This window comes from Pseudomonas sp. PvP009 (assembly GCF_017832995.1).
Taxonomy (GTDB): Bacteria; Pseudomonadota; Gammaproteobacteria; order Pseudomonadales; family Pseudomonadaceae; genus Aquipseudomonas; species Aquipseudomonas syringae.
In genome coordinates this window covers 555,172-668,795 of record NZ_JAFIBG010000001.1, presented here as the reverse complement: position 1 = coordinate 668,795, position 113,624 = coordinate 555,172, and the positions used below count along the sequence as shown (strand labels likewise).

Here is a 113,624-nt window from a genome sequence, read left to right as displayed (position 1 = left end):
GCCTGGGCGGACAACAACGAAACTGCGACCTCTGAAACCCGGCAGACCGAGACCTGGCTGCAGCTTCAGGCCAGCGGCAAGGCTGCTTCGCCGACGCCACAGGTCAATACCGCGGCAGAGCGCGACCTCAGCCTGCAACGCTGGCTGGACACGTATAAGTACAAGATCCCGGATTTTTACGATCAGGAGGCTGGTGGCAGCTTTTCCTCGGGCAAGAAATAATTCCGGCACGGTCGTGGGCCTGCTGACACCCACTCTTACAACCTGCCCTCGGCACGCCGCCGGGCACTCCGTTATCATGCGCGGACTTTCGATATTCGAGACTGCCATGCGCCGTTTGTTATGCCTGCTGTTATTGATTCTGGCCCTACCCGCCTCCGCAGCCGGTTTGCTGGATAGCCGACCTTCATCCACCCTGGGCGGTGGCTCGCTGGATAACAGCAAGGACTTCCTGCCTGTGCGTCAGGCCTTTCAGTTGAGCCTGATCGAAACGACACCGGAGTCGATCAAGCTGAGGCTGGTCGCCACCGATGGCTACTACCTGTATCGCCACCGCTTCCAGTTCCGCACCGAGCCTGCCGACATCGGCCTTGGCGAAGCGCAACTGCCCAAGGGCGAGCAGAAACACGACGAGTACTTTGGCGATGTCGAGGTCTACCACGGCATTCTCGATATCGACCTGCCACGCAAACCCGGCGAACAACGCCCCTTCACCCTCGCCGTCACCTACCAGGGCTGCGCCGACAAGGGCTTGTGCTACCCACCTGAAACCGAACGTTTGAGCATCGGTGATGTGGCCGCCAGCCCGGCCAATCAGGCCTCTGCCACCCCACCCGCCGCCACGGCAGGCTGGAGCTGGAAAGAACTGGCGCTGTTTTTTCTCGCCGGTGTAGGCCTGACCTTCACACCGTGTGTACTGCCGATGCTGCCGATTCTGTCCGGCGTGGTACTGCGCGGTCAGGTGGGCGGGTTGCGCGGGCTGAGCCTGTCTCTGGCTTACGTACTGCCAATGGCGGCGTGCTTTGCCCTGCTGGGCGCGCTGATGGGGATGTTCGGTGCAGGCCTTAACCTGCAGGCACGATTGCAATCGGCCTGGGTGCTGGTGCCGTTCTCGGCATTCTTCGTGATCTTCGCCATAGCCATGTTCGGCGCTTTCGAACTGCGCCTGCCGCAATCGATCAGCTCTCGCCTGGACCGTATCGCCGGCAAGACCCAGGGCGGTTCATTGTGGGGTGCAGCGGTGCTGGGCGTGGTCTCCAGCCTGTTGGTGTCACCTTGCGTATCGGCGCCTCTGGCCGGTGCGCTGTTGTATATCAGCGCCAGCGGCGATGCGCTCGGCGGTGCTCTGAAACTGTTTGCGCTGGGGTTGGGCATGGGCGCGCCGCTGTTGCTGATCGCAACCGGTGGTGCCACCTGGCTGCCGAAAAGCGGCCCTTGGCTGGTGACGGTCAAAAACGCCATCGGCGTGCTGCTGCTGGGACTGGCAATCGGCCTGCTTAGCCGTGTTCTGCCAGGGCAGGTGACGTTGTTGCTGGTGGGCCTGCTGTCGGCCGGTGTCGCATTGTTTCTCGGCGCGCTGGAATTCAACGTCAAAACCACACGCCAGAAACTCGCCCAGTTGCTGGGGCTGGCGCTGCTGGTCTATGCGCTGGCATGCTGGTACGGCGCGCTGTCCGGGCAAACCGACCCCATGCGCCCGCTGGGCCGCGAGTACGCCACGGCGAATAACGGGGCAGTAGCTCAGGCCGCATCACAGTGGAAAACGATCACCACCTCTGCCGAACTGGACCGTGTGATGCAGGAAGCCCAAAGCGAGGGCAAACCGCTGGTGCTCGACTGGTATGCCGACTGGTGCATCAGTTGCAAGGTCATCGAACACGAAGTCCTGCCTGACCCGGGCGTGGTCGCCCGCTTGTCGGGTTACAAACAGGTGCGCTTCGACATGACCGACAGCAACGCAGAGCAGCGCGCCCTGCTCGACCGGTACAAGCTGTTTGGCCCGCCAGCGCTGCTTTTTTTCGATAAAAACGGCGAAGAACGGCAAACTGTCCGGGTCGTCGGCGAAATCGACGCAGCAGGCCTGATAGAGCGCCTGAACAGCGCCAATGACCAAAACTGATACCTTAGTCACAAACTTTGCGCGAATATCGCTCATTGTGCTGGCTACTGTTGTTAACTGGACAGTCTATTGCCCTTCCGGCATAGTCGCCGGGCGTAAACCGCTCGCAGACAATAAAAGGAACACGCAATGGCGACCATCCTGGTCCTTCACGGACCCAACCTGAACCTGCTGGGCACTCGGGAACCCGGGGTCTACGGCACCGTCACTCTGCCTCAGATCAATCAGGACCTGGAGCAGCGCGCTCGCGATGCCGGCCACCATCTGATGTATCTGCAAAGCAACGCCGAGTACGAACTGATCGACCGCATTCACGCCGCCCGCGGTGAGGGTGTGGATTTTATTTTGATCAATCCGGCCGCTTTTACGCACACCAGCGTTGCAATACGTGACGCGCTGATGGGAGTGAGCATCCCATTCATCGAAGTGCATTTATCAAACGTGCACAAACGCGAACCTTTCCGCCATCACTCCTACTTTTCAGATGTCGCTGTAGGAGTGATCTGTGGCCTGGGTGCCAGTGGATACCGACTGGCCCTGGAAGCCGCCCTGGAACAACTGGCCGCCAGTGCCAAGCCATGACGAGTCCAGCCTGAAGCTGACCGTATGGCTTGAGCCGGCCGACACATTGCCCTTACAGAACCTTGGGAGTTGATTAATGGATATTCGCAAAGTCAAGAAACTGATCGAATTGCTGGAAGAGTCCGGCATCGACGAGCTGGAAATTCGTGAAGGCGAAGAATCCGTACGGATCAGCCGCCACAGCAAGACCCCTGCGCAGCCTTACTACGCGCCCGCTCCGGTTGCAGCGCCGGTAGCCGCACCCGCACCTGCCGCCGCCCCGGCTGCGCCAGAAGTACCGTCGGCTCCGAAACTGAACGGCTTTGTGGTCAAGTCGCCAATGGTCGGTACGTTCTACCGTACCCCGGCACCTACTTCGCCTGCATTCGTCGAAGTCGGCCAGACCGTCAAGAAAGGCGACACCATCTGCATCGTCGAAGCGATGAAAATGATGAACCACATCCAGGCAGAAGCCAGCGGTGTGATCGAATCCATCCTGGTAGAAAACGGTCAGCCGGTTGAGTTTGACCAGCCGCTGTTCACAATCGTTTGACCCGGGGAGAGCCTGCGATGTTGGAAAAAGTTCTGATCGCCAACCGCGGCGAAATTGCCTTGCGCATCTTGCGTGCCTGTAAAGAACTGGGCATCAAGACCGTCGCTGTACACTCCACCGCAGATCGCGAGCTGATGCACCTGGGCCTGGCAGACGAAACCGTCTGCATCGGTCCGGCACCGGCCAATCTGTCCTACCTGAACATTCCGGCGATCATTTCGGCTGCCGAAGTGACCGGCGCCACGGCGATCCACCCGGGTTACGGGTTTCTCGCCGAGAACGCCGACTTCGCCGAACAGGTTGAAAAATCGGGCTTCGCTTTCATCGGTCCAAAAGCAGACACCATTCGCCTGATGGGCGACAAGGTTTCCGCCAAGGACGCCATGAAGCTGGCCAATGTACCGACCGTTCCCGGTTCCGACGGCCCGCTGCCGGAAGACGAAGACACCGCTCTGCGCATTGGCCGTGAAGTCGGTTACCCGGTGATCATCAAGGCCGCCGGTGGCGGTGGTGGTCGCGGTATGCGTGTGGTTCATCGCGAAGAAGACCTGATCGAAGCCGCGTCGCAGACCCGCGCCGAAGCAGCCGCCTGGTTCAGCAACCCGATGGTCTACCTGGAAAAATACCTGACCAACCCACGTCACGTGGAAGTCCAGGTGATTTCCGACGGCCAGGGTCAGGCTATCCACCTGGGCGATCGCGACTGCTCGCTGCAGCGCCGTCACCAGAAGGTTCTGGAAGAAGCGCCGGCACCGTTCATCGATGAAAAGGCGCGCGAGGATGTTCTGGCTGCCTGCGTCAAGGCGTGTATCGATATCGGCTATCGCGGTGCGGGTACGTTCGAGTTCCTGTACGAAAACGGTCGTTTCTACTTCATCGAAATGAACACCCGTGTTCAGGTGGAGCACCCGGTTTCGGAAATGGTCACAGGCATCGACATCGTCAAGGAGATGCTCAGCATCGCCGCCGGCAACAAACTGTCGTACACCCAGGATGACGTGGTCATCAAGGGTCATGCGCTGGAATGCCGGATCAACGCCGAAGACCCGAAGACCTTCGTACCAAGCCCTGGTCTGGTCAAGCATTTCCATGCACCGGGCGGCAACGGCGTACGGGTCGATTCGCACCTGTACAGCGGCTACAAGGTACCGTCCAACTATGACTCGCTGATCGGTAAAGTGATCACTTGGGGCGCGACCCGCGAAGAGGCCATGGCACGCATGCGCAACGCCCTGGACGAAATCGTGGTCGACGGGATCAAGACCAACATCCCGCTGCACCGCAACCTGACCCGCGATGAAGGCTTCTGCGAAGGCGGAGTCAACATCCACTACCTGGAGCACAAACTGGCCAATCAATAAGCCAGTCTGCTTCACAACGACAAAGCCGCAGTGATGCGGCTTTGTTGTTTGCAGCGCATAGCAGTAAACTTGCCCGCTTCCTGCGGCCGCACTGGCCTTACTGGCCGCACTTATTTCCAAATCGAAGGTAATCCGCCATGCCTTGGCTGCAAGTCCGTCTCGCCATCAGCCCAGAACAAGCCGAAACCTACGAAGACGCCCTTCTTGAAGTCGGCGCCGTGTCCGTGACCTTCATGGACGCTGAAGACCAGCCGATTTTCGAGCCCGAACTCAATACCACACCGCTGTGGACACATACCCACCTGCTGGCGCTGTTCGAAGCCGACACCAACGCCGAGATGGCCCTGGCGCACCTGAGCCTGCTGACCGGCGAAGAATTGCCCGAACACAGCGCCGAAGTCATCGAAGATCAGGACTGGGAACGCAGCTGGATGGATAACTTCCAGCCGATGTGTTTCGGCAAGCGTCTTTGGATCGTGCCGAGCTGGCATGCTGCGCCGCAACCGGATGCCGTAAATCTGTTGCTCGATCCAGGCCTGGCCTTCGGCACCGGGACCCACCCGACGACCGCGCTGTGCCTCGAGTGGCTGGACGGCCAGGACCTCGAAGGCTGCAACGTGCTGGATTTCGGCTGCGGATCGGGCATTCTGGCCATCGCCGCACTGCTGCTGGGTGCCGAACAGGCCGTTGGCACCGATATCGACGTGCAGGCACTGGAAGCCTCTCGTGACAATGCCGGACGCAACAATATCGCGGCCGAACGCTTCCCGCTGTACCTGCCCGAGGATCTGCCACACCAGCAGGCCGATGTGCTGGTCGCCAACATTCTGGCTGGCCCGCTGGTTTCCCTGGCGCCGCAACTGGCTACCCTGATCAGAGCCGGCGGACGCCTGGCACTGTCAGGCATCCTTGCCGAACAGGGTGAGGAAGTCGCGGCAGCCTATGCTGACAGTTTTGATCTGGACCCGATCGCTAACCGAGATGGCTGGGTACGCATCACGGGTCGCCGCCGTTAACCGCCGCTTCAACCGGACAGCCGCATGACCGACAGTTTCGTCACCCAGTGCCCGCACTGCCAGACCAGTTTCAGAGTCAGTCACGCTCAACTGAGCGTGGCCCGTGGCGTGGTGCGGTGTGGCGCCTGCCTGCAGGTGTTCAACGCAGCGCGGCAGTTGCTCGAGCAACGCGCAAGCGATGATTCCGAAAAAGAGGCGCTGCCAGCCTCGCCGGTGGTCGCAGCCCTGCCCGAACCGGAGCCCCTGCCGACGCCAGTGCCGGAGCCGGAGCCGGAGCCGGAGCCGGAGCCGGAAAAGGCGCCCGAAGAGGACGATCCCTGGCAGGTCAGCGAACTGGATCTGGACAATCTCAATCTGGACGAAGAACTGGCCCGCCTCGAACAACGCGAGACGCGCAGGCCTGACACCTTTGCCCGCCCGGTCAGCGACATCGACAACGACGCTGTGAGCCTGACGGCGAAGCGTGACAGCCGGCAGAGCGATGAGGCTGCCTGGGTCGATACGCTGCATAACGACGATGTCGAGCAACTGCCCGAGCTGCATGCAGAAGTTATCCCGGATAGCGACTCTGCAGAAGCTGCGGAGCCGCCGGAGGACGACAAACGTACCGAGCCGTCACTGTCACTGGACAAGGATCTGGACGATGACGAGCCGCCGATGCCAGTTATCATCCAGCGCAAGGCCGCGCCTGCCGAGAAGGTCGAGCGCTGGTCAGCGGTGGATGACGATGATGAAGACGACGACCATGAGCCGGAGCCTGAACCGCGGGGCAAGCGCAGCCGCAACGAACCGGCAGTGCGCGACCAGACACTCCTTGACCTGACCGACGACCCTTTACAGCTGGACTGGCAACGGCCCAAACCGCGCTGGGGCCGACGCCTGGCCTGGGGTCTGCTGATCGTGCTGGCGCTGGCGGGCCTGGCAGGACAGTACGTCTGGTATCACTTCGATCAGCTGGCACGCCAGGACCAGTACCGCCCGTTGTTTCAGCAGATTTGCCCACAGGTTGGCTGCAAGGTGCCGAGCAAAGTCGACATTTCCCAGCTCAAGAGCAGCAACCTGGTCGTGCGCAGTCACCCGGAGTTTCAGGGGGCTTTGGTGGTCGACGCGATCATCTACAACCGCGCCTCTTTTTCCCAGCCGTTTCCCCTGCTGGAGTTGCGTTTTTCCGATACCGGCGGTCAGTTGATTGCCAGTCGTCGGTTCAAGCCCAGTGAATACCTGAGCGGCGAAATGGCCGGCAAGGAAGAGATGCCGCCGCAGACGCCGATCCATATCGCGCTGGATATCCTTGATCCAGGTGCCAAGGCCGTGAACTACAGCCTGAACTTCCGCTCGCCGGAATGACACGCCCGACGCCGAAGCGTCGGTCAAGACTGCTTCTTTACACGTAAATTTCATCAAAGAACGCTGCACGATCGCAGAAATTTCGCGGCAAAATACCCTCTTATCGAGGTGGTCGAGCCCCGGCAATAACTGTTCAGATTTTATCCAATTCAGCCTTTATCCAGTCATCGAGAGCGGGTATCATGCCAACCCTTTTTCAAACTCTCGGTTCGATCTGACGGTGGCGCATGCGGCTGGCGGGATGAGCCGTTGCAGACCGGGTGAAACAGTTTTTTACACGGCCTGCGGATGATTTGGCCTCCACAACAGGTAAGGCTATGTCGGCAGTACGCATCGGCCCATATACAGTGCAAAACGGCTTGATTCTCGCCCCGATGGCGGGCGTCACCGACCAGCCTTTCCGTCAGCTGTGCCGAAGACTCGGCGCTGGCCTGGTGGTTTCGGAGATGGTCACCAGTGACATGAGCCTGTGGAACAGCCGCAAATCGCGTCTGCGCATGATCCACGAAGGTGATCCCGAGCCGCGCTCGGTACAGATCGCCGGTGGTGATCCGCAGATGCTGGCAGACGCAGCACGTGCCAATGTCGAACTGGGCGCCCAGATCATCGACATCAACATGGGTTGCCCGGCCAAGAAAGTCTGTAACAAGGCAGCAGGCTCGGCGCTGTTGAAGGATGAGCAACTGGTCAACGACATCCTGCAGGCCGTCGTGGCGGCAGTCGATGTACCGGTCACGCTGAAGATCCGCACCGGATGGGATCGTGACAACCGAAATGGCCTGACAGTGGCGAAAATTGCCGAGCAGGCAGGCATTCAGGCACTGGCGGTACACGGGCGAACCCGTGCCGACCTGTACACCGGAGAGGCCGAGTACGACACCATCGCCCAGATTAAACAGGCCGTGTCGATACCGGTCTTTGCCAATGGCGACATCGATTCACCGCAAAAGGCCCGGCACGTGCTGAAGGCCACCGGTGCAGACGGATTACTGATTGGCAGGGCCGCACAGGGGCGTCCCTGGATTTTTCGCGAGATAGAACACTTCCTGCGGACCGGAGAAACACTGCCGGCGCCGCAGTCGAGTGAAGTGGAACGCATTCTGCTTGAGCATCTGGCAGCGCTCCACGTTTTCTATGGAGACGTGATGGGCGTGCGCATTGCACGCAAACACGTCAGTTGGTATCTCGCAACCCTGCCGGGCGCCAGAGAGTTTCGCGCCCACTTCAATCGTTTGGAAGATACGGAAGCACAGTGCGCCAACGTCCGGGAGTTCTTCAGCCAAGGCTGCAAGGGCCCGGATAACCAGAATGATAAAGAGGTGGCCGCATGACGATGATGACCGAGACTTTAGTGAGTGGAACAACACCCGTGAGCGACAACGTCAATTTGAAACAGCACCTCAACACGCCGAGCGAAGAGGGTCAGACCCTGCGCGGAAGTGTCGAGAAGGCGCTGCACAATTATTTCGCCCACCTCGAAGGCGCATCCGTCACTGACGTCTACAACCTGGTGTTGTCGGAAGTCGAGGCTCCGCTTCTGGAAAGCGTGATGAACTACGTCAAGGGCAACCAGACGAAGGCCTCCGAGCTGCTGGGACTGAATCGCGGTACGCTGCGCAAGAAACTCAAACAGTACGATCTGCTTTAAAGCATTCAAAACAGAAAAGGCGACCTTGCACCGCGGTCGCTTTTTTTTGCTGACTTCTTTTGCTTTTGATGGAAATCGAGATGACCGACCAGACTACCCGCCTGCCGATCCGCCGCGCTCTGATCAGCGTATCCGACAAGACAGGAATCCTTGAGTTTGCCCGCGAGCTTGAAGCGCTGGGCGTCGAGATTCTTTCCACTGGCGGTACGTTCAAGCTGCTCAAGGACAACGGCGTCGCGGCAGTCGAAGTGGCCGATTACACCGGCTTCGCTGAAATGATGGACGGCCGGGTCAAGACCCTGCACCCCATGATCCATGGCGGGATTCTGGGTCGTCGCGGCATAGACGACGCCATCATGACCGAGCATGGCATCAAGCCGATCGATCTGGTTGCGGTCAATCTGTACCCGTTTGAAGCCACTGTTTCCAAGCCGGGCTGCGACCTGCCGACCGCCATCGAAAACATCGACATCGGCGGCCCGACCATGGTCCGGTCTGCAGCGAAGAACCACAAGGACGTCGCCATCGTGGTCAATGCCGGCGATTACGGCCAGGTCCTGGAAAGCCTCAAGGCCGGCGGCCTGACCTACGCTCAGCGTTTCGACCTGATGCTCAAGGCATTCGAGCACACCGCCGCCTACGACGGCATGATCGCCAACTACCTGGGCGGCGTCGACCAGACCGCCGAAACCCTGAGTACCGAAGGCCGCAGCCAGTTCCCGCGCACCTTCAACACCCAGTTCGTCAAGGCTCAGGAAATGCGCTATGGCGAGAACCCGCACCAGAGCGCGGCGTTCTATGTCGAAGCCAAACCTGCCGAGGTTGGTATCGCTACCGCCACCCAGTTGCAGGGCAAGGAGCTGTCGTTCAACAACGTGGCCGATACCGATGCCGCCCTGGAATGCGTCAAGAGCTTCGTCAAACCGGCCTGCGTGATCGTCAAGCACGCCAACCCGTGCGGTGTCGCGGTCTGCCCGGACGATGAAGGCGGCATTCGTCAAGCTTATGAACTGGCCTATGCCACCGACTCCGAGTCGGCATTTGGCGGCATCATCGCCTTCAACCGCGAGCTGGACGCTGCAACCGCCAAGGCCATCGTCGAGCGCCAGTTCGTCGAAGTGATCATCGCACCGAGCGTCAGCGCCGAAGCCCGCGCCATCGTCGCCAGCAAAGCCAACGTGCGCCTGCTGACCAGCGGCCAGTGGAGCGAGCGTCTGCCTGCCTGGGACTACAAACGCGTCAATGGCGGCCTGCTGGTACAGAGCCGTGACATCGGCATGATCACCGAGGCCGACCTCAAGGTCGTCACCCAGCGGGCGCCGACAGAACAGGAAATGCATGACCTGATCTTCGCCTGGAAAGTCGCCAAGTACGTCAAGTCCAACGCCATCGTCTACGCCCGCAACCGCCAGACAGTCGGCGTCGGCGCTGGCCAGATGAGCCGCGTGAACTCGGCGCGTATCGCTGCCATCAAGGCTGAACACGCCGGCCTGCAGGTTCAGGGCGCGGTCATGGCCTCAGATGCCTTCTTCCCGTTCCGTGACGGCATCGACAACGCGGCCAAGGTCGGCATCACCGCTGTCATCCAGCCAGGCGGCTCGATGCGTGACAATGAAGTGATCGCTGCGGCAGACGAAGCCGGCATCGCGATGGTGTTCACCGGCATGCGTCATTTCAGGCACTAAGGGCAGCGGCAAGCTTCAAGCTTCAAGCTAAAGCCTAACGCACTAACCATTCAACGCCATGAGCTGCACGCAAGCTGCCCCCGCTTCTACTTGCAGCTTGTAGCTACTCCAAAGGAGTCTGTTTTGAATATTTTGATCATTGGCAGCGGCGGTCGTGAACACGCCCTGGCATGGAAAGTCGCCCAGGACCCACGCGTGCAGACGGTGTTTGTTGCACCGGGCAATGCGGGCACGGCGATCGAAGCCAAATGCGAAAACGTGGCCATCGACGTTCTGGCACTGGAGCAACTGGCGGATTTCGCTGAAAAAAACGTTGCGCTGACCATCGTCGGCCCTGAAGTGCCTTTGGTTGCAGGCGTCGTCGACCTGTTCCGCAGCCGTGGCCTGGACTGCTTCGGCCCGACCGCCGGTGCTGCGCAGCTTGAAGGTTCCAAGGCGTTTACCAAGGACTTCCTGGCGCGTCACAAGATTCCTACTGCCGACTACCAGAACTTCACCGAAATCGAGCCTGCCTTGGCCTATCTGCGTGAAAAAGGCGCGCCGATTGTCATCAAGGCCGACGGCCTGGCCGCAGGCAAGGGCGTTATCGTCGCCATGACCCTGGCAGAAGCCGAAGACGCCGTACGTGACATGCTGGCTGGCAACGCCTTTGGCGACGCCGGTTCACGCGTTGTCATCGAAGAGTTTCTCGACGGCGAAGAGGCCAGCTTTATTGTCATGGTCGACGGCAAGAATGTATTGCCCATGGCCACCAGCCAGGACCACAAGCGCGTCGGCGACGGCGACAGCGGGCCGAATACCGGCGGCATGGGCGCATACTCCCCTGCCCCGGTGGTCACCGCCGAGGTTCATCAACGTGTCATGGACCTGGTGATCTGGCCGACCGTCAGGGGCATGGCCGATGAAGGCAACGTTTACACCGGCTTCCTCTATGCTGGTCTGATGATCGATAAAGCGGGTAACCCGAAAGTCATCGAGTTCAATTGCCGCTTCGGCGACCCGGAAACCCAGCCGGTCATGCTGCGCCTGCAATCGAGTCTGGTACTGCTGGTCGAAGCTGCGCTGGCGCAAGCGCTGGACAAGATCGAAGCACAGTGGGACCCGCGCCCGAGCCTGGGTATCGTGCTGGCCGCCGGAGGCTATCCTGGCGACTACGCCAAAGGCGCAGTCATCGAGGGTCTGGATGCAGCAGCACAGCTCGAAGGCAAGATTTTCCATGCAGGCACGGCCTTGCAGGATGAGCGTGTCGTGACCAGCGGTGGTCGTGTACTGTGTGCCACAGCGCTGGGTGACAGCGTCGGCAAAGCGCAGGAAAATGCCTACGCGCTGGCCGCAAAAGTCGACTGGCAAGGGTGTTTTTACCGCAAGGACATTGGCTACCGTGCCATTGCCCGTGAGCGTGGCGAAGACCAGGAGTAATCGATCGGACCAGCCTCTTCAACCAGAGGCTGGCCGGTTGGTCCGGTATTCGCGGTTTTACCAGGCATTCACTCACGAAGGGATTTCATTGTGCGCGGGCTCAGGATTGCCATAGCCTCAACCGTCGGACTGCTGACCCTGCTGTTCATGCTTTCGGCGCAGGCCGAGCATGGTGCAGGCTGGTCGACGCTGCTCGACGAAAAGGCCCACCTGACGCTGGATGAAATCCGCTCGGCGCGCTATCAGAATCAGTTCAGCCCCACCGAACTGGAACGTGTCACGGCTGCGGATCGCGGCGGTGCCGTGTGGCTGCATTACCGCCTGCAACCGACCCAGCACGAACAACTCCTGCGCATCTTCGCCCCGGATCTGTCCAGCGCCGATCTGTATGTCATGGACGGCGATCAACAGATTGACCACGTGCGCACCGGCAATGACGTGCCGATTGAAGATCAGCGACTGCCGTCCAACGATTTCCTGCTACCGGTTCCGCAAAGCTCGGCCCCTCTGGATATCTACCTGAAGCTCGTCTCTGCACAGAAAATGCGCCCCAGCATCACCCTCGAACCGGCGATAAAAAGCGCCGCCAACGAGACCCAGCCGTTGCTGTTCGGGCTGCTTTTTGGCGCGCTGTCCATGCTGATCGTGCAGAACCTGACGCGTTACGGACACACCCGGTCGCGCAGCAATCTGTGGCTGGCCGCCTGCGAATCGTTACTCGGGCTCAGTGCCCTGCTGCTGCTCAACCTGCTGCGCCCGATCGACCCGTGGAATATCGCGCAAACCCCGAGCGCGCACTTGGCACTGCTGCTGGCCGCTGTCGCAGGACTGATCTACACCTACTATTTCTTCGTCCACCGCAATGCCCGCAAGCTCGACCGTCTGTTGCTGGGCAACGCGGTGCTCATGGGGATCGGCGCCTCGCTGGTGCTGTTCGACGAGCAGTTGCCGATCAATATCCTGACGTTCGGCCTGGTCTCGTTGACCACCCTGAGCATTCTGGCGGTGTCGATGTGGCACTGGCAGAAGGGCTATCGCTCGGCGCGCCTGTTTGTCCTCGGGATGATCACCTTCAATATCGGCTACATGGTGGTCCTGCCCGGCCTGCTGTGGCTGAGCCTGGTGCCGCCGCAATGGCTGATACTGGCGCTGCTCAGCGTGTTTTGCATCAGCGGGCTGCTGATGAGCCTGGCGCTCAGCGAACGCCATCGCAGCATCACCGAAGACCGGTTCAGCATCAGCCGCGATCAGGCAGCCAGCACCGCCGAAATCAACGCCAAGGCCGAGTTCCTGGCGAAGATCAGCCACGAGATTCGCACCCCGATGAATGGCGTGCTGGGCATGACCGAACTGCTGCTCGGCACCCCGCTGTCGGTCAAACAACGCGACTACGTGCAGACCATTCACAGTGCTGGTAACGAACTGCTGACGCTGATCAACGAGATTCTCGACATCACCAAGCTTGAGTCTGGGCAGATCGAACTGGACGACGTGCAGTTCGACATCGGCGCGCTGGTCGAGGACTGCCTGAATATCTTCCGCGCCAAGGCCGAGCAGCAACAGGTCGAGCTGATCAGCCAGATTCAGCCTCAGGTGCCGCGTGTCATCAACGGTGATCCGACTCGCCTGCGCCAGACGCTGCTGAGCCTGCTGGAAAACGCCCTGAAGAAGACCGACGAAGGTGAAATTCTTCTGGCCGTCGCCCTCGAGTCCTCGAAAAGCGGCAATACGCGGTTGCGCATTTCGGTTCAGGACAGCGGCGAATCGCTTTCCGATGAAGAGCGCGAAGAGCTGCTGCACGCCGAACTGCACAGCCGTAACTTCCTGGCCAGCAGCCGGCTCGGCGGCCACCTCGGACTGGTGATCGCTCGTCAGTTGATCGTGCTGATGGATGGCGAATTCGGCATTCAGAACACTGGTGCGCAAGGCAATACGTTGTGGCTGAACCTGCCGCTGGACGCAAAGCTGCTTGAACAGCCGACCATCGATCTGGACAGCCCGCTGAAAGATGCCAGGGTGCTGGTGGTCGATGACAACGACACATGCCGCAAAGTGCTGGTCCAGCAATGCAGCGCCTGGGGCCTGAATGTCAGCGCCGTGGCGTCCGGCAAGGAGGCCCTGGCCCTGCTCAGAACCAAGGCGCACCTGCGCGACTATTTCGATGTCGTCCTGCTCGATCAGAACATGCCGGGCATGACCGGCATGCAACTGGCCGCCAAGATCAAGGAAGATCCAAGCCTGAACCACGACATTCTGTTGATCATGCTGACCGGCATCAGCAATGCGCCCAGCAAGATCATCGCGCGCAACTCCGGCATCAAGCGGATTCTGGCCAAACCGGTAGCAGGCTACACGCTCAAGACCACGTTGGCAGATGAATTGACCCAGTTGAACAAGGGTGTCGTGTCGAACAAGCCCGGCCCGGTCGTGACTCCGCCGGTCAACGTCCCTGGCGACTTCCGGATTCTGGTGGCCGAAGACAACAGCATTTCGACCAAGGTCATCCGCGGCATGCTCGGCAAGCTCAACCTCAACCCCGATACCGCGAGCAATGGTGAGGAAGCGTTACGTGCCATGAAGGCGCAGCGTTATGACCTGGTGTTGATGGACTGCGAGATGCCGATACTCGACGGTTTCTCGGCCACCGAGCAATTGCGCGCCTGGGAAGTCGGCAATCAGCGCGTACGTACCCCGGTCGTTGCACTGACCGCGCATATTCTCACCGAGCACAAGGACCGGGCACGCCAGGCTGGCATGGACGGCCACATGGCCAAGCCCATCGAGCTGTCCCAGTTGCGCGAACTGGTAGAGCACTGGGTGGCGCACCGTGACAAGGCCCGCGGGCTGACGGCTGACGACGAGCGCTATCGGCAAAACTGACAGCAACGGGAAAGGCCTATGGCCTGATAGACTGGCGCTGCCATCCACCTGCTGCTGTGAGTCGAAGCCATGCTTCACGTGTTGTTCAGCGTCTATCTGAAAATGCTGGTGCTTTACAGCCCGTTTTTCGTTCTTTCCTGCTTCATCAGCCTCACGCGAGGTCACTCGCGCAAGGAGCAGCGGCGCCTGGCCTGGAAGGTGGCACTGGCGACACTGGTTTCCAGCGTGCTGCTCTACCTGTTCGGACGGGTTATTTTCGATGTATTCGGCATCACGGTGGATGCGTTCAGAATTGGTGCCGGCAGTGTGCTGTTCATATCGGCACTGGGCATGGCACAGGGCAAGTCAGCGGTGCAGACCGATAATATCCAGCAGGATGTGACTATCGTCCCTTTGACCATCCCGCTTACCGTCGGCCCCGGCACGATCGGTGCGTTGCTGGTCATGGGCGTCAGCCAGCCCCACTGGGATGACAAACTTACCGCCATCCTGAGTATTGCGCTGGCCAGCCTCACCGTCGGCGTCGTGCTTTACCTCTCCAACCGTATCGAACGAATCCTCGGTGATCAGGGTTTGCAGATTGTCAGCCGCTTGATGGGATTGTTTGTCTGTGCGCTGGCCGCGCAAATCATTTTCACTGGCATCAGGGGCTACCTGCTGCCCTAGACAGGGTTCAGATACTTGCAGACCGCACCAGCCCCAGCGCCCTGCCGTCCAGATAACGCATAACCTCGTCACGGTGAGTTGCATACACCTTGCTGTCAAAGATGTAACTGCCGCCCTTGAAGTGAAACAGCAGTCTTCGTCTTCCTGGCGCATGGTCGTCAACGCTCAGGTGCAGACTGCAAAGCAAGAGGAGCATCCTGCCAGACTCATACTTTTCGCAGGGTACGACCTGAAAACTGCCCAGACGTCCCTGATCCAAGCCGTTTTGAAAATACGACTCCGCTGCCTGATTGACCCCCACTGCAGCAACCGCACGCTGCACCATGTCGCTAAGACGCTTGCGATCCGCGGGATGACTGACCTTGAACGTCGCCTCTAATAAATCGTCGACACTGCTCACCACCAGTGAGTCACCCAAGACCAGGCCCTTTTGCTGTATGCCGCGCGTCTTGAGGCGGCTGCGGTAGTAATGCATCCAGCTGCCCCACTGGGTCTTGAAATCAAACTGCCTGCCCGCGAACAACTGAGCGTCCAGAAGCACGTTCTGAATATCCGTGCGCTCCTCGCTCGCAAGTCCGGGCAGAAACGCGACCATACTGGGGATATTGCCCAGATAGGCCGCATTCTCTGTATCTGCACTCATTTGCGTTACTCCCTTCCATGGGCTTTTCCAGGTTATTAAAGACTGATGATTTCGGCTGCGGCACGATCAGCAAGCGCGTCCTGCACAGTCTGGCGAAACGGCTCGAAGCTCTGGCGACTGAAGCGGAACGCAGTAGCGACGGCATGCACCTGCATTTCGCCGCCCACTATCTGCCAGAAATAATGTGCGGGCCGCAGCGCCAGGGTGGTCATCTGCAAGCTGCACAGGAGGATCGACACTTCGTCCTTACTGCGCATTGCACATGGCATGAGCTGAAAGCTTTCAGAACGCCCGGACGTGAACCAACTGCTGAAAAAACTCGCCGCATGATCACTGCTCAATAACTTGTCGAACGAACTGCGGTACAACTGGCGAAGCTCGCCGGCATTATCGACCACGGGTAGCTGCAGTTTTCCGATATCCCTGAAACTGTGGATTTTCAATCGGGCATCGTTGATCCCGGCGCTCCGCAAACCGCCAGTGGCGGCAATCGAGCGCTGGTAAGCCTCCAGCCATGCACGCCAGTTCGTCCTGGAAGAATGGTGATCATCTGCGACCAGCCGGGCATGGTGCAGACAATCGATTATGTTCTGGCGCAAATCAGGTTCAACGTTGCGGGCGAAGGACAGCAGGCCGGCGTCCGTCAGCAGGGCTTCATCCGGATCAGACATCTGAACTGCCCCCAAGCGACATGATCAGGCCCGCGCGCTTGCTCGACAGCGCGGTGTCGATGCCATCGCGAAACTGCGAATACACCTGTTCGAACAGCTGCATTGCATAGACAGTCACAGCGATGTTGCCGTAGACACTTGTCGGCTCGATGACCTCGAAAAGAAACCCGGATGACAACGGCTGACGTGTGGCGAACTGAAACTGCGCCAGTTTCAGGTTCTGCCGGGTGTCGACGAACGCCAGTTGCAGAAGCACGCTGACCTGCAACTTGCCCGCATGATTCAAACCGCTCTGTATGGTCTGGCTGCGCAGCAGATGAAGCGCTTCGTTCGTGAAGGACTGATTGCCCACCTTACGCATGAACGCCTCCGCATGCCGGAGCGTCTCGGCTGGCACGAAGGGGGCGAGCGCACGCGTCATGCAACTCCACACCGTTTCGACAGACTCTTCCGGCAAAGGCTGGCTGGTGTGTTCGTTGGCACTCGGCAACCAACCGAAACGCTGCGCTGCGGCGAGACGGGTTTCATTCCATTCTTCGGGTTCGGCAAACTTCGAGTGTTGCTTCGATGCGGCCAACTGCACGTACAGCATCGAATCCAGCACATCGTTTTTCAGGGATACCCGCTGCGGTTCGGGGAAAAACATCAAACAGCCCGCATTGACGACTACGGCATCCAATTCCTTTTTCATGGGAAAATTCCTTTTATCCCGAAGGCGGAGGCAGTCCATGCCTCCGCCAACACTCCGGTCAGATTTCGAAATCTGCAATCGCACGTCTGGCATTATCGTCCAGCCGTTGCTGGATCATGTCGCGATGGCGCGCATACAGCGCCGTGTTGAGCAACAGGCTGTCCTCACCCTTCCAGGTCTGGACACTGGTGTCCTGCCACTCCCAGAACAGTACGTTGGTGACGTCACTGTCAGCCTGAAAACTGACCGCTGCCATGGCCAGACTGACGATGCTGTCCTCGGATTCGATACAGGAGGCGATACGGAAGCTACCGCCACGATGTGCCTTGGTCTGGCTCTCGAACAGGCGCAGGGGTTCTTTTTTGGCCCTCAATGCGGCGATTGCATCTCCAGCCACCTTGAGCATCAGCAGCGATGCAGGCCCAGGTAACGCGGCAGCTGCAATGGCCGAACCAAGGATCTCCAGACCCAATTCGTCCATCGTGAAACGCTGATGGGTGGCACGATAACGCGCATAGTTCCACTGAGTGGAAAGCCAGCCCAGCTTCGAAAGCACTTCGTTGAATTTGTCATACCACTGATCACCCTGGGTTTGAGCGCTGAACGCCTTGTTGGCCACCAGGGTGGCAAACAGAAAGGAATTTATTACGTCCTGCTTGCTCTGCGCCGACATCCCGGCGGCAAATGCCAGCAGACTGCCTGCGACCACCGCCGCCTCATTGCCGGGTTTCGCGTCAGTGACGTCACGCGCCTTGAGTAAGCCTGGATTGGCCGCCGCCGCGTACGCGCCGAACGAAGATGGGCATTCAGCCAGCTCGCAGGCGGCGATGTAATCGAGGTTGTCAGTGCTGTTCATGGTTTTTTCCTGTGTCATTTCATTAGTCCTTTAATTCATGAGTCCTCGTGGACTGAATCGAGACTAACGAAATAAATCAGGCAGTTTTTTCGGTGCTTCCCGTTTGCCCCATGATGGCTTTCGGGCACCAGGCTGCCGAACGTGACACGCAGAGCGAAATTCGACGCGCCATCTGCCTCCCGGTTTACCGCGGGTGAGCGAACATTCCGGTGAGGTTTCTGGCGTCGGACTACAGACTACGCAGATTGAAGAGAGCCGATTCGCTCAAGCCTGTGAGCCGAAACACCGGCTCACAGGCTTGAAGTGAGATCACCACTTCAGCACTTTCCCACAATAGGTAGCAGCTGGTATTACACGGGTGCGAGCTCACGCTGTAGGCTTGTTGCCGTACCAACGCGGCGTATAGACCCAGTTGCCGCCTTCGTGGCGCGCAAAGGTGCACGTCAGGGAAGAGCCGATCAAGACCATGGTGCGCATGTCCACCTGCTCCGGGGTCAACTCGCCGAGCGTGATAACCCTCAGAGTCTGGCCAGGACGGCCGATGTCGCGCCCCAGCGTCACGGGCGTTGCAGGGATGCGATGCTGGCGGACAATCTCCAGCGCGCGCCCCAGTTGCCAAGGTCGGGAGCGCGATATCGGGTTGTAGAACGCCAGAGCCAGATCGGCCTGGCAGGCGAGGTCCAGACGCTTTTCGATGATCTCCCAGGGCTTGAGGTTGTCGGACAGCGACAGCACACAGAAATCATGCCCCAGCGGCGCACCGGCCTGGGCTGCGGTGGCCAGAGAGGCCGAGACACCGGGCAGAATCTCCAGCTCGACCGCATGCCAGTGAGGATTATCCGACTCATGCAACGCTTCAAGCACCGCTGACGCCATGGCGAACACGCCCGGATCACCGGACGACACCACGACCACCGAGCGGCCTTGAGCAGCAAGCTCGAAGGCATGTCGGGCACGCTGCATTTCTTCGCGATTGTCAGTGCAGTGCAGCACTTGGTCGGCACGAAACGGCCCCGCCATGCGCACATAGGTCTCATAGCCCAGCACATCGTTGGCACGTGCCAGTTCGGCCTTGACCGCAGGCACCATCAGATCTGCTGCGCCAGGGCCCAGGCCAATGACTGCAACGCGGCCACGTCCGCGACCGATGCTCTGCACCTCCAGCGGTTGCGCCGCGACAGCAATCGCTGTGTGGGCGTCGACGCAGAGCGGTGGCAACAGCTGCGGCACAGCCTTCATGGCCATCTCGCTGGCCGCAGCGGCGCTGACGAATCGCACCGCAACGTCCAGCTCGGCGGCAGCCTTGTGCAGGTGCGGATTGGCCATCTGCTCCTCGGCAGCCAGCAGACAGGCCAGAGACTGCCCGGCGATACGTGCTTCGCGCAGGGCCGAGCGCACGTGCTCAACCAGTTGGTCAGTGAGGTCAGTCAGCGCAACCAGCACATTACGCGGGTAGATCAGCAATTCATGGGGTGAAGGCTCGCGCAGGGCACTGCCGACATGGATGGCCAGCGCCGCCTGTGGATCTTCGGGCAGTTGCGCCTGAGCCAGCCACGGGGCTTGGCCCTCGATGCGCACGGGTTCACCGGATAGCAGGTCGGAAACGAAACGCTTGCCCAGCTCCAGATCGCCCAGCGCATAGCCGCTTGGCGGATTGAGCAGGCAGGTGCCGAAACGCAGCTCGCCGCTGGTAGTGATCGACGGCGCAACGCCAAGCCCGCTGGCGATGCTGCGCGCCAGAACATTCACCCCGCCAAGGCCGCCGAGCAGCGGCACCACGGCGCTGCCGTCTTCGGCCACAGCGAGCACCGGCGGTTCGGCGCCCTTCTCCAGCAGCACGGCGGCCAGGGTGCGAATAACGATACCGGCCGCACAAAGGGCGATGATCGGCGTGTTCTGTTGATACAACTGGCGCAGCGTCGCGCCGAACTCACTGTAAGTACGGTCGGCACCCTGCACGCGCTCGGCCAGGCCATGAATCAGCGCATCGGGAAACAGCTGTTGAATGCGCCGCGCGGTAGCAAGGCTGCCATTGCCGAGAATGACGATGGCCGGAGTCATGGAGGTCATTAGCCTTGCCACCTGTCGCCAGGGACGATAATCAACGAAAAATAGGGAGACGACGTCGGGTCGACCTGATCCAGCGGAACGATTTTCTGGTTGCTCATCGTGGCGCGCTCGACATACAGCGCACGCCCGGCCATCCCCAGTTCGATCAGCACTTCGCGGACCTTGTGGAAGTTGCGCCCCAGTTTCATGATCACCGCCGCGTCGGCATCGGCCAGCTTGCGTTTCAGGTCATCGTGGGACAGCACACCGGACAGCACCGACAGGCTCTGATTGCGATACACCAGCGGCGCGCCCAGCACCGAAGCACCGCCGAGCATCGAGCACACGCCCGGAATCACTTCAGCGTCGTAATGCTCGGCCAGACGATCGTGCAGGTACATGTAGGAGCCATAGAAAAACGGATCGCCTTCGCAGATCACCGCCACATCGCGTCCGGCGTCCAGGTGCGCGGCAATGTGCCGGCTGGATTCGTCGTAAAAGTCGCTGATGAGCTTTTCGTAGGACAGTGTCGCCGGCAATGCCTCGGTGGTAACCGGGTAGACCAGCGGCATCAGGGTCTGAACGTCCTGCAGATGCGCTTCGATGATGCCGAAGGCGTTGCCCTTTTTACCCTTGGCCACGAAATACGCCACCACCGGCGACTCGCGCAGCAGGCGCAGGGCCTTGACAGTGATCAGCTCCGGGTCGCCAGGACCGACGCCCAGGCCAATCAATCGACCGCGTGCCTGCATCATTCGATCTCCGTGGCCAGTGCGTTGACAGCGGCCACGGCCATGGCGCTGCCGCCACGACGGCCCTGCATGATCACGAACGGCACGCCGCGGCTATCGGCGGCAAGCATCGCCTTGGACTCGGCGGCGCCGACAAAGCCGACCGGAAAACCGAGAATCAGCGCAGGCTTCGGCGCACCGGCATCGAGCATTTCCAACAGGTAGAACAGCGCGGTCGGCGCGTTGCCGATGACCACCACGCTGCCTTCCAGGTGCGGACGCCACAACTCGAGCGCCACCGCAGAACGCGTATTGCCCAGCTCCAGGGCCATTTCCCGTACGCCTTCATCATGCAAGGTGCAGATGATCGGGTTATTGGCGGGCAGACGGGTGCGGGTGATGCCTTCGGAGACCATCCGCGCATCGCACAGGATCGACGCTCCGGCGGCCAGAGCGTTGCGCCCGGCAGCACCGGCACCCGGCGAGAAGCGCAGGTCTTCGATGACTTCGACCATCCCGCAGGCATGGATCACGCGCACAGCGAGTTTTTCCAGGTCGGCAGGGATCGTGTCAAGACGCGCTTCGGCGCGAATGATCGAGAAAGAGTTGCGATATATCTCCTGACCATCGCGGATGTAATCAATCATGCATGTTGCTCCGTGAGCCGGCGTTCAACTGCGCACCGACTGCTTCAATAGTAAGGTTGCGCGCGCGCAGCACGCCGAAACCGGCATGCGCTGTATCGCGAAAATAAAGATCGTAACGGCCCGGCGCGACAGCCAGCAAGGTCACTGGCGCTACGTGGGCGGCGGCGCAGGAACGCGTGCAGCCGCTCAAGTGCACCGCCTGGCCGGTAGCCAGTCCGGCAGCCAGTTGCAGGGCGTCGGCCTTGGTGTCGGCCAGCCCCTTGGCGCACCCGGCAGAACCGGTACAGGCGAGCATCTGCGCCAGCGGTTGCCCGGCCGCCCCGACGAAGCCCGATGCCTGCAACGCGCCCAGCACCGCTGCCGCGCGCTCGACCGGCACGTTGGGCAGCAACAGGCTTTGCCAGGGCGTCAGGCGCAGCGTGCCGTCGCCCTGATCCGCCGCCAGTTGCGCCACGCTGGAAAGCATCGCCGCATCGAGACGCCCCAACGGTACTGCAGCGCCCACCGCCACCTGATTCGGCTGAGCCTGTGGATAAACACCGATATGCCGAGTGCCCTGAATGGCCGGACGCTGCCAATCGGTGATCGCCTTATCGGTCCGCACTGTGCAGCCGGACCGGGTCGACAGCTCGTGCAGCATATCGGCGGTCGATACCTCGGCCAGCAGGTGCCGCATCCGGGTGTGCTCGGGACGGGCCAGGTCGAGAAACAGCTCCAGCAGCGCGACAACCAGCGTCTTGCCCTCAGCCACAGGAACAGCGGCCAGCGGTCGATCATGGGCCGGGCAGCCGGCCAGCCCGAACGCCAGCAACACTTCGTTATCGAATTTCAGCGCCGACAGCCACACGTCGTGCGGGTGTTCGAGCATGACCAGCGCTTCGCCAGCGTCCAGCGACAGGGCGAACTTGGGGGACAGCTCATGAAAACGCGGGTGATGTTCCAGCGCGTCGAGAATCTGCGCCGCCAGCGGCCGGGCATCGAAGAGCATCTGCGGGTCCAGCCCGGCCGTCGGGCTAAGCATCAGGTTGCGCACATCGTCGCTGGCCGGGTTGGCGGGGCCGAGCCCTGCCGCCATCAAGGCACTGATCAAACCGTCATGATCAGCACCAATCCCGCGAATCTGCAGGTTGGCGCGGTTGGTGGCTTCAATAACGCCGTGTGCATAGGTGCGCGCAGCCTCGGCGACGGCCATGGCCTGCGCACTGCTGATCACCCCGCCCGCCAGCTTGATCCGGCAGATTCCGCCGTCCAGTGCCGGGACGATACGCAGCAACCCCGGACAGGCCGAGGGGCGTAGCGTTGCAGAGGATGTGCGAGCGGACTGCTGCTCGTTCAATGGGTCACCCGATGTGAACTGGCTGGAAACGGACGTTGATTAGAGCACTTGTACCCCGTCGGGCGCGGTATTATGCCTGCTTTGTCCGCAGGCATGAAAAGGCGCTCTGTCGGAAGTTCGGATTGAGGTAGGTACATGTCACCGTGGCTGACAGTCGTGGGAATCGGAGAAGACGGTTACAAAGGGCTCGGCAAGAACGCCAGACACGCTCTGCTGCACGCTGATCAGGTGTTCGGCGGCCCGCGCCAGCTGGCGTTGCTACCACCGTGCATTCGCGCCGAGCGACGTGCGTGGCCGAGTCCTTTCTCGTTGAACCCTGTGCTCGAGCAGCGGGGTGCCGAGATCTGCGTGCTGGCCAGTGGCGACCCGATGATGTTCGGCGTCGGCGCCAGTCTTGCACGCGTGGTCAGCATTGACGAAATGCGCATTCTGCCCGCGCCCTCCTCTTACTCTCTGGCCGCTGCCCGCCTCGGCTGGCCGCTGCAGGACGTCGTCACCCTGTCGGTGGTTGCCCGGCCGGTGGCCGCGCTGAACGCACACTTCCACCATGGCATGCGTCTGCTGGTGTTGAGCAACGACGGCAGCAGCCCCGCCGTGATTGCCGGCTTGTTGCGCGAGCGCGGCTTTGGTCCAAGCCGCATGACCGTCCTGGAACATCTGGGTGGCGAAGCCGAGCGACGCGTCGAAGGGCTGGCCAGCGAGTGGGGCAACCCCGAGATCGCTGCGCTGAACCTGGTTGCCATCGATTGTCGCGCCGACGCCAGCGCCATCCGTCTGAGCCCCATTTCAGGTCTGCCGGACAGCGCCTTCGAACATGACGGCCAGCTCACCAAGCGCGACGTACGCGCCATCACCCTCGCCCGCCTTGCGCCACTACCGGGCGAACTGTTGTGGGATGTCGGCGCGGGCTGCGGCTCCATCGGCATCGAATGGATGCGCGCGCACCCGACCTGCCGGGCGATGGCCATCGAAGCCGATGAAGGCCGCCAGCAACTGATCGAATTCAACCGCGACGCACTCGGCGTGCCTGGCCTGCAACTGGTGCGGGGCAGCGCGCCACAGGCACTGAGTGGTCTGGAACGCCCGGATGCGATTTTCATCGGCGGTGGCGTGACGCGTATCGGCGTACTGGAGACCTGCTGGGAACAGCTGCGCTCGGGCGGCCGACTGGTCGCCAATGCGGTCACCCTGCAAAGCGAAACCGCCTTGATGGCCTGGCGCGAACGGCATGGCGGCGAGCTGACCCGTATCCACGTCGCCCACGCGCAGCCCCTCGGTGAATTCGACACGTGGCGTCAGGCGTTGCCGATCACCCTGCTGGACGTAGTCAAACCCTGATGCGCGAAGAAACCGCCGAACAGCCTGCGCCACTGCGCAGTGGCCTGACCACTGGCAGCTGTGCGACCGCAACCAGCCTGGCGGCGGCGCGACTGTTGCTCTGCGGGCAGGTCAGCGACGCGGTGGGTATCGTCCTGCCAAAGGGCAAACAGGTGCAGATGCGCCTGGAATTCTGCCGGCTTGTGGATAACTTCGCGGAAGCCGCAACCCTCAAGGATGCCGGCGATGATCCGGATGTCACCCACGGCGCGCTGGTGTTTGCCCGTGTCAGGCTGCAAACAGCAGCGGGCGTGCGCTTCGTCGCGGGAGCAGGTGTCGGCACTGTGACCCGCCCAGGGCTGGTGCTGGCAGTCGGTGAGCCGGCCATCAACCCGGTGCCTCGGCGCATGATGACCGAGCACTTGCTGCAACTGGCCGAAGAACAAGGCTACAGCGGCGGATTCGAAGTCACGATCGGCGTCGAGGGCGGCGAGGCGCTGGCGCTCAAGACCATGAACCCGCGCCTTGGCATTCTCGGCGGACTGTCGATTCTCGGCACCAGCGGGATCGTCCGGCCGTTCTCCTGCGCAGCCTATATCGCCTCGATCCATCAGGGCATCGACGTCGCCACCACCAACGGCTATCGGCACATCGCCGCCTGCACCGGCAATGCCAGCGAAGACACCATGCGCCGCGTCTACAAAATTCCGGACATCGCCCTGATCGAGATGGGCGACTTCGTCGGTGCGGTGCTCAAGCACTTGCGCAAGGTGCCTGTGGATAAGTTGAGCGTGTGCGGCGGCTTCGGCAAGATCAGCAAGCTGGCCGCCGGCCATATGGACCTGCACAGCCGCCATTCCAGCATCGACCTGCCACAGTTGGCGCACTGGGCTGCGGATGTCGGCGCGGATGCAGGCCTGCAACAACGGATCCTTGCAGCCAACACCAGTCAGCAAGCGCTGGCGATGAGCGCCGCGGCGGGTGTGCCACTGGGCGACGAAGTGTGTCGCCACGCGCTGAATTTCGCGCGCAGCATCGTGCCTGCGAGCGTTCAGGTGGAGGTCTTCGCCATTGATCGTCAGGGCGGGCTGGTGGGTCAGGCTGGCATTGACTCACAGAGAGAAATGACATGAAACGCATCCTGCTGCTGGGCGGTATCACCGAGGCCCTGGCCATTGCGCGAAGGCTCGGGCCTGAGCACATCTACAGCCTGGCGGGCGTGGGCCGGGTGCCGTCTGATTTGACCTGCCAATTGAAGGTCGGCGGTTATGGCGGCGCCGAGGGCATGGCGCAGTACATGGGCGAACAGGGCGTCGACCTGCTGCTGGACGCCACCCATCCGTATGCCGCACAGATCAGCCACAACGCAGCGCGTGCGGCCAAACTGGCAGGCATTCCCTGCTGGGCCTTGCGCCGCACCGCGTGGCAGGCAGGTCCGGGAGATGATTGGCGCGAAGTGGCTGACTGGTCAGAACTGGCCACTGCCCTGCTTCCTTTCAAGCGCCCGCTGTTCACGCTGGGTCGCGAGCCCTTGCAGCACCTGCACGAAATACCGCCGCACCAGTTCTGGACACTCCGGGCACTGGACGACTACCCCGGCAACGAACGCTGCGAAGTGATCGGCGCACGCGGCCCATTCATGCTGGAAGACGAACGCCAGTTGTTCGAACAGCGCCGCATCGACGTACTGATCAGCAAAAACAGCGGCAGCAGCTCCACCGAACCCAAACTCGACGTCGCCCGCGAACACGGCCTGCCCGTCCTGATCCTCAAACGCCCACAGTTGCCTGACGTCGACCGGCTGTTCTGGGGTGTGGATGAGGTGCTAGAGGCCTTGGGGTTGGATTAATGAGCGGTCTTTAGTCCTCACTGATACCCCTGAAAACACCTCGGACCTGTGGGAGTGAGCTTGCTCACGAAGAGGCCCGTGCAGTCGCTAAAAATCTGTTGATCCGTTAATACGCCTTCGCAAGCAAGCTCTCTCCCACAAGATCAGCGGTGCTGCAGAATATCCACATGGCTCGAAATACCCCGAGCCTTCGGAAATAAGCCACATAGCTTGAGAACACCTCGACACCTTGGGAGCTTGCTCACGAAGAGGCCGGTGCAGCCGCTGAAAATCTGTTGATCCGTTAATACGCCTTCGCGAGCAAGCTCCCACAAGATCAGCGGTGCTGCAGAATATCCATATGGCTCGAAATACCCCGAGCCTGCGGAAATAAGCCACATAGCTTGAACACACCTCGGACCTGTGGGAGTGAGCTTGCTCACGAAGAGGCCAGTGCAGTCGCTAAAAATCTGTTGATCCGTTAATGCGCCTTCGCGAGCAAGCTCGCTCCCACAAGGTCAGCGGTGCTGCAGAATATCCACATGGCTCGAAATACCCCGAGCCTGCGGAAATAAGCCACATAGCTTGAAAACACCTCGGATCTGTGGGAGTGAGCTTGCTCACGAAGAGGCCGGTGTAGCCGCTGAAAATCTGTTGATCCGTTAATACGCCTTCGCGAGCAAGCTCACTCCCACAAGGTCAGCGCTGCTGCAGAATATCCACATGGCTCGAAATACCCCCGAGCCTGCGGAAATAAGCCACATAGCTTGAAAACAACTCGGACCTGTGGGAGTGAGCTTGCTCACGAAGAGACCGGTACAGCCGCTGAAAATCTGTTGATCCGTTAATACGCCTTCGCGAGCAAGCTCACTCCCACAAGGTCAGCGGTGCTGCAGAATATCCACATGGCTCGAAATACCCCGAGCCTGTGGAAGTAAGCCACATAGCTTGAAAACACCTCGGACCTGTGGGAGTGAGCTTGCTCACGAAGAGGCCGGTGCAGCCGCTGAAAATCTGTTGATCCGTTAATGCGCCTTCGCAAGCAAGCTCTCTCCCACAAGATCAGCGGTGCTGCAGAATATCCACATGGCTCGAAATACCCCGAGCCTTCGGAAATAAGCCACATAGCTTGAAAACACCTCGGACTTGTGGGAGTGAGCTTGCTCACGAAGAGGCCGGTGCAGCCGCTGAAAATCTGTTGATCCGTTAATGCGCCTTCGCAAGCAAGCTCTCTCCCACAAGATCAGCGGTGCTGCAGAATATCCACATGGCTCGAAATACCCCGAGCCTGCGGAAATAAGCCACATAGCTTGAAAACACCTCGGTCCCGTGGGAGTGAGCTTGCTCACGAAGAGGCCGGTGCAGCCGCTGAAAATCTGTTGATCCGTTAATGCGCCTTCGCAAGCAAGCTCACTCCCACAAGATCAGCGCTGCTGCAGAATATCCACATGGCTCGAAATACCCCGAACCTCTGGAAATAAGCCACATAGCTTGAAAACACCTCGGACCTGTAGGAGTGAGCTTGCTCACGAAGAGGCCGGTGCAGCCGCTGAAAATCTGTTGATCCGTTAATACGCCTTCGCGAGCAAGCTCACTCCCACAAGGTCAGCGGTGCTGCAGAATATCCACATGGCTCGAAATAACCCGAGCCTGCGGAAATAAGCCACATAGCTTGAAAACACCTCGGACCTGCGGGAGTGAGCTTGCTCACGAGGAGGCCAGTGCAGTCGCTAAAAATCTGTTGATCCGTTAATGCGCCTTCGCAAGCAAGCTCACTCCAAGGTCAGCGGTGCTGCAGAATATCCACATGGCTCGAAATACCCCGAGCCTGCGGAAATAGCCACATAGCTTGAAAACACCTCGACACCTTGGGAGCTTGCTCACGAAGAGGCCGGTGCAGCCGCTGAAAATCTGTTGATCCGTTAATGCGCCTTCGCAAGCAAGCTCTCTCCCACAAGATCAGCGGTGCTGCAGAATATCCACATGGCTCGAAATACCCCGAGCCTTTGGAAATAAGCCACATAGCTTGAAAAACCCTCTGACCTGTGGGAGTGAGCTTGCTCACGAAGAGGCCGGTTTTTCACAGCCAAATTGCGTCCCATAACGGATAATCGCGCACGCTTTTGACCAGGTTGGCTCGAACAGGATTGGCAACGATATAACGGGCAAAATCCAAAAGGCTTTCTTCAGTGCGGATGCTGACGTCGTGGAACCCGCTTTGCCAAAAAGGTCCACTGCAGCCTCTGGCTCTGTTTATGGCGATCGCGCTTTTCGATTTAACGCGCTGTACAACGCTGGATAATGAGTGACTATTCAACTGCAGCAGCCAGTGAATGTGGTCGGGCATTACCACCCAGGCTAATGAATCGGCCAGTTGCTGCTCTTGAACCTGTCGAAGTTCATCAACCAGCAGACGACCCATGCGCCAATCGGAAAAAACAGGATTTCTCTGGAATGTTTTTGCGGTGACTAAATACATTTGGCCCGTACCGGAGAATCGCCCCAAGCGCAAACGATGTGACTGTGCCCTTTCATTCATCCTCATCACCCAATGGCTGCATGCCGGGGAACGACTGTACGAAACGGGCTCACTCAGTAGCGCTCAAAGGTTTGCCCAAGTGTTTCGGATGTCCAATTGAGCTACCTTTCACTCCTTCATCGAATCCCCGGAGAATCTCCCCATGCTCAAAAAAGCATTGCTGCTGGCCGCACTGCTGCTGCCAGCCTGTGTCGTCCATGCCCATGAGTACAAGGCCGGGGCATTGCTGATTGGCCATCCATGGTCAATGGAGCTACCGCCCAACGCACCGACGGTGGCGGCGTATTTCACCGTCGAGAACAAAGGTGACAGCGCTGACCGCCTGATTAGCGTCGACACGCCCATCGCCGGGCAGGCGCAATTGCATGAGCATGTACATGCCGACGGGCTGATGAAAATGCAGCACGTTCAAGCGGTCGACATACCGGCTGGCGCGAAGGTGGCTTTCGCCCCGATGGCCTGGCACGTGATGTTGCTGGACATCAAGGACCGTTCCAAGCTGGTCGTCGGCCAGCGCTTTCCAATGACTCTGCATTTCGAAAAGGCGGGGGATGTCGAGGTGCAGGTCGTGGTACAAAAACAGGCTCCGGAACATCAGCACTGAGTAGTTTTCACGGGCAGGGCCAAGAGCTGATGTCTTCAGCGATAGTGTCGCGGCGACACTCCTGGCACCCAGGACCGATGCTGATTCTCCGGGCGCTTGATCGAATAGTGCTTTCGCGCTTTGCCAAAACAGCGGCAACAGCTTAGATTGCTCACTGCGGGGCCTGAAACCACTGAGTGGCGTTGTGATGAATTCCTCCTCATACCCGGTTTCAGGCCCCGCCCTCACCTCAATCTTGCGCGTTTCCGAGACTTCCTACCGATCAGACAGCCGATGCTGCAGTCCCCTGACTGCGCAGGCCGATACCCGCGTGCCTTCAAGCCTGACTATATGAAATGAACCGCCCGGCATATGCCTCGAGCGGATCATCCATCATGCAGACGAATCGGCACCATGACCTTACCGCGCACCGCACCAACCCAGGCTCTAAACGCCTCGCTTGCCAGCGATACCTATCCACCCGACTTCAGCAAGACGACCCAGGAACTGGCCCGTACTCTGCTTCACCCCCTCAAACCCGAGCTGGATGTCGAGACGACCTGGCTGACCTACCGTGACAGCGAGGTCGAATTCGACCACGGGAGCAACATACACAGGGTTCCACTGATCCCTGGCCTGATCGAATACTTCACCGGCCATTTGCAATGGATCGACAATGATGTAGTCGCTCTCCACCCGCCTCTTGACACGCCTTCCCCAACGCCTGACACACAGCAACCTGACGTCAAGCCACCAGCCATTCAGCCGCTGGGGCGGGCAGCGACCGTAACGTTCTTCACCGAGGTCAGCGAGCAACTGGAGCAGTGCTATACACAAAATCTTGCAGACTACTGGAGCACTGCGACGCTTGATGGCGAAACCCGGAGCAGCCGGTTTGTCGCAGAGCAGATCGAGTGCCTGACATCCGAATGTGCAGTGCTGATCGCCTTGGGAAAGATGACAACCGGGCACTACAGCCTGCTTTCGGCCGCCCTCGGGCCCTGTGCCACAAATGCGACAGAGGGTTTCGCAGACTTACAGCCGCACAGTGTTTACAGCCTGTCGGCACGAGACGGCGACGGCCCCTCGCTGTCACTTTACGGCGCGTTTGCCATTGCCCGGCGTCTTCGTGATGCGCCGGTCCAGCCAGACCTGGAAGAACTGGAAGATGTCCTGCTGTTTACGCCCCATGACGGGCTGGAAGCATTTGCCTCATTGCAACAGTTGAACGACGCGCTTGTTCAGCGAGTGACTGAACCCGAGTACCGAGGACGTTTGGGCGACGGCGTCACCGCCGGGCAGGCAAGCCCCACCAACCCCACCCCCGTCTTGCAATGGCAATACACCCTGATGGACGGCAATTTTCTCAGCCTGCTGCTTGCCCGGCAGGTTGTCGCGCAGCAGTCGGTCTTCGCTCAGACTGTACAGCTGGCCCGCTCTCAGAAGATGGACGCGGTCTGTTTCGAGCAAATGATAGCGAATTTGCTGAAACCCAGGATTTACTTCGACAACCACTGGCGACTCGACGGATTCGACAGCGATCTGGTGAAAAGCCAAATGCCCGATTGGTGGAAAACCATGACGCTGACGCAGCGTCAGGCATGGCATCGCCAGGCACAGCGGTTTGGCGAGTTGGTGGTGAACATGCGCAAAGCCAGCAGGGAGCACTTCGGCCAGGCGGAAAATGACAGCCGCACCTATCCGACGCGCTTTATCGACCAGCAACTGGCTCAACTGCTGAACCGGCTATCCATCGCTGCAACAGCGCAACAGATCAATATTTCACTGACCTACAGGACGGGCATCGAAGTGCTCGATATTCCCGGCGCGCCTGTATTGCCAGAAACCAAGACTGAGAGCGTTTCGCTCAGGCAACTGGCACATACCCAAGCCCTGCACACCAAGGCCAAGGATGCCGTGCTTCTACGCGCTGTAGATGCTGAAGGCGTCTCCCTTGCGCACTTGGACAAGCAGGCCGTAACGGAGCTGATTGCCACGCTGGAAGATCCCCGACACCTCAGTGATTACCTTGACCTGCACCTGAAAACCTCGGCGTATGCACAGCAGCTCAAGCGGTCAGAAAAAGCCATGTTGCGAGCTCAGATGAAGATGGCGCTGCTGGAGATCGAACAACAGGCTTTTGCACACCCCGGCCGCGAGTGGATCAAGGCTGTGCTGGATTCGCCAGGACTTCAAGGACGGCGAACCATCAACGAGCAAGTCATTGAAGTCCGTTTTTTCAGCGTCAACCAATTCAAGATGACCAACGTGATGCTGATTGCTCCAGCCGGAACATTCGAGAAGGGGCCGCTGGTGCTGTGCACGCTGGATGCTGCCGACGGTGTCGTTTTCCGCTGGTTCAACAGCATGTATCACCTGACCACCAGTTTTCTGGAAGAGGCACCCTTCCAGCAGTATCTGATTCAGCAAATACCGGTTTCCAGGCGTATTGAGACGCTGCATGCCATGCAGTACGAAAAGGAAGCGAAGCATTGGCGTCTGCCCGAAGTATTCACCCAACTGACGCTGCTACCGATCCCGTCAAGGCTGCTGCGCCCGGTCGTGTTTGTCAGCCAGAGCAAAGACATTTACGAGGAAAATCATGAGACCAAGATCAACCATCTGATCAACGAAGCCAAACGGCAGATGAGCCTGACCACCGGTACAGGGCAATCGGGTCGGGGATTCGATCTGATCGCGAGCATTGCGATTCTGTTTCTGCCTGGCCCGATCATGATGCCTGTCTCGCTGGGCGCTGGCCTTTACAAAACCTGGAGCGCTTTTTCGAAAATCGATGAAAACGACCTGGAAGGCGCCGCCGAGGAGTTTCTGAGCGCCCTCAGCTACCTTGCCATTGCCTTGGTCGGCCACTTGGCGCTGGCCTTGAAACCGGCAGGAATCGCCGCAAAAACGGTGAGACGTCCGCACCTGGTACGCAGAGTCGGTCGCGATGGTCAGGCACAGATCGGCTACCTCCTGTCGCATTCAAAGGCGCCGCGTTTCGCAGACTCGAAATTGATCGCAGCCATGGACCCCAAACGCTTCGTCGCCATTGAGGTAGAAGGCCAGACCTGCTTCATAAGCCGACGGGCCAACGTGTTCGGCCACTCACGCCTTTATCGGGTAAACCCGATGGATACCACGCAATTGGTGCACGGGCAGGAGTTTGCTCTTCGCAGCACGACCGGCGTCTGGAAAATCGTGGGCACACAGATCCCGCGCATGAGTCAGTCCGCAATCCGCAATGCCCAGGCTCAGCTGACCAGCCTGACAACTCTCTGGCCGGCGTCTCTGGAGGAAGCAAGTAGCACCGAACGCTTGAGTTTCGAGACCGACTACCTGGCGCTGGCCAAGACGTCCAACGCAGAAAACTTTTCCGAAATCACCGCCTACGTGGAAGGCGGTTCAATGGACATCAATCCGCTGCTGCGAAGCGGCGTGCGCAACGCCACGACACGGAAGTTTCTAAGTCAGTTCCATAAGCTCAAGGCGTGGGAAGGCACAGCATTTCGCGCCACCTATGTGTCCAGCGACGGGGTGGCCTGTCTTGAGCGCGAAGTGGGTGCAGTGTTTACCGACAATGGCGTGCAGTCTGCATCAATGTCGCGAGCCAACGCCTCCAGATGGAGCCAGGACGGGTTCGTGAGTCGCAACGCCAGTGCCGAAAACCACCCGGTGTTCTTCATCTTTGCACCGGCGGTGCCCAAGAAGAACATGTTCACCGGCTTTCTTGGTGATCACGTGGCCATTGCGCCGGGGACATACGTGCAACTGGGCGCGACCAAACGGATCAACGGACAGCTGTTTGCCTTGTTTGATGCGCCTGAACAACTGGTTGATCAGACCTACGATCTCTATACCGGAGAACAGGAACTCTGGGTCTGAAACCCTCACGCGGCTGATCCGGGAAGCCGGCCGTAACTGGCCGGCGCTCCTGCGAATCAGCCTTGCACCATTGCAGAGCCCGGAGCGCCCGCGGGGCAAAGCCGGGTTCCACCTTGGTGCACACCCTCCACGAACCGCGACACATTCGTTTCATTTTGCGACGTTTCTACGTTGGCCCAGACCTTGCTAAAGCTTGAAAGCGCAATGAAATGTACCGCCGCCAAACCATCAAATAATGTACTAAGGGAGCAGTCAATGAAGCGTCGCAGCCTGATCAAAGCCTTTACCCTGTCCGCATCGATCGCCGCCATGGGACTGACCTGGACCGTTCAGGCTGCCGAGACCATCAAGGTCGGCATTCTGCATTCGTTGTCCGGCACCATGGCCATCTCCGAGACGTCGCTCAAGGACATGGCCTTGATGACCATCGACGAAATCAACGCCAAAGGCGGCGTCAACGGCAAGATGCTGGAGCCGGTCGTCGTCGACCCTGCGTCCAACTGGCCGCTGTTCGCGGAAAAAGGCCGTCAGTTGCTGACCCAGGACAAGGTCGCCGTGGTGTTCGGCTGCTGGACATCGGTGTCGCGCAAATCAGTGCTGCCGGTCTTCGAAGAACTCAACGGGCTGCTGTTCTACCCGGTGCAGTACGAAGGCGAAGAGATGTCGCCCAATGTTTTCTACACCGGCGCCGCACCTAACCAGCAGGCGATCCCTGCCGTCGAATATGTCATGAGTGAAGATGGCGGCTCGGCCAAGCGCTTCTTCCTGCTGGGCACCGATTATGTCTACCCGCGCACCACCAACAAGATTCTGCGCGCCTTCCTGCATTCCAAAGGCGTGAAAGATACCGATATCGAAGAGGTCTACACCCCGTTCGGTCACTCCGATTATCAAACCATCGTGGCCAACATCAAGAAGTTCTCCGCCGGTGGCAAGACGGCCGTTATCTCCACCGTCAACGGCGACTCCAACGTGCCGTTCTACAAGGAACTGGCCAACCAGGGCCTGAACGCTACCGACGTACCGGTTGTGGCCTTCTCGGTAGGCGAAGAAGAACTGCGCGGCATCGACACCAAGCCACTGGTAGGCCATCTGGCCGCCTGGAACTACTTCCAGTCGGTGGAAAACCCGGTCAACAAGAAGTTCGTGGCTGACTGGACGGCCTACGCCAAAAAGAAAAACCTGCCAGGCGCTGACAAGGCTGTGACCAACGACCCGATGGAAGCCACGTATGTCGGCATTCACATGTGGGCGCAGGCGGTCGAGAAAGCCAAATCCACCGACGTGGACAAGGTCCGTGAAGCCATGGCCGGCCAAACGTTCGCAGCGCCGTCGGGCTTTACCCTGACCATGGACAAGACCAACCACCACTTGCACAAGCCAGTGATGATCGGCGAAATCCAGGACGATGGACAGTTCAACGTCGTGTGGCAGACCAAAGAGCCGATCCGCGCCCAGCCATGGAGCCCGTACATCCCTGGCAACGACAAGAAGCCGGACACCCCGGCGAAGAGCAACTGAAGGATAAAAGCCGACTGCTGATCGTTCCCACGCTCGGCGCCAAGCGTCATATACAGGTCCTGAAGCCCGCGAAATACGGGGCTTCAAAGCTTCTGCCCACAGGGCGTAGGAGCGACCGGGGCCTTCGGCCAGAATCAAAAACAGCCAAGGCCATATTGATATGCCTTCTTATTTTTATCGTTTGATCCTCACCATCAGCCTGCTGCTGCCTTTGGCTGCCCAGGCCGGCGATGCCAGTGACTTTGTCGCAGCCAGTTCTTCGCAACAGGCAGAACTGCTGGAAGCCTGGGCCGCCAAGCCTGTGCCGGAACGTGTCGAGCTGCTCGAAGCCTTGCGCGATGGCCGTGTGGGTGCCGACAGCAGCAAGCGCGCCTGGATCGAAAACAACGATCAATACGTGGCCGTCGATGCACAGGCCCCTGCCGCCGCCGATGCTCCAACGCCTGACGAACCGCGTAAATTGCGCTTGAACAACCGGCTGCGTGGCCTGGTTGAAACGGCGCTGGCCAGCCATCAGTTGCTGGCCGCCGATACACGACTGCGCATGGCCGCCGCCCTGCAATTGCAAAAAAGCGCGCGCCCTGCGCAGCTGGAGTTACTGACCGAACGCGTGGCCAGCGAATCCGATTCCAGTGTCAAAAGCGCACTAACCCTGGCGCTGGCCAACCTGCAAATGGTCGACACCAGCCCGACAGTACGTCTGGCTGCCGTGCGACTGCTGGGCGAAACCGGTGACCCGCTGGCGCGTACCCGCCTTGAATCATTGCTGGCACCTGGCGTGGAAACCGACGCTTCGGTACGCGTGGCGGCTGAAACCAGCCTGGCGCAGGTCAAGCGCAAGCTGATGATCGGGGAAATCCTCGGCCAGGCGTTCAGCGGCATGTCGCTGGGCTCGATCCTGCTGCTGGCGGCGCTGGGTCTGGCGATTACCTTCGGCCTGCTGGGCGTAATCAACATGGCCCACGGCGAGATGCTGATGCTGGGGGCCTACTCCACCTACGTCGTGCAACTGATGCTGCAGCGCTATGCACCGGGGGCCATCGAGTACTACCCGCTGATCGCGCTGCCGGTGGCGTTCTTTGTCACCGCCGCGATCGGCATGGCCCTGGAGCGTACGATTATTCGTCATCTATATGGCCGCCCACTGGAAACCCTGCTGGCCACCTGGGGCATCAGCCTGATGCTGATTCAGGCCGTGCGTCTGGCCTTCGGCGCGCAGAACGTTGAAGTCGCCAACCCGCAATGGCTGTCTGGCGGCATCCAGGTGCTGCCTAATCTGGTGCTGCCTTACAACCGCATCGTGATCATCGCCTTCGCGCTGTTCGTGGTGGTGCTGACCTGGCTTCTGCTGAACAAGACCCGCCTGGGCCTGAACGTGCGCGCCGTCACCCAGAACCGCAACATGGCCGCCTGCTGTGGCGTACCGACCGGGCGCATCGACATGATGGCTTTCGGTCTGGGCTCAGGTATCGCTGGTCTGGGGGGTGTTGCCCTGAGCCAGATCGGCAACGTGGGTCCTGATCTTGGCCAAAGCTACATCATTGATTCGTTCCTGGTGGTCGTGCTCGGCGGTGTCGGGCAACTGGCCGGCAGCGTGATGGCGGCTTTCGGGCTGGGCATCGCCAACAAGATTCTCGAACCGCAAATCGGCGCCGTGTTGGGCAAGATCCTGATCCTGGCGCTGATCATTCTGTTTATCCAGAAACGTCCGCAAGGCCTCTTCGCACTGAAAGGACGGGTGATTGACTGATGAGCCAGCCATTGATAGTAACTGCCGCGCAAAAAGTCGGGCCCAGAGGCACGCTGACCGCAGGCTGCGTAATACTGGCGGTGCTGCTGGCACTGCCGCTGCTGTCGCTGCTGCCTGCCGATAACAGCTTTCAGGTCTCGGCCTACACCCTGACCCTGGTGGGCAAGATTCTCTGCTACGCCATTGTAGCGCTGGCGCTGGACCTGGTCTGGGGCTACGCCGGGCTGTTGTCGCTGGGCCACGGCCTGTTCTTCGCCCTGGGCGGTTACGCCATGGGCATGTACCTGATGCGCCAGGCCGCAGGCGATGGTCTGCCGGCCTTCATGACCTTCCTGTCGTGGACCGAGCTGCCGTGGTACTGGGCGGGCACCGACAACTTCCTCTGGGCAATGTGCCTGGTGGTATTGGCACCGGGACTGCTGGCGCTGGTGTTCGGCTTCTTCGCATTCCGCTCGCGGATCAAGGGCGTGTACTTTTCGATCATGACCCAGGCGCTGACCTTCGCCGGCATGCTGCTGTTCTTTCGCAACGAGACCGGCTTTGGCGGCAACAACGGGTTCACCAACTTCCGCAGCATTCTGGGCTTCAGCATCAGTGCCCAAGGGACCAGAGCCGCGCTGTTTATGGCCACGGTCGCATTGCTGGTGGCCAGTCTGTACATCGGCTGGCGCCTGGCGCAGAGCAAGTTCGGCCGCGTGCTGACCGCGCTGCGCGATGCGGAAAACCGTTTGATGTTCTGCGGTTACGATCCGCGCGGCTTCAAACTGTTCGTCTGGGTCCTTAGCGCCGTGCTGTGCGGTCTGGCTGGCGCCTTGTATGTACCGCAGGTCGGCATTATCAACCCCAGCGAAATGTCGCCGACCAACTCGATTGAAGCCGCTGTCTGGGTAGCCTTGGGTGGCCGCGGCACGCTGATCGGCCCGCTGTTGGGCGCAGGTCTGGTGAACGGCATGAAGAGCTGGTTCACCATGGCCTTCCCGGAATACTGGCTGTTCTTCCTTGGCGCGCTGTTCATCATCGTCACGCTGTATCTGCCCAAGGGCGTGATCGGCATGCTGAAGAAAAGGAGCGAGCAATGAAAACCACTCCGACCCCGTCTTTCATGCTGGAACCGATCCTGGCGCCAAACTCCGACGCTGGCACCAGCCGCGACGCAGTGGGATTCGGCAAAAGCGCTGGCAAAGGCCTCAACACTCGCCACGGCACGATCCTGACGCTGGAAGACATCAGCGTCAGCTTCGACGGCTTCAAGGCCCTGAACGATCTGAATCTATACATCGGCGTAGGCGAACTGCGCTGCATCATCGGCCCCAACGGCGCGGGCAAGACCACGCTGATGGACGTCATCACCGGCAAGACCCGCCCCAGCCACGGCAAGGCCTGGTTCGGTGAAACGCTGGACCTGACGAAGATGACCGAAGTGCAGATCGCTCAGGCCGGCATCGGCCGCAAGTTCCAGAAACCCACGGTATTCGAGGCCTTGAGCGTGTTCGAAAACCTCGAGCTGGCGCAGAAGACAGACAAATCGGTGTGGGCCAGTCTGCGTGCGCAGTTGAGCGGCGAACAACAGGACCGGATCGGTGAGGTGCTGGAAACGATCCGCCTGACCAGCTCGATGCACCGTCCTGCGGGCTTGCTGTCCCACGGCCAGAAGCAGTTTCTGGAGATCGGCATGCTGCTGGTTCAGGACCCGCAATTACTGCTGCTCGACGAGCCCGTCGCGGGCATGACCGATGCCGAAACCGAATTCACCGCCGAGCTGTTCAAAAGCCTCGCCGGCAAGCATTCGCTGATGGTGGTTGAACACGACATGGGTTTCGTCGGCTCGATTGCCGACCATGTCACCGTGCTGCACCAGGGCAGCGTGCTGGCTGAAGGCTCGCTGAACGACGTACAGGCCGACGAACGCGTGATCGAAGTTTACTTGGGGCGCTAGCGCGACCAGCTGCAAGCTTTTAGCTGCAAGCGGCAAGCTAGAAGCAAAAACAACGTGCTGCTCTTTACTTGCAGCTTGAAGCTTGAAGCTTGAAGCTTATAACTCATGAGGCCCTCATGCTCACTGTTAGCCAGCTCCACCAATATTACGGCGGCAGCCACATTCTTCGCGGTCTGTCGTTTGATGTGAAGGTCGGTGAAGTCACCTGCCTGCTGGGCCGCAACGGCGTGGGCAAGACCACGCTCTTGCGCGTGCTGATGGGCCTGCTGCCATCGAAGGAAGGCTCGGTGCAATGGGAAGGCAAGACCATCACCCAGTTCAAGACGCATCAAAGGGTACATGCCGGGATTGCTTACGTGCCGCAAGGCCGGGAAATATTCGGCCGGCTGACGGTCGAGGAAAATCTGCTCATGGGCCTGTCCCGCTTTCCGGGCTCCGAGGCCAAGGAAGTGCCGGCCTTCATCTACGAGCTGTTCCCGGTGCTGCTGCAAATGAAGCACCGCCGCGGCGGCGATCTGTCCGGTGGTCAGCAGCAGCAACTGGCCATAGGCCGGGCACTGGCGAGCCGTCCGCGCCTGCTGATTCTCGACGAGCCCACCGAAGGTATTCAGCCCTCGGTGATCAAGGAAATCGGCGCCGTCATCAAAAAGCTCGCCGAGCGTGGCGACATGGCGATTCTGCTGGTCGAGCAGTTCTACGACTTCGCCGCGGAACTGGCCGATCAGTACCTGGTGATGTCGCGGGGCGAGATCGTCCAGCAGGGCCGTGGCGAGAACATGGAGAGCGACGGCGTTCGAGGTCTGGTCACCATTTGATGAGTCAATCCGTTATCGTGCAGCATTCGACAAGCCAATGAAGACACCATGAACCTGCCTGCCAACACCGCCCTCTTCACCCCCAGCTGGCACGCCGAGCTGGAATTGGGTTACGGCCGTTTCGATGACAGCACACGCCCGACACTGCGGCGCCACAAAGGACCGCTGCGGGTGCAAAAGCATCTGTACGCCGAAGGCCCGGAGGTGTGCCAGCACATCATCGTTCATCCACCGGGTGGCATCGCCGGGGGTGACCGGCTGGATATCTCGGCCACCGTGGGGGCCGATGCGTGGGCACAGTTGACCAGCCCCGGCGCGGCCAAATGGTATCGCGCCGCCAGCCCGGCCTTCCAGCAACTGGAACTGCACGTCCAGCCCGGTGCGACACTGGAATGGCTGCCGCAGGAAACCATCGTCTTCAGCAATGCCCAGGCAGAACTGAGCACTCGGATAGAGCTGCACGGTGATGCAAAGCTATGCTACTGGGACGTGGTGGCTTTGGGCCGGCCGGCCAGTGGCGAGCGGTTCGAGCACGGCCATTTTCAATCGCATCTGGATATCCGTCGCGACGGCACATTGCTCTGGCATGAGCGACAACGCATTATCGGTGGCGACGGGCTGCTGGGCTCGCCCATCGGCCTGGACGGCAGAACCGTGTTCGCCACCCTGCTGATGACCGGCGAAGTGGGCAGCGAGCTGCTCGAGGCCTGCCGTTCGCTGTCGATGCCCAACCCGGTACGCGGCGACCTGACTCAATTGCCCGGTCTGCTGGTCGCTCGCTGTCTGGCAGACGAAGCGTTGCATGCCCGGGCCTGGCTGATAGAACTGTGGAAACGACTGCGCCCTGCCCTGCTGGGACGCGAGGCGGTAACGCCAAGAATCTGGAATACCTGATTGATGACTGGACGCTCTGCATTCCAGGCTACACCCTCGGCGCTGATGCACTCAGCGTGGTACATAAGTCCTGAAAAGCCCGAAAATCGGGTCTTTTAGCGCTTCTGCCCGCAGGTCGTGGGAGCGAACTTGTTCGCGAAGACAATGTTTTAGGCGCTGCATGTTCGGCGACTACACCGACCCCTTCGCGAACAAGTTCGCTCCCACGGCCTTCGGCCAGAACCCAAAACAGACTTATATATAACAATGAGGGCTCAGCCTGGGAACGATCAACCACCGAATTTGAACAAACGGAAGCCCCATGGACCTGACACCACGTGAAAAAGACAAGCTACTGATCTTCACCGCCGGACTGGTCGCCGAACGGCGTCTGGCGCGCGGCGTGAAGCTCAATTACCCGGAAGCCATGGCCTATATTTCTGCGGCGCTGCTCGAAGGTGCGCGTGACGGACAGACCGTCGCTGAGCTCATGCACTACGGCACGACCCTGCTGACTCGTGATCAGGTCATGGAAGGTATCGCGGAAATGATCCCGGAGATCCAGGTGGAAGCCACCTTTCCGGATGGCACCAAACTCGTCACCGTGCATCAGCCGATTGCCTGAAGGAGTGATCATGCAGGACGCGATTCGCGACGCCTTGCCGGACGATCTGCCGGGCATTCTGGACATCTACAACGATGCGGTGCTCAACACCACGGCTATCTGGAACGAGCAGCCGGTTGATCTGGCTAACCGCCAGGCCTGGTACGCAGCTCGCCAGAGCCAGGCGTATCCGATTCTGGTGGCCGTCGACAACGCAGGCGACGTGCTTGGCTATTCGTCGTTTGGCGACTGGCGGCCGTTCGAAGGCTTTCGCCATACGGTCGAGCATTCGGTCTACGTGCGCGCCGACCAGCGTGGCAAACGCCTGGGCCCGCGCCTGATGGCCGCTTTGATCGAGCGCGCCCGCGACTGTGACAAGCACATGATGGTCGCGGCCATAGAAAGCGGTAACGCGGCGTCCATCGCCCTGCATGATCGCCTGGGTTTCAAGACCACCGGACAAATGCCCCAGGTCGGCACCAAGTTCGGTCGCTGGCTGGACCTGACGTTCATGCAGCTCGACCTGTCGCCCGGTGCTCAGCCACCGGTTTCACAAGCCCCTTCCGCCCTTTAGAGAGCACGCCATGAACCCAGCACAGCTGCGCCGCGTCACCGCCGAAAGCTTCGCGCATTACCGCCAGGGTCTGGCGCAACTGTTGTTCGATACGGTTCATGATGGCGCGTCGGTCGGTTTCATGGCCGACCTCGACATGGCGCAGGCCTACGGCTGGTGCGACGGGCTCAGAGTCGACGTCGCCGCTGGCACTCTGCTGCTGTGGGTGGTGGTCGAGAACGAAAACGTTCTGGCCAGTGCGCAACTGTCGCTGTGTCAGAAGCCCAATGGCCTGAACCGCGCCGAAGTACAGAAACTGATGGTGCTGCCTGCGGCGCGCGGGCGTGGCCTGGGCAGGCAATTGATGGAGGCCGTTGAGCAAGCGGCCGTGAAACACAAACGTGGACTGCTGCACCTGGACACCGAAGCAGGCTCGACGGCTGAAGCGTTCTATCGCTCACTGGCCTACAACCGTGTCGGTGAACTGCCGGATTATTGCGCGACACCGGACGGTCGCTATCGGCCGACCGCCATTTATTTCAAAACCTTGGGGCAACCGACATGATCCCTGGTCAATACCAGATCCAGCCCGGCGACATCGAACTCAACGCCGGACGCCGCACCCTCAGCCTGACTGTCGCCAACAGCGGCGACCGGCCGATTCAGGTGGGCTCGCATTTCCACTTTTTCGAAACCAACGACGCACTGACCTTCGACCGCGCCGCCAGCCGGGGCATGCGCCTGAACATTCCGGCCGGCACCGCCGTGCGCTTCGAACCGGGCCAGTCCCGCGAAGTCGAGCTGGTGGACCTGGCCGGTTTGCGCAAGGTTTACGGGTTTGCCGGTCGGGTGATGGGGGAGCTTTAGCTTCAAGCTTCAAGCTTCAAGAGAAAAGCATATGACGACTAAAGACTTGCGGCTTGCAGCTTGTCGCTTTGAACACATTACAGTTTGCGGCCTGCAGCTTGCCGCTCTGAATCCGAGGTACGAGAGATGAAGATAAGCCGACAAGCCTACGCAGACATGTTCGGCCCCACCGTCGGCGACAAGGTTCGCCTGGCCGATACCGAGCTGTGGATCGAGGTCGAGAAGGACTTCACCACCTACGGTGAAGAAGTGAAGTTCGGCGGTGGCAAGGTCATTCGTGACGGCATGGGCCAGGGCCAGTTGCTGGCCGCTGACGTAGTCGACACGCTGATCACCAATGCCTTGATCATCGATCATTGGGGCATCGTCAAGGCAGACGTCGGCATCAAGAACGGGCGTATCGCGGCCATTGGCAAGGCGGGCAACCCGGACATCCAGCCGGACGTGACCATTGCAGTCGGCGCCGCCACCGAGGTCATTGCCGGCGAAGGCATGATCCTCACCGCTGGCGGCGTCGACACGCACATCCACTTCATCTGCCCGCAGCAGATCGAAGAGGCCCTGATGAGCGGCGTGACGACCATGATCGGCGGCGGCACCGGGCCGGCCACGGGCACCAACGCCACCACTGTCACACCCGGCCCGTGGCACATGGCGCGCATGCTCCAGGCCTCGGACTCGTTCCCGATGAACATCGGCTTCACCGGCAAGGGCAACGTCAGCCTGCCCGGCCCGCTGATCGAACAGGTCAAGGCGGGGGCCATCGGTCTGAAGTTGCACGAGGACTGGGGCACCACGCCTGCGGCCATCGACAACTGCCTGAGCGTGGCCGACGAATACGACGTGCAGGTCGCGATCCACACCGACACCCTCAACGAGTCGGGCTTTGTCGAGACTACCCTGGCCGCGTTCAAGAACCGCACGATTCACACTTATCACACCGAAGGTGCCGGTGGCGGTCACGCGCCGGACATCATCAAGGCCTGCGGTTCGCCGAACGTACTGCCGAGCTCGACCAACCCGACGCGTCCGTTCACCCGCAACACCATCGACGAGCACCTGGACATGCTCATGGTCTGCCACCACCTGGACCCGAGCATCGCCGAAGATGTGGCCTTCGCGGAAAGCCGCATTCGCCGCGAGACCATTGCCGCCGAGGACATCCTCCACGACCTGGGCGCGTTTTCCATGCTCAGCTCCGACAGCCAGGCCATGGGGCGGGTTGGCGAGGTGATCATGCGCACCTGGCAAACCGCCGACAAGATGAAGAAACAGCGTGGCCCGCTGCCGCAGGATGGCCCAGGCAACGATAACTTCCGCGCCAAGCGCTACATCGCCAAATACACCATCAACCCGGCGATCACCCACGGCATCAGCCATGAAGTGGGCTCCATTGAAGTCGGCAAATGGGCGGACCTGGTGCTCTGGCGCCCGGCGTTCTTTGGCGTCAAACCGACCCTGATCCTCAAAGGTGGCGCCATCGCCGCCAGCCTGATGGGCGACGCCAACGCTTCGATCCCGACCCCGCAGCCGGTTCACTACCGACCGATGTTCGCCAGCTACGGCAGTTCGCTGCACGCCACCAGCCTGACCTTCATCAGCCAGGCAGCGTTCGACGCCGGTGTACCGGAGTCACTGGGCCTGAAGAAGCAGATCGGTGTCGTCAAAGGCTGCCGCACCGTGCAGAAAAAAGACCTGATCCACAACGATTACCTGCCGGACATCGAAGTCGACCCACAGACCTATCAGGTCAAGGCCGACGGTGTGCTGCTATGGTGCGAACCGGCCGATGTGCTGCCGATGGCGCAGCGGTACTTTCTGTTTTGAATCAGCAAGGGCCTTCGCTTTCAGAAGGCCCTTCAATATTTATTGCTCGGTTTATTCTTTGAGGCTAAGCAACTCGTTGAGTTTGGCTCTGAACCAGGACTTCAGATGAAAATCAGCGGTTTCCTCAATCTTTTTACCGTTCTTGAAAAAAATGACGGTTGGTGTAACGGTGACATTGTAGTTTTGGGCTGTCGCTGGGCTAGTGTCCACAGGCACACGAAGCATGACAACCCTCCCGGCAAACTCAGGCGCTAGCTCATCGAGAATTGCCCCAGTCCGTGTACTGTTGTTCGCTTCACCATGTTCATTAACGCCGGGGTTGCTGAATTCCAACACCACCAACGGGCTGATTGCAGTCCATTGGGAACTGAAGTCCGTATCGTTCTTGACGACCCGGACCTGGGCTGCTTTGTTCTGGTAATTCAGAAGTGTTTCTTTAGATTCCAATATTTTCAGCGACTGCAGCGTATCGTTGATAGCGTCCAGTACCCCCAGATCCTGGGGGGTGCCGGTGCCCTGCAATGCTCGCTGCAATGGGAGAAAAACGCTCAGTTTTCCTGTCGCTACGTCGTCGAGTTTGCTGACTTTTCCGTCGGCCAGTGTCTGCTGGGCACGCGTTACACGCTCTTCAACAAAGGCTGTGAGTTCTGTGTTCGACATGGTCATTCTCCGATTACGAGGCGGGTAGCAATTCATCCAGGATCTGCGTCATCCGTTCTTTGGTTTGCAGGCCGACAAGGTCTTCCCTTGCTCTTGCGCCACCCTTGAAGAAAACCATCGTCGGACCATGATTTATCTGATATTCAGTCGAAGTCACCGGGTTCAAAGAGTCTTTGAGATCCGAATCCAGTTCGATCTCGCCCCTGACCAAGCTGACCTTTACGGCATATTTCTCTTCCAGCGCATTAAAAATGGTATCCATTCTGGCGCTGGCGTTTTCCTCGCCTCGCTTATTTACCTTCCCTTTCGTCGAGAATTCCACCACCACGAGCTTTTGGTTGCTCGCCTCAATGACATCCTTCTGAAAGGTCGAATCAGTAACTGTCATGACACTCATGCTCAGGGCCTCCGTTCGATTAACCTGCCGAATGAACATAGGCCCCATAGAAATCGGCGTCTACTGACAGAAATGACAGTAAACACTCTGTTTGTCGTGCTCTGTAAAGGCGATAATATGCGCCATCTTTCGTCACGCTCCTCCAAAGGTAACCGGCCATGCGCCTTTCCGAATTCATCGTTATTCATGTGGATCGCATCGTCGATGAATGGGAAGACTTCGCCAGAACCCTGAAACCGGCGGCAGAAACGATGACCAGGGCCGAGCTGCGGGATCATGCCAGTTCGATTTTGCTCGCCGCAGCACGGGACATGAAGACCGCGCAGAGCAAAAGCGAGGAGATTGCCAAGGCCAGAGGCGAAGAGCTGAACAAGACACCAAGCCTGGACGAAGCAGCCAGCAGCCATGGCGAGTTGCGCCATGAGGTCGGTTTTGATCTGGTGCAGATGACGTCGGAGTTTCGCCATCTGCGCGCCAGCGTCATCCGCCTCTGGGTAGAAAGCCTGGCAGCGCCGCAACTGGCCGATTTTCAGGACGTGATTCGCTTCAACGAAGCCATCGACGAGGCGCTTGCCGAATCCACCGCGGCCTATGCGGAGCGGGTTGGGCGCTCACGGGATATCTTTCTCGCCATTCTCGGTCACGACCTGCGCGCGCCACTGCAGGCCGTCAGCATGTCCACCGAGTTGCTGGCCCGCAAAATAACGCTGGACGACAAGACCCAGTCCTATGTTTCACGTATCCAGACCAGCACCCGCCACATGGGCTCGATGGTCAGCGATCTGCTGGAGTTCGTGCGCAGCCGCCTGGGCGCGGGGCTGCCGGTGGAGCGCAAATACATGGACCTGGCCAGCGCCTGCCGCGAGGCCATCGAGGAAGCCTGCGCCGGACGACCGGACTCTGTTCCGGTGCTGAACATCGAAGGCAACACTAAGGGTCACTGGGACGCCGGGCGGATCAGCCAGATGTTACAGAACCTGATCGGCAACGCCCTGCAGCATGGTGCCGCCAGTCACGAGATAACGGTGACTGTCACGGGTGCCGAGAAAGCCGTGATATTGGTGGTACACAACGAAGGCAAACCGATTGCCGAAGACGCTATCGGGACGATCTTCGATCCGCTGGTGCGCAGCACCGAGGAAAACAGCGAAACACGCGGCACGTCGACCAGCCTGGGTCTTGGCCTGTTCATCGTCAAGGAAGTGGTCAACGCCCACGGCGGCAGCATCACTGTGACCTCGACCATTGGCGAGGGCACGACCTTCAATGTGGTGCTGCCGAAAAACTGACCGAGGCTGACTGCCTGCTGATGCGGGTGCCGCATCAGCCCAGGCAGAAAAGACAGAATCGCAAGAGCGCTCCGCTCAACCCTTCCACTGCGCGCGAGGATCGAACGACGAACTGTCTGCCAGTTTCTGCCAGAGCGCCCGGGTAGCCTCGTCGGTGTGCTTGGGCACGACGACTTTCAACTGCGCGTAAAGATCGCCGCGCTCGCCATTCTTGTTCATCAAGCCGTTACCCTTGATCCGCAGACGCTGCCCGTTCTGACTGTCCGGGCGGATGGTCAGGTTGATCCTGCTGGTCAGCGTTGGCACGGCAACCTTGGTACCCAGCACGGCTTCCCAGGGGGCCAGTGGCACGGTGATGACCAGATCATGGCCTTCGACCTCGAACAGCGGATGCGGGGCCAGGCGAATGATCAGGTACAAGTCGCCATTGGCACCACCGCCCACGCCAGGTGCGCCCTGCCCCTTCAGGCGAATACGCTCGCCATCGACCACGCCTGCCGGAATCTTCACATTCAGCGTTTTGGTGATATCGCTCATGCGCTGCCCGTTGGGGCTGTGCTGCGGCACCTTGAAGCTGACCTGCTTGGATTCCCCCGAAAGTGTCTCTTCGAGGAACACCGCCAGTTCCATCTCCACGTCCTGCCCGGTGCGTCCAGGGTTGCGGGTACGCCCGCCCTGTTGTGGCCGGCCACCGAAAATGGAGCTGAAAAACTCCGAAAAGTCTGCCGTTTCCTCGAACCCGCCTGCCCCCGCGCCGGCGCGGCTTTGCCAGCCAGGCGGGGTCTGGAACGGACGGCCCTGACGACCGTATTTGCGTAGCTCGTCATACTCGGCGCGCTTTTCAGGGCTGCTGAGTACCTCATACGCTTCGGAGGCTTCCTTGAACTTGTCTTCGGCGCCTGCTTCCTTGCTGACGTCCGGGTGATACTTGCGCGCGAGTTTGCGATAGGCGGTCTTGATCGCCTTGTCGTCCGCAGTCGGCTCCACGTCAAGTATCTTGTAGTAGTCTTTGAAATCCATGTAACGATCACCCATCCGAATTATCCGGCAAAGCCAGATACGCTGGCGTCACGCGCCCAGCTCCCTCTGTCACGAGGCATCTGGATTACCTAACGTCGAAAAATATACAGATAGACCAGCTGCCTTTGTCGGCGGGTCGATAGCTCGACACCCTAATGTCCGACAACAGCGTCTACCGGGAATCCCTTCAAGATTGGGGGTAATACGCTTCAGTTCAAGCCTTGGCCGCAAATACAGCCAGGTAAATATAAGCGACGTGTCGCGCTACGCAATTTGCCCGCGCTGACATAAACTGCGCGGCCGTTTTTTGACTGGAACGTAAAAGACATGAATGACCAATCCCCGGCCCGTGCCTGCGGCATCGATTTCGGCACGTCCAACTCCACTGTCGGCTGGCAACGACCCGGCATGGAATCGTTGATCGCGCTGGAGGACGACAAGATTACCCTGCCTTCGGTGGTGTTCTTCAATATGGAAGAGCGCCGCCCGGTGTATGGCCGCCTGGCGCTGCACGAGTATCTGGAAGGCTACGAAGGCCGCCTGATGCGCTCGCTCAAGAGCCTGCTGGGCTCGAAGCTGATCAAACATGACACCAGCGTGCTGGGCACGGCGATGCCCTTCAAGGATTTGCTGGCCCTGTTTATCGGCGAGCTGAAAAAGCGCGCGGAGCAAACGGCCGGACGCGAATTCGAGCAAGTCGTGCTGGGTCGTCCAGTGCATTTTGTCGATGACGACGCCCAGGCCGATCAGGAAGCCGAAGATACGCTGGCTGAAGTAGCACGCAAGATCGGCTTCAAGGACGTGTCGTTCCAGTTCGAACCGATCGCTGCGGCGTTCGATTACGAGTCCACCATCCAGGACGAAGAACTGGTGCTGATCGTCGACATCGGCGGCGGTACCTCGGACTTTTCGCTGGTGCGTCTGTCGCCCGAGCGACGCCAGCACGATGATCGCCAGCAGGACATCCTCGCCACCGGTGGCGTGCACATCGGCGGGACCGACTTCGACAAGCAGTTGAGCCTGCAAGGCGTGATGCCGCTGTTCGGTTATGGCAGCCGCATGAAAAGCGGTGCGTACATGCCGACCAGCCACCACATGAACCTGGCGACCTGGCACACCATCAACGCCGTGTACTCGCAAAAATCGCAACTGGCCCTGGGCAGCATGCGCTACGACATCGAAGACACTGGCGGTATCGATCGCCTGTTCAAACTGATCGAACAGCGCGCCGGGCACTGGCTGGCCATGGAAGTGGAAGAAACCAAGATCCAGCTGACTCACGCCGACAGCCGTCACCTGCTCATGGATCGAGTGGAAGCCGGCCTGAGCGTGGACCTGAGCCGGGTGATGTTCGAAGCCGCCATCGACGCCCAGCTTGAGCGGGTGCGCAACAGCGTGACGAACTTGCTGAACGATGCGGGAGTGAGTGTCGAACAGGTCAGCACGGTGTTCTTCACCGGCGGTTCAAGCGGTATCCCTGCCCTGCGCAACAGCGTCTCGAACATGCTGCCCAACGCACGCCACGTTGAAGGCAACATCTTCGGCAGCATCGGCAGCGGCCTGGCCATCGAAGCGAAGAAGCGTTACGGCTAGTCATGCGCCTATCGTGGGAATGCCCTTCGTGATGCTCCGCGTCACAGATCGCTGATCTTGTGGGAGCGAGCTTGCTCGCGAAGACGGATTACCTGACCAATGTACTTCCAGCGGCTGCACGGGCCTCTTCGTGAGCAAGCTCACTCCCACGGGCGGGAGTGTTTCGAGCCATGTGGATGCTCTGCAGCACCGCAGACGCAGAGCGTCCAGAACTGCATGCCAACGCGGTGAACTGGCACGATAGGCGTTCTTTCGGACGCCTATCTACGCAAGCGCACTAGACCAACCCTTCCTTCTGCAACTCACTCTTCAGGTAGGCATAGTAAATCGGCCCTGCGACCACGCCCGGCAGACCGAATGCGGCTTCGAACAGCAGCATCGCCAGCAGCAGCTCCCACGACTTGGCGTTGATCTGTCCGCCCACGATGCGCGCATTGAGGAAGTACTCGACCTTGTGGATCACGATCAGGTAGCCCAGCGCCGCCAGCGCGACCCAGATCGAGATGGACATGCCGACGATGAAGATCAGCGTGTTTGACATCAGGTTACCCACCACCGGCAACAGGCCGAGCAGGAAGGTCATGATGATCAGGGTCTTGGTCAGTGGCAGGTGAATCCCGCACAGCGGCAATACGATGGCCAGGAACACCGAAGTAAACGCCGTATTGAGCAGGGAAATCTTGATCTGGGCGAAAACAATGTTGCGAAACGCCCGGCTGACCAAGTGCAGCCGATCGAACAGAGCAGCCGCCAGCGGCTTGCGCGCATGCACATCGGAGATACGCTGCAAGGCAATGATCGCGCCCAGCACCATGCCGATCAGCATGGTGACGAACATGTGCGCCGCCCCCTTGCCGATCAACTGCAATTCGCCCACGTGCTTCTGCAGCCATTGCCCGAGCGAAACCTGAAACTCCGCTGCACTGGCAGGCAGATAAGCATCGATGAACGGAGGCAACTGACCACGAGCGCGGTCGACCAGGGTCATGAACTTGTCGAGCGAGGCACCCGGATTTTCGGCTTCATGCAGCACAAAACTGATGGCACCGGCAAAAATCAGTGTCAGCAGGCTGACCACCAGCGTGCCCAGCAGCGCCACAGCCAGCCAGCGGGCCCGTTCGCCGGAGATCAGACGTTGCAACTTGGGAGTCAACATGTTGACCAGCTCGAACACCAACAGTCCAGCCAGCAGGCTGGGCAACAACTTGAATGGCAACACCAATAACAGACCGCCAAATACAAGAATCCAGCTGGCTATTAACACCTGACGCGCAGAAAACGTTGGCATAGACCCTCAACGGGCAACACAAGGAAGGTGGGCAGTCTGCCAGCCTTCTTGGCCCATAACCAGTGATCCGAAAGCGGTAAAAAACAAGCCGCAATCATCTGCACGATGATCGGCTCGAGAACGGCGCGAAAGTGCAGTGTTTACTGCACCCGCGCCTGTTGCTCACAGCAAAGATGCCGACTGAAAAATTATTTCTTCTTGAGACAATCGCTCATGAAACTCTTGCGCTCATCGCCCTTGAGCGCCTGAGTGCTGGCGGTCGCGTTGCAGGTTTTCATCTTCTCCTGCTGGGTGGCCGCCGGCGGCGGTGCCGCTTTCAGGCAAGTGCTCATGAACGCCTTGCGCTCATCGCCCTTGAGCGACTTCGCGCTGGCGTCGGCATTGCAGGTGGTCATTTTGTTCTGCTGCGCGGTCGCAGCGAAACCCTGGGCAGACAACATCAAGCCAACGAGCAACACAGGAATACCGAGCTTGTTCATCGATCCACTCTCCAGATCCACTGCGCCGGGCGGCACAGGCTGAGATTCAGTGTAGTCAGCGTCTGCAGTCTGTGACGGGGCACCGAATATCGCCGCTGGCATTCTCGACAAACAGGCGGATAATTACGCCTCGCTTTAACGATGATCCCCTTATGCAATACGCTTTCCCGCTGATCACCGTCCTTATCTGGGCGATCAACACAGCCGTCACCAAGGCGTCTGCCGGGGTGATCTTTCCGGCTGAAATAGGCTTTTATCGCTGGGCGCTGGCCGGCTTGCTGTTCACGCCGTTCATGCTCGGGCCTGTGTGGGCGAACCGCGCGGCAATAAGACCGGTACTCGGCAAGATCTTCATTCTGGCCGTGCTTGGCACAGCGCTGTATCAGAGCCTGGCGTATTTCGCGGCCAGCCTGACAACTGCCACCAATATGGGGATCATTCAGTCGATGGTGCCGATGATGGCGCTGGGGCTGTCGATAGCCTGCCTCGGCACTCGCTTGACCTGGGGTGCGCTGCTGGGGGCGGCGCTGTCATTCGCGGGTGTGGTGGTCGTGGTCTCGGCGGGGAATCCGGCCGGCCTGATCGAGCAGGGTGTCAATCGGGGCGATGCGATGGTGCTGGTGGCCGCCGCGTCGTATGCGGTCTACAGCACACTGCTGAAGAAGTGGCAGTTGCGTTTGCCGCCCCTGCAGTTGCTTTACATACAGATCCTGCTGGCGATTATCGTTTTACTGCCGCCGTTCATGCTGTCGGCGAAAACCGGCCTGAATGCGAGCAACATCCCGATGGTGCTGTATGCCGCGATTCCAACGTCGATGCTCGCGCCGTGGCTGTGGATGACCTCGATCATGCGCCTGGGCCCCAGCCGCACAACACTGTTCTTCAACCTGATGCCCATCGCCACGGCCTTGATTGCCGCGGCGACACTGGGCGAGAAACTGGCGCTCTATCACCTGTTCGGCGGAGCGCTGACCCTGTGCGGCGTCATCCTCGCGGAACGCTGGACAACGCCGCTGCGGTCAAAGGCGGATTAGACAGTCGCGCTGCCTTCGCTGCCCTCCAGGCTGTGAATCGACACATCGGTGATGCCGGCGGCAAGGGGCAGCCCGGCTTCACCCATTGGCAGCTCGTCCAGCTCTACGTGATGCTTGAGCGCCAGTTCGTGCACGACTTCGATGATGGGCACGTCCAGATTCTCGATAATGTCTACGTGGTGCTCGCCGAGCAGGGTGTACTCGATCTCATACAGCTCTTTATCGCTCATCGCATCTTCCTGGCCGTCACTGAGGAACGGCTGATTAACGAACTACGGTCCGACAACCGATGACCGAGCCCAAGGCTGAGCAAAACGCTCAACCATGCCATCAGATTGACCTCGGCCTTTCGGGAACGTGCGAGGAATATTCAAAGCGCTTTTCATGCCCGATCGTCATGCCGTTCGGGGGGTTCAGCACCGGCATCAGGGTGGATGCAAGGTACTGCCTCATCGCCATCTTTTTTTCGAACTCTTGGCCTCTCCTCTGCTCCAAGGCGTACCGGGCCAAAACCGGCTCTGACATGTGGAGCAATAACGATGTACAAAAAACTCTTCGCGGCGACCTTTGTATTGGCGACGATGGCTGGCTGCAGCAACACAACCGTGCAGAACCCGGTGGACTACGTCACTTATCGCAACGAGCCGCTGGTCAAGCAGGTCGAGAACGGCATGACGCGCCAGCAGGTCCTGACCATCGGCGGTGAGCCGTCGAGCACCATCGAGCGCCGGGTCAACCCGGGCACTTGCAATAACTACGTCATGAACAAAGACGGCCACAAACAGGTTTACCATGTCAGCTTCAACAGCGACGGCCGTGTAACCAACAAAGGTTTCATGACGTGCGAACAACGCGAGAAGAACGAAAAAGCGATGTAATCAAAACGCAGGCACAAACAAAAAGCCCGAGGCATGGATGCCTCGGGCTTTTTGTTGAATGCTTTTAGAAAACCAGCTTGAACAGGGCGATAACCACGACCAGGCCGATCAGAAAGATGATGCCAACGGTGCTTCCCAGGAACTTGAGCATTGTGTATCTCCACGATTTATTTGGGTCTCAAGGTTGGGACCGCGGGGCTCAGCACTCGTTTCTTATATTTTTACATTCAGTCACAACCTTGCGCACCGACGAAAATCCGATAAAACTTTTTCCCTTCTCCAGCACTCACAACCCTTGCTGATCCTGCCGGGCAATACACAGAGCGGGACAGCAAAACCTGATGAGTCCTGGAGATAAATGATGAATTCTGCACCGCAATCACAGCTTTCCGATGTAAATACTCTGCGCCAGCGCGCACGCCAGAACGTTGAGGATGGTGCTGTGACTCAAGGTTACAGCGCTGACCGCGAAACGGTCCTGCGCCTGCTCAATGAATCGCTGGCTACCGAGCTGGTCTGTGTGCTGCGCTACAAGCGCCACTACTACATGGCGTCGGGCCTGAAAGCGAGCGTCGCGGCAGCCGAGTTTCTGGAACACGCAGAGCAGGAAGCGCAGCACGCTGACAAACTGGCCGAGCGTATCGTGCAACTGGGCGGCGAGCCGGAGTTCAACCCGGACACCCTGTCGAAGAACTCCCACGCGCAGTACGTGGCTGGCAACACACTGAAAGAAATGGTCTACGAAGATCTGGTTGCCGAGCGCATCGCCGTCGACAGCTATCGCGAGATCATTCAATACCTCGGCGACAGCGACCCGACTACACGCCGCATCTTCGAAGAAATCCTTGCTCAGGAAGAAGAGCACGCTGACGACATGGCAGACATTCTTAACGATCTGTAAGCCGCAGCAGCAAATGAAAAGCCAGGACCTGTGTCCTGGCTTTTTTGTGGCCGGCATTTTCTCAAGCCAGATGCGTGAACATCGTTCTGCATGCTCCAGCGTGGGCACGAGAGATGGAGCGTTACTTCACCGTCTTCGGCGCCTTGCCGGTGCGCATCTGCTCCAGCAGCGGGCCACACTGATTCGGCTCGCTGTCGCCAGTGGCGACCAGCGCGAGCAAACCGGCAACAGGACCTACGGTTGCACCGAGCAGGACCATGCCGGCTCCACGCAGCAACAACGGACCGGACTGTACGCCTGCGTTGGGCTTGGCGAACGGGCCGTTGACGTACAGCGGCGAGCGCAGCGAGAACACGCGGAAGCCTTTGGATTCAGGGTTGATCTGCAGGTCCAGTTGCTCGGTCTTCAGGTTCGCGGTGCCATTGATATAGATGATGGCGTTCTCGGTATCGAAGACAAACAGCCGGCTGGTCGCAAGCCCGTCTTTGATACCGAAGTTCGAGGCCGCGCAATTGATCTTCACGTCCTTGTCGCCGAACAGCTTGCCGACTACGTAGTTGCCCACGTTGAGCCCGGCAATTTCCATCAGGCCACGACTGATCGCGCCGTCGTTCACCAGCATCTTCATTTCGCCGTTGGCAGACCCCAGCAAGGCTGCAATCGAGTTGCCGCGCCCACTGATATCGGCGTCGCCGTTCAGCTCACCGAAGCTGGTTTTCATCGGTTCGAAGGTCGGGAACAACTGCTTGAGCTTGAAATTGCGCGCCGACAGTTTAGCCCTGCCCTGCATCGGTTTGTTTTGCCCGTTCAGGCGAATGTCCGCGTCCAGCTTGCCGCCTGCCACACCAAAGCGCAGCGGCTCGAGGCTCAACTGACCATCGTCGAGAACCAGATGGGTGTAGAGGTCAGTGAACGGCAGATCCGGGCTCTGCACGATGCGCTTGCCGGTGAACTCCACGTCGGCGTCCATCGCCCGCCAGCGATCAGTCTGAAACTCCTCGACAGGCAGAACCTTGCCCGAAGGCTGCTTGCTCTCGCCACCGCGCTTTTTCTGCGCAGCATTGGAGTCCGCACCGATCAGCGGCGCGAGGTCACTGAACAGCAATTGGTTGGAGACCAGCACGCCACTCAGCTTGGGCCGGGGCTGACTGGCGACGAAGCCCAGATCGCCGTGGATATCGCTGTTGCCGATCTTGCCGTTGAAGCCTTCGTAACGGAAGTTGGCGCCGGCCGGATCATGCAGTTTGGCGATCAGACGGCCATCAGTGGAGTACGCCGGAGAATCCGGCAGGGTCACGCCGGTCAGCGGGTAAAGATTGCTCAGGCTCGCGCCGGAAAGCTTGAGGCGCAGATCCAGCGCGCCCAGGTTCTGTGGATCGGTCAGGGTCCCGGCGATCACCGCATGGGTGTCACCGACCTTCACGTCAGCCTGTACCGGAAACGGTTGATTGGCATCCTTGAGCGCGAGCAGACCGCCGACCTTGCCGGTGCCGCTCAGCTTCTGACCGTGATACTGGCCGGTGACCGCCAGTCCGAACGCATAATCCTGCGGCACTGCGCCCTTGTCCTGGGCCTTTTTCGCTTCCTTGCTGCCGACGATTTCACTGAACGGGATCGGCTTGCCGAGCAGGTCGATCACCACGTCCAGATTGGCGTTGAGTTTCTGGTCGTTGAAGCTCACCAGTCCCTTGTCAAACTTGATCGCGCCGATGTCCATCACCCATTTGGAGGGCTCGGCATTCGGGTCGGATTTGGGCAGATCGAACACCCAGTTGGCGCGACCATCGGCCAGACGCTCGAGTTTAGCCTCGGGGCCGGTCAGATCGATACGCGGGATAACCACTTGCTGCGCCAGCAGCGGCAGCAGCGAGAGACGAAATTCGACGTGCTTGAGGGTCACCATCTGCGGGGTCTTCGACCATTCAGGGTTACCCAGGCTCAGGTCATCGGCGACAAAGTGCGGCGACGGCACCCAGGCACGCCAGCCACCGAGTTCGGGCTCACGCGTCCAGCGCACATCCAGATCACCATTGATGGCGAACGGACGATGCAGCGCTTCGCTGACTTTTGCATTGAGGGTGGGTTTGATGCGATTCCAGTCGAAAGTGACGATCACAATGACCAATATAGCCAGCACCACCAGCAACGTGGCACCTGTCCAGGCGAAAATCTTGCGGCTGCGCGTCATGCGTCACTCTCCAGAAAACAGCGCCCCGACCCTGGCGCGCTGAATACGACATGAATGTTCGACTGACAAACGCGCCGAGGGTTTGATTTGAATATGAAAATGCATCGAAGGCCAGCACTCATGCACTATTACTGGTCAAGGAGCCTGACTGAAAACCCTTTCGACGCAGGTAAAGCGCATTTGCTAAAGTGCAACCCAGCCTAATCCAAGAATCATTTGAGCCATGCTGCCCCGCGCCGAACAGAAACAACAGACCCGAAGAGCCCTGCTCGATGCTGCCCATCAACTGATGGAGAGCGGGCGCGGCTTCGGCAGCCTGAGCCTGCGCGAAGTGGCGCGCACGGCAGGTATCGTACCGACCGGGTTCTACCGGCATTTTGAGGACATGGACCAGTTGGGGCTGGCGCTGGTCAGCGAGGTCGGCCAGACCTTTCGCGAGACCATCCGGCTGGTGCGCCACAACGAATTCGCCATGGGCGGGCTGATTCGTGCGTCGGTGAAGATATTCCTTGAACGCGTGGCGGCCAACCGCTCGCAGTTCCTGTTTTTGGCGCGCGAACAATACGGCGGCTCCTTAAAGGTGCGCCAGGCGCTCGGAGCGCTGCGTGAAGGCATCAGCGCCGACCTCACCGCCGATCTGGCAAAGATGCCCAAATGGCAGCACCTGAATGCCGATGCACTGTCGATCATCGCCGACCTGGTGGTCAAAAGCGTGTTCGCGATGCTGCCGGAACTGATCGACCCGCCCCCTGCCTCACTGGCCCCGCACCTGACACCTCAGGCGAAGATCACCCAGCAACTGCGCTTCATCTTCATTGGCGCACGGCACTGGCGGGGGCTGGGCAGTCACGATTGAGCGTCGGCACGCTCTGCTTCGTCCCGAGAAAAACGTCTCACTATTAACGCTCCCATCAACCAAAATCGCCGCACCAACTTAAAGCACTGACTCGCTTATGCACCCAAACAGGGCGCCGCGATGTGCACCGATACTCGCTTCACCTGCTTCTGTCAGCCATTTCGTCGCAAGCTGCACTGTTGGCAAGCCCCTTGCTCTGATTTGAAGCATCGCAATTGGCTGGAAGCTATCTGATGCTGGTGATTCACGACCGAATCGAACCTCAGGCCGAATGGGCCGCCGAACTGCATTTGAATTTCGAGGCACGCAGCAAAAGCCGACTGCGTTGCTTCAGTGCGGAAAACGAAGACGTTGGCCTGTTTCTGCAACGCGGCCAGTCGCCCCTGCGCGATGGCGAGTTTCTGCAGGCCAAGGACGGCCGTGTCGTGCGTGTCTGCGCACGTCCTGAAAAACTCATGCATGTCACGTGCAGCAGCACCTTCGAACTGACCCGCGCGGCCTATCACCTTGGCAATCGTCACGTGGCCCTGCAAGTCGGCGATGGCTGGCTACGCCTGCTCGACGATTACGTGCTCAAGGCGATGCTCGACCAACTGGGCGCCACTGTCGACACCATCGAAGCGCCGTTCCAGCCGGAACATGGCGCCTACGGCGGCGGGCATCATCACTCGCGCGCAGGCGAGGAGGATTTCAACTATCCGCCGCGCATGCACCAGTTTGGCGTGCGCAAGTGAACAGCGCCTGGGCGCTGTTGCGCCTGGCCAGCCCGCAGCTGCCTATCGGTGGCTACAGCTATTCGCAAGGGCTGGAAATGGCAGTGGAGCAGTCCATTGTGGTGGACCCGCAGACCGCGGGCCGCTGGATCGGCGATCAACTGCTGCTCAATCTCGCGCGTTTCGAGGCGCCCCTGCTGCTGGCTCATTGCGAAGCAGCGACAGCCGGTGACTGGGGTCAGCTGCTGCAAGTCAGCGAACAGCATCGCGCCAGCCGCGAGACCCGCGAGCTGCATCTGGAAAGCCGGCAGATGGGTTACTCCTTGAAGCAGTTGCTCGATGGCCTGCCTGAACTGGATCGTGATGCGCGCCATTTTCTGCAGCAGACTGCCGAGCCGCACCTGGCCCTTGGCTGGGCGCTGGCCGCACGCGCCTGGCAGATCAGCCCGCAGGATGCGCTGGCTGCCTGGCTATGGAGCTGGCTTGAAAACCAGCTGGCCGTGCTGATGAAAACCCTGCCGCTGGGCCAGCAAGCCGCCCAGCGCCTGACCAGCGAGCTGTTGCCGTTATTGCAGCAGGCGCAGGTCCGTGCGAGCACACAAGATCCCTGCCATGCCGGTAGCGCAGCCTTCGGTCTGTCCCTGGCGAGCATGGCGCACGAACGTCAATACAGCCGGTTATTCCGGTCCTGATCAGTCCTTATGGAGAACTCAATGAACAGCCAACCTCTGCGCGTCGGAATCGGTGGCCCGGTCGGATCCGGCAAGACGGCGCTGACCCTGGCGCTGTGCCTGGCATTGCGCGACCGCTATAACCTGGCCGTGGTGACCAACGATATCTATACCCGCGAAGACGCTGACTTTCTGGTGCGTAACGAGGCACTGGCACCTGAGCGCATCATCGGCGTTGAAACCGGCGGCTGCCCGCACACCGCCATTCGCGAGGACGCTTCGATCAACCTGGAAGCAGTCGACCAGCTCAATCGCCGCTTCGAAGGCCTGGACCTGATCATCGTCGAGTCCGGTGGCGATAACCTTTCCGCGACCTTCAGCCCGGAGCTTTCCGACCTGACCATCTACGTGATCGACGTGTCGGCCGGCGACAAACTGCCGCGCAAGGGCGGTCCGGGCATCTGTAAGTCCGACCTGCTGGTGATCAACAAGATCGACCTCGCCCCGTTGGTGGGCGCGTCACTGGAAATGATGGACAGCGACACGCGCAGGATGCGTGGCGAAAAGCCGTTCGTGTTCAGCAATCAGAAAACCGGTCAGGGTCTGGAACAGATCATTGCCTTCATTGAGCGCCAGGGCCTGCTGACTGCAGCAGCCTGAATTCAACAACCAAAAGGAACCCGTCGATGAACTACAAAAAAGCCCTTGGCGCCCTCGCGCTGTTGCTGGTGCCGACTCTGGCGCTGGCTCACCCCGGTCATGGCGATAACGGCCTGATCGCCGGTATCAGCCACCCGATCGGTGGGCTGGATCATTTGCTGGCCATGCTTGCCGTCGGCTTGTGGGCTGCGCAGCAACAAGGGTCGGCACGCTGGGCGCTGCCGTGCACCTTCGTCGGCACCATGCTGATCGGCGGCATGCTGGGCTTTGAAGGTCTGAACCTGCCTGCGCTGGAAAGCGGCATTGCAGCATCGGTACTGGCTCTGGGCCTGGCCGTGGCATTGGCAGTACGTCCGCCGCTGGCGTTGGCGGTCGCCGCAACAGCCCTGTTCGCCTTGTTCCATGGCGTAGCGCATGGCCTTGAACTGCCGGAGATGTCCAGCCCGTGGGCTTACGCAGCAGGTTTCGTTGCTGCAACTGCGGCCTTGCATGCGCTGGGTTATGCGATGGTTCGCGTGTTGCCTCAGGCGGCAGCACCGCTGGTGCGTATCGCCGGTGCAGCCTCTGCGGCAGCGGGTGTGTGGTTGCTGGCAGCCTGATCCCTGATCGAGTTTCGCGCTGATCGTGTCCGCGTCAGTTGGGGATGATCAGCGCGAAGGCGCAGGAATGCGGTACAGGTAGAGCAGCACTGCGCTGGCAAACGCCAGCAGACAGACCGGCAAGGGATGCAGACCGAACAGAACCGCGATGGCGGCGATCCAGGCGGGCAACCCGGCGGCCAGGAACGCCAGGCGGCGAATGGCCGCGAGCTTGAGCCACGCTGCCGGCTCCTCGGGTGTATCGAGTGCAGCCTGGGTGACCGCCAGCGCGCGCTTGTAGGCGCCGAAGGGTTTCAGGCTGACGAACATCGAGCCTATGCCGGCGATGAACAGCGGGATCGCCAACACCGGAATGAGCGGCTCGCTGGCACCGAAAAATAGACAGACCACCAACAATGGCGCCAAGGTCAGACCCAGTTGACGCCACCATTGCATCTCGAGCTTTTGACGAACCTCGCTGCGTGTCACGCGGGGCCGACCTCGCTTTGATGTTCGTTGCCCATCATGTGCCCCAGCTTGCCCGCCTTGGTCGCCAGATAAAGGCGGTTGTGCGGGTTTTGTCCGGTGTGCAGCGGCACGCGCTCGGCGACCGTGATGCCCATGTCGGTCAAGGCCTTCACCTTGCGCGGGTTGTTGGTCATCAGCCGCAACGACTGCACGCCCAGATGCTGAAGCATCGGCAGGCAGATCGCGTAGTCACGCTGATCGGCAGCAAAGCCCAGCCGCTCGTTGGCTTCAACCGTATCGGCACCGCCATCCTGCAGCTCATAGGCGCGGATCTTGTTCATCAGACCGATACCGCGCCCTTCCTGGCGCAAGTACAACAGTACGCCCCGCCCTTCGGTGGCAATGGCGCGCAGGGCGGCTTCCAGTTGAGAGCCGCAATCGCAACGCTGACTGAACAGGGCGTCGCCCGTCAGGCATTCGGAATGTACGCGACCCAGAACCGGCTCACCGTCCGCCACATCGCCCAGACTCAGGACGACGTGTTCACGGCCGGTTGCCGACTCGATAAAGCCGTGCATGGCAAACTCTGCAAAGGGAGTGGGCAGTTTGGAAGCGGCGACAAAGACGACGGGCACCGTGTGCTCCTGATCAGTATGAAGACTGGAAATTCGCAAGATTTGCATTGTAACAGCAGGTTCCTGCAGACGCTCAGGGTGAATTCTCGGGCATTTAGATCATAAAGTTCGATAGATAGAAGCGCTCATCCGCTCACTGCTCACCGCCGAAATGCTGGTAGCCACGCGTGTCGGGTGTGACGTCTTGCCCGGTGTCGTCGACAAGCACGACGCCTTGCCCCTGCTCTACCCGGCCAATGACGTGCACCGGCCAGCCTTCTTTCAGCAAAGTCGGCAGGTGTTCGGAAGGCAGCGTGAAGGCCAGGATGTAATCGTCGCCACCGCTCAGCGCGGCCTGTCGGGCAGAGGGCAGATCGAACAACGCCAGCAATGGGTCGGACATCGGCAGCCTGTCGCGCTCGACCACCAGACGCACACCCGACGCGCGAGCGATGTGTCCGCAGTCAGCCAGCAGCCCATCGGAGATGTCCAGCGCCGACGTCGCCCTGCCGCGCAAGGCCTGCCCCAGCGCCAGTTGCGGTTGCGGCGACCAGTAACGGGCCAGCAATGCTTCGACGATCGAGGGCTCGGCGCTGCGCTGCTTCAATACCAGCGGTAACGCACCTGCGCCATCACCCAGCGCGCCGCCGACACACAGCAGGTCACCCGTCTGGGCACCCGCGCGGGTCAGGGCTGATCCGGCCGGCACAGCGCCGAACACTGTCAGCGTCAGGCTCAAGGGGCCGCGCGTGGTATCACCACCGATCAGACGCAGCGAACAGCCTTGCGCCATCTGGTTCAGGCCGCGAGCGAAGGTCTGCAGCCAGGCGGCATCGACCTGCGGCAGGGTCAGGGCAAGGGTGAACGCGACAGGCCGGGCGCCCATGGCCGCCAGGTCACTGGCAGACACCGCCAGCGCACGCTGGCCAAGCAGAAAGGGGTCGCAGGCATCAGGAAAATGTACCCCGGCAACCAGGGTGTCGGTCGAGATCGCCAACTGCTCACCGGGCGCTAACGCCAGCAGCGCGCAGTCGTCGCCGATCCCCAGGGCAACTTCCTCGCCCACCTGCGCACAGGGCGCGGCGGCGAAGTAATTGCGGATCAGCTCGAACTCTCCCATGAAGGTCAGGCGCGAATCAGCGCTTGTGGGCCTTCACTTCGACTTCACGCAGGCGCGGCGCCAGCTTGTCCAGCACGCCATTGACGAACTTGTGGCCGTCAGTGGAGCCGTAGACTTTCGCCAGCTCGATGCCTTCGTTGATCACTACGCGATAAGGCACATCGATGCGCTTGAGCAGTTCGAAGGTGGACAGCCGCAGCACGGCCAGTTCAACCGGGTCGAGCTCTTCGATGGTCAGGTCAAGGCAAGGCGAGAGCGCGGTGTCGATCTCGGTCTTGTTGGTTGCCACGCCGTGCAGCAGCTCATGGAAGTAGGTGCCGTCGACGTTGCTGAAATCGTTGTCGACACGGAACTGCGCTTCGATCTCGTTCAACGAATGGCCGGCCATGTGCCACTGATACAGGGCCTGGGTTGCCATCTGACGTGCTTCACGACGCTTGGCGCTTTTGCCCTTGGCGGCTTCCGGCGATTTGGCGTCGCGCGGGTTGAACTGGTCGGTATCGTCGGAAATCACTTGGCCTCCAGCTGCGACAGCAGACTGACCATTTCGATAGCAGACAGGGCAGCTTCAGCACCCTTGTTGCCGGCCTTGGTGCCGGAACGCTCGATGGCCTGTTCAATGGAGTCGACGGTCAACACGCCGAAAGCGACCGGCACGCCGAATTCCATGGACACCTGAGACAAGCCCTTGACGCACTCGCCTGCCACGTATTCGAAGTGTGGAGTACCGCCACGGATCACTGCACCCAGTGCGACGATGGCCGCGAACTCGCTGCGTTGGGCAACTTTCTGCACAACCAGTGGAATCTCGAACGCACCCGGGGCACGGATGATGGTGATGTCGCTTTCGCTCACGCCATGGCGTACCAGCGCATCAACGGCACCGCTAACCAGGCTTTCCACGACGAAGCTGTTGAAACGGCCAACTACCAAGGCATAGCGGCCTTGGGGGGCGATGAAGGTACCTTCGATGGTCTTCAAGGTCATTCGGTGAGTCTCGTATTAAAGAGCAAGCCCGCCTTGGGGCGGACTTTGAGGGATATTAGGCCACGAATCATGCCTGTCAGGCCAAAACCTGCGAAAAACCATCTTTCACACGCCCCGACCTGCCGGTATTTATTCGGAGGGCACGTATTCTACAACTTCCAGATCGAAACCGGATATCGCATTGAACTTCATCGGCGAACTCATCAGGCGCATTTTGCGCACGCCGAGGTCACGAAGGATCTGCGAACCGGCACCGACCGTGCTGTAAGTGGTCGGTGTCTTGATCGGTTGCTGACCGGCGGTTTCGCGAATATGAGCCAGCAAGACATCGCCATCCAGCGGGTGACCGAGCAGCAGCACCACGCCGCTGCCCGCCTCGTTAACCGCGCGCATGGCGGCGCGCAGGCTCCATCGGCCGGGCTGGTTGACCATCAGCAGGTCACGCAACGGGTCCATGTTGTGCACGCGAACCAGCGTGGGCTCTTCGGCGCAGATGGTGCCCAGAGTCAGCGCCAGATGCACGTCGCCCTCGACCGAATCGCGGTAGGTCACCAGGTTGAAACTGCCCAGTTCGCTGTCCATCGGCTGCTCGGCAATCCGCTGAACGGTACGTTCGTGGATCATCCTGTAGTGAATCAGGTCGGCGATGGTGCCGATCTTGATGTCATGTTGCTGGGCAAATGCTTCGAGTTCGGCGCGACGGGACATGGTGCCGTCGTCGTTCATGACTTCGCAGATCAGGCCCGTCGCCTCGAAACCGGCCATGCGCGCCAGGTCGCAGGCCGCTTCGGTATGACCGGCGCGTGCCAGGGTGCCACCCGCCTGAGCCATGAGCGGGAAGATATGGCCCGGGCTGACGATGTCTTCGGCCTTGGCGTCCTTGGCAGCGGCAGCCTGCACCGTGCGTGCGCGGTCGGCTGCCGAGATGCCGGTGGTCACGCCTTCGGCAGCTTCAATGGAAACGGTGAACTTGGTGCCGAAACCTGAACCGTTGCGCGCTGCCATCAGCGGCAGCTTGAGGGTTTCGCAGCGCTCGCGAGTCATCGGCATGCAGATCAGACCACGGGCGAAACGCGCCATGAAGTTGATGTGCTCGGGCTTCACGCATTCGGCGGCCATGATCAGGTCGCCTTCGTTTTCGCGGTCTTCGTCATCCATGAGGATGACCATCTTGCCCTGGCGAATGTCTTCGACCAGTTCTTCGATACTGTTGAGCGCCACGCGGCACCCCCTTCAATCAATTCAGGATTTGAGGTAGCCGTTCTCGGCCAGGAAGCTTTCGGTGATCGTGCCGTGGCCCGGCTCGGCGGCCTTGTCACCCAGCAGCAGGCGCTCCAGATAACGCGCCAGCAGGTCGACCTCCAGATTGACCTTACGGCCGGGCTGGTAGTCGGCCATGATCGTTTCGCTCCAGGTATGAGGCACGATGGTCAGTTCGAACTCCGCGCCGTTGACCGAGTTGACGGTCAGGCTGGTGCCGTCGACCGTGATCGAGCCTTTGTGGGCGATGTATTTGGCCAGCTCACGTGGCGCACGCACGGTGAACTGAATGGCGCGGGCGTTATCTGCACGGGCGACGATTTCGCCGACGCCGTCGACATGACCGCTGACCAGATGGCCACCCAGACGTGTAGTCGGGGTCAGGGCCTTTTCCAGGTTGACCCGGCTGCCGCTCTTCAGGTCGACAAAGGCGGTGACGGTCAGGGTTTCCCGGCTGACGTCAGCCCAGAAGCCATCACCGGGCAATTCGACAGCGGTCAGGCATACGCCATTGACGGCAATGCTGTCGCCGAGTTTGACGTCGGTCAGGTCAAGCTTGCCGGTTTCCACATAAACGCGGACGTCGCCGCCTTTGGGAGTCAGGGCGCGGATGCTGCCAATGGATTCGATAATGCCGGTAAACATGGGTCCTCCGGGAGAACAAGGGCTGCGCGCAAGGCGAAAGCCGGGAATTATACGCCGGGTGTGCGCACAGGGAGAGCGATGACTCGCCAGTCATTACCGACAGCACGCATTTCCACAATGTTCAGCTCAAGTGCCTCGCTCATCTGCGCCAGGGGCAGATCGAGCAGCGGGCGGGCCGATGAGCCGAGAAACTTGCCGGCAATGAAGAGCTGAAACTCGTCGACCAGCCCGAGCCGGGCAAAAGCCCCCGCCAGTCGCGGACCGGCCTCGACCAGTACTTCATTGACGCCCCGCGCGGCGAGCTCGCCCATCAACCGGCGCAGGTCCACATGACCGGCGCTGTCGGCCAAGGCGAGCATTTCGTGGCCCTCTTCCTGATAACGACCTCGCGCCGACGCAGCGGCGCAGGTCACGACCAGTGCACTGCCTGCCTGGAAAAACGGTGCATCGAGCGGCACGCGTAAACGGCCGTCGATCAACACCCGCAACGGTGCACGTGCAGCGGCCAGCGCGGTCAGTTCGGCATCGAGCCCCAATTCATCAGGGCGAACGGTGAGACGAGCCTTGTCGGCCAGAACCGTGTCGGCGCCGCTGAGTACCACACTCGACTGCGCCCGCAGGCGTTGCACGGCAGAACGTGCCTCGGGGCCGGTGATCCACTGGCTTTCGCCGCTGGCCATCGCTGTGCGGCCATCCAGGCTCATGGCCATTTTGACCCGCACGTAAGGCAGGCCGGTCTCCATGCGCTTGAGAAAGCCTTTGTTCAGCGCTCGCGCTTCGCTTTCTAGCACGCCACATTGAACGCCGATGCCGGCATTCATGAGGCGCAACAGGCCACGGCCGGAGACTTCGGGGTTAGGGTCCTGCATCGCCGCGACCACCCGCGTCAGCCCGGCTTCGATCAGTGCATCGGCACAGGGCGGTGTGCGCCCCTGGTGACTGCACGGTTCGAGGGTGACGTAGGCGGTCGCACCTCTGGCCAGCTCGCCGGCCTGGCGCAACGCATGCACTTCGGCATGCGGCTCACCGGCGCGCGCATGCCAGCCTTCGCCAACGATCCGGCCTTCACGCACGATCACGCAGCCGACTCGCGGGTTGGGATGTGTGGAGTAGAGCCCCTTGCGCGCCAGCTCGAGTGCTCGCGCCATGTAATGAACGTCGAGAGCCGCCTGTTCAGTCAGCAATGCATTTATTCCTTGCCCGGCTCGCGGGCCAGACGGTCGATTTCTTCACGGAATTCGTTGAGGTCCTGAAAGCGGCGGTACACGGAAGCGAAGCGGATGTAAGCCACTTCGTCGAGCTTCTGCAGCTCGGTCATGACCAGCTCACCCACTACCAGCGATTTGACTTCGCGTTCGCCGGTCGCGCGCAGCTTGTGTTTGATGTGAACCAGGGCCGCTTCCAGGCGTTCGACACTCACCGGACGCTTTTCAAGCGCGCGCTGCATACCGGCGCGCAGTTTTTCTTCATCGAAAGGCTGGCGGCTGCCGTCCTGTTTGATCAGACGCGGCAAGACCAGCTCGGCAGTTTCGAACGTGGTGAAGCGCTCGCCGCAGGCCAGGCACTCGCGTCGGCGGCGTACTTGCTCGCCTTCGGCGACGAGGCGGGAGTCGATGACTTTGGTGTCATTGGCACCGCAGAAGGGACAGTGCATGGTGGCTGGCAACAAAAGAATGAGGAGCGCCATGTTAGCGCATCCTGCTGGCAAGACAAGGCTGAGGGTTTACGGTATATAGACGCGCATTAAAGCGGTGTGAAATTGTCCGGGCTCGGTAATACTGCACGCTTGGCGTCACCCAGCCTTTCGAATTTTGCCTTGTGGAGCTCTTGATGACGTTACGCCCCGCTTTTCTACTCTGCTTCATCGGCTTGCTGGCCGCGTGCAGCAGCAATGACGCGCCGAAACCCGCTGCGCCGCCACCGGTCGCACCTTCGATCAAGCTGCCTGCCGGGCCGGGGCCACTGCAACCGTACCAACGTGAACTCAGCGGGCAATTGCTGGGCGTGCCGGCTGGCGCCGAGGTCGAGTTGGCAATGCTGGTCATCGACGAGCGCGGACGTCCGCAGAAGCTGCTGACCAACACCCTGCTCAAGGGCAACGGTCAATCACTGCCGTTCCAGTTGCGCTTCAACCCGGAAGCCTTTCCGGTCGGCGGACGTGTCGAGCTGCGCGGTCGCGCCAGTAAATCCGGGCAGTTGATCCTGCACCTGCCGTCGATGCGTATCGATCAGCCGGCAACTCAGGCTCTGGGGCAGTTGCAGTTCGTCAAGGCGCCATGATCGCTCCGCAACATCTGCAACGCACGCTGAGCGAACTGCTTGGCGACGCCCGGCTGACCATCACTGCGCTGCCGGGCACAGAGTTGAAGCTGTGGCTGATCGACGATGCCAACATGGACCGCGCCTTCAGCCCGGATGAAACGCGGTGCATTCTGGAAGACCCACCGTACTGGTGCTTTTGCTGGGCCAGCGGCCTGGCTCTGGCACGTTTTCTGGTTGAAAACCCGCACTGGGTGGCTGGCAAACGGGTACTGGATTTCGGTGCGGGCTCGGGTGTAGCAGGCATTGCCGCGCTCAGGGCCGGGGCGCTTGAGGTTGTGGCCTGTGATCTCGACCCACTGGCGCTCGCTGCATGCCGGGCCAATGCCGAACTCAATCAGGTGCCATTGCGCTACTCGACGGATTTCTTTGCCGAGGCGGACCGCTTCGATCTGATTCTGGTCGCCGACGTGCTCTACGATCGCGCCAACCTGCCGTTGCTGGACCAGTTCCTCTCCCGAGGCCGCGAGGCACTGGTGGCCGATTCCCGCGTGCGCGACTTCAAGCACGCTGCCTACCAGCGTCTGACGATACTGCATGCACACACCCTGCCGGACCTGGCCGAGCCGCACGAATTTCGCGACGTGAGCCTCTATCACGCGGCGCGGTGAGCGCTAAATAACAGTCCGGGATTGCTCAGCTAAACGGCTTTTGTTGGAGCGAAGACGGTCGTTCAAACGATAAATTTCCAGAGAGCTTTCCACCCCTTTCGCGAACAAGCGAAGCGTCGCCCGGTTCGCTCCCACGGCCTTCGGCCAGCATCAATAGCAATGAGTGTGGGCACGATCATCTCCAATAGACGACACCGCTTTCAGCATTGCCCTGCGGGCTTTATAGTTGGCAGCATTCAGATTCTTCGAGACGTGCAATGAGCCAGGAAACTGCTTACATCTTCGACGCAACCGCCGCGAACTTCGATCAACTGGTGATCGACAAGTCCTTCGACCAGCCGGTGCTGGTGGATTTCTGGGCCGAGTGGTGTGCGCCCTGCAAGGTCTTGATGCCCCTGCTGCAGCAAATCACCGAGAGCTATCAGGGCGAGCTGCTGCTGGCCAAGGTCAATTGCGACATCGAGCAGGACATCGTAGCGCGCTTCGGCATTCGCAGCCTGCCGACCGTGGTGCTGTTCAAGGACGGCCAGCCGGTAGATGGCTTTGCCGGTGCCCAGCCCGAGTCGGAAATCCGCAAGATTCTCGATCAGCACGTGGTCATGCCGCCACCGCCAGCCGCCGACCCGCTCAAGCAGGCACAGGCGCTGTTTGCGGAAAGTCGTTTCGCCGAAGCCGAAGCACAGCTCAAGGTGCTGTTGGGCGAGGACAACACCAATGGCGCGGCGCTGATTCTGTATGCGCGCTGCCTGGCTGAACGTGGCGAATTGAGCGAGGCCAAGGCCGTGCTGGATGCGGTCACCGGTGATGCACACAAGGCCGAACTGGCCGGTGCCAAGGCCCAGCTGACGTTCCTCGCGCAAGCCGCGACCCTGCCGGACGCTGCCGAACTGAAAAGCCGTCTTGCACAAAATCCTCAGGACGATGAAGCAGCACTGCAACTGGCGATTCAGCAGTTGTCGCGTCAACAGTACGAAGCTGCGCTCGAGGGCCTGCTCAAGCTGTTCATCCGCAATCGCAATTACGCCGAGGGGCTGCCGCACAAGACCCTGCTGCAAGTATTCGACCTGCTGGGCAACGATCACCCGCTGGTCACAGCGTACCGTCGCAAGCTGTTTGCCGCGCTGTACTAATGTACAAAGCAACAGGCACCGCTCGGGTGCCTGTTGTTGCTGAGCGCGGTCAGGTCACGTCGCTTCGACCCAGCTGTACAGCGGCGCATCTCCGCCGCTCTCGACTTTCACGTTCGCCGAGTGACGCAAGCGCACCAGCAGATGCTTGCCCGCAGCGGTACTGCCCGCCAACCCTTCCAGTTGCCCCAACAGATCCGGTCCACTCATCTGCCCGGCCTTGTGCAGCAATTCCTGAGCGACTTGCCAGAGCCTGTCGTCCTGGTTGAGCGGCTTGTTCTCGGCAGCGGCGGTGGGTGTCTCCGGGGCCGCGCCCTTGAGCTGCGCGCCCAGTTGCGCCCAGTCTCCTTCGTCCAGTTCAAGGGTCAAATCCACCGGCCACTGGCCTACGGTTCCACGAATACGCAACATGATGTGCACCTGCTGACAGTCAGGCGTACATGCTCCCACAGGCTGGCGCGCATTCCCATGATCAACCGTAACGCCACTGGTTGAGGACCGGTTCCTTGCCGTTGATGAAATTGCCAAGCGCCCGCACGTCGTAGACGTTTTCCCAGCACTCGATAATTCGGCCATCGCGAAACCGCCACAGGTCGCAAAACGGCATGATGATTTTCCGGCCCTCACAACTGGCGCGCATTTCGCCCAACACCGAGCCGAAGTGATCGTTGGCGATGATGTCGTGGACATCCATGTACAGGGTCTGATGGGTACGCCTGATCAGATTGATCTGGTGGGAAAGCACTGCCTCCCTGCCGATGGCTATGGACAAGCCACCGCCAGCGCCTTGATCCGCCTTGTGCAGCACGATGTCAGCGTCGGCGAATTCGGTGATGCGTGTCATATCCTTGTACACAGCACGCAGGACTTCTCTGTTCGAATGGAGCTTGTTCATGAGTATCTTCCCTGATGTCGCACTCGGCCCAGGTCGAGCGCAGGCCCTTACTGGCGATGAAAACCCTCCTGAGCATCCGGCGCAGGTGTAGCGATTTTCATCTTCCAGAGTAGGACTTGATGACGCGAAGTGTGAGACTACTTAGGCATAAGCACCGGACCGGGTATGCCCGACAAGACCGTCAATAGCGCTTTGCTGCAGCGCGGCCACCCGGCGTCTGGATAAAAACACGTCCACGCAGGCCGTCACTTGTTATAAGATCACATAACAGTTTTTCTCGATTATTGTTCTGGAGCCCGCTATGCGCCGTCTGCTACTCGCCCTGCCTTTTGCCCTGTTGCCACTCGTTGCTGCGCACGCGGCTGAAGAACACGACCACGATCATGGCGATGAACATGGCAGCCTGGGTGCGCACGAGCACGGCGTCGGACGTCTGGATGTGGTGCTGGAAGGCAAGACGCTGGAATTCGAATTCGACAGCCCGGCCATGAACATCGTCGGCTTCGAACACGTTGCGACCTCGGATGAAGACAAGGCCAAAGTCGCCAAGGCGCGCGAATTGCTGCTCAAGCCCAACGCGTTGTTCAGCATTGCCGATGCCGCCAATTGCTCGGCCACTTCGGTGAAGCTGGAAAGCCCGCTGTTTGGTGACAAGGATGACGATCACGACGAGCACGCCGATGCTGGCGATGCCGATCATCACGAGCACAGTGAAATCCATGGCCACTACAAGTTCGTCTGTGACGCACCGGCCATTCTGAAGAAGCTCGACCTGTCGCAAATCTTCATAACCTTTCCCGACACCAAGAAGCTTCAGGTACAACTGATTTCGCCAGGCGGCCAGTCAGGCGCAGAAGTGATCGCAGCCAACCCGACGCTGAAATTCTGATCGCACCCTGCAGTACAACGACCGGGCCTGGCCCGGTCTTTTAATTTCCAACCGAGCGTGAGTCAGCCTATGACCCAAGCACTGATCGAACTGTCGGACCTGCGCTTCAACTGGCCCGGCCATCCGCAACTGCTGGACATCCCCGAGTTCCGCCTGCAAAGCGGCGAAACCCTGTTCCTCAAAGGCCCGAGTGGCAGCGGTAAAACCACGCTGCTGGGCCTGCTGGGCGGTGTACAAAAACCGGTCAGCGGCAGCATTCGCCTGTTGAACCAGGACCTGTCGGCCCTCTCTTCGGCCGCTCGTGATCGCTTTCGCGTCGATCACACTGGCTACATCTTCCAGCAGTTCAACCTGCTGCCGTTTTTGTCGGTGCGGGAAAACATCGAACTGCCCTGTCACTTTTCAAAGGTCCGCGCCGAGCGTGCCAGGCAACGCCACGGCAGCGTCGAGAAAGCCACCACTACCCTGCTCGCCCACCTGGGTTTGAAAGACCCGGCGATGCTGACACGCCGCGCCGACTCGCTGTCCATCGGCCAACAACAGCGAGTCGCTGCCGCCCGGGCGCTGATCGGTCAACCGGAGCTGGTGATTGCCGATGAGCCTACGTCTGCGCTGGACGCGGATTCGCGCGAGGCGTTCATTCGCCTGTTGTTCGCCGAGTGCCGCGAGGCCGGGGCCAGCCTGCTGTTTGTCAGTCATGACCAGAGTCTGGCACCGCTGTTTGATCGCAATCTGTCGCTGAGCGACCTGAATCGCGCCGCCGTCGCCGTGGAGATTTGAGATGTATCTGTTTCGTCTGGCCATGGCCAGCCTGGCCAATCGCCGTTTCACCGCGTTTCTCACTGCCTTCGCCATTGCGCTGTCGGTTTGCCTGTTGCTGGCCGTCGAGCGGGTCCGCACCGAAGCGCGCTCCAGCTTCGCCAGCACCATCAGCGGCACCGACCTGATCGTCGGTGCGCGCTCCGGCTCGATCAACCTGTTGCTGTACTCGGTGTTCCGCATCGGCAATGCCACCAACAACATTCGCTGGGACAGCTTCGAGCACTTCGCCAACAGCAAGCAGGTCAAGTGGGCGATCCCGGTTTCGCTGGGCGACTCCCATCGTGGCTACCGGGTGATGGGCACCAATGAAGCGTATTTCGAGCATTATCAGTTCGGTCGCCAACAGCACCTGGAAATGGCCGAAGGACGCGAGTTCAAGACCGATCCCTTTGAAGTGGTGCTGGGTTCGGAGGTCGCCAAGGCGTTGCATTACAAGCTGGGCGACAAGCTGGTACTGGCGCACGGTGTCGCCGCGATCAGCCTGGTCAAGCATGACGACAAACCGTTCACCGTGGTCGGCATCCTCAAGCCGACCGGCACGCCGGTGGACCGCACGCTGCATATCAGCCTGGGCGGCATGGAGGCCATTCATATCGACTGGCACAACGGCGCACCGGCACGCGGCAACGAGCGCATTTCAGCCGATCAGGCGCGCAATATGGACCTGACGCCGACGGCGATCACTGCCTTCATGCTGGGCTTGAACAGCAAGATTTCCACCTTCAGCCTGCAACGCGAGATCAACGAATACCGTGGCGAGCCCATGCTGGCGATTCTGCCCGGCGTGGCACTGCAGGAGCTGTGGAGCCTGATGGGTACGGCTGAAAAGGCGCTGTTCGTGATTTCGCTGTTCGTGGTGCTGACCGGACTGATTGGCATGCTGACTGCGATTCTCACCAGCCTCAACGAGCGCCGCCGGGAAATGGCCATCCTGCGCTCGGTCGGCGCGCGCCCCTGGCATATCGCAAGTCTGCTTATACTCGAAGCCTTCGCCCTGGCGCTGGCGGGTGTCATCAGCGGCCTCGCGCTGCTCTATATCGGCATCTTCGTGGCCCGCGACTACGTGCTCGACAACTACGGTCTGTACCTGTCGTCTATGCCACCTGGCCAATATGAATGGACATTACTCGGTGCCATTCTCGGCTGCGCGCTGTTGATGGGAACCGTGCCAGCCTGGCGAGCCTACAGGCAGTCACTGGCCGATGGACTGTCGATTCGTTTATGAGGACCTTCATGATGCGGCGCATGCTACTCACTCTGCTGTTCTCGGTTACCACTCAAGCGTGGGCCGCCGAGCCGCGTGAGCTGACCTGGAATGACATGATTCCACCCGATGCACCTGTGGTGAAGCCGGTAACGGCTCCGCTGCACGATATGTCCAAGCTGTCCGATGCACTGGCCATGGAGGCAGCGCCTGCGGCCCACCAACTGGCACCGCATGCGCCGGTGGTCAAGGCACTGGACGGCATACTGGTGCGCTTACCGGGCTACATCGTGCCGCTCGAGGTCAGTGAGGAAGGCCGGGTGACGGAGTTTTTGCTGGTGCCGTATTTCGGCGCCTGCATTCATGTGCCGCCGCCACCGGCGAACCAGATCGTGCATGTCACGAGCGAGCTGGGTGTGAAGGTCGATGAGCTGTATCAGCCGTACTGGATCGAAGGACCGATGCAGGCCAAGTCGTCTTCCAGCGAACTGGCAGAAGCGGGTTATCAGATGCAGGCAGACAAGATTCTTGTCTACGAGTTGCCGGATTCATAAGGATCACGAGGTTCCCAGCGATTTCATTGAGCTGAGTCAAAGTCGCCGCTCGACAGCGCTTTAACATTACGCCCATAAATTTTGACTGATCTCTGGAGCCTCCATGCACAAGCATCTGCTACGCGCGTCCCTTGTCGCGCTTACCCTCACCGCCCCGGTCGCGGCACACGCCTACCAGTCCGGCGACTTCATCGTTCGCGCCGGTGTCGCGCACGTCCAGCCCAATGAAGACAGCGGCGAAGTGCGCCTCGACGGTGCCAAGGTTTCCGGCACCAAAGCGACTGTCGACGGCGAAAACCAGCTGGGCCTGACCTTCGCCTACATGCTGACCCAGCACGTCGGCGTCGAGCTGCTGGCCGCCACACCGTTCAGCCACACCGTATCGGTCAAAGGCCTCGGGCCTGGCCTGGATGGCAAGCTGGCCGATATCAAACAACTGCCGCCGACGCTGTCGTTGCAGTACTACCCGATGGAACCGTCGTCGAAATTCCAGCCGTACGCTGGCGTGGGCATCAACTACACCACGTTCTTCGATACCGACCTGACCGGCAACCGTAAGAATCAGGGTTTCAGCAACCTCAAGCTCAAGGACTCGGTCGGCCTGGCCGGGCAGTTGGGCATGGATTACATGATCACCGACAACGTACTGCTCAACGCCTCAGTCTGGTACGTCGACATCGACACCAAAGCAACCGTGGACGGCCCGTCAGCCCTGGCCGTCGGCAAGACCAAGGTCGACGTGGACATCGACCCGTGGGTTTACATGGTGGGCGTGGGTTACAAGTTCTGACCTGAACGTCTCAAGCGCCACAAACACAAAGGCACCCTCAGCGGGTGCCTTTGTGTTTTGTGGGGGCTGCTGACGCTCGTGCCAGTGCACCACGCTTGTCGGCTTTCAACAGTTCGCGGACAAACAGAGCATCTTTCGATCCGCTCTTTCACCCAAGTGGTGAAGCTGTATCAGAGAAACTCAAGCCCTGTTCAAGTTGACTCTTCGCATCTCGACAAACTGCCTTGAGGAGGCAAAATGGCCAGACTCTTGAACCTTATTTTCGGGCCGAAGCTTATTATGCTTGCTCGACAGTATCCTCAATTCTGAATACGCCATCACCGACATAGGTGATCGCCAGCGGCTTATCATCGGCAATTACCTCTGGCAATTTCAGATCGTAATTAGCCGTCAGGAACTGTTCCGGAATCATCGGTTCATCTATGCCCGAGGAACGAAGAAAGCTGCTGATGCCATACACCAGCACACCTACAGAAGCGATAGGACCTGGGTAAAGTTGAAGAAACTGAAGAAAAGTTAGCCCGGTCAGAGAGTCGATACGAACAGTGCTAGGGCCAAATATGATAAAAGCGCCCCCAACTACAAACAGCAGCAACCCAATAAGGCCCAAGAGGAGTGACGTCAAAATGACCGGTGCGCTATCGGTCTCCTTTTCAGTAGAGAGATAAGCCGAATATTCTTCAATAAAGCCCGGTACTGCGACTTCTCCCGGCACTTGGTGCACGATGACCTTGCCGAGATTTTCTACGTCTAGTTCATCTTCATCTTGCATGCCATGCGTCCTTCATAAGAATGACGATGGATACTAGAAGCCCTTGAAATTGCTGAACACCTTAAAATCATCAACTACAAAAAATGCAGAATACTCCTACATATTCGGAAGCTAAATCCTGCGCAACCAGCCAATAGATCTCACACCAACGTTGGGCCGCAGTCCATCGCAGTCGTCATAACCTCCCATGCTCTCGTGCATAAGCACCTTTTCAGGGCTGATTGAGGCACGGATAACGACAAGCACTTAGCGCGGTACTCACTGCCCCATCAACAACTCAAGCCCACGCACCAGCGGCGTTGGCTCGTCGAGGGTGAAGTGTTCCAGCAGGCGTTGGTTGCTGGCGCGGGAGTGTTTGATGTCGCCCGAGCGTGGTGCCTGATAGGTGACTTCCGGCTGCTTGCCGACAACCTGTGCAAGCGCAGCCAGCAGTTCATTGAGTGACGTGGTCTTGTTCAGGCCGACGTTGATCGCGCCTTCGATGGCGCTTTCCCGTGACAAGGCCTGCAGCAGCAGCTTGAGCAGATCCCCGACATAGTAGAAATCCCGCGTCTGCTCGCCATCGCCAAACACGCTGATCGGCAGGCCTTTGCGGATACGCTCAGCAAAGATGCTGATCACGCCCGAGTACGGCGACGATGGGTCCTGGCGTGGCCCGAAAATGTTGAAGAAGCGAAAGATCACCGGTTCCAGGCCATGCTGGCGACGGTAGAAATCCAGGTAATACTCGCTGGCCAGCTTGTCCGAGGCGTAAGGGGTCAGCGGTGCCTTGGTGGTGTCCTCGGTGATCGCTTCGCCCTCACCGTTGTTGCCGTACACCGCCGCGCTGGAAGCGAAGATCACCCGTTTGATTCCCGCTTCGCGCATGGCCTCGCAGACATTCAACGTGCCGATGAAGTTGCTCTGGTGGGTGCGCACCGGGTCATCTACCGACGCCTGCACCGAGGCCACTGCCGCCAGGTGCACGACGGCCTTGCAGCCCTGCGCCGCGCGCTTGACCAGGTCGGCATCGGCCACGTCCCCTTCGATCAGTTCGACCCGCGGGTTATCGAGCGGCAAGTTGCTGCGCTTGCCTGCCGAGAGGTTGTCGAGGATACGCACGGCCTGCCCGCTGGCAAGCAATGCGTCGGTCAGGTGCGAGCCAATGAAACCCGCACCTCCAGTGATCAGAACAGGAGCGTCAGACATGTCGATAATACCGATCCAGCAGGCTTGGCAGGCCGGCCCGCCAGGCGCGGGGCTTGATGCCGAAAGTGTGGAGAATTTTCTTGCAGGCCAGTACCGAGTGCTGCGGTTCTTCGGCTGCATCGGGACGCGCGGCATGAGCCTGCGCAGTGGGCGATTCGATGGCCAGCGCGTGCAGCAGACGCGCTTCGGTGAGCACTGCCTGCCCCAGCGCCAGTGGCGTGGTCGCCTCGTGTCCGGCGTAGTGGTAGGTGCCCCACAGCGGCGCTTCGCAGTCGAGTTGCTTGATGACCGAAATGATCACCCGTGCCGCATCATCGACCGGCGTCGGGTTGCCGCGGCGATCGTCGGCGAGCAGCAGCTCTCCGGGTTCCTTCGCACGCGAGAGAAAGCGGCCCAGCACGCCATCGGTGCTGTCATCCAGCAGCCAGCCGAAACGCACCAGCACATGTTGCGGGCAGGTCGCGCGAACGCTCTGTTCGATACGCCACAGGGCCTGACCGCGCAGGCCCAAGGGTACAGGATCGTCTTTTTCGCTGTAGGCCGTCGCGCGGGAACCATCGAATACACGATAGCTGGACGGCTGAACCAGCGTGATGTTGTGGTGCTGACACAGTTCGGCAAGACGCTCGACAGAGCGCTCCTGATGGGTCAGGCGCGCTTCACTCACGGTCTCCGCCTGAAACCAGTCGAAGTAGTAAGCAAGGTTGATCAGGGCATCGGGACGGGTGTCATCAAGCAGTTGCGTGAGGCTCGCCACATCCCAGCCGTCTTGCGGTGGACGTGGTGCGAGGAAGCCAATGTCTTCCTCTGCACCCAGACGAATCAGCGCCTGCCCGAGGGCATTCCCGCCGCCCAACAGCATAAGGCGCATTCGCATAGAGTCAGCAGGCTCGGTATCAGGTAATCAAACGAACAATTGAAAAACGCCTGCAAACATAACACGTTGCCTGCCAACCCCCAACAGTTGCGCAGCCTGGCGGGCTAATGACGCCGCGACAAAGCGTTGCAGCGTCCCTGTGCGTCGGTTGAGTTACTGAGCTGCCGGGCCGGGCGTGCTGTTGCCCTTGGACAGACTGAGCGGCGCCGGCGCGGGCGCAGAAGGTGTCGCCATGGCAGGGTCCGAGGGCGCGGGCGGCCCTTCGGCTTCGACGCCAGCCTGCGGGTTATTGAAGCCCGGCCCCATGACCATCTGTGGATAAGTCTGCGCAAAACGCACGTTCGGGTTCTTATCCACAAGGCGCTTGAGACGCTCGTTGAACGCGCGCCCCACCGCGTACTGACCGCCCGAAGAGGTACGAAATTGCGCGGTCAGCACCACGCCGTTGAGGTCCATGCGGTCGACGCCGAAGACCTCCAGCGGCCCCTGCAGGTTGTGCTTGAGCAGGATGTCTTCGCTGATCGACTGGCCGGTCTCGCGGATCAACGCCAGCGCGTCATCGATGTCCGAGTCATAGGTGAACTGCACCGAGAAGAACGCGTACGCGAATTGCCGAGACTGGTTGGTGACCGCCTTGATCTGCCCGAACGGCACCGAGTGGACGAACCCCTTGCCGTCACGCAGGCGCACGGTGCGAATGGTCAGGCTCTCCACCGACCCGGAATGCCCGGTACTGAGCACCACCCAGTCGCCCACCGAAAAGGTGTCCTCGATGATGATGAACAGGCCGGTGATCACGTCCTGCACCAGTTGTTGCGAACCGAAACCGATGGCCAGACCGACCACACCGGCACCCGCCAGCAGTGGTGCCACGTTGATGCCCAGGTTGGCCATGGTGGTGATCGCACAGATCACCACCAGAATGATTTTCACCGCGTTGCGCAGCAGCGGCAGAATGGTTTTGATCCGCGTGCTCGGCTGGCGTCCGCTGCGATGATTGACCGGCGGTTTCAGGGCTTCCTGAATGGCGGTGTCAAGCACTACCCACAACAGCCAGGTGACGACGAAGATCAGACCGATGCTGCTCAGCGAATCACTGATCACTCGGCCCAGGGTATTGCGCTGGGCAAACTCGAACATCGAGAAGCCCCAGATCCGCCCCAGTATCTCGATGAACCCGATGGCCAGTGCGATACGCAACACCGCGTACACAAGGCTCAACAGACGCGCCTTGTACACATGCCCGCCGCGGCCCAGGGTCTCGGTCGGTTTGAACAGGTGCTGGAACACGGTGCTGAGGAACACCGTGGCAATCAGCAGAATGGTGGTGAACAACGCACACCGCAGCGCTTGCTGACTGTCCTCGCCAGCGCCAATCAGGTTGATCGCCGAGACCAGAATCATCAGCAGGATCGGCAGGTGCCACAGCCTGGAGAATATCTTCAACGATTGTTGCAGCGCGGGCCGTTGCAGACGACTGCTCAATGAGCGGTTACGGATCAGGTGGGCTACCGGGCGACGCACCTTGATGATCAGCATGCAGAACACCACCGAGGCGAACAGCCCGGTAAACACCGCAACACTGGTGGTGACGTTACTGCCGAGTTGACGGGCGATCTGCGGACTGGTCAACGCATCGCTCAGCGCCGCCAGGAAGCCGACCACGAACAGGGGCCTCGGCGCGTAGCGGCGGATCATGCGCACGCCGGCACGCTTATGCCCGAAGTTGAACATCACGATCACGCAGAGCAGTACCGAGGTCGAAACGATGCCGCTGCTGGTTGCATACGCGAAACACAGCGCCAGCGCACGGCCTACCGAAGACGGCATGAAGTGGCTGACGTAAAGGGTCAACGGCAGGCAGACGATGGCTGGCAGGGTAAACGGCAATACGTATTTGAGCAGCGCCTGACTGCGGGCGCGCACCCGCATGAACGGTGTGCGGCACAAGCGTACGGCCAGAAAACGACCCAGCGTGGTCAGAACCGCAAACGATGCGATCCAGACAAAAGACAGGGCGAGGAAGTCCCCGGCGACACTCCATGGGGAGCGTGTGGTGCGTTTGTTGACCAGCGTTTCCAACTCGTCGGCTGCGCGATCGGCGCGCAGTTGCCAGGCTTCGAACAGGTTGTCATCCAGATTGAGCTTTTCCTGGACGTCATCGATGCTGGTACTGATGGCACCGAGCAACCCACCCTGCACCAGCAACTCAGGAGTCTCGGCCGCAGGCTCTGCGCCATCGGCGGGTTTCGCATCGGCCTTGTCCTTGTCCGCCGCCTTGTCATCCGCTTTCGCGGCGGGTTTGTCAGCGGCCTTGGGGTCGGCTTTGGGGTCAGCCTTTTCAGCGGCCTTGTCGTCTGCCGGCACCGCGGCGCCCATCGGTAATGCAGGTACATCGGCCGCCTGGAGATTGAAACTGCCTGCGAATAACAGCAGACCCGAAAGGATCAAGATTTTCAGCTGAGACGCCACGCAGTTCTCTCCTTCAATGGGCAAGTCAAACCATGGACAGGGCAAGGCAAGCCTCGACCCCAATGAACTGATTCCCGTATGCGCGGCAAGTTCGGTTTTGGCATGCAAATACGATGAGGCAATGTTTCAGAAAAAACGCGTCAGGGCAGTACGCTCAGTCTTCTCGACTGAACTATGCAAAACCCCCAGTGCCGGAATTATCGGGAGCTGCCGAAGGCGTTCGCCCGATCAACCTGACATCGAGAACCTGACATCAAGAGGAATCTGCATGAGCACGTTCAACACCAAAGATGGCACCGAGATCTATTACAAGGATTGGGGCACGGGCAAACCGGTCCTGTTGAGCCACGGCTGGCCGCTGGATGCGGACATGTGGGAATACCAGATGGAATACCTGAGCAGCCGGGGCTATCGCACCATCGCCTTCGACCGCCGCGGTTTCGGTCGTTCCGGCCAGCCGTGGACCGGCTATGACTATGACACCTTCGCTGACGACATCGCCGAGCTGATCGAACACCTCGATCTGCGCGACGTGACACTGGTGGGCTTCTCCATGGGCGGCGGTGATGTCACGCGCTATATCGCCAAATATGGCAGCGAGCGGGTGGCCAAACTGGCCTTGCTGGGCTCGGTTACGCCGTTTTTCCTCAAAACCGGAGACAACCCGGAAGGCGTCGAGCAGTCCGTATTCGATGGCATCACGGCAGGCCTGCTCAAGGACCGCGCTCAGTTCATCAGCGACTTCGCCAGCACGTTCTACGGCATCAACCACGGCCAGAAAGTCTCCGAAGGCGTACAGACGCAAACGCTGAACATCGCCCTGCTCGCCTCGCTCAAGGGCACGCTGGATTGCGTGACGGCGTTCTCCGCAACCGACTTCCGCCCGGACATGGCAAAAATCGATGTGCCGATCCTGGTGATTCATGGTGACGACGATCAGGTGGTGCCGTTCGAAGCCTCGGGCAAACGGGCTGCCGCGATGATCAAGGGTGCCGAACTGAAGGTGTACCCAGGCGCGCCGCACGGGTTTGCAGTGACTCATGCTGAGACGCTCAACAAAGACCTGCTGACGTTTTTGCAGAGCTGATAGCTTGTGTGACAGGGAGCCGATTGCCGGCTCCCTGCTGGCAGCGGGTCAGTCGGCCGGAACGGTCAACTGATTCTGCTCGCCCAGCCCTGCGATCCCCAGGCGTATGCGTTGCCCAGCACGCAGGAAAACAGGTTGCGGCTTCACGCCCTGCCCCACACCCGGTGGCGTCCCCGTCGAGATGACATCGCCTGGTTGCAGGCTCATGCAACGGCTCAGGTAGGCGATCAGTTGCGGCACGCTGAAAATCATCGTGCGCGTATTGCCATTCTGATAGCGGTGGCCGTCCACTTCCAGCCACAGGTCGAGCGAGTGAGGATCGGCAACTTCGTCGCGGGTCACCAGCCATGGACCTAACGGGCCGAAGGTATCGAAGCCTTTCCCCTTGTCCCAGGTCCCACCGCGCTCGAGCTGCCATTCGCGCTCGGACACATCGTTGATCACGCAATACCCGGCGACATGCTCCATGGCATCGGCTTCGTCGATGTAACGTCCGCCCTTGCCGATGATCACGCCCAACTCGACCTCCCAGTCAGTCTTGAGCGAGCCACGGGGGATCTGGACATCATCGTTGGGGCCGCAAATAGCACTGGTCCACTTGTTGAAGATGATCGGTTCCTTCGGTACTTCCATCTGCGACTCCGCGGCGTGGTCAGCGTAGTTCAAGCCTATGCAGATGAACTTGCCGACCTGCCCGACACACGCCCCGATGCGTGGTTGGCCCTGAACCAGAGGCAGGCTCTCGGGATCCAGCGCAGCCAGGCTTGCAAGCCCTGCAGGGCTCAACACATCGCCAGCGATATCCTTGACGTGTGCAGACAGGTCCCGGATCTGGTTGGCAGCATCAAGCAAGCCTGGCTTTTCCAGACCCTTCTCACCATAACGTAGCAATTTCATCGAGTTCTCCCGTTTCTGTCCAAGGTGTGAACCGCGGATCAAGAGGGTGACGCCCTGTTGCCCAGCCTGCGCGGCGATACGTTTTCGTGTAATGACGAACGTGGCACGTCTGGACAGATAGCATTGCAGCCGATGCCTCGCCTAATGAAATTTACGAACAGTTGCGCGGCAAGCCGGGTTCACTTTCAACACAGAAAATCACGATCACACGGCGGCGGTCATAATTAATACACACAACGAGTATTAATATCAGCTCCAGTTGAAACGAGCCTTTCGCCAACGCGCCAAGGTTCGTATTCTTTCACGGGTGAGCTGAACTCATGTCAACGCTGATACTGTCCCGCCGATTACCGCCGCGTCAGCTACGCCACTGGCCACATCAGCCTGTGGGTAACTGCAACGTTGCCCCATCGTCGCTTGTGGTCCAGCAGAACGGCGACAACGCACCACGCATATGGCCGCACGCCGCATTGGCGATTGCACTGGCGATCGGGTTGCATGCCGCGCTGGCCGCGTGGCTGATGGCCGATCACCCGCAAGCGCCCGAGCCGACCCCGCCGATGCCGATCACCGTGCAGTGGATGCCGCCGCCCGTGGCGCCGCCGGTTGCACAACCGACGCCGCCCGAGCCAACGCCTCAGCCAGCACCGGAGCCGCCTGCGCCAGCTCCCAAGCCCGCGCCACCCGAGCCCAAACCTGCCGAGTTGCCCAAGCCCAAGGCCCAGCCCAGAACCGCAACGAGCAAACCTGTCGCCAAACCTGTTGCGCCGGCACCTTCCGTCGCGGCGCCCACACCGGCACCTGCTGCAGCGCCAGCGCCAAGACCTGCACCAGCGGCACCACAGACCACCACCGCGCCGATAGGCCGGGCCGGTTACCTGAACAATCCGCCGCCGGTCTATCCGCCTGCCGCCGCGCGCCGCCATCAGGAAGGCACGACGATGCTGCGCGTGCATGTGCTGCCCAACGGACGTACCGACCAGGTGCAAGTGCTGCAAAGCAGCGGCGTCCCGGCGCTGGATGAAGCCGCGCAGGCCGCCGTCCGGCAATGGACCTTTATTCCCGCCAAACGCGGCGACACCCCGGTAGAAGGCTGGGTCAACGTCCCCATGGCTTTCAAACTCGCACCCTGAGGCTCACGTCATGAACACTGCTTACTCCGTACTCATTACCCAATCCTCAATGGCCCTGCTGGTGATTTTCTCGCTGGTGACCTGGGCGCTGTTGCTCGGAAAGACCTTCCAGCACTGGCGACTGGCCCAGCAGAACCGACGCTACGCCACGCAATTCTGGGCCGCCCGCGACCTGAAAAATGCGCTGCACCTGCCCAACAGTGAGGGCAGCCTGGCACGCCTGACCGATGCCGGCGCGCAGGCCCTCGCCGCGCCCCACGACTCGCCGGACCTGGGCCACAGCTGGAACCGCCAGGACTTGCTCGAGCGCAGCCTGCGTCAACAGATCCACAAGGAACGTCGTCGCCTGGAGAGCGGCATGATCCTGCTGGCATCGATCGGCAGCACCGCGCCCTTCATCGGCCTGTTCGGGACGGTGTTCGGGATCATTCATGCACTCAGCGCGATCAGCCAAGCCAAGTCGGCAAGCATTGCAGTAGTAGCCGGGCCGATTGGCGAAGCGCTGGTGGCGACCGGCGTCGGCATTGCCGTCGCGGTGCCAGCGGTGCTGGCTTACAACTTTTTCGGGCGGCGTCTGAAGCTGGTGATCGCGGACCTTGAAGAGTTCGCCGTGGATTTCCTCAACCTCTCGCAACGCAACGCCTTCCGGCTGCAACCCGACCACCGCGACAAGACGGCCCCGAGCCTGAAAGGAGTGAGCTGACATGTCCTTCTCCACGTCCAATGATGACGATGCAATCAGCGACATCAACATCACGCCGTTGGTGGATGTGATGCTGGTACTGCTGGTGACCTTCATCGTCACCGCACCGCTGCTCAATAACGCCATACCGCTGGACCTGCCGCAGACCGTCGCCACCACCTCACTGGATCAGGCCGACCCGGTGGTGGTGAGTGTCGACGCCAGCGGCAGCGTATTCATCGACAGCCAGGCTGTAGCGCTGGAGCAACTCCCGGAGGCTCTACAAACCCTGCACAGCAAAGACCCGGACGTCGCCGTCAGCCTGCGCGCCGATCAGGCGACGGGTTACGGCCGCGTGGCGCAGGTACTGGCCGATGTGCAGAAAGCCGGCATCAGTCGCCTCTCGGTGATTACCGAAAGCCCCTGAAACAAAAACCTGTCGTTAACCACATGACCCGCCGCAAGCGCGGCACCCTGACGCCCCAGGAAAACCTTTCCATGAACAATCGATCGATATCGCGTGCCCCTCGATTCCCGGTAACGCGCCTCGCGCTGCTGATTTCATTGAACTCTTTGTGCCTGATCAGCCCGTTCATTCAGGCCGATGACGATGTGCCCACCTCGGCAACGGCGCCCGCCAGCGACAACAGCGCCGCCATGACGCTGGGCACGGTGTCGGTGATTGGTGAGGGCGAGACTCGCCAGGTGCAGCGCGTGACGCAAAAGGATGTGAAGGCTTACTCGGCAGGCACCAGCCCGATGAAGGTTCTGCAACGCCTGCCGGGGGTCAACTTCCAGTCCGGCGACCCGCTGGGTCGCGAGGAAGGCAGCCAGCGCATCAGCCTGCGCGGCTTCGATATGCACCACCTGGGCTACACGCTGGACGGCGTCACCCTCGGCAACATGAGCTTCGGCAACTTCAACGGGCTAAGCATCACCCGCGCGATCATCGCGGAAAACATCGCCTCCAGCGAAGTGGCACCCGGCATCGGCTCACTGGGCACGGCATCGAACAGTGATCTGGGCGGCACCATCCAGTTCACCAGCTCCAACCCCGATAAAGAGTTCGGCGCGCGTCTGTCGCAAACCCTGGGCAGCTACGACACCTCACGCACTTTCATGCGGGTCGATACCGGCGAATACAACGGCCTGTCAGCGTACGTGTCGGGCGAAAAGTACGACGCCGACGCCTGGAAAGGCCACAACAACCCGCAAAAGTCCGACGCGGTGAACGCCAAGGTCAACTACAACTTCGGCGACAATCGGGTGAGCTTCTTCCACAGCACCTCGTCTCATGACGAAGCCAACCTGCCGAACATGTCCAAAAGCATCATCCAGCGTCTGGGCTACAACTGGAGCTACTACACGCCGGACTGGACCCGCGCGGTCAATGCGGCCAACGGCATTTATAGCGGCGGGGTCACCAGCGCGAACGATGCGACCTACAACGCCAGCAGCCTGCGCGACGACGAACTGGACATCCTCAACGGCAACTTCTCACTGACCGATGATCTGGTCCTGGACGCGACCGCCTATCACCACCATGACTCGGGCCGGGGCAATTCGTATTACCCGTTCGTCTACACCAGCGGCTCGACGACAGTGCCGAGCAATTCGATTCGCAGCACAAAATACGGCATCGATCGAACCGGTTTCCAGAGTTCACTGACCTACTACCTCGGCCAGCATGAAATTCAGGGCGGGTTCTGGATTCAGTCCAACAAGAACGACATCTCGCGTTACCTGTTCGATACCACCAATGCGACGCCGCAGAACCACATCGTCAAAACCGATGGCCTGCCCCTGGCGGCCACCGTTCTGGATCAGAGTTACAACGACCTGACCCGGCAGTTCTACCTGCGCGACACCTACACCCTGCTCGATGACCGCCTCAAACTTGAGTTCGGCGCGAAAAATACCGTGACAACCTCGACAGCCGAGGGCAAAGGCGGCGGTTACGCCAGTGGTTCGCTGCAAGCGCGGGACAGGTTTCTGCCGCAAGTAGGCGCAACCTACAAACTCGACGAGGACGACGAAGTCTTCACCTCTTACTCGGAAAACATGGCAGCGTTCCCGAGTGGCGGTTACAGCCCGTTCTTCACGACGCAGAGCGCCGTCGATGCGCAGAACGGCTTCAAGGACCTGAAGCCGGAAACCTCGAAAACCGTGGAGCTGGGTGTGCGCCGCAGCACCAAGCTGTATTCGGCCTCGGCGGCGATCTACAACACCAAATTCGATAACCGCCTGGTCGCCATCACCAACTGCACCGGCATCGTCATCTGCCAGAACGGCGTCGCCAACGTCGGCTCGGTCACCAGTCGAGGCCTGGAGCTGTCGTTCGGCCTGACGCCCAATGAGAACTGGCGCTGGTCCAACTCCATGTCCTATAACCACAGCACTTACGACGATGACTACGCCAGCGGCGGCAACACCGTTCATGTAAAAGGCAAGACCGTCGTCGATACACCGAAACTGATGTATTCAAGCAACCTGGACTGGAATTGGGAACACTGGAACGCCGGCTTGCAAGGCAGCTACATCAGCAAGCGCTATTACACCTACACCAATGACTCCAGTGTCAGCGGCTACTGGCTGGCAAACGCCAACCTCGGCTATGACTTCGGCAAACTCGGCGCCCTCAAGGACACCACGCTGTCGCTGAACATGGTCAACCTGTTCGACAAACGCTACATCTCCACCCTCAACACCGACGCCAGCGCAGCCACCGACCCGGCGGGCAACTTGCAGATTCTTCAAGTGGGCACACCGCGCAGCGCGTTCGTAACACTCGGCGTGAAACTCTGATCGTTGCTGACTGAGGACGGGCGAAGGATCGCCCCACCCGCCACTTGCATTGAATGACGCTGGGCGGTTTGCTCTTGGAGACAGGATCCTGCGGGAGCGCGCTTGCTCGCGAAGGCAATCTGCCAGTCGCTGCATAATACGTGTCGGTGGCCAGCCCCACGGCGACGAACAGCGCACGGTGCTGCATACTCCCCCGCATCTATAGCGCCTGACCTCTATCTGGACACCCCATGACACCCAACGCAGAACTGTATAACCCCTCCACCGAATATGCCGACAAACTGATCTCGCGCATCGGCCAAACCCCTTCGTGGATCGCCAAGCGCATCGGGGTGACCGACAAACGCATTCGCTACATCCTCGATGGGGAGCGGACCGTCAAGGGCGAGACCACGCCGATTCAGATGACCTATACCGAGCAGTTTGCGCTGGAGTGTCTTGTGGCAGAGGCAATAGCGCTGAGGATGTAGACTTAGCTCTCAAGCCGATAAGCCAGAAGGAACATCGGCGTCAACTCATAGACTAAATTGGATAGCTTCTGCGGGTGCACCCAACAGGAATGATTCCATGCATATTCTTCATATCGCCAGCTCTCCCCGCGCCGAGCGCTCCGTTTCCCTGAAACTGGCCTCGCGCTACCTTGAGACTTTTACCTCGCTTCATCCGGAATCCACTGTGGACGCTCTGGACGTGTGGACGACCGATCTTTTGCCCTTCGACGGTCCTGCCTTGAACGCCAAGTACGCAGACCTTCAAGGTGTGCAAATGAGCGCTGAGCAACAGGCAGTGTGGAAGCAGATCCATGCATTGGGCGAGCGTTTCCACCGAGCCGACGTCATCCTCTTCAGTGTGCCAATGTGGAATTTCGGTATTCCCTACCGCCTTAAGCACTTGATTGACGCCGTATCGCAGCGCGGTGTGCTGTTTGAGTTCGATGCCCAAGGCATGCGTGGTCTGCTCAAAGGTAAGAAAGTGGTGGTGTTCGCCTCACGTGGGGTAGCGCTTGGGGAAGACTTCCCCACCGAAGCCTACGACCATCAGGTCGCGTACCTCAGAACCTGGGCACGGATGGTGGGCATCCCGGCCATCGACGCGATGCTATCGGAAGCAACGCTCGCGGATCCCGCAACGGCAGAGGCCAATTTTAACGCAGCGCTGGCTGAAGCGTCGAAGCTCGCCACGGACCACTCTGACCCACAAGGTGCCTGGGTCACTTAGACCCCGTCGCTTGAGGCGCATGTAGATCGGCGTAAATACTCTCCGCCAGAGCAATATCTTCATCCGTCAGGTGCTGGAACAACCCTGTCCGCTTGCGCTTGGAGACATGTCCGCTGTTCTCGTAGATCACCGCGATAAGAAGCTCAAGATCTCGGTTGGACAGATCAAGTTCGCGATTCATTTGCTCTTTGAATCTGTCACGGCGAACGAGATGGTTAACTTCGTCACGCATGAGCCCGTCCAGAACCCGCGCAGCACTCTTGTTGACCTCGCCCTGCAGATCAGTGAAATCCAGATGAGCGAACAGATGATCGTGCGCCTCATCCAGTTCAGGGTCGCTGGCCAGGTCCGTCCTGTGGTACTGCGTAGCACCGAGTATCCGCCGTGACAGGGCATCAAGCGCGCCGATATAAGTCTCGATATTGACCAGAAGGCCAGCAGATATTGGCATGATAATGCCCTGCAGCTTGACACCTTCATTAGCCAGGATGTCCTGCATGATGAAGCGGGACAAACGGCCGTTGCCGTCCATGAAAGGGTGGATATAGATAAAGCTGTGCGCAATCGCATTCAATTTAACCAGCGCTGGCGCGTTACTGCGCATAACGCGCTCACGCATCAGGAACCACTCCTCCATCATCTCAGGAACGTTCTCCGGCGCTGGCGGGATGAGGTGGATCAGATCCCCGCGGCCAAGCCAGTTCTGCATATACCTGTAAGCACCAATGGAAGGGTCAGGACGCCCCGTAGCGAGGGCTTTTCGATGGACGTCGAACAGGAACTCCTCATCCAGCGAGCGCTGGCCTGCCTGTTCCAGCACTCGTACAAAGCGCAGGATTCGATCAGGCGCCGGGCGTTCGTGCTCAATCTCGTATGAACTGCGGGTCTCGGTCGTCAGCAGGTACTGCGCCGCTCTAGCAATCTCGCTGACTGAGAAGTCGACCATCTGGTCATGCATACGCTCGACTATTTGTGCATTCAGAAGATTGTCGTCTGCCCAACTCTGGCGTGTAACAAGAGCCGAAAGCTTCGGTGTCCCCAACAGATTCATCCGCACCCGGTGTCTGCGCGACATTTGCTCTGGGCCGGTGAAATATTTATCCGGTGGGAGCAGGTGCTCATAGGGTATGTTTTGAGCCGCGTCGGGCAAAGGCAACTGGTGGCCTGCAATGTGCTCACAGATGTACCAGAGTCGGCGCAGATAGCCGCTGGCTGGTTTCTCGACGATTGCAGCAGTCAGGTCATTACGAACAGCCGGATTCTGAAAGGCGCGCTCCAGAACGCCTATATTCACCCCTTCGTATGAGAGCGCAAAAAGCATCTGGTCAACGGGGCGATGCTCTCTGGCATAGCCCTTGGTGAAGACCTCTATCTTCACGCCACCAGCGGGCAGTGAGAGCGCAGGCCGCGAGCCAATGACACACTCATGATCAAGCGCCACGCAGCGAAGATCCAGTGCATTGATCAGCCAGCTATACCCGGCTCGCTCAATGGGTTGCTGCATGGAGAATTTCCTATACGAGTCACGAGAAAATTATAATTTACACGCTTTTCGAGGAAAAAATTATAGCTGGCTGTGCATACCATGAACGAGTGGGTGATTTTTTGTGAAGACTGCTTCGTTTCGACTCAGGTAGCAGTGGGTCGGAAATGTTTCGTCTGATGCGTATCGTTTATCAAATGCAGCTACCTGCCAATACGTGCTTTCGGCCAAAAGCAGCCGCTGCGTAAAGCGGCCTGCCATGACCGCTCTCGCAGACGCGATCAATACGATGTTATGCCACACCACTTTCAGAAAAGCTTATATCCAGACTGCGTGACGATTTAATCATCGCAGCGCACTCTTCACTGATGACAGGCTTACTAAAAAGATAACCCTGCATTTGATCGCAGCCATACGTCACGAGCAGCTCTAACTGATCGACTGTTTCGACGCCTTCTGCGATGACGTTAAGACCCAATTCGTGCGCCAATACGATTACCGCCCGGGTGATCGCGGCGTCCTCATGATTGCTGGTGATATCTTTGATAAACGCCCTGTCGATTTTGAGGGCATCAAGAGGGAATCGCTTCAAGTAGGCTAAACTGGAATAGCCCGTTCCGAAATCATCGACCGAAAGGCTTATACCATACGACTTTATATCTCGGAGTATTTCAACTGCCGACTCGGGATCGATCATCAGCATCGACTCGGTCAGTTCGAACTCTAAAAGAGCGGGGTTGATACCGTATGCTTCAACGATATGCTTGACGGTCTCGGCTAGGCCTTTCACCTGAAGCTGCCTGACGGACAGATTGATGGCGATCGGCACCAGCCTTATATTATTCTTTTCCCAGCTCTTTAGGGTTTCACAGACTTTGCGGATAACCCACACGCCGACAGGAATTATCAGGCCCGTGTCCTCCAGAATAGGGATAAAATCGGCCGGAGAAATCATACCTTGCTCCGGGTGATTCCAGCGCAATAAAGCCTCCAGACCACTTATCCTGCCATCGACGAGGCTGACCTTGGGCTGAAAGTGCAGAATAAACTCATCGCGCTCAAGTGCACCCCGCAGTAGCGTTTCAGTTTGCAAGCGCCTGGTTAAACTTTCGTTCATCCTGGCGTCGTAAAACTTGAAATTATTGCGGCCACTTTTCTTCGCGTGGTACATGGCGGTGTCTGCATTCTTCAAGATAACGCCAGTGTCACGCCCGTCAAACGGATAATTAGCGATGCCCACACTCGCTGAAACGAATATATCCTGGCCGCCCAGGTTGAACGGTTTACCCAACGCATCAACAACCTGGGTCGCCAGCGATTTGATGAGGCTCTCGGAATAGACCTTGTGGGTGACGACGATCGAAAACTCATCGCCTCCCAGCCGCGCAACCACACTGTTCTCATCAATGCAGTCTCTCAAGCGTCGACCCGCCTGGATAAGCAATTGATCGCCTACTGAATGCCCCATGGTGTCATTCACGGCTTTGAACCGGTCCAAATCTATGAATATGACGCTTACTGCATCTGGCGCTGACGTGGTCCGACTGATTATCTCGCGCAGATAATTGCTGAGAAACCAGCGATTAGGCAGACGGGTGAGCGAATCATTTTCGGCCAGGTAGGTTAGCTTGTTCTTTGCGTCATACCTTTCAAGCGCGGCTGCCAAGAGGTTGGCAAGTGTTTGAAGGTAGCTGACATCTTCACGCGTAAAGCGGTAATCCCTGCTGGCATACACCCCAAGAACGCCTTTGAAGACTTCTCTGCAAGAGATATCAACCTCCAGGCCACTTCTAATACTGCACGCCTCTGCTGTCTCACAAGGAAGCAGCGTGTAACGGCTATCAGGCGAATCAGAATTAATGACAAACCCGGCAGAAGAAGCAGTACTGTTCAAAAAATCATTATGATAACCACTGCGGATTTCAACGCCGGCGAAGCCAACCTCCGCGGTGACGATGACCTCATGGTTCACTCGATCAACGACCCGTAAAGCGGCCTTGCTCAGGTTCAATCCTTGCGCCGCAGTCAGTGCCGCCAGCTCACCCAGAGCACTGACGTTTTCCTCGGTCAATGCCTGCTGGCCAAACAAGGCGATAAGGTTCTGCCTTCTGGCGTTATCCAGAATCGCCACCTCAAACTCTTTTCGATCTGTGATATCGATATCGATGCAGATATATTTTTCAACGCCGCCCAGGTCATCGAGAATAGGTATGACGGTGCGTCGATGCCATGCAACCTTGCCGGAACGACCTGAGAGCCTGACTTCACCGTTCCACACCTCATTTTCCGGTGCCCATTGCCACGGCTCATTGGCTGAAGACATGCCGGTCCAGACTTCATCGATCGTCAACTCTAAAAGCTCGGCTCGCGAATGCTGTGAGCTTGTGACGAATCGTTCGTTAACGTAGGTGATACGTCCGGAGGCCGACACTTCGCAAACGATCGACACCTCATCCAGGGCATTTTTATGCTGCACCAAGGTATTCATCAACGATTCGATACGCAGGCCAAAGTGATTGCGCATACTCGCGGCAGTACGGTTTACCGCTTTTATAGCCTCCTGTATTTCCATGGGAGCATCAGCGACCAACATCGCTTCTGCTGCCACTGCGCCTGAAGCGATTTCTGCCTCATAAGAGTGAAGCTTGCCCAGGTGGGCAAGCGAACGCTTGATCATGAATCCCATCAACGTCAAACTGATCAGCAAAAAGAACCCAGCGAAGAGTGTCGCCTGAATCACAAGACTGTAGAGTTCGGCAGCAATTCTCTCGGCATTGAAAGACAGACGCATCACACCATAATCTTTCCCGCCAACAGTGATCGGACGATTGACATCGAATAATCGCGCAGCGACTTCAGACTCTATCCATGCAGGCGCTCTTCCAAGCGGCGCACTGGCGGCCTCAAGGCGAATGACGCCACCCGACAGGTCAATAAACATGGCCGACTTGAACGGCGAGCGAGCCAGGGTTTTTTCGAGGGTTCTTTTGATGGTGTCGTAATCGCCGATGACGACACTCTCCTCGACCGCTTGCGCGGCTACCTCGATCAGCATATTAGCGGTGTCTTGTATCTCTTCAATATGCTGAAGCAGCTGGTTTTTATAAAACAGGCCCAGGCCCGTCGTCAAAAAAGTCAGTATCAGAATGCATAACATCACCAGTATTCGCGATGTCAGTGATTTGGGCAGCAGGCTTTTAAAGAAATTCATTAACAGCCTCTCCAGCTAAAGTTGAAATTATTTACTTGAGGTTTGCTGGCAAACTATTATAAAAATCACGATAGGACGCGTAATCCGCTTCCGTCGCAGGAATGAAGGTAATCGGTGTCGGTGCATGCACCAGCTCGGTCGCCTCACGAAGAACCCTGCTACCGTCGGGATCGTTTTGCATATTAAAAAATGCGTTGGCGACCGCATCACGTTCTTTTTTAGAAACCCGAGGGGATGCCATGAGGGCTAAATCGTTGAACGAGGCCGAACTCCACAGGACGCGGAACGACTTCCCTTCTCTCTCCGTGTAGCCGCTTACAAGCTGGGAGTTGGCCCCCATCGCTTGGGCCTTGCCGCTAAGGAGTTGGCTGAAAGCACCGTCCATGTTTCCTGCGAACACAGTAGCCGTATTGATCTTTTTCTTGACCAATTCCGAACTTGTCACTTTATAAGCAATGAACGCTTCGGGCCCTGGATAAACCACTTCTTTGCCTTCTAGTTCCGAAAGGCTATGAATCGGCGAGTCGGCAGGCACCACGATTTGTCCTTCGAGGGCAGGCGCGTCACGGCGACCAAACACCTTCCAGCCCATTTTGTCGCGCTCGGGGCTAAAAAGATGGTTGGTGAACGCGAAATCAACTTCTTGCGCGAGCACATAACTGGTTGTATCAGAGGAGGTTCGCCCTAACTTCAGCGTGAGATTCACGCCGCTTTTTTCAGACACATACTTAATAATTGGATTCCAAAAACTGGCCGAAAGATTAAGATTGTACTGATTGACAGGCGAAAAATTGTACACCTTAAGCTCTTCAGAAGCCGCCACATTCGACACGACCAAAGACAGGGCGATCATGATAGCTTTGCAGCTCAGGCGTAACTTCACTTGTCTACTCCACAGGTATAATAACTTCTTAGCCAACGGTGACGAGCGCCAACTTAAGCTCAGCCATCTAATATAATCGGCCGAGGCGCTTGAATCTTAAGCACCGACCGCATGAATAAATGTTAATGGCCAGCCTACACACCTGCCTGCCGCCGCCACAGACCGCTTTATGTCAAAAACAGTCTTTCAGCACAGCACAAACGGCTGACTTGATCCCGGCGCAGCAGAGCAATTGAGATATCTTGTCGGGCTGTAGATCCGCTCAACATTCCAGGGAAGCCAATGCTCATTTCACTCGTGTCAAATGGTCAGCCACAAACGCCAGACCGATTGGAGCTGATGGCCCCCTGGTGGAGCTTTACGAAAACGGTCCTGGCTGCGACAGCCCTCTCGTTGGTACAGGATGGACTGATCGGGTTGGACGACCCCATTCCTGATCAGCCTTTCACTTTGCGCCAGCTACTGCGGCATGAAGCAGGACTGGCTGACTACGGAGAGCTTGCGGAGTATCACACCGCCGTTGCTAAAGGTGAGCCCGCCTGGCCGGCAGATGAAATGATGCGATGTCTTGACGGTACTCGACTTCGATACAGCCCCGGAACCGGATGGCGTTACTCGAACGTCGGTTACTTATTCATCGGCAGGCTAATTGAACGGCTGACCGATATGACGCTTGATGATGCAGTGATTCAACGTGCGCTTGCCCCTCTGGGCATCTCGAACGTTCGCTTTGCTAAAACGCGAGCAGACTTACAAGCGACCCATCTGGGAAGTACCTCGAATTATGACCCCGCCTGGGTTTACCACGGCTTGTTGATCGGGCCGATTTCGCAAGCAGCGCTATTTCTGGACCGACTTCTCAGTGCAGAGCTCCTCTGCGCAGGCTTGCTTCAGGAAATGCAGACAGCACGAACACTAGGCGGCCCGATTCCAGGGCGCCCATGGATCACGCCGGGCTATGGCCTCGGCTTGATGCAAGGTTCGATTGACGGTGGGCATTCTCTAGCTGGGCACACAGGCTGCGGGCCAGGCAGCGTCATGGCTGTTTATCGCATCGGCGATGGCGGCGCATCGGCTTGCTGCGCTGCTTTTGAGGTGGACGCTACTGACGGTGCCGTTGAAGCCATCGTTGCTGGGCAACTGATGCAACTCTTGCGACAGGGGGCTGACGGCATCAAAGTCCTTTAGCCGTAGGCCTTATGGTTCGCCGGATAACCGCTTCTGAATCCCGTAATGACCGCTTGTAAGGCCACGCCTGTTGGCGCCCATGCAATTGTCACAAACTGCTTACTTGATAATTTTTCTCTGTCACGCATCTGTCACTCGTCACTCCTATATTCCTCCGACACCTGTTACGAGGTTCCTCTACCGGCCTCGGACCCAACTTTCGCAGGGAATGCGCCCGATGTACCCGGCCTACCGGCCTGGAGGAAATCAATCGTGGATGCAACGCTGACACCCCTGCTGCACCTTCAGCCATTGCCTGCCGGCAGCGCCTCGCGATTGCTGCGCCGGGGATGCGCGGTAACGCTGGTCGTGGCGGTGCATGTTTTGGTATTGAGCATGGTGACCAGGTCATCGCCCCCTGCGCTTGCACCACAGGTGATTCGTACTATTTACGCCTCGGTCATCAATGAACCGACTCCGGCGCCAGCTGCAAGTGCCGCGCCCACGCCACCGCCTACCGTTGCCCCTGTCGCACCAGCGCCAGCGCCTGTGGCCGTTAAGCCGGTGGCCCGGCCCAAGCCCGCGGCCAAACCGCAGGTGATGCAACACCCCGTCGTGGCCGCCACAACGTCTGCCCCCGCGACCATCAGCACTTCGGCCGCAGCACCGGTAGTCACGCAAATTCCCGTACCACCGCCTCAGCCCAAGACCCTCACCCGGGGCGTCGAATACGTGCATGAACCACAACCCGAATATCCCGACAGTGCACGTGAAGAGGGCCACGAGGGCACCGTGATCCTGCGGGTGCTGGTGGACGAGCACGGCAAGCCCGGCGCGGTGGACATCGTACGCTCCTCGGGCTTTGGCAACCTCGACGAGGCGGGCAGGACGGCTGTGCGCGGCGCACTGTTCAAGCCTCATTTGGAGGAAGGGCATGCGGTGTCGGTGTATGTGATCGTGCCGCTGCGATTCCAGCTCGACAGTTAGCAATCACGCAGGCGTAACCCACCATCTTTTATCGACGGGCCTCCCGGTCAGGGCAGCGCTCACCTCAAAGAAAGGAAATACACATGGACACCGGAACACTGGGTTTGAATGTTTTGTGGCAACAGGCCGACGTTGTCACCCGTGGCGTGGCCTTGACGCTGTTGGTGATGTCGATTGCGTCCTGGTACGTGATGGTCGACAAGCTGGTGCGCCTGGCACTGCATCGCCTGCGTTCACCGAAGTTGCTGGAGGCGTTCTGGAGCGCACCGACGCTCAAGGATGGCGTGCAACAATTGGGTCATCACAGTGCCTACGCCGAACTCACTCAGGCCGGCGTCAGCGCCGCACGCCAGCACCGTGATGCGCTGGATGGCGACATGCACCCGCCGGCCTTCAGCGAATGGCTTAACCGCGCCTTGCGCCAAGCCACGCTGACCGTGGGCGGACAGTTGCAAGGCGGCATGGCGATTTTGGCCACCGTGGGCTCCAGCGCCCCCTTTGTCGGTTTGCTCGGCACCGTGTGGGGCATCTATCACGCCTTGATGAAGATCGGCCTGACCGGCGACGCGAGCATCGACAAGGTTGCAGGCCCAGTCGGCGAAACGCTGATCATGACCGCTCTGGGACTGGCCGTGGCCATTCCGGCCACCCTGGGCTACAACCTGCTGGTGCGCAGTAACAAGCAGACCCTCGCTGAACTGGGCAAGTTTGCCTTCGAACTGCACGACCTGCTGGTGATCGGCGCCCGTGCGACCCCGCGCGGCGGGCTGCCTGCGCGCAGCACGTTCAACGCCCAAGCGGAGATCGTCTGATGGCCAGTGGATTGCTGGGCGGGGATGAACAGGAAGAGGACGGCTTTAACCCCGAGATCAACACCACGCCACTGGTGGATGTGATGCTGGTGCTGTTGGTGATCTTCATCATCACCGTGCCGGCCATCCAGCACTCGGTGAAGATTGACCTGCCCAAGGCCGCCGCGCAGCAGGACAACAAACCGCCGCCCTCCGTGGATCTGGCGCTGGACAACGAAGGCCACCTGCATTGGGACGACCGCGACATCAGCGACAGCGACTTGCCGGGACTTATCGCCGAGGCCGCCGCGCGTCAGCCGGTACCGGAGTTGCACCTGCGCGCCGAACGCAACACCCCGTATGAAAAGGTGGTGCAGGTAATGACCGCAGCGCAGTCCGGTGGTCTGGACAAGATCGGCTTCGTGACCAAGGCCGTTACGCCTTAACAACCGCGCCGCCTTCATCCCCCCTCCTCGGTCGGCTGTTACAGCCGGCCACGGCGAAGTGCGCGCGACAGAAATCAACCAGGCCGTGAACGGCCGTTTTCGAAGGTGCTGTCATGTTTCGCAAATCCTCGTTGTATGTGCGTGCAGGTCTCGGTTTCGCAGCGTTTTCCCTGGCCTTGCCATCATTTGCTGCCGATGTACCACCGGCCATCGACGACAGTACATTGGCCACGCTGCCTCAAGTCACTGTAAAGGCCACCAAGCGCAAGCCGGCGCTGCACCAGCAGACCAACAGCGGCGCCTTGGGCAGCCATGCGGTGATCGACACACCGTTTTCGTTCAAGAGCGTAGGCAGCGACGAAATCCAGGCCCGTCAGGCGGGCATCCTGTCTGAGGCCGTCAAGTACGACGCCTCCGTCACCTCCATCAGTTCGAGCTATGGCACCCACCCCGCCACACTGGCCGTTCGCGGCCTGCCCCTGGATGACCTGAACGGCTACAAAGTCGACGGCATGGCCAACATCAACCGCGGTGTGGAAATGCCTCTTGAGATGTTCGAGCGGGTCGATGTGCTTAAAGGCCTGTCGGGCTTCATGTATGGCTTCGGCAGCCCGGGCGGCATCGTCAACTACGTGACCAAGCGGCCTACCGACAAGACCACCCTCAGCGTTGATGCCGGCTACCAGTCCGACAATGTCTATAAGGAACATCTGGATGCCGGAGGGCGTCTGGATGACCCGCGTTTCGGCTACCGGGTCAACGTGGTGCACGAGGAAGGCGATGCCGCTTCGGGTGACGCCAAGGTCAACCGCACGGCAGTCGGCCTGGCCCTGAACGCGCAGCTCAGTGATGACTTGAGCGTTGACTTCGACACTCTGTACCAGAAGCGCAATACCAGCGGTGGCACCGACATCATCGTCAACACCAAGAACGCCTTGCCCAGCCCTATTGACGGTAGCAAGCGCCTGTACAGCAATGGCTCCTACACCGATGTCGACTACAGCCTGTCGACCGTGAGCGCTACCTACAAGTTTTCTCCCGACTGGACCGGTAAACTGGCCTACCGCTACTCCGATTCGACACGCCGTTATGTGAAAGACCAATACCAGATTTCCAGCGACGCCGGCGCGTACACCGACAAGGTTACGTCCGAGTACCACGCCTACGACTACAACGACACCATGGGCACCCTGGAAGGCAAATTCACCACGGGATGGTTCACTCACGACGTGGTACTGGGCGCCAGCTATTCCCAACTGAACTCGGACAAATCCGTGGTCACCCCGAAGACCACCGTGGGTAAAGGCAACCTGTACAACCCGACGATCTTCTCGGTGTACAACATCGACTACAGCGGCGGTACCTACGGCGACGACAACGTCAAGGAAAGCGCAGTGTTCGCCAGCGATACCATTGGCCTGGGCGAAAACTGGTCGTTGCTGGCGGGCCTGCGCAACGAAAATTATCGTGAGCAAACCCGCGGCTCCGCCACCTCCGCTGTGACGCCATACAAGGCCCGGCCGGCAACCCCAACCGTTGCCTTGATGTACAAGCCGACCAAGGACGTGACGCTGTATGCCAGTTACGTCGAATCTCTGGAAAGCGGCGGTACCGCACCCAGCAGCGCAGTCAACTCCGACCAGACCCTGAGCCCGCTGCTCAGCAAGCAATACGAGGTGGGCGTGAAAGCCCAGCAGCGTAACTGGAGTGCCACCGCCGCAGCGTTTCGCATCGACCGTGGCGCCGAGTACACCAACGACGCCAACGTCTACGTGCAAAGCGGCACCATCCGCTATCAGGGCCTGGAGCTGAACGCCAGCGTCGATGCCACGCCGGACCTGACAGTGGAAGGTAGCGTCATGTCACTGGACTCGGCCTACCACGATGCGGGGGACGGTGTGGACGGAAACCGCGCAGCCGGTGCGGCGCACTATCAGGCTGCAACCCAGGTTACGTATCGAGTGCCCATGGTGCCCGGGATGTTCCTGCACACCGGTGCCCAGCGTATCGGCGAAATGGCGGTGGATTCAGGCAACGTGCATACCCTCCCGGCCTACAGCCTGTTCGATGCCGGGGGCGGCTATCGTCTGCGTCTGGGCGATGGTCATGCGCTGACTCTGGGTGCCAACGTCACCAACCTGGCCAACAAAAAGTACTGGACCTACTACCAGGAAAACTACCTGCAACCGGGTTCGCCACGTACTTTAAGCCTCAATACCCGTTATGACTTCTAGGCCCGTGATGATGAAATCGACTTTGTTGAAGTATGCGGGGTTGGCGCTGGGCGTGTGCCTGGTGCTTCCATCAGTGGCCGCGCCTCTGGACACCACCGGCCTGCGCCTGGACAAGGTGGTACTGGTGATGCGCCACGGTATCCGTCCGGCTACCAACACCGCCGAGTTGCAACGCTGGTCGGCCAAGACCTGGCCAGCGTTTGGTGTCCGCGACGGTCAGTTGACCGACCATGGCCGCGTCGCCACCGTGCTGCTAGGCCAATGGCAACGCCGCACGCTGGATTCGCTTGGCCTGTTCAAGGCGGGACAGTGCCCGCAGGCGGGGGATGCCTACGTGTGGTCCAGCCCGGTAGCGCGCACCCAGGCCACCAGTGCGGCGTTGGTAAAGGGGATGTTCCCGGGCTGCAACGTAGCGATACACCATGTGCGTGAGAGTGAAGACCGGCTGTTCCACGGCGGCGAAAATGGCCTGGCACCGCTGGACCCGGCGCGCACCCGGGCGGCAATGCTGGCAGCCATGGGTGGCAGCGTTGACGCAGCTCGCGAGCGCTTTGCCGCGCCGCTGCTGGCCATGCAGCAATTGGTGGGCGTGCCGACGACCTGCGGGAAAAAGACCTGTGCCTTGAGCAAGCAACCCTGGAAGCTGAAAGAGAAGGAAGGCGTCACCAAGCTCAGCGGTCCGTTGAGTGTGGGCGCGGCCATGAGCGAAACCTTCCGCATGCAATACGCCGAAGGCTTGCCACTGGACCAGGTGGCGTTTGGCGAAGGGCGCACTGCCGCAGACGTATCGCGCTTGATGGCCTTGCGTTCGGGCAAATACGCGCTGAGCAATCACGTACCTTACATCGCCCAGCGGGGTGCTTCGCAATTGCTCGGACAAATCCTCCTGGCTCTGCAACCGACATTCGTGGGCAGCCCGCCGGGTAGCAAATGGTTGGCGTACGTAGGCCACGACAGCAACATCGCGCAGTTGCGAACGCTGCTGGCCTTTGACTGGAAAATTGCCGAATACCCCGAGAATGACGCAGCACCAGGCGGCACTATTGTGTTTGAACGCTGGGTGAACGACCGCACAGGCGCGCAGTTTGTCAGCGTTGCCTATGTGGCGCAGAGCCTGGACCAGTTACGCAATTTGTCCAGTGAACCGCCGTATCAGGCGCAGTACCCGGGGTATGCGGGAGAGGAGTTGATGCCATTGAACGGGTTTGTTGCCGACATGGAAAAACGTATCGACCGGTCTGCGACTGAGGTACAGCACTACGACAACCCTTGAAACAACAGCTTTGGCCCAACAACAGTCAACATTCCCCCCAAAAACCTCCAATGCCTGTCCACCCAACGCCCAACGAATCAAACAAAAAACCGCTCCTTCAACGGCACCAGCGCCGCCCCCAGCGCCGCCGCATCCCCATTCGTCTCGCTCAGCAATAACTGCGGCCGAGGCGGTGGAGAGTTGTAGCGATGGGTGCCCCAGAAGGTCGTCGCGGCGATCAGGCGTTTTCCCAATTCAGGCGGCAATTGCCCGCCAAACACCACGGCCTGCGGATCGAACAACCCGGCCAGTGCGTTGATCAGGCGATCCAGTGTGGGCTTGACGCGTGTCAGCCAGGTATTCACACCGGGCCAGTCGGGGTCGAAGCGCAGGCGCAGGTCTTCGATCGAGTCGACCTGCATGCCGCTCTGATGCAGGTCTTCGAGCAAGTAACGCAAAGCCGGGCGGTTTATCGATTCTTCGTCGTTGTAGAGGGTGATCTCGCCTGCGTTGCCGTGGCTGCCGAAATACGGTTTGCCGTTGATGACGACGCCCGCGCCGAAACCGAAGTTGAACGACAGGTAGATGAAGTTGCTGGCCCAGGCGCCCACGCCCACCAGGCTTTCGCCGATGGCTGCGGTGGTGGCGTTGTTTTCCAGCCAGACCGGCATGCCGAAACGTTCTTCCAGCACCGGTTGCAGGTCCATCAATGACCAGTCGCGCAGCGGTTCAGGCGCATTGATCTGGCGGTTTTCAAGAAAAAAGCCGGCAATCGCGAAGCCCATGCCGACGACGCGTTGCGCTTCGATACCGTTGCGCTGAAGCATGCGCTCGATGGTCTTTTCCAGCGAATCCAGGGTGCTGTTGCGGCTTAACGGCGGCGTGCGCAGGGTGACTTGTTCCAGCACATTGCAGCCCAGATCGGCGACGCAGACTACTGCCGAGTCGGTGTTGATCGATACACCAATGGCATACACCGCTTCGTTGACCAGTTCGATGCGCGGGCTGGGTTGGCCGCGACCGTTTTTGACGCGCTCGCCACTGCGCAGCAGGCCACGGCTGATCAGTTCTTCGATGAGCCGGTGCACCGACTGCTGAGCCAGGTCCATCTCGGTTGAAACCGTGGCACGGGTGATCGCGCCTCGACGACGAAGGATGTCCAGCAACTTGCGTTCATTGAGGCTCAACGGTTGATGCGAATGAAGTGGCGTGTCGAGGTCGAGAGGCATGGAATCTTCAAATCGTAGGAGGATTAAAACAGTCGGCGTGTGAAGCAGTGTATCGCCCACCATCCATTGCACGCTTCCATCATGAAAATTTAATAAAAGTCACGCAGGTCACAAATACTACACACAACCTGTATTAAATGGCATTGAGTTCTTGTGAGTGTCCTCATGCCTTCCATCCGTAAGATGCTTTCCGCGCTGGCCCTGCTGCCGCTCGCGACACACTCCTTCGCTGCACCGGCCGAGTTCTGGTACAGCCACAGTGGCGCGGCCGGGAGCGCCATCGCGGATCTGTGCAGAAGCTTCAATTCACAACGTGAAGAAAGTGATCGCCTGCACTGTGTTTCCCAAGGCAGCTATGAGCAGACGCTGCAGAAAACCGTTGCTGCTTACCGGGCGGGCATAGGCCCGGCACTGGTGGAGATTTACGACGTCGCCACGCCTGACATGCTCTTGGGCGGTGCCACCCGACCTGTCGAGGCGATCATGGCCGATCATCACAGGGCCTATCCCGACGACACCTTTCTGCCAGCCTTGCGGCGCTACTACGCCGACGATCACGGCACGCTCGCGGCGCAGCCTTTTGCGGCGTCCACAGCCGTGCTCTACACGCACAGAAATGCGTTGGCTGCTGCCGGGATCAGTGCGCCACCCGCCACGTGGGAAGCGTTTGCGGATGCCTTGCGAGCCCTGAAGAAAAGCGGCCAGAAATGCCCGGTCGTCAGCGCGTTTGCACCCTGGATCTGGCTGGAGCAGGCCAGCGCAGCGCAAGGCACTGACGTTGCGATTCGCTCCGCAGGCAGTGACCGCTACCAGTTCGACAAAGGCGCCCATCTGCGCCTTATGAAAGACCTCGCGCAATGGACTCGCGAAGGTCTGGTGGTCCATGAGGACTCAACCCGCAGCGGCCAGCAGGCACTGGCGTTTGCCACCGACGACTGCGCCATGCTGATCGACTCCACCGGGGCGTGGAATGTTGTGCACAGCACGCTCAGATCCGATATCCAGGTCACGGCACTGCCAATTTACGCGGGTACCCAGCGACGCGCCAACGTCCCCGGAGGTTCCTCGCTGTGGGTGATGCGCGGGCATTCCGTGAGGGATTATCGGCTGGTCTCGGAATTCCTGGCTTTCGTGCTGCAACCGGACAACCAGTTGATGTTCAGCGCACGGACAGGCTACCTGCCCGTCACTCAGGCTGGCGCTGCACGTTTGCAATCTGCTGCCAGCGAGCCATCGGCGATCACGGTCGGACTGACAGTGCTCAACGATATCGACGGTCAGCCTTCCGCGCCTTTGCGCTGCGGTTTTATCACGCTGATGCGTCTGATCTGGTCACAGGAAATGGAGAATGCGCTCGCGGGTCGCCAGAGCATCGATCTGGCCCTGCGCCAGACGACGCTGCGCGCCAACGAGCTGTTGGGTCTGTTTCAGCAGATGCACCAGGCCCAGGCCAGCAATGAGTCAAACGAGGCAACGCCATGAAACCGCGTGCACATTTCCCACAGCCGCGTCTGGCGCTGCTGTTCGCCCTGCCGCAACTGCTGGCACTCGGACTGTTTTTTTATTGGCCTGCGGTCCAGGCCATCTGGTGGTCGTTTCATCTGGTGCCGCCCTTCGGCGGTAATGAAATCTTCGTTGGCCTGAGCAACTATTGGCGTGTGCTGAAAGACCCCGGCGTGCTGGCGTCGCTGGGCTCGACGCTGGTGTTCAGCTTATCGAGCGTCGTGCTTTCGATCGTCATCGCGCTGGTGCTCGCGCTGTGCCTGGAACTGAAACTGCGCGGCAACGCCGTGTTTCGCAACCTGCTGATCTGGCCCTACGCGGTATCGGGCGCAACCATCGGTATCGTCTTTCATGTGCTGGCCAATCCGGTGATGGGCATCTTCGCCTGGCTCAACGCGATTGCACCCGGCACCTGGGCGCCCTACTCCAGCCCGATACAGAGCATGCTGTTGCTGATCGTGGCGTATGCCTGGTGCCTGGTGCCGTTCAACTTCGTGATGCTGGTCGCCAGCCTGAAATCGGTGCCCGACGACTACCTCGCCGCTGCTGCACTGGATGGAGCCGGTCCCTTGCGGCGCATGCTTGACATACAACTGCCCCTGATCGCGCCCTATCTGCTGTTCGTGTTTGTCATCGACCTGCTGGAAAGCCTGTCGAACAGTTTCGGGCTGGTCGACACCCTCACCCAAGGCGGACCTGGCGACACCACCAATGTGCTGGCCTACAAGATTTACACCGACGGTTTCATGGGCCTGGATCTGGCCGGCTCATCGACCCTGTCAGTGCTCATGCTGCTGGCGGTGGTGGCGCTGAGCGTCGCTCAATTCAAACTCCTGTCGCGCTTCCAGCGCCGCGGGGTGAAAGCATGATCGAGCATAACCGGCTGTTCAACGCAGGCGCTTACCTGTTGCTGATCCTGGGGCTGCTGTTCGCGCTGGGCCCGCTGTACATGGCGGTCTGCTCGGCGACCGTCAGCAATCCACAACTGTTCGCCCACGGCCTTGCGGTGATACCCGGCGACCAACTGCTTGAGAATCTGCAGCAGGTCACCCGGCGTCTCGATCTGCTGCGCGTGCTGGGCAACAGTCTGCTGGTCGCCACGCTGGTGGTGATCGGCAAGCTGACGCTCTCGGCGCTGACGGCCTTTGCCGTGGTGTACTTTCGCAGCCGCTACAGTTCGGTGATTTTCTTCGCTGTGCTGGGGGCGCTGCTGCTGCCGCTGGAAGTAAGGATCATCCCCACGTATTCGGTGGCCAGCGATCTGCTCGCCCCCGTACGCAGCCTGTTGCACTGGCTGGGCATTCAATGGCTGCCGCTGCCGACCATCAATTTGCTGGACAGTTACCCCGGCCTCGCCCTGCCGCTGATTGCTTCGGCCACCGGCACCTTCCTGTTCCGGCAGTTCTACCAGACGCTGCCCGCTGAACTGGTCGAGGCCGCACGCATGGACGGTGCCGGGCCTTGGCGGTTCTTCATCGACATCCTGCTACCACTGTCGAAGACCAACTTTGCAGCGCTCGGCACGCTGGTGTTCATCGGCGCCTGGAAGGACTACCTGTGGCCGCTGGTCGCAACCAATCGCGAGGACATGCGCACGCTGGTGCTGGGCGTCGCCAGCTTCCTGCCAACCGATGCAACCCAGGTCCCCGAGTGGAACCTGCTGATGGCCGCTGCTGTGGTCAGCATGCTGCCGCCCATCCTCGTCATTGCGCTCATGCAGCGATGGTTTGTCAAAGGCCTGATTGGAGTCGGTAAATGAACGCGCTCACCCCTATTACCTGCGCGCCGGATATTGTCCTCAAAGGCCTGCACAAAACCTATGGCGCAGAACCCATCCTTCACGGGCTCGATCTGGTTTTCAAGGCGGGCGAACTCAACGTCATCCTCGGTCCGTCCGGGTGTGGCAAGTCCACGTTGCTGCGCATGGTGGCCGGGCTGGAAGAGGCAAGCCAAGGGCAGATTCTAATGGGCGGCCGCGACGTTACGCGCCTGCCGCCCAAGGAACGCGGCTGCGCCATGGTGTTTCAGAACTACGCGCTCTACCCGCACATGAGCGTGGCCGACAATATCGGCTACGCGCTCAAACTGGCGCGGGTTGCACGCAAGGAGCGTGAGCAACGCATCCGCGAGTGCGCAGCGTCACTGGGCCTGGAGGACCTGCTGCAACGCAAGCCCGGAGAGCTTTCCGGCGGCCAGCGCCAGCGCGTCGCCATCGGTCGGGCGTTGATCCGCAAACCGCCAGTGCTGCTGTTCGATGAGCCGCTGTGCAATCTGGACAGCGCGCTGCGTCATGAAATGCGTCTGTTGATTCGCAGCCTGCACCGGCAGACCGGCGCGACGATCCTGTATGTCACTCATGATCAGACCGAAGCCATGACCCTCGCCGAGCGCGTGGTAATTCTCGACAAAGGCCGTGTCGAGCAGATCGGCACGCCGGCCGAGATCTACGATCAACCCGCCAGCACATTCGTCGCCAGCTTCATCGGCACGCCGCCGATGAACCTGCTGCCGGTGCATTGCCTCGACGACAGGATTTTGCTGCTCGCCGATGGGCAGCGTTTGCCCATCAAGCTCGGCATTGCCAGCAACCGGACCGGCAAATGGCTGATGGGCCTGCGCCCCGAGACCTTCATGCTCGACCAGGAAGGCGTGACTGCCACAGTGGAGTCTTCGGAAAATCTGGGCAGCCACACGCTGCTGTATTGCCAACTGGCTGGAACGCGCTGCGTTGTCAGCCTGGCCGGACGGCAACATCAGATACCCGGCACCCAGGTTCGACTCGCGATCAACTCCACGCCCTTACTGTTCGATATCGAGACCGGCCAACGCCAGCTCGTGACTTTCTCCCACACCACCAAGTGACCCGCCATGCTCAAACCTGCTCCCCTCGTCCGCTCGTCCCTGATTGCCCATCGCGGTGCCAAGGCTTACGTGCCGGAAAACACTCTGCTGGCCCTGGAAAAAGCTGCCGCATGCGGCGCCGAGTGGGTCGAAATCGACGTGAAGCTGACCCGTGATGGCCAGCCGGTCGTGATTCATGACGACTTGCTGGACCGCACTACCAACGGGCGCGGCGCCGTCGTGCTGCATGAGCTGAAAGCTATCCGCATGCTGGACGCGGGCAGTTGGTTCGCGCCTGAATTCGCCGGCCTTCAGGTCCCGACTTTTGAAGAGATCGTGGCCTGTGCGTTGCGCCTGAACCTGGGTTTGCAGGTCGAACTCAAGCCGACCATTGGCGACGATGTCGAGACGGCGGAAGTGGTGATGCCGATCCTCAAAAATCTGTGGCCCGCCGACAACGATCGGTTATTCGTCTCCAGCTTTTCGGTGCGCTCGCTAACGGCCGCCCGCCGCTTGTGGAACGACGTACCACTGGCTATCGCCTCCGTGGTGGCGCCTGCCGACCCGGTCGCGCTGTTGGCCGAATATGACTGCCGGATACTCCACGTACTTGACGATATGCTCGATGACCATCACCTTGTTCGCCTGAAAAGCAGCGGCGTCGAATTCGCCGTGGCTACCATCAACAGCCCGAAGCGTGCGCACTACCTGCTGGAACATGGCGCACAGTCGATTCTCAGTGATTACCCGGACTTGTTGAACCTGCCGAACGGAGGCTGTCTGCAATGAACAACCGACTCAGCGTCGCGATGCAAGCCGTAGAAAAAGCCACTGGCCTGGCCATGGCGTATTTTAACGACCGCCACACCCTCGACATCACCACCAAAAGCGCGCAAGACCTCGTCTCCCGCGCCGACTTTGAAGTGGAACAACTGCTGCGTGCAGAACTGAGCAAACACTTCCCCGACGATACAATCCTGGGCGAAGAAATGGGCGGCGAATTCATCACCGACGGCTGGGTTATCGACCCCATCGACGGCACCGGCAACTACCTGCGCGGCACCCCATTGTGGGGAATCGCGGTGGCGTACATGTCGGCAGGCGAGCCCGAAATAGGCGTCGTTGCCTATCCGGCACTGGGTTACACCCTGGCAGCCCGCACGGGCGATGGCTTGCTGCGCAACGGCGTCCCCTTTGTCCGCCCTCAACCACCCGAGCACCTGCGCATCGCTGGCGTCGGTGAAAACACCCGCTGGGATGCCGAAGAGATGGGCAAACTGCACCTGAGCCTGCGCCGACAGGGCTGGGGCCTTGCTGGTTATCGCTGCGCCACCATCGGCCTGGCGTTCGCCGCTTTGGGGCAGACGGACGGCTACATGGAGAAATTCACCAGCCTGTGGGACATCGCAGCGGGCGCAGTGATCTGCCGGGAGGCCGGGTTGTTGTGCACGATTGAAGGCGAGCAGAAGCAAGGCTCGATGACGGTGATGGTAGGCCGTGAGGAGTTGATGGGGATTTTTGGTGCGTGATGCGCCGGGCTAGTCGACGCAGTTTTCTGACTGCGTTTGTCCGACTGCTGGCGTGCCTGCCCTTCGTCAGCAGCAGGCTGCTGGCGGCACAAACCTTTACCGCATTGCACCAGCCTGCAGCCGAGAAAGGCATACGGTTCGGCTTTGCAGTTGATCCGACAAAGCTGAATGACGACGCGGCCTATAGGCAACTGGTCGCCCTTCAGGCCAGCATCCTGGTCCCGGAAAATGCCTTGAAGTGGCAGACCGTCCACCCCGAACCAGAGCGTTACAACTTCGCGCCCGCCGACGCAATCGCGGCGTTTGCCAAAGCGCATGACCAGCGTATGCGCGGGCACACCTTCTGCTGGCATCGCTCTTTACCCGACTGGGTTCACCACACCGTCACCCCGATGAACGCGGAAGCGGTGCTGACGGCGCACATCAGTACCGTCGCCAGCCATTATCGCGGCCTCATCAGCGCATGGGACGTCGTCAACGAAGCCATCCAGCTGGAGGACGGCCAGCCTGACGGGCTGCGCAATTCATTCTGGTATCAGATGCTCGGGCCTCGCTATCTGGACATAGCCTTCAAGGCTGCGCACAAGGCCGACCCGGACGCCCTGCTCTGCTACAACGATTACGGCCTGGAAAAGGATACCCATTACGGCGAAAGCCGACGCACTGCCGTGCTCGCCATGCTGCGCAGTCTCAAGCAGCGGGGCATTCCGATACACGGCCTGGGCATTCAGTCCCACCTGCGTGCAGGCGACACATTTGGTCCGGGCCTGTCTCGCTTTATTCTGGCAGTGCGTGATATGGGATTGTCGATCCACATCACGGAACTCGACGTCGACGACAGCCACTTGACTGGGTCCATCGCAGATCGTGATGGATCAGTTGCAGCGACTTATAAGCGGTATCTCGACGTGGTGCTTGCCACGCGCTCGGTGTCTACCGTTATTACGTGGGGCGTTTGGGACAGCCCGCATGTTGCCGGCGCCACGGCCAGCAACGGGCCGTTGGCACAACGGGCATTGGTTTTCGGGCAGCGGGGTGAGGTGAAGCCTGCGAGTTGGGTGGTTGAGCATTGTTTCGAAAACGCGCAAATGCAGAAGGATACGCGGCTTTAGAGGCTCAGCGGCTTCACGTCAGCAGTACAGCCGGAGTGGTTCAGCGCTTTCTGACGCCTGAAAACGACGAAGCCCCCGATATACGGGGGCTACGGTTCTGGAACTGAACAGCAGGTACCAGCTATATCCTAGAACGGTAGTTCACATAAGCAGGAAAACAGATAAAAACAATTCTTCCAACCCCCTAATTCTTCGAGGATATCCCGACTGAAAGCGTGATCTCTACGATAAACGTAGAGAACACTCGCACTGGACTCACTGCGACTGCTTGCCTCCGCCTTCCCCCTAACTCTTGCGTAAAGCATATTGTTGACGCTGACGCCGATTTGACCCATATGCCGAGATGTCACTGACCCAGTCCGATTCCTCGAAAAACATTACCTGGGCAGGGGTTGTGCCGATGTGGAGGTGGGGCAGTCCCGCGTCGGCAAGTCGGCGCAAAGCGGCTTGCGTTGCCTCGGCGTTTGACGGGTGCGACGATGTCTTCAGGGTCTTCGTCAGCATTATCAGCGACGAGTACAGCGACACGCTCGGCCTCGTTAAACGGTGCAAGCTGCGGGATTTGAGGGTCGACGGTTTGCTCGGATTTACGACCGAACAAACGGTCGCGCAGCAACTTGATTTGCTATTTCAGGTCGAGGATCTGACTGTGTTGAGCACGGCGTTCCGCAAGCAGTATTTGCCTGAGTAGAACAGGGTCATCAGGAAGATCATCGGACATCGAAATCATGCCCGGATTATACCCGTCAGGCGACGAATCTTGGAGTCAGAACTTGATGAGGACGGTTGCGCCACAGATCAAAGCCGTCGAGCATCCAGTTCAGTTCCTGAACCGTCAGTACAATCGCCTCGTCGCGTATATCAGGCGATGTTTTGAAGCGCTCGGCTTCCAGGCGCTTGAGCCAAAGGCAAAAATTTAGGAGTTAGAAACGTCTACGAAATTCGGGTAGATTCATTGTCACATCATTTGGCTCCCGAAAACCTAAATCAAATAGTGTCTATTTTGTCCGGTCCGACTATTCTGAGAACGCAGTCGGTACCAATGAACAGCCGCAACCAAACCGGCCCAACCACTTTAATACTGACCAAGGGTACTCCTGATGGCGAACATTGTAATTAACTCAGGAATTAGTATACAAGAAGCGAATTTTTTTGAGGCCGGCATGGATCTCTGATAGAGACCTCCTTCGCAAGCATGGAAGAGTTGGTTTTTCAATGAGATATATCTGAAAACTATCTCTAGTGTTTTTTTGTGTGTGGGGCAATTAAAATAATTATCTATTTGGTGTGCGGAGATTATTAGTAATCAAGAACCAAATTGATGTATCTATCAAACCCTGTCGGTATGCCGCACTCAGATAACGTATCATAAATGCGAGACAGGGTGTCGCTCTGTCTGAATATTAAATCACCCACTGAGAAACGATACAGCTCAATACTCCTATCGTATCCTGCATCATAGGCATCTTTGCACCAAGCGTCTATCGCTGTATTGGAAAGTGTAAACGGCGGCGGCAATTTCTGAAATTCTTTCGAATAAAATTCTAGGACTTGCCTATAATGATTCCTCGCTTTAAAAGCTCGCTCGTTATAAGTGATTAAGCTTTGTAGCTCGCCATTGCTAATTCCGTAGTCCTTCGCGACATTAGAAATCCAATTGGTCGAAATCCTTATAGTGTTAAAGATCCATTCACGAGACGGCAGCTTTTTTCTTAAACCAGCTTTTCCCTGGCGTACAAATGATCGAAGATCTTGGTAAAGATGGTCAAAGTTTGAAAACGAATTAAGGCCGCGTACAGCTTTGTCTGAACCATAAAGATTTAGTTGCAGGTGCAGGGATATGTAGACTCTCCTTATGGCGCTGTATATCTGTATACACTCAAAACCTACGGCATCGTTATTATTAAGTGCAGATGCGCTTGATTTTAATTTTTGGTATTGAGAAGCAAGAAACTCCTTCGTTATTATGTGCTTATTAGGCTGGGGGCACTGAACGTGATTAGACTGGCAAAATAACAATTTCGCCTCTTGATAGATAGTCCAAGCTAAATCAGAGCCTGTTTCGAACATGGTCGTTAACTGTTTTTTTGATATTATTTCTACCTCATTCTCAATGCATATTCCAAGATCATCTTTAACTCGGCAAATCAAGTGAAAAGGATCTAACTCAGATACTATCAATAAATCCAGATCAGAGAATTCGTCTTGCTCACCTCGTGCGGCGGAGCCATATAAATAAATGGCTTCTACGTCTTTACCATACATCATGAACTGATGGGTAACTTTATCGAGACTAATCATGGAAGGTGCGCCATTTCGCTGTCAAACTTGCTACTAGTGAAGTATTCAGCTCGTTCGAAAACCTTTTGTAAAAGCGATTGATCGACAAGCTTGTTTTCAAGCAAAAAACAAAGAACGAAAAGAGAGCGCAACTGGATATAGGGTTTTATTGGACCTGATGTTATGCTGGTGTTGAGCTCGTTATACCCTCGAAGCAGCGCCTGAATATTTTCTCTAACTTCATATTTTTTGACGATGAGGTTGTACGCCATAACACCTAAGTCAAAATTCCGATTTGCCAGCTTAGAATCTTCAAGGTCTATAAAGTATATAACGCCATTTACATATTTTGCGTTCCCTAACCATGCATCACCATGTGAAAGGACTGCGCAATCAGTCGAGGCCAGTGCTTGTATCGAGTAGCAATTATCGAGGAGTTTTGATGCTAAAGGCTTTGGTATGTAAGAGTGCTTTTCTATTGAGCTCCTGATTCTATAGCATTCGCTTTCAATGGAAAAAATACGAGAGGTATATTGTAAGAGAAAAGATGTTGGTGTCCTGTGAATTTCTGCTAACGCTTTAGAAAATAGAAATATATCTCTGGGATCGCTAGTTAAAGTTCGCCCACCAACATGAGTATACAGAACAGCCAACCTGTCTTCGCCTGCTAGTGTTAGATTAATATATTCATCGCCATTAATAGAGTTTATAGCAGTGGCCACGCCAATGCCGCTTGCAGATAGCCTATTTATGACGTGCATTTCAAAAGATATGTCGATTTTATCTCTTGATGCGGAAAATATCTTTAAATAATATTTTGTGTTTTTGCATTCGACTCTCAATGTGTAATTCATACCTTTTACAAGCAGTTCTATATTCGTAATGCTCGTCGGAAAACTGAAATTGGCATTTAATACTTTCTTTATATCCCTAATGAATTGTTCGTTGTAAGGCGCTGAGCTAGACATGAGCGTACTCCCGAACGATGCCTTCTATTGCAGCGGCTTCCGGATCCATACCCGAACAATCAGGGATGTCAGCTGATGGCAGATTGATTTTTTGATCCATCCAGTCTGCAAGCAGATAGGCAATGCCACCGGCAGCTAAGGCTGCATCCCGCTTCCCCGCGGTCATTCGAGAAAATGAGCGGAAGCTGGCATTTTCATCAGTTGGGGCTTCAATGTCACGCCCCAAGAAAAAGTTAACCGGGAATTTCAGGACGCGAAAAAGCACGCCCAAACTTTCGGGTGTTGGATCCTGAGCGCCGGTTTCATGGAGCGTGATGAGCTTACTGTTGAGACCTGCATAATCAGCGAGCAATTTCTTGGTATAGCTACGGCGCTGCCTAGCGAGGATTAGCCGGTTTTGATTGAAATCGCTCAATTCGTGCATTATCTCGGTGTCACGGAGATACCTAAATCAGGGCCTAGGGTCGGACCTTGGAGTGGATTTGGCTCGTTGAGTTGCAGCGGCGGCACTAAGGCTCTTATGTCGAACTATTTATTCTACTATTTCCGTGTAAAGAAAAAGCCCCGACCTCTTTACAGAGACGGGGCTTTCATTTATGTCAGAAATCTCTTTGATTACTTAGGCTTTAGCCATATCACAACCAAAAATATCTTTACATTCTAGCCTTATGAGATTCAAAATGGTTATGAACACCAGAAAGCTCACTATCCTAGCGAGTGAGTGAGTGAATGAGCCATGAATCATTGAAAATAAACCCTACAACCGCTAATCCAAAAAAACAAAAAGTAAAAAAAAACGTAAGGTTTTTGTGAAAAACCAGCTCTTAATCCCGAAAAACTTTACACAATTCAAAGCCTGCCTAAACTCGATATGATCAACTGAACCGCAGCCAAATCCCGACGAACGGTATACGGGATCAAGCGACAGCTGCTGGCTTTGGGCAAATGCCTATTCAATCGAACCACGCGCTACTCCAGTCGCTTCGGCTAGCAATGGGAGCTTCCAGCGCTAAAACGACTACTCATGGATCTGAAGAGTTTTAGCGTGTGCTCTCGCATCTTGGGTGCATGGCTTATAGCTTGCCTATCGAAAGTTCTTCGGCAGATTCCACTTTTTCCGGTAGTACCTACCTCGTCTGCGACATGAATGTCAGCTCTGCAGCCACCGCCTCACCACTCACCTTACCCACCCTAACCTTTGCGACCTGCGTCTCATCTTCTAGAGCCCTGAAACGCAAATTGAGACCTTTGATTAGATAACGGTTAGTCCTATCAAAATCCTGCCCATCCCCCTCGCTGTAACTTCCTGGCCGAAACGAAATCAGGTTCATTTCTAGCAAGAGCGTAACAGCCATGCTGACTGAGTGACGAGGTATACCTGTCAGATCCGAAATTCTGTCGTAACTGATCACTGTAAGACCATGCCCATCTTTTCCATCCTTGCTCCGCATTGCGATCAGAGCGATGTAGGCCTTAAGCGCTTGCAACGAAATGCGCTTGTGAAACTTGAAAGCGTTGAGCTTAACCAGTCGCTGCTCCGGCTTCGGCGCTCGCTCTTCACCCGCGCCTCTACCATGGTACAGCCAGCTTTTCGGGATCTTGGCGAAGCCTTTATCTTCCAACCACCGAGTTACATAGATGATAGAGCCGGCACGCGAGTTAGGGCTGTCACGCCGCAAAAGTTGATGAGCCTCCAAAATTCGAAGCGAACGAGCGATCACCGAGCGGGACACACCCACAAGCTCAGACAGCTCCGGATACGTGGTTCTGGCAATACCTGTCTCGTACTTCGCTCGGGTGCACACGGCGAGATAGACCTTAAGCGCTGCTATCGATGAGTTCAGATGGGTGACGTCAAGCTTACCAGCACCATTTCTGTCGCTGAACCCGGCAAGCCCTCCTCCCATTACCCACCGATTTGGCATCTTCGCCCACATCAGATTCATTTTTGCTTCCTCAGCAAGGCGAAGCTGAGCACCAGGGCGACACATAGCGCCAGAGTAAGCGGGTCAGCTGACATAGCTTTGTCGATCAAAGTAAGGACTTCGTTCATGAAAAAGGGCTCCGTTAGTTTCGATAGCCCAGAAATTAATGATCTCTGCCCGTTGAATCTAGATATAGGCGGAGCGTTAGATTGTCCTTACCCCCTTATAAAACGGGGCTTCCGAGGTTTTCAAAACAAATTTATTAGTTCATTCGACCTTTCGGAGTACATATCATTATTCTGATATTGATGTCAATTTTTTGATATCATCATCAATATTTAAATATTGATGATGCGCTCATGACTCCCATTAGCTCGCAACAGCTGCAATTTCACCTCGACCGGCCCAGCCGCCGAGTCAGGCTAGTAGAGCAAGATGATGGCTTCGTCCTACACGTTCGTCATAGCGAGACCACACACGTGTTACACGCGCAGCGAAACCATGTGCGAGTGTTCAAATGCATTACCCGTGCAGCTGAATTACTACGTCGCTACGGCGTGGCCAAGTTCACAGTGGTGCTGCAAGGGCAACCTCCGGAAGAAGACGATGAAGATCTCATCGGTTCATCACAGTCGTGGCCCACTAACAAAGGGGAAGGACAAAGAAAGCATACCCGCAGACCTGTAACCTCCTTCGATTTCGACGACGAGTAATCCTGAGGCTCGATCCTGCCATCTTGGGGTCTCAGGCTGATGGAAAGCATCCAGGTAAGGTCACTATAGAATTACCAATCGGGCTCTGGCTCGGTACCCAAATGAATCGACATAACCAGCGCACGGCGGTAATGCAAGGGGGTGGCGTTCAACTCTAAAGAAAGTAGTCGGTCGGCGGCACCAACCAAGGCGTTAATCCGCTCGCGCGGCACTGCTACATACGCAACCAACCGTGTCCCGCTCGCTGCCATAGACCCTATTCCTTTTGGGGGAGCTATGTCCTGCATCAATCGAGGATCTGCGTAGAGCTGGCACTCGGCCTCTGGGTATTTGAAATTCTCCGGATAGAGCACTTCGCCCTTCAGCGTCAAGATCATATGTTCATGATAGTGACCTTCGTTGGCCCCCAAGTTATTGGGCAGGGCTAGGCTGAGCGACCACGTAAAATCCCACCCTGATAACTTGATTTGATAGAGGACCCGTTGCTTTTCAAACCTGGGCCGGCCTCGCCGAATGTTAGACTTTTTCACGGCTGTACGGGTCATAGCGACCTCCACCAAACAAACGGCCAGCCGGCCTAGTGAAAATGGTTAGCTGACTCTTGGCTGACCTCAAAAGCATAGTCGTAATGAATGTTGGCCTACAGCCTTAA

Annotated in this window: 109 protein-coding genes and 2 pseudogenes (1 of these 111 running past the window's edge); 67 read left to right on the top strand and 44 right to left on the bottom strand. The window is 59.0% G+C overall.

Annotated features, from left to right (window positions below):
* The 13 genes from JOE29_RS03005 to JOE29_RS02945 form a co-directional block, all read left to right on the top strand.
* Positions 1–222, top strand: the 3' portion of a protein-coding gene (locus JOE29_RS03005) for a DUF3613 domain-containing protein (RefSeq protein WP_004415996.1). The gene continues 51 nt to the left of window position 1, outside the view; 222 of the gene's 273 nt are visible here — the last part of the coding sequence; its start codon lies off the left edge, out of view; it ends in the stop codon at positions 220–222.
* Between the two features lie 106 nt (positions 223–328).
* Positions 329–2,119, top strand: a complete 1,791-nt coding sequence (locus tag JOE29_RS03000; RefSeq protein ID WP_256216295.1) for a protein-disulfide reductase DsbD — start codon at positions 329–331, stop codon at positions 2,117–2,119.
* A 129-nt stretch (positions 2,120–2,248) separates the two neighbouring features.
* Entirely contained in the window at positions 2,249–2,701 is a 453-nt protein-coding gene (gene aroQ / locus JOE29_RS02995) for a type II 3-dehydroquinate dehydratase (protein ID WP_003313934.1), read from the top strand.
* 76 nt (positions 2,702–2,777) lie between these two features.
* Positions 2,778–3,233 carry an acetyl-CoA carboxylase biotin carboxyl carrier protein gene (gene accB / locus JOE29_RS02990; RefSeq protein ID WP_003313935.1) on the top strand — a complete coding sequence of 152 codons (456 nt, stop codon included), beginning with the start codon at positions 2,778–2,780 and terminating at the stop codon, positions 3,231–3,233.
* 17 nt (positions 3,234–3,250) lie between these two features.
* The gene (accC, locus tag JOE29_RS02985; RefSeq protein ID WP_210078777.1) at positions 3,251–4,594 is read left to right on the top strand and encodes an acetyl-CoA carboxylase biotin carboxylase subunit; all 1,344 of its coding nucleotides are present in this window, start codon (positions 3,251–3,253) and stop codon (positions 4,592–4,594) included.
* Positions 4,595–4,731: 137 nt separating this feature from the next.
* Positions 4,732–5,610 carry a 50S ribosomal protein L11 methyltransferase gene (prmA, locus tag JOE29_RS02980; RefSeq protein WP_004415992.1) on the top strand — a complete coding sequence of 293 codons (879 nt, stop codon included), beginning with the start codon at positions 4,732–4,734 and terminating at the stop codon, positions 5,608–5,610.
* A gap of 24 nt (positions 5,611–5,634) precedes the next feature.
* Positions 5,635–6,957 carry a DUF3426 domain-containing protein gene (locus JOE29_RS02975; protein WP_210078776.1) on the top strand — a complete coding sequence of 441 codons (1,323 nt, stop codon included), beginning with the start codon at positions 5,635–5,637 and terminating at the stop codon, positions 6,955–6,957.
* 317 nt (positions 6,958–7,274) lie between these two features.
* Positions 7,275–8,288 carry a tRNA dihydrouridine synthase DusB gene (gene dusB / locus JOE29_RS02970; protein WP_074951422.1) on the top strand — a complete coding sequence of 338 codons (1,014 nt, stop codon included), beginning with the start codon at positions 7,275–7,277 and terminating at the stop codon, positions 8,286–8,288.
* The gene (gene fis, locus JOE29_RS02965; protein WP_002555375.1) at positions 8,285–8,605 is read left to right on the top strand and encodes a DNA-binding transcriptional regulator Fis; all 321 of its coding nucleotides are present in this window, start codon (positions 8,285–8,287) and stop codon (positions 8,603–8,605) included. Before dusB ends, fis begins: the two co-directional genes overlap by 4 nt.
* An 80-nt stretch (positions 8,606–8,685) precedes the next feature.
* The gene (gene purH, locus JOE29_RS02960) at positions 8,686–10,290 is read left to right on the top strand and encodes a bifunctional phosphoribosylaminoimidazolecarboxamide formyltransferase/IMP cyclohydrolase (RefSeq protein WP_003341009.1); all 1,605 of its coding nucleotides are present in this window, start codon (positions 8,686–8,688) and stop codon (positions 10,288–10,290) included.
* 123 nt (positions 10,291–10,413) lie between these two features.
* Positions 10,414–11,709, top strand: a complete 1,296-nt coding sequence (gene purD / locus JOE29_RS02955) for a phosphoribosylamine--glycine ligase (RefSeq protein WP_057406076.1) — start codon at positions 10,414–10,416, stop codon at positions 11,707–11,709.
* 90 nt (positions 11,710–11,799) lie between these two features.
* Positions 11,800–14,589: a hybrid sensor histidine kinase/response regulator RetS gene (retS, locus tag JOE29_RS02950; protein WP_016569066.1), complete on the top strand. Its 2,790-nt coding sequence runs from the start codon at positions 11,800–11,802 to the stop codon at positions 14,587–14,589.
* A gap of 69 nt (positions 14,590–14,658) precedes the next feature.
* The gene (locus tag JOE29_RS02945) at positions 14,659–15,255 is read left to right on the top strand and encodes a MarC family protein (RefSeq protein ID WP_003313945.1); all 597 of its coding nucleotides are present in this window, start codon (positions 14,659–14,661) and stop codon (positions 15,253–15,255) included.
* 7 nt (positions 15,256–15,262) lie between these two features.
* Here JOE29_RS02945 and JOE29_RS02940 read toward each other — a convergent pair whose 3' ends face one another.
* The 8 genes from JOE29_RS02940 to cobG form a co-directional block, all read right to left on the bottom strand.
* Positions 15,263–15,898, bottom strand: a complete 636-nt coding sequence (locus tag JOE29_RS02940; RefSeq protein WP_116816997.1) for a hypothetical protein — start codon at positions 15,896–15,898, stop codon at positions 15,263–15,265.
* Positions 15,899–15,933: 35 nt separating this feature from the next.
* Positions 15,934–16,569 carry a hypothetical protein gene (locus JOE29_RS02935; RefSeq protein ID WP_210078775.1) on the bottom strand — a complete coding sequence of 212 codons (636 nt, stop codon included), beginning with the start codon at positions 16,567–16,569 and terminating at the stop codon, positions 15,934–15,936.
* Positions 16,562–17,260, bottom strand: a complete 699-nt coding sequence (locus JOE29_RS02930) for a hypothetical protein (protein ID WP_044312237.1) — start codon at positions 17,258–17,260, stop codon at positions 16,562–16,564. Before JOE29_RS02930 ends, JOE29_RS02935 begins: the two co-directional genes overlap by 8 nt.
* A gap of 58 nt (positions 17,261–17,318) precedes the next feature.
* Positions 17,319–18,134 (bottom strand): hypothetical protein, encoded by an 816-nt coding sequence (locus JOE29_RS02925; protein ID WP_003391886.1) that lies wholly within the window; start codon positions 18,132–18,134, stop codon positions 17,319–17,321.
* 348 nt (positions 18,135–18,482) lie between these two features.
* Entirely contained in the window at positions 18,483–20,186 is a 1,704-nt protein-coding gene (cobJ, locus tag JOE29_RS02920; RefSeq protein WP_004415976.1) for a precorrin-3B C(17)-methyltransferase, read from the bottom strand.
* Positions 20,186–20,917, bottom strand: coding sequence for a precorrin-2 C(20)-methyltransferase (locus JOE29_RS02915; RefSeq protein WP_003313952.1), 732 nt, complete (start codon positions 20,915–20,917; stop codon positions 20,186–20,188). Before JOE29_RS02915 ends, cobJ begins: the two co-directional genes overlap by 1 nt.
* The gene (locus JOE29_RS02910; RefSeq protein WP_058447345.1) at positions 20,917–21,543 is read right to left on the bottom strand and encodes a precorrin-8X methylmutase; all 627 of its coding nucleotides are present in this window, start codon (positions 21,541–21,543) and stop codon (positions 20,917–20,919) included. The genes JOE29_RS02915 and JOE29_RS02910 overlap by 1 nt, the downstream gene beginning before the upstream one ends.
* Positions 21,536–22,879, bottom strand: coding sequence for a precorrin-3B synthase (cobG, locus tag JOE29_RS02905; protein WP_210078774.1), 1,344 nt, complete (start codon positions 22,877–22,879; stop codon positions 21,536–21,538). Before cobG ends, JOE29_RS02910 begins: the two co-directional genes overlap by 8 nt.
* Positions 22,880–23,014: 135 nt before the next feature.
* On the opposite strand from cobG, the gene JOE29_RS02900 reads away from it, so the two are divergent.
* From JOE29_RS02900 to JOE29_RS02890, 3 genes are read left to right on the top strand one after another with little or no spacing between them, the layout of a single operon-like run.
* Positions 23,015–24,217, top strand: a complete 1,203-nt coding sequence (locus tag JOE29_RS02900; RefSeq protein WP_044312239.1) for a bifunctional cobalt-precorrin-7 (C(5))-methyltransferase/cobalt-precorrin-6B (C(15))-methyltransferase — start codon at positions 23,015–23,017, stop codon at positions 24,215–24,217.
* The gene (locus JOE29_RS02895; protein WP_210078773.1) at positions 24,217–25,329 is read left to right on the top strand and encodes a cobalt-precorrin-5B (C(1))-methyltransferase; all 1,113 of its coding nucleotides are present in this window, start codon (positions 24,217–24,219) and stop codon (positions 25,327–25,329) included. The genes JOE29_RS02900 and JOE29_RS02895 overlap by 1 nt, the downstream gene beginning before the upstream one ends.
* A complete protein-coding gene (locus JOE29_RS02890; RefSeq protein WP_103364759.1) occupies positions 25,326–26,045 on the top strand; it encodes a cobalt-precorrin-6A reductase in 720 nt (239 codons plus the stop codon). The genes JOE29_RS02895 and JOE29_RS02890 overlap by 4 nt, the downstream gene beginning before the upstream one ends.
* Positions 26,046–28,104: 2,059 nt before the next feature.
* Here JOE29_RS02890 and JOE29_RS02885 read toward each other — a convergent pair.
* The gene (locus tag JOE29_RS02885) at positions 28,105–28,563 is read right to left on the bottom strand and encodes a transposase (protein ID WP_010417652.1); all 459 of its coding nucleotides are present in this window, start codon (positions 28,561–28,563) and stop codon (positions 28,105–28,107) included.
* Between the two features lie 142 nt (positions 28,564–28,705).
* Here JOE29_RS02885 and JOE29_RS02880 point away from each other — a divergent pair, with 142 nt between their 5' ends.
* The 13 genes from JOE29_RS02880 to ureC all read left to right on the top strand — a co-directional run bounded on the left by JOE29_RS02880 (position 28,706) and on the right by ureC (position 43,777).
* A complete protein-coding gene (locus tag JOE29_RS02880; RefSeq protein WP_057406109.1) occupies positions 28,706–29,167 on the top strand; it encodes a copper chaperone PCu(A)C in 462 nt (153 codons plus the stop codon).
* Positions 29,168–29,560: 393 nt separating this feature from the next.
* Positions 29,561–33,031, top strand: coding sequence for a DUF6543 domain-containing protein (locus tag JOE29_RS02875; RefSeq protein WP_210078772.1), 3,471 nt, complete (start codon positions 29,561–29,563; stop codon positions 33,029–33,031).
* 255 nt (positions 33,032–33,286) lie between these two features.
* A complete protein-coding gene (gene urtA / locus JOE29_RS02870) occupies positions 33,287–34,552 on the top strand; it encodes an urea ABC transporter substrate-binding protein (RefSeq protein ID WP_003317017.1) in 1,266 nt (421 codons plus the stop codon).
* 160 nt (positions 34,553–34,712) lie between these two features.
* Positions 34,713–36,302, top strand: coding sequence for an urea ABC transporter permease subunit UrtB (gene urtB, locus JOE29_RS02865; RefSeq protein WP_004412036.1), 1,590 nt, complete (start codon positions 34,713–34,715; stop codon positions 36,300–36,302).
* A complete protein-coding gene (gene urtC / locus JOE29_RS02860; RefSeq protein WP_004415957.1) occupies positions 36,302–37,381 on the top strand; it encodes an urea ABC transporter permease subunit UrtC in 1,080 nt (359 codons plus the stop codon). The genes urtB and urtC overlap by 1 nt, the downstream gene beginning before the upstream one ends.
* The gene (urtD, locus tag JOE29_RS02855; protein WP_003391874.1) at positions 37,378–38,238 is read left to right on the top strand and encodes an urea ABC transporter ATP-binding protein UrtD; all 861 of its coding nucleotides are present in this window, start codon (positions 37,378–37,380) and stop codon (positions 38,236–38,238) included. Before urtC ends, urtD begins: the two co-directional genes overlap by 4 nt.
* A gap of 116 nt (positions 38,239–38,354) precedes the next feature.
* On the top strand, positions 38,355–39,053 hold the full coding sequence (gene urtE, locus JOE29_RS02850) for an urea ABC transporter ATP-binding subunit UrtE (protein WP_003391872.1): 699 nt from the start codon (positions 38,355–38,357) through the stop codon (positions 39,051–39,053).
* A gap of 48 nt (positions 39,054–39,101) precedes the next feature.
* The gene (locus tag JOE29_RS02845) at positions 39,102–39,947 is read left to right on the top strand and encodes an urease accessory protein UreD (RefSeq protein ID WP_046267012.1); all 846 of its coding nucleotides are present in this window, start codon (positions 39,102–39,104) and stop codon (positions 39,945–39,947) included.
* Positions 39,948–40,248: 301 nt separating this feature from the next.
* A complete protein-coding gene (ureA, locus tag JOE29_RS02840) occupies positions 40,249–40,551 on the top strand; it encodes an urease subunit gamma (RefSeq protein WP_003347927.1) in 303 nt (100 codons plus the stop codon).
* 10 nt (positions 40,552–40,561) lie between these two features.
* The gene (locus JOE29_RS02835; protein WP_003347925.1) at positions 40,562–41,104 is read left to right on the top strand and encodes a GNAT family N-acetyltransferase; all 543 of its coding nucleotides are present in this window, start codon (positions 40,562–40,564) and stop codon (positions 41,102–41,104) included.
* 10 nt (positions 41,105–41,114) lie between these two features.
* Positions 41,115–41,648 carry a GNAT family N-acetyltransferase gene (locus tag JOE29_RS02830; RefSeq protein WP_024692072.1) on the top strand — a complete coding sequence of 178 codons (534 nt, stop codon included), beginning with the start codon at positions 41,115–41,117 and terminating at the stop codon, positions 41,646–41,648.
* Positions 41,645–41,950, top strand: coding sequence for an urease subunit beta (locus tag JOE29_RS02825; RefSeq protein WP_003391866.1), 306 nt, complete (start codon positions 41,645–41,647; stop codon positions 41,948–41,950). The genes JOE29_RS02830 and JOE29_RS02825 overlap by 4 nt, the downstream gene beginning before the upstream one ends.
* Positions 41,951–42,076: 126 nt before the next feature.
* A complete protein-coding gene (ureC, locus tag JOE29_RS02820) occupies positions 42,077–43,777 on the top strand; it encodes an urease subunit alpha (RefSeq protein ID WP_003368889.1) in 1,701 nt (566 codons plus the stop codon).
* Positions 43,778–43,828: 51 nt separating this feature from the next.
* On the opposite strand, the gene JOE29_RS25625 is transcribed toward ureC, so the two are convergent.
* The 3 genes and pseudogenes from JOE29_RS25625 to JOE29_RS02810 form a co-directional block, all read right to left on the bottom strand.
* Positions 43,829–44,002 (bottom strand): thioredoxin family protein, encoded by a 174-nt coding sequence (locus JOE29_RS25625; RefSeq protein ID WP_306570537.1) that lies wholly within the window; start codon positions 44,000–44,002, stop codon positions 43,829–43,831.
* Positions 44,003–44,200: 198 nt separating this feature from the next.
* Positions 44,201–44,437: pseudogene (locus JOE29_RS25620) on the bottom strand (thioredoxin); the annotation flags it as partial.
* Between the two features lie 13 nt (positions 44,438–44,450).
* Positions 44,451–44,834, bottom strand: coding sequence for a thioredoxin (locus JOE29_RS02810; protein ID WP_163023238.1), 384 nt, complete (start codon positions 44,832–44,834; stop codon positions 44,451–44,453).
* A gap of 158 nt (positions 44,835–44,992) precedes the next feature.
* On the opposite strand from JOE29_RS02810, the gene JOE29_RS02805 reads away from it, so the two are divergent.
* Entirely contained in the window at positions 44,993–46,123 is a 1,131-nt protein-coding gene (locus JOE29_RS02805) for a HAMP domain-containing sensor histidine kinase (RefSeq protein ID WP_003317030.1), read from the top strand.
* Between the two features lie 75 nt (positions 46,124–46,198).
* Here JOE29_RS02805 and cbpA read toward each other — a convergent pair whose 3' ends face one another.
* A complete protein-coding gene (gene cbpA / locus JOE29_RS02800) occupies positions 46,199–47,143 on the bottom strand; it encodes a curved DNA-binding protein (RefSeq protein WP_003391862.1) in 945 nt (314 codons plus the stop codon).
* Positions 47,144–47,470: 327 nt separating this feature from the next.
* Between cbpA and JOE29_RS02795 the strand changes: the two genes are divergently transcribed.
* Positions 47,471–48,736: an Hsp70 family protein gene (locus tag JOE29_RS02795; protein ID WP_003347909.1), complete on the top strand. Its 1,266-nt coding sequence runs from the start codon at positions 47,471–47,473 to the stop codon at positions 48,734–48,736.
* Between the two features lie 277 nt (positions 48,737–49,013).
* Here JOE29_RS02795 and JOE29_RS02790 read toward each other — a convergent pair whose 3' ends face one another.
* The gene (locus JOE29_RS02790; protein WP_003347907.1) at positions 49,014–50,024 is read right to left on the bottom strand and encodes an AI-2E family transporter; all 1,011 of its coding nucleotides are present in this window, start codon (positions 50,022–50,024) and stop codon (positions 49,014–49,016) included.
* 188 nt (positions 50,025–50,212) lie between these two features.
* The gene (locus tag JOE29_RS02785) at positions 50,213–50,503 is read right to left on the bottom strand and encodes a PsiF family protein (protein ID WP_003305605.1); all 291 of its coding nucleotides are present in this window, start codon (positions 50,501–50,503) and stop codon (positions 50,213–50,215) included.
* Between the two features lie 152 nt (positions 50,504–50,655).
* Between JOE29_RS02785 and JOE29_RS02780 the strand changes: the two genes are divergently transcribed.
* Entirely contained in the window at positions 50,656–51,537 is an 882-nt protein-coding gene (locus JOE29_RS02780; RefSeq protein ID WP_210078771.1) for a DMT family transporter, read from the top strand.
* Here JOE29_RS02780 and JOE29_RS02775 read toward each other — a convergent pair.
* Positions 51,534–51,767 carry a hypothetical protein gene (locus JOE29_RS02775; RefSeq protein WP_003317034.1) on the bottom strand — a complete coding sequence of 78 codons (234 nt, stop codon included), beginning with the start codon at positions 51,765–51,767 and terminating at the stop codon, positions 51,534–51,536. The genes JOE29_RS02780 and JOE29_RS02775 overlap by 4 nt on opposite strands.
* A gap of 309 nt (positions 51,768–52,076) precedes the next feature.
* On the opposite strand from JOE29_RS02775, the gene osmE reads away from it, so the two are divergent.
* On the top strand, positions 52,077–52,415 hold the full coding sequence (osmE, locus tag JOE29_RS02770) for an osmotically-inducible lipoprotein OsmE (protein ID WP_003317036.1): 339 nt from the start codon (positions 52,077–52,079) through the stop codon (positions 52,413–52,415).
* A 361-nt stretch (positions 52,416–52,776) separates the two neighbouring features.
* The gene (locus JOE29_RS02765; RefSeq protein ID WP_003317037.1) at positions 52,777–53,316 is read left to right on the top strand and encodes a ferritin-like domain-containing protein; all 540 of its coding nucleotides are present in this window, start codon (positions 52,777–52,779) and stop codon (positions 53,314–53,316) included.
* A 121-nt stretch (positions 53,317–53,437) separates the two neighbouring features.
* Here JOE29_RS02765 and JOE29_RS02760 read toward each other — a convergent pair whose 3' ends face one another.
* A complete protein-coding gene (locus JOE29_RS02760) occupies positions 53,438–55,504 on the bottom strand; it encodes an AsmA family protein (RefSeq protein ID WP_057445367.1) in 2,067 nt (688 codons plus the stop codon).
* 223 nt (positions 55,505–55,727) lie between these two features.
* Between JOE29_RS02760 and JOE29_RS02755 the strand changes: the two genes are divergently transcribed.
* The 5 genes from JOE29_RS02755 to JOE29_RS02735 all read left to right on the top strand — a co-directional run bounded on the left by JOE29_RS02755 (position 55,728) and on the right by JOE29_RS02735 (position 59,003).
* Entirely contained in the window at positions 55,728–56,360 is a 633-nt protein-coding gene (locus JOE29_RS02755; protein ID WP_002555418.1) for a TetR family transcriptional regulator, read from the top strand.
* 233 nt (positions 56,361–56,593) lie between these two features.
* Entirely contained in the window at positions 56,594–57,094 is a 501-nt protein-coding gene (gene ureE / locus JOE29_RS02750) for an urease accessory protein UreE (RefSeq protein WP_003347894.1), read from the top strand.
* Positions 57,091–57,765 (top strand): urease accessory protein UreF, encoded by a 675-nt coding sequence (locus JOE29_RS02745; RefSeq protein WP_057406101.1) that lies wholly within the window; start codon positions 57,091–57,093, stop codon positions 57,763–57,765. The genes ureE and JOE29_RS02745 overlap by 4 nt, the downstream gene beginning before the upstream one ends.
* 21 nt (positions 57,766–57,786) lie before the next feature.
* Entirely contained in the window at positions 57,787–58,404 is a 618-nt protein-coding gene (gene ureG, locus JOE29_RS02740) for an urease accessory protein UreG (protein WP_003368915.1), read from the top strand.
* A gap of 26 nt (positions 58,405–58,430) precedes the next feature.
* Positions 58,431–59,003, top strand: a complete 573-nt coding sequence (locus JOE29_RS02735; RefSeq protein WP_024648029.1) for a HupE/UreJ family protein — start codon at positions 58,431–58,433, stop codon at positions 59,001–59,003.
* Positions 59,004–59,051: 48 nt separating this feature from the next.
* Here the strand turns inward: JOE29_RS02735 and JOE29_RS02730 are convergent, their stop codons facing one another.
* The 9 genes from JOE29_RS02730 to nrdR all read right to left on the bottom strand — a co-directional run bounded on the left by JOE29_RS02730 (position 59,052) and on the right by nrdR (position 65,730).
* The gene (locus tag JOE29_RS02730) at positions 59,052–59,471 is read right to left on the bottom strand and encodes a hypothetical protein (RefSeq protein WP_003317042.1); all 420 of its coding nucleotides are present in this window, start codon (positions 59,469–59,471) and stop codon (positions 59,052–59,054) included.
* Positions 59,468–60,085 carry a GTP cyclohydrolase II gene (gene ribA, locus JOE29_RS02725; RefSeq protein ID WP_003317043.1) on the bottom strand — a complete coding sequence of 206 codons (618 nt, stop codon included), beginning with the start codon at positions 60,083–60,085 and terminating at the stop codon, positions 59,468–59,470. The genes JOE29_RS02730 and ribA overlap by 4 nt, the downstream gene beginning before the upstream one ends.
* Before the next feature lie 133 nt (positions 60,086–60,218).
* Entirely contained in the window at positions 60,219–61,184 is a 966-nt protein-coding gene (gene thiL, locus JOE29_RS02720) for a thiamine-phosphate kinase (protein ID WP_210078770.1), read from the bottom strand.
* A 16-nt stretch (positions 61,185–61,200) separates the two neighbouring features.
* A complete protein-coding gene (nusB, locus tag JOE29_RS02715) occupies positions 61,201–61,698 on the bottom strand; it encodes a transcription antitermination factor NusB (RefSeq protein WP_003317045.1) in 498 nt (165 codons plus the stop codon).
* Complete coding sequence (gene ribE / locus JOE29_RS02710; protein ID WP_002555427.1) at positions 61,695–62,171, bottom strand: 6,7-dimethyl-8-ribityllumazine synthase; 477 nt, start codon at positions 62,169–62,171, stop codon at positions 61,695–61,697. Before ribE ends, nusB begins: the two co-directional genes overlap by 4 nt.
* Before the next feature lie 129 nt (positions 62,172–62,300).
* Positions 62,301–63,392, bottom strand: coding sequence for a bifunctional 3,4-dihydroxy-2-butanone-4-phosphate synthase/GTP cyclohydrolase II (ribBA, locus tag JOE29_RS02705; protein ID WP_003421165.1), 1,092 nt, complete (start codon positions 63,390–63,392; stop codon positions 62,301–62,303).
* Between the two features lie 21 nt (positions 63,393–63,413).
* Positions 63,414–64,076 carry a riboflavin synthase gene (locus JOE29_RS02700; RefSeq protein WP_003317049.1) on the bottom strand — a complete coding sequence of 221 codons (663 nt, stop codon included), beginning with the start codon at positions 64,074–64,076 and terminating at the stop codon, positions 63,414–63,416.
* A gap of 47 nt (positions 64,077–64,123) precedes the next feature.
* Positions 64,124–65,224: a bifunctional diaminohydroxyphosphoribosylaminopyrimidine deaminase/5-amino-6-(5-phosphoribosylamino)uracil reductase RibD gene (ribD, locus tag JOE29_RS02695; protein ID WP_153222310.1), complete on the bottom strand. Its 1,101-nt coding sequence runs from the start codon at positions 65,222–65,224 to the stop codon at positions 64,124–64,126.
* 41 nt (positions 65,225–65,265) lie between these two features.
* Positions 65,266–65,730, bottom strand: coding sequence for a transcriptional regulator NrdR (gene nrdR, locus JOE29_RS02690; protein WP_003317051.1), 465 nt, complete (start codon positions 65,728–65,730; stop codon positions 65,266–65,268).
* Between the two features lie 176 nt (positions 65,731–65,906).
* Here nrdR and JOE29_RS02685 point away from each other — a divergent pair, with 176 nt between their 5' ends.
* From JOE29_RS02685 to trxA, 3 genes are all read left to right on the top strand, one after another.
* Positions 65,907–66,356, top strand: coding sequence for a hypothetical protein (locus JOE29_RS02685; protein WP_003317052.1), 450 nt, complete (start codon positions 65,907–65,909; stop codon positions 66,354–66,356).
* Positions 66,353–67,006 carry a 50S ribosomal protein L11 methyltransferase gene (locus JOE29_RS02680; RefSeq protein WP_137983756.1) on the top strand — a complete coding sequence of 218 codons (654 nt, stop codon included), beginning with the start codon at positions 66,353–66,355 and terminating at the stop codon, positions 67,004–67,006. Before JOE29_RS02685 ends, JOE29_RS02680 begins: the two co-directional genes overlap by 4 nt.
* A gap of 257 nt (positions 67,007–67,263) precedes the next feature.
* Positions 67,264–68,136, top strand: a complete 873-nt coding sequence (gene trxA / locus JOE29_RS02675; protein ID WP_003349508.1) for a thioredoxin — start codon at positions 67,264–67,266, stop codon at positions 68,134–68,136.
* A gap of 54 nt (positions 68,137–68,190) precedes the next feature.
* Here the strand turns inward: trxA and JOE29_RS02670 are convergent, their stop codons facing one another.
* Together JOE29_RS02670 and JOE29_RS02665 are read right to left on the bottom strand one after the other, a co-directional pair.
* The gene (locus tag JOE29_RS02670; protein ID WP_003421174.1) at positions 68,191–68,544 is read right to left on the bottom strand and encodes a hypothetical protein; all 354 of its coding nucleotides are present in this window, start codon (positions 68,542–68,544) and stop codon (positions 68,191–68,193) included.
* 61 nt (positions 68,545–68,605) lie between these two features.
* Positions 68,606–69,028: a nuclear transport factor 2 family protein gene (locus tag JOE29_RS02665; RefSeq protein WP_003317055.1), complete on the bottom strand. Its 423-nt coding sequence runs from the start codon at positions 69,026–69,028 to the stop codon at positions 68,606–68,608.
* 301 nt (positions 69,029–69,329) lie between these two features.
* On the opposite strand from JOE29_RS02665, the gene JOE29_RS02660 reads away from it, so the two are divergent.
* From JOE29_RS02660 to JOE29_RS02640, 5 genes are all read left to right on the top strand, one after another.
* On the top strand, positions 69,330–69,917 hold the full coding sequence (locus JOE29_RS02660; RefSeq protein WP_003317056.1) for a DUF2796 domain-containing protein: 588 nt from the start codon (positions 69,330–69,332) through the stop codon (positions 69,915–69,917).
* Positions 69,918–69,986: 69 nt separating this feature from the next.
* A complete protein-coding gene (locus tag JOE29_RS02655; RefSeq protein ID WP_110767869.1) occupies positions 69,987–70,697 on the top strand; it encodes an ABC transporter ATP-binding protein in 711 nt (236 codons plus the stop codon).
* Position 70,698: 1 nt separating this feature from the next.
* Positions 70,699–71,964: an ABC transporter permease gene (locus JOE29_RS02650; protein ID WP_003317058.1), complete on the top strand. Its 1,266-nt coding sequence runs from the start codon at positions 70,699–70,701 to the stop codon at positions 71,962–71,964.
* A gap of 8 nt (positions 71,965–71,972) precedes the next feature.
* Positions 71,973–72,497, top strand: coding sequence for a DUF3299 domain-containing protein (locus JOE29_RS02645; protein WP_137984062.1), 525 nt, complete (start codon positions 71,973–71,975; stop codon positions 72,495–72,497).
* 103 nt (positions 72,498–72,600) lie between these two features.
* The gene (locus tag JOE29_RS02640; RefSeq protein ID WP_003317060.1) at positions 72,601–73,287 is read left to right on the top strand and encodes an OmpW family outer membrane protein; all 687 of its coding nucleotides are present in this window, start codon (positions 72,601–72,603) and stop codon (positions 73,285–73,287) included.
* A 277-nt stretch (positions 73,288–73,564) separates the two neighbouring features.
* On the opposite strand, the gene JOE29_RS02635 is transcribed toward JOE29_RS02640, so the two are convergent.
* From JOE29_RS02635 to JOE29_RS02620, 4 genes are all read right to left on the bottom strand, one after another.
* Positions 73,565–74,059 (bottom strand): hypothetical protein, encoded by a 495-nt coding sequence (locus JOE29_RS02635; RefSeq protein WP_046266906.1) that lies wholly within the window; start codon positions 74,057–74,059, stop codon positions 73,565–73,567.
* Positions 74,060–74,317: 258 nt separating this feature from the next.
* Positions 74,318–75,247 carry an NAD-dependent epimerase/dehydratase family protein gene (locus JOE29_RS02630; protein ID WP_003400349.1) on the bottom strand — a complete coding sequence of 310 codons (930 nt, stop codon included), beginning with the start codon at positions 75,245–75,247 and terminating at the stop codon, positions 74,318–74,320.
* On the bottom strand, positions 75,240–76,124 hold the full coding sequence (locus JOE29_RS02625; RefSeq protein ID WP_210078769.1) for a sugar nucleotide-binding protein: 885 nt from the start codon (positions 76,122–76,124) through the stop codon (positions 75,240–75,242). Before JOE29_RS02625 ends, JOE29_RS02630 begins: the two co-directional genes overlap by 8 nt.
* A 153-nt stretch (positions 76,125–76,277) precedes the next feature.
* Entirely contained in the window at positions 76,278–78,596 is a 2,319-nt protein-coding gene (locus JOE29_RS02620; RefSeq protein WP_003317063.1) for a mechanosensitive ion channel domain-containing protein, read from the bottom strand.
* A 268-nt stretch (positions 78,597–78,864) separates the two neighbouring features.
* Between JOE29_RS02620 and JOE29_RS02615 the strand changes: the two genes are divergently transcribed.
* Entirely contained in the window at positions 78,865–79,683 is an 819-nt protein-coding gene (locus tag JOE29_RS02615; protein WP_210078768.1) for an alpha/beta hydrolase, read from the top strand.
* Between the two features lie 48 nt (positions 79,684–79,731).
* Here JOE29_RS02615 and JOE29_RS02610 read toward each other — a convergent pair whose 3' ends face one another.
* The gene (locus JOE29_RS02610; protein ID WP_074955840.1) at positions 79,732–80,580 is read right to left on the bottom strand and encodes an ureidoglycolate lyase; all 849 of its coding nucleotides are present in this window, start codon (positions 80,578–80,580) and stop codon (positions 79,732–79,734) included.
* A gap of 320 nt (positions 80,581–80,900) precedes the next feature.
* Here JOE29_RS02610 and JOE29_RS02605 point away from each other — a divergent pair, with 320 nt between their 5' ends.
* The 6 genes from JOE29_RS02605 (at position 80,901) to JOE29_RS02580 (ending at position 86,418) form a co-directional block, all read left to right on the top strand.
* The gene (locus JOE29_RS02605) at positions 80,901–81,713 is read left to right on the top strand and encodes an energy transducer TonB (protein ID WP_099314819.1); all 813 of its coding nucleotides are present in this window, start codon (positions 80,901–80,903) and stop codon (positions 81,711–81,713) included.
* A 10-nt stretch (positions 81,714–81,723) separates the two neighbouring features.
* The gene (locus JOE29_RS02600; RefSeq protein WP_044312258.1) at positions 81,724–82,416 is read left to right on the top strand and encodes a MotA/TolQ/ExbB proton channel family protein; all 693 of its coding nucleotides are present in this window, start codon (positions 81,724–81,726) and stop codon (positions 82,414–82,416) included.
* Position 82,417: 1 nt separating this feature from the next.
* Positions 82,418–82,822, top strand: a complete 405-nt coding sequence (locus JOE29_RS02595) for a biopolymer transporter ExbD (RefSeq protein ID WP_044312259.1) — start codon at positions 82,418–82,420, stop codon at positions 82,820–82,822.
* Between the two features lie 71 nt (positions 82,823–82,893).
* Entirely contained in the window at positions 82,894–85,200 is a 2,307-nt protein-coding gene (locus JOE29_RS02590; RefSeq protein ID WP_137984061.1) for a TonB-dependent receptor, read from the top strand.
* Positions 85,201–85,430: 230 nt separating this feature from the next.
* Complete coding sequence (locus JOE29_RS02585; RefSeq protein WP_003317071.1) at positions 85,431–85,670, top strand: hypothetical protein; 240 nt, start codon at positions 85,431–85,433, stop codon at positions 85,668–85,670.
* A 97-nt stretch (positions 85,671–85,767) separates the two neighbouring features.
* The gene (locus JOE29_RS02580) at positions 85,768–86,418 is read left to right on the top strand and encodes an NAD(P)H-dependent oxidoreductase (protein WP_137984060.1); all 651 of its coding nucleotides are present in this window, start codon (positions 85,768–85,770) and stop codon (positions 86,416–86,418) included.
* Here the strand turns inward: JOE29_RS02580 and JOE29_RS02575 are convergent.
* The 3 genes from JOE29_RS02575 to JOE29_RS02565 all read right to left on the bottom strand — a co-directional run bounded on the left by JOE29_RS02575 (position 86,411) and on the right by JOE29_RS02565 (position 91,965).
* Complete coding sequence (locus JOE29_RS02575) at positions 86,411–87,922, bottom strand: Fic family protein (RefSeq protein WP_058445229.1); 1,512 nt, start codon at positions 87,920–87,922, stop codon at positions 86,411–86,413. The genes JOE29_RS02580 and JOE29_RS02575 overlap by 8 nt on opposite strands.
* Before the next feature lie 271 nt (positions 87,923–88,193).
* Positions 88,194–91,112: an EAL domain-containing protein gene (locus tag JOE29_RS02570; RefSeq protein WP_137984059.1), complete on the bottom strand. Its 2,919-nt coding sequence runs from the start codon at positions 91,110–91,112 to the stop codon at positions 88,194–88,196.
* A gap of 31 nt (positions 91,113–91,143) precedes the next feature.
* On the bottom strand, positions 91,144–91,965 hold the full coding sequence (locus JOE29_RS02565; protein ID WP_044312265.1) for a phosphate/phosphite/phosphonate ABC transporter substrate-binding protein: 822 nt from the start codon (positions 91,963–91,965) through the stop codon (positions 91,144–91,146).
* 312 nt (positions 91,966–92,277) lie between these two features.
* Between JOE29_RS02565 and JOE29_RS02560 the strand changes: the two genes are divergently transcribed.
* From JOE29_RS02560 to JOE29_RS02535, 6 genes are all read left to right on the top strand, one after another.
* Positions 92,278–93,183 carry a serine hydrolase domain-containing protein gene (locus JOE29_RS02560; RefSeq protein ID WP_137984058.1) on the top strand — a complete coding sequence of 302 codons (906 nt, stop codon included), beginning with the start codon at positions 92,278–92,280 and terminating at the stop codon, positions 93,181–93,183.
* Between the two features lie 252 nt (positions 93,184–93,435).
* Positions 93,436–94,149, top strand: a complete 714-nt coding sequence (locus JOE29_RS02555; RefSeq protein ID WP_074997165.1) for an energy transducer TonB — start codon at positions 93,436–93,438, stop codon at positions 94,147–94,149.
* A gap of 83 nt (positions 94,150–94,232) precedes the next feature.
* Positions 94,233–94,961, top strand: coding sequence for a MotA/TolQ/ExbB proton channel family protein (locus JOE29_RS02550; protein WP_058445234.1), 729 nt, complete (start codon positions 94,233–94,235; stop codon positions 94,959–94,961).
* Positions 94,961–95,386 (top strand): biopolymer transporter ExbD, encoded by a 426-nt coding sequence (locus tag JOE29_RS02545; RefSeq protein WP_003317080.1) that lies wholly within the window; start codon positions 94,961–94,963, stop codon positions 95,384–95,386. The genes JOE29_RS02550 and JOE29_RS02545 overlap by 1 nt, the downstream gene beginning before the upstream one ends.
* Before the next feature lie 113 nt (positions 95,387–95,499).
* Entirely contained in the window at positions 95,500–97,620 is a 2,121-nt protein-coding gene (locus JOE29_RS02540) for a TonB-dependent siderophore receptor (RefSeq protein WP_032662512.1), read from the top strand.
* 7 nt (positions 97,621–97,627) lie between these two features.
* Complete coding sequence (locus JOE29_RS02535; RefSeq protein ID WP_210078767.1) at positions 97,628–98,893, top strand: histidine-type phosphatase; 1,266 nt, start codon at positions 97,628–97,630, stop codon at positions 98,891–98,893.
* A gap of 77 nt (positions 98,894–98,970) precedes the next feature.
* Here JOE29_RS02535 and JOE29_RS02530 read toward each other — a convergent pair whose 3' ends face one another.
* Positions 98,971–100,101 (bottom strand): ROK family transcriptional regulator, encoded by a 1,131-nt coding sequence (locus JOE29_RS02530; RefSeq protein ID WP_003391817.1) that lies wholly within the window; start codon positions 100,099–100,101, stop codon positions 98,971–98,973.
* A gap of 165 nt (positions 100,102–100,266) precedes the next feature.
* Between JOE29_RS02530 and JOE29_RS02525 the strand changes: the two genes are divergently transcribed.
* From JOE29_RS02525 to JOE29_RS02495, 7 genes are read left to right on the top strand one after another with little or no spacing between them, the layout of a single operon-like run.
* Positions 100,267–101,583 carry an extracellular solute-binding protein gene (locus JOE29_RS02525; protein ID WP_210078766.1) on the top strand — a complete coding sequence of 439 codons (1,317 nt, stop codon included), beginning with the start codon at positions 100,267–100,269 and terminating at the stop codon, positions 101,581–101,583.
* Positions 101,580–102,473 carry a sugar ABC transporter permease gene (locus JOE29_RS02520; RefSeq protein ID WP_003391815.1) on the top strand — a complete coding sequence of 298 codons (894 nt, stop codon included), beginning with the start codon at positions 101,580–101,582 and terminating at the stop codon, positions 102,471–102,473. The genes JOE29_RS02525 and JOE29_RS02520 overlap by 4 nt, the downstream gene beginning before the upstream one ends.
* Positions 102,470–103,363 carry an ABC transporter permease subunit gene (locus tag JOE29_RS02515; RefSeq protein ID WP_210078765.1) on the top strand — a complete coding sequence of 298 codons (894 nt, stop codon included), beginning with the start codon at positions 102,470–102,472 and terminating at the stop codon, positions 103,361–103,363. Before JOE29_RS02520 ends, JOE29_RS02515 begins: the two co-directional genes overlap by 4 nt.
* Entirely contained in the window at positions 103,360–104,466 is a 1,107-nt protein-coding gene (ugpC, locus tag JOE29_RS02510) for a sn-glycerol-3-phosphate ABC transporter ATP-binding protein UgpC (RefSeq protein ID WP_004394159.1), read from the top strand. Before JOE29_RS02515 ends, ugpC begins: the two co-directional genes overlap by 4 nt.
* A 6-nt stretch (positions 104,467–104,472) precedes the next feature.
* Complete coding sequence (locus JOE29_RS02505; RefSeq protein WP_003317090.1) at positions 104,473–105,234, top strand: glycerophosphoryl diester phosphodiesterase; 762 nt, start codon at positions 104,473–104,475, stop codon at positions 105,232–105,234.
* A complete protein-coding gene (locus JOE29_RS02500) occupies positions 105,231–105,974 on the top strand; it encodes an inositol monophosphatase family protein (protein WP_003317091.1) in 744 nt (247 codons plus the stop codon). The genes JOE29_RS02505 and JOE29_RS02500 overlap by 4 nt, the downstream gene beginning before the upstream one ends.
* Entirely contained in the window at positions 105,974–107,086 is a 1,113-nt protein-coding gene (locus JOE29_RS02495; protein WP_058445242.1) for an endo-1,4-beta-xylanase, read from the top strand. Before JOE29_RS02500 ends, JOE29_RS02495 begins: the two co-directional genes overlap by 1 nt.
* A gap of 425 nt (positions 107,087–107,511) precedes the next feature.
* Here JOE29_RS02495 and JOE29_RS25340 read toward each other — a convergent pair.
* The 7 genes and pseudogenes from JOE29_RS25340 to JOE29_RS02460 form a co-directional block, all read right to left on the bottom strand.
* Positions 107,512–107,816 (bottom strand): annotated as a pseudogene (locus JOE29_RS25340) (transposase); the annotation flags it as partial.
* A gap of 16 nt (positions 107,817–107,832) precedes the next feature.
* Positions 107,833–107,946, bottom strand: a complete 114-nt coding sequence (locus JOE29_RS02485) for a hypothetical protein (RefSeq protein WP_229621129.1) — start codon at positions 107,944–107,946, stop codon at positions 107,833–107,835.
* Between the two features lie 439 nt (positions 107,947–108,385).
* Positions 108,386–109,387 carry a nucleotidyltransferase domain-containing protein gene (locus JOE29_RS02480; RefSeq protein ID WP_044312276.1) on the bottom strand — a complete coding sequence of 334 codons (1,002 nt, stop codon included), beginning with the start codon at positions 109,385–109,387 and terminating at the stop codon, positions 108,386–108,388.
* Entirely contained in the window at positions 109,384–110,334 is a 951-nt protein-coding gene (locus JOE29_RS02475) for a phosphotransferase (RefSeq protein WP_057406089.1), read from the bottom strand. Before JOE29_RS02475 ends, JOE29_RS02480 begins: the two co-directional genes overlap by 4 nt.
* Positions 110,327–110,758 (bottom strand): hypothetical protein, encoded by a 432-nt coding sequence (locus tag JOE29_RS02470; RefSeq protein ID WP_057406088.1) that lies wholly within the window; start codon positions 110,756–110,758, stop codon positions 110,327–110,329. The genes JOE29_RS02475 and JOE29_RS02470 overlap by 8 nt, the downstream gene beginning before the upstream one ends.
* 703 nt (positions 110,759–111,461) lie before the next feature.
* Entirely contained in the window at positions 111,462–112,280 is an 819-nt protein-coding gene (locus JOE29_RS02465) for a hypothetical protein (RefSeq protein WP_210078764.1), read from the bottom strand.
* 763 nt (positions 112,281–113,043) lie between these two features.
* Positions 113,044–113,517: a hypothetical protein gene (locus JOE29_RS02460; RefSeq protein WP_016982045.1), complete on the bottom strand. Its 474-nt coding sequence runs from the start codon at positions 113,515–113,517 to the stop codon at positions 113,044–113,046.
* Positions 113,518–113,624: the final 107 nt, after the last annotated feature.

What these genes read in the sequence shown, in the direction of transcription:
- JOE29_RS03000 (WP_256216295.1), top strand. Translation starts at nt 329, where the DNA reads ATGCGCCGTTTGTTATGCCTGCTGTTATTGATTCTGGCCCTACCCGCC.
- aroQ (WP_003313934.1), top strand. Translation starts at nt 2,249, where the DNA reads ATGGCGACCATCCTGGTCCTTCACGGACCCAACCTGAACCTGCTGGGC.
- accB (WP_003313935.1), top strand. Translation starts at nt 2,778, where the DNA reads ATGGATATTCGCAAAGTCAAGAAACTGATCGAATTGCTGGAAGAGTCC.
- accC (WP_210078777.1), top strand. Translation starts at nt 3,251, where the DNA reads ATGTTGGAAAAAGTTCTGATCGCCAACCGCGGCGAAATTGCCTTGCGC.
- prmA (WP_004415992.1), top strand. Translation starts at nt 4,732, where the DNA reads ATGCCTTGGCTGCAAGTCCGTCTCGCCATCAGCCCAGAACAAGCCGAA.
- JOE29_RS02975 (WP_210078776.1), top strand. Translation starts at nt 5,635, where the DNA reads ATGACCGACAGTTTCGTCACCCAGTGCCCGCACTGCCAGACCAGTTTC.
- dusB (WP_074951422.1), top strand. Translation starts at nt 7,275, where the DNA reads ATGTCGGCAGTACGCATCGGCCCATATACAGTGCAAAACGGCTTGATT.
- fis (WP_002555375.1), top strand. Translation starts at nt 8,285, where the DNA reads ATGACGATGATGACCGAGACTTTAGTGAGTGGAACAACACCCGTGAGC.
- purH (WP_003341009.1), top strand. Translation starts at nt 8,686, where the DNA reads ATGACCGACCAGACTACCCGCCTGCCGATCCGCCGCGCTCTGATCAGC.
- JOE29_RS02945 (WP_003313945.1), top strand. Translation starts at nt 14,659, where the DNA reads ATGCTTCACGTGTTGTTCAGCGTCTATCTGAAAATGCTGGTGCTTTAC.
- JOE29_RS02940 (WP_116816997.1), bottom strand. Translation starts at nt 15,898, where the DNA reads ATGAGTGCAGATACAGAGAATGCGGCCTATCTGGGCAATATCCCCAGT.
- JOE29_RS02935 (WP_210078775.1), bottom strand. Translation starts at nt 16,569, where the DNA reads ATGTCTGATCCGGATGAAGCCCTGCTGACGGACGCCGGCCTGCTGTCC.
- JOE29_RS02930 (WP_044312237.1), bottom strand. Translation starts at nt 17,260, where the DNA reads ATGAAAAAGGAATTGGATGCCGTAGTCGTCAATGCGGGCTGTTTGATG.
- JOE29_RS02925 (WP_003391886.1), bottom strand. Translation starts at nt 18,134, where the DNA reads ATGACACAGGAAAAAACCATGAACAGCACTGACAACCTCGATTACATC.
- cobJ (WP_004415976.1), bottom strand. Translation starts at nt 20,186, where the DNA reads ATGACCTCCATGACTCCGGCCATCGTCATTCTCGGCAATGGCAGCCTT.
- JOE29_RS02915 (WP_003313952.1), bottom strand. Translation starts at nt 20,917, where the DNA reads ATGCAGGCACGCGGTCGATTGATTGGCCTGGGCGTCGGTCCTGGCGAC.
- JOE29_RS02910 (WP_058447345.1), bottom strand. Translation starts at nt 21,543, where the DNA reads ATGATTGATTACATCCGCGATGGTCAGGAGATATATCGCAACTCTTTC.
- JOE29_RS02900 (WP_044312239.1), top strand. Translation starts at nt 23,015, where the DNA reads ATGTCACCGTGGCTGACAGTCGTGGGAATCGGAGAAGACGGTTACAAA.
- JOE29_RS02895 (WP_210078773.1), top strand. Translation starts at nt 24,217, where the DNA reads ATGCGCGAAGAAACCGCCGAACAGCCTGCGCCACTGCGCAGTGGCCTG.
- JOE29_RS02890 (WP_103364759.1), top strand. Translation starts at nt 25,326, where the DNA reads ATGAAACGCATCCTGCTGCTGGGCGGTATCACCGAGGCCCTGGCCATT.
- JOE29_RS02885 (WP_010417652.1), bottom strand. Translation starts at nt 28,563, where the DNA reads ATGAATGAAAGGGCACAGTCACATCGTTTGCGCTTGGGGCGATTCTCC.
- JOE29_RS02880 (WP_057406109.1), top strand. Translation starts at nt 28,706, where the DNA reads ATGCTCAAAAAAGCATTGCTGCTGGCCGCACTGCTGCTGCCAGCCTGT.
- JOE29_RS02875 (WP_210078772.1), top strand. Translation starts at nt 29,561, where the DNA reads ATGACCTTACCGCGCACCGCACCAACCCAGGCTCTAAACGCCTCGCTT.
- urtA (WP_003317017.1), top strand. Translation starts at nt 33,287, where the DNA reads ATGAAGCGTCGCAGCCTGATCAAAGCCTTTACCCTGTCCGCATCGATC.
- urtB (WP_004412036.1), top strand. Translation starts at nt 34,713, where the DNA reads ATGCCTTCTTATTTTTATCGTTTGATCCTCACCATCAGCCTGCTGCTG.
- urtC (WP_004415957.1), top strand. Translation starts at nt 36,302, where the DNA reads ATGAGCCAGCCATTGATAGTAACTGCCGCGCAAAAAGTCGGGCCCAGA.
- urtD (WP_003391874.1), top strand. Translation starts at nt 37,378, where the DNA reads ATGAAAACCACTCCGACCCCGTCTTTCATGCTGGAACCGATCCTGGCG.
- urtE (WP_003391872.1), top strand. Translation starts at nt 38,355, where the DNA reads ATGCTCACTGTTAGCCAGCTCCACCAATATTACGGCGGCAGCCACATT.
- JOE29_RS02845 (WP_046267012.1), top strand. Translation starts at nt 39,102, where the DNA reads ATGAACCTGCCTGCCAACACCGCCCTCTTCACCCCCAGCTGGCACGCC.
- ureA (WP_003347927.1), top strand. Translation starts at nt 40,249, where the DNA reads ATGGACCTGACACCACGTGAAAAAGACAAGCTACTGATCTTCACCGCC.
- JOE29_RS02835 (WP_003347925.1), top strand. Translation starts at nt 40,562, where the DNA reads ATGCAGGACGCGATTCGCGACGCCTTGCCGGACGATCTGCCGGGCATT.
- JOE29_RS02830 (WP_024692072.1), top strand. Translation starts at nt 41,115, where the DNA reads ATGAACCCAGCACAGCTGCGCCGCGTCACCGCCGAAAGCTTCGCGCAT.
- JOE29_RS02825 (WP_003391866.1), top strand. Translation starts at nt 41,645, where the DNA reads ATGATCCCTGGTCAATACCAGATCCAGCCCGGCGACATCGAACTCAAC.
- ureC (WP_003368889.1), top strand. Translation starts at nt 42,077, where the DNA reads ATGAAGATAAGCCGACAAGCCTACGCAGACATGTTCGGCCCCACCGTC.
- JOE29_RS25625 (WP_306570537.1), bottom strand. Translation starts at nt 44,002, where the DNA reads ATGCTTCGTGTGCCTGTGGACACTAGCCCAGCGACAGCCCAAAACTAC.
- JOE29_RS02810 (WP_163023238.1), bottom strand. Translation starts at nt 44,834, where the DNA reads ATGAGTGTCATGACAGTTACTGATTCGACCTTTCAGAAGGATGTCATT.
- JOE29_RS02805 (WP_003317030.1), top strand. Translation starts at nt 44,993, where the DNA reads ATGCGCCTTTCCGAATTCATCGTTATTCATGTGGATCGCATCGTCGAT.
- cbpA (WP_003391862.1), bottom strand. Translation starts at nt 47,143, where the DNA reads ATGGATTTCAAAGACTACTACAAGATACTTGACGTGGAGCCGACTGCG.
- JOE29_RS02795 (WP_003347909.1), top strand. Translation starts at nt 47,471, where the DNA reads ATGAATGACCAATCCCCGGCCCGTGCCTGCGGCATCGATTTCGGCACG.
- JOE29_RS02790 (WP_003347907.1), bottom strand. Translation starts at nt 50,024, where the DNA reads ATGCCAACGTTTTCTGCGCGTCAGGTGTTAATAGCCAGCTGGATTCTT.
- JOE29_RS02785 (WP_003305605.1), bottom strand. Translation starts at nt 50,503, where the DNA reads ATGAACAAGCTCGGTATTCCTGTGTTGCTCGTTGGCTTGATGTTGTCT.
- JOE29_RS02780 (WP_210078771.1), top strand. Translation starts at nt 50,656, where the DNA reads ATGCAATACGCTTTCCCGCTGATCACCGTCCTTATCTGGGCGATCAAC.
- JOE29_RS02775 (WP_003317034.1), bottom strand. Translation starts at nt 51,767, where the DNA reads ATGAGCGATAAAGAGCTGTATGAGATCGAGTACACCCTGCTCGGCGAG.
- osmE (WP_003317036.1), top strand. Translation starts at nt 52,077, where the DNA reads ATGTACAAAAAACTCTTCGCGGCGACCTTTGTATTGGCGACGATGGCT.
- JOE29_RS02765 (WP_003317037.1), top strand. Translation starts at nt 52,777, where the DNA reads ATGAATTCTGCACCGCAATCACAGCTTTCCGATGTAAATACTCTGCGC.
- JOE29_RS02760 (WP_057445367.1), bottom strand. Translation starts at nt 55,504, where the DNA reads ATGACGCGCAGCCGCAAGATTTTCGCCTGGACAGGTGCCACGTTGCTG.
- JOE29_RS02755 (WP_002555418.1), top strand. Translation starts at nt 55,728, where the DNA reads ATGCTGCCCCGCGCCGAACAGAAACAACAGACCCGAAGAGCCCTGCTC.
- ureE (WP_003347894.1), top strand. Translation starts at nt 56,594, where the DNA reads ATGCTGGTGATTCACGACCGAATCGAACCTCAGGCCGAATGGGCCGCC.
- ureG (WP_003368915.1), top strand. Translation starts at nt 57,787, where the DNA reads ATGAACAGCCAACCTCTGCGCGTCGGAATCGGTGGCCCGGTCGGATCC.
- JOE29_RS02735 (WP_024648029.1), top strand. Translation starts at nt 58,431, where the DNA reads ATGAACTACAAAAAAGCCCTTGGCGCCCTCGCGCTGTTGCTGGTGCCG.
- thiL (WP_210078770.1), bottom strand. Translation starts at nt 61,184, where the DNA reads ATGGGAGAGTTCGAGCTGATCCGCAATTACTTCGCCGCCGCGCCCTGT.
- ribE (WP_002555427.1), bottom strand. Translation starts at nt 62,171, where the DNA reads ATGACCTTGAAGACCATCGAAGGTACCTTCATCGCCCCCCAAGGCCGC.
- JOE29_RS02700 (WP_003317049.1), bottom strand. Translation starts at nt 64,076, where the DNA reads ATGTTTACCGGCATTATCGAATCCATTGGCAGCATCCGCGCCCTGACT.
- ribD (WP_153222310.1), bottom strand. Translation starts at nt 65,224, where the DNA reads ATGGCGCGAGCACTCGAGCTGGCGCGCAAGGGGCTCTACTCCACACAT.
- nrdR (WP_003317051.1), bottom strand. Translation starts at nt 65,730, where the DNA reads ATGCACTGTCCCTTCTGCGGTGCCAATGACACCAAAGTCATCGACTCC.
- JOE29_RS02685 (WP_003317052.1), top strand. Translation starts at nt 65,907, where the DNA reads ATGACGTTACGCCCCGCTTTTCTACTCTGCTTCATCGGCTTGCTGGCC.
- JOE29_RS02680 (WP_137983756.1), top strand. Translation starts at nt 66,353, where the DNA reads ATGATCGCTCCGCAACATCTGCAACGCACGCTGAGCGAACTGCTTGGC.
- trxA (WP_003349508.1), top strand. Translation starts at nt 67,264, where the DNA reads ATGAGCCAGGAAACTGCTTACATCTTCGACGCAACCGCCGCGAACTTC.
- JOE29_RS02670 (WP_003421174.1), bottom strand. Translation starts at nt 68,544, where the DNA reads ATGTTGCGTATTCGTGGAACCGTAGGCCAGTGGCCGGTGGATTTGACC.
- JOE29_RS02665 (WP_003317055.1), bottom strand. Translation starts at nt 69,028, where the DNA reads ATGAACAAGCTCCATTCGAACAGAGAAGTCCTGCGTGCTGTGTACAAG.
- JOE29_RS02660 (WP_003317056.1), top strand. Translation starts at nt 69,330, where the DNA reads ATGCGCCGTCTGCTACTCGCCCTGCCTTTTGCCCTGTTGCCACTCGTT.
- JOE29_RS02655 (WP_110767869.1), top strand. Translation starts at nt 69,987, where the DNA reads ATGACCCAAGCACTGATCGAACTGTCGGACCTGCGCTTCAACTGGCCC.
- JOE29_RS02650 (WP_003317058.1), top strand. Translation starts at nt 70,699, where the DNA reads ATGTATCTGTTTCGTCTGGCCATGGCCAGCCTGGCCAATCGCCGTTTC.
- JOE29_RS02645 (WP_137984062.1), top strand. Translation starts at nt 71,973, where the DNA reads ATGATGCGGCGCATGCTACTCACTCTGCTGTTCTCGGTTACCACTCAA.
- JOE29_RS02640 (WP_003317060.1), top strand. Translation starts at nt 72,601, where the DNA reads ATGCACAAGCATCTGCTACGCGCGTCCCTTGTCGCGCTTACCCTCACC.
- JOE29_RS02635 (WP_046266906.1), bottom strand. Translation starts at nt 74,059, where the DNA reads ATGCAAGATGAAGATGAACTAGACGTAGAAAATCTCGGCAAGGTCATC.
- JOE29_RS02630 (WP_003400349.1), bottom strand. Translation starts at nt 75,247, where the DNA reads ATGTCTGACGCTCCTGTTCTGATCACTGGAGGTGCGGGTTTCATTGGC.
- JOE29_RS02625 (WP_210078769.1), bottom strand. Translation starts at nt 76,124, where the DNA reads ATGCGAATGCGCCTTATGCTGTTGGGCGGCGGGAATGCCCTCGGGCAG.
- JOE29_RS02615 (WP_210078768.1), top strand. Translation starts at nt 78,865, where the DNA reads ATGAGCACGTTCAACACCAAAGATGGCACCGAGATCTATTACAAGGAT.
- JOE29_RS02610 (WP_074955840.1), bottom strand. Translation starts at nt 80,580, where the DNA reads ATGAAATTGCTACGTTATGGTGAGAAGGGTCTGGAAAAGCCAGGCTTG.
- JOE29_RS02605 (WP_099314819.1), top strand. Translation starts at nt 80,901, where the DNA reads ATGTCAACGCTGATACTGTCCCGCCGATTACCGCCGCGTCAGCTACGC.
- JOE29_RS02600 (WP_044312258.1), top strand. Translation starts at nt 81,724, where the DNA reads ATGAACACTGCTTACTCCGTACTCATTACCCAATCCTCAATGGCCCTG.
- JOE29_RS02595 (WP_044312259.1), top strand. Translation starts at nt 82,418, where the DNA reads ATGTCCTTCTCCACGTCCAATGATGACGATGCAATCAGCGACATCAAC.
- JOE29_RS02590 (WP_137984061.1), top strand. Translation starts at nt 82,894, where the DNA reads ATGAACAATCGATCGATATCGCGTGCCCCTCGATTCCCGGTAACGCGC.
- JOE29_RS02585 (WP_003317071.1), top strand. Translation starts at nt 85,431, where the DNA reads ATGACACCCAACGCAGAACTGTATAACCCCTCCACCGAATATGCCGAC.
- JOE29_RS02580 (WP_137984060.1), top strand. Translation starts at nt 85,768, where the DNA reads ATGCATATTCTTCATATCGCCAGCTCTCCCCGCGCCGAGCGCTCCGTT.
- JOE29_RS02575 (WP_058445229.1), bottom strand. Translation starts at nt 87,922, where the DNA reads ATGCAGCAACCCATTGAGCGAGCCGGGTATAGCTGGCTGATCAATGCA.
- JOE29_RS02570 (WP_137984059.1), bottom strand. Translation starts at nt 91,112, where the DNA reads ATGAATTTCTTTAAAAGCCTGCTGCCCAAATCACTGACATCGCGAATA.
- JOE29_RS02565 (WP_044312265.1), bottom strand. Translation starts at nt 91,965, where the DNA reads ATGATCGCCCTGTCTTTGGTCGTGTCGAATGTGGCGGCTTCTGAAGAG.
- JOE29_RS02560 (WP_137984058.1), top strand. Translation starts at nt 92,278, where the DNA reads ATGCTCATTTCACTCGTGTCAAATGGTCAGCCACAAACGCCAGACCGA.
- JOE29_RS02550 (WP_058445234.1), top strand. Translation starts at nt 94,233, where the DNA reads ATGGACACCGGAACACTGGGTTTGAATGTTTTGTGGCAACAGGCCGAC.
- JOE29_RS02545 (WP_003317080.1), top strand. Translation starts at nt 94,961, where the DNA reads ATGGCCAGTGGATTGCTGGGCGGGGATGAACAGGAAGAGGACGGCTTT.
- JOE29_RS02540 (WP_032662512.1), top strand. Translation starts at nt 95,500, where the DNA reads ATGTTTCGCAAATCCTCGTTGTATGTGCGTGCAGGTCTCGGTTTCGCA.
- JOE29_RS02535 (WP_210078767.1), top strand. Translation starts at nt 97,628, where the DNA reads ATGATGAAATCGACTTTGTTGAAGTATGCGGGGTTGGCGCTGGGCGTG.
- JOE29_RS02530 (WP_003391817.1), bottom strand. Translation starts at nt 100,101, where the DNA reads ATGCCTCTCGACCTCGACACGCCACTTCATTCGCATCAACCGTTGAGC.
- JOE29_RS02525 (WP_210078766.1), top strand. Translation starts at nt 100,267, where the DNA reads ATGCCTTCCATCCGTAAGATGCTTTCCGCGCTGGCCCTGCTGCCGCTC.
- JOE29_RS02520 (WP_003391815.1), top strand. Translation starts at nt 101,580, where the DNA reads ATGAAACCGCGTGCACATTTCCCACAGCCGCGTCTGGCGCTGCTGTTC.
- JOE29_RS02515 (WP_210078765.1), top strand. Translation starts at nt 102,470, where the DNA reads ATGATCGAGCATAACCGGCTGTTCAACGCAGGCGCTTACCTGTTGCTG.
- ugpC (WP_004394159.1), top strand. Translation starts at nt 103,360, where the DNA reads ATGAACGCGCTCACCCCTATTACCTGCGCGCCGGATATTGTCCTCAAA.
- JOE29_RS02505 (WP_003317090.1), top strand. Translation starts at nt 104,473, where the DNA reads ATGCTCAAACCTGCTCCCCTCGTCCGCTCGTCCCTGATTGCCCATCGC.
- JOE29_RS02500 (WP_003317091.1), top strand. Translation starts at nt 105,231, where the DNA reads ATGAACAACCGACTCAGCGTCGCGATGCAAGCCGTAGAAAAAGCCACT.
- JOE29_RS02495 (WP_058445242.1), top strand. Translation starts at nt 105,974, where the DNA reads ATGCGCCGGGCTAGTCGACGCAGTTTTCTGACTGCGTTTGTCCGACTG.
- JOE29_RS02480 (WP_044312276.1), bottom strand. Translation starts at nt 109,387, where the DNA reads ATGATTAGTCTCGATAAAGTTACCCATCAGTTCATGATGTATGGTAAA.
- JOE29_RS02475 (WP_057406089.1), bottom strand. Translation starts at nt 110,334, where the DNA reads ATGTCTAGCTCAGCGCCTTACAACGAACAATTCATTAGGGATATAAAG.
- JOE29_RS02470 (WP_057406088.1), bottom strand. Translation starts at nt 110,758, where the DNA reads ATGCACGAATTGAGCGATTTCAATCAAAACCGGCTAATCCTCGCTAGG.
- JOE29_RS02465 (WP_210078764.1), bottom strand. Translation starts at nt 112,280, where the DNA reads ATGAATCTGATGTGGGCGAAGATGCCAAATCGGTGGGTAATGGGAGGA.
- JOE29_RS02460 (WP_016982045.1), bottom strand. Translation starts at nt 113,517, where the DNA reads ATGACCCGTACAGCCGTGAAAAAGTCTAACATTCGGCGAGGCCGGCCC.